The following is an 83,060-nucleotide window of genomic DNA, read 5'->3' on the forward strand; positions in this document are numbered from 1 at the left end:
CGGACGGCGCGATCGGAACTGCGGAGCTGGCGAACGGCGCGGTGCAAACCGCGAAGATCGGGGACGGGCAAGTGACGGGGGCGAAGATCGCCTCCGGTACAATCACGCAAGACAAACTGGCGTTTCCGATCGGCGGCGGAGGCACCGGGACTGGGGACACGACGACGATTTATTTGCAAACATACTTGAATGCAGGGCAGTCAGTAACGCAGGCATTCGCTTCCGCGAACGCCGCCATTCAGGCCGCAATCCGAACAACGCCATCAAACACAAACAGAGTCGGGACGGTTAAGCTGAAGCTGCCCGGCGGTCGGCTGGTCGTGCCGAATCCGAACGTATTTCTGTTGACGCCGCCGTTCCGGACTTGCGGTCTTGTTATCGAAGGAGCAGGTACGTACGCGACCGAGATTGTATTTCAGCCCTCCGTTGCCAATCAGGCGCTTATTACGAACAAGGACAATTGGTTGTTCCTTACGTTCCGCGACATGGCTTTCGTCGGAGACATTTCGTATGCGACGGGGCTGACGTTCATGGATTCTTATTCGACGGGCGGCGCGCAAAATTACGTGTTCGAGCGCGTAAACTGGCTCGGCACATGGAGGTACGGTCTACATCTGACGGGAAACAACACCAACTCCGAGATGAGTTTTTTTCATTGCGGCATCTCAGGGACGTGGGAAACGTTTTTCTGGTCCGAGACGTCCGATCAATTCGTGAATTATAACTTCTACTCCTGTCAATTCGAGGTGAGCGAAGGCAACTATATCCGTTTGACGGAAGGCGGCAACGTTAACGTATGGGGAGGCTCGCTCATCCATTACGGCGCCAACGGTGGGACGTACTTCATCATGGAAGGAGGTGCCCATTCATACGGCACGATGAGGTTCCTCTGCTCCGGAGTAAGGTTCGAGCACCAAACGGATAAGAGCATGATGATCGACTGTGCCTGGGCGAGCGGTTCGGTGAAATTCCTGAACGTCGACAACACGACGGAAACGGGACAACGTTCGGCGGACTGGACGTTCGCTCGTTTCTCGCCGGGCAACGACAACATGCCGATTGTGTCTTTCGACGGCTGCATGTTAAACGGGAAAATCGAATTCGTGTATTCCTCCAACACGTTCGATCATCCGCACAACGTCGAATTTGCCAATTGCGAATTCAGCCAATATGCCAACGCGGCCGACATGGTCGTCTATACGGGAGCGACGAATCCGGGAGGGCGTCCGGTCGTGCGCTTCCGTAATTGCCGCTACCAAAGCTCTAATGCTGTAACGGCGATTTTCGATGCCAACGTTGGCACCGATGCCAGCAATCGGGGAGCAATGGAGACAAGGTCGGTATCGATCCGGACGGCCGGAGGGCAACTGCCAGCTCGCGGCGCATATGAAGATTTTAACCTGCCGATCAACGCGGTCGTAACGCGGATCGTCATTTATTCGCCGGCCGGAGCGGTCACGTCCCGCAACCCGGCGGACTTCAAAATCCAGACGAGAGAGACAACGCCGCAAGTGCTCGCCTCGGTCAAAACAACGACGCCGTACTCATCGGGCTTCTTGTCGGATACGAGTATGTTCATTCCTTGCTCGTCGGATGCGAAGAGACAGCTTCGTTTCATTAGCGGCAGCGGCGTCGATCAGTATAACTCGAAAGGCATGTGCGTAATCTACTATTTGTCTTAGGGATGATATAATCGCCGAACTTTCGTTAAGGTACTTTGCCAGCCGATCACGCGCCAATAACCGCCCGAAGGGCGGTTATTGTACTTTTTGCGACATTCTGCATCTTGACAGGTTACAAAATGTATCGTAAATTGAGGGATATAAAGTTACATTTTGTATCGGATAGGGGTAAACGATGCTTATGACGCTTTTCGATTATTTGAAAGTCATTCGCGCTCGAGCGACGCTTATCGTTGCGATCGTCATCATCGCGTGCGCAGTCGCGGGTATAATGCAGGAGCGCCTGTCCAAGCCCGTCTACGAGGCCGTAAGTAAAATCATCGTCAATCAGACAATCGATGGCGCGGCCGGTCAATCCGCAATCGACCAGAGCAAATTAGCGGTCAACATCATGTTCGTCGCCACTTACAAGGAAATGATCAAGACGCCATTCGTACTGGGCGAGGTTGTAAGCAGGCATCCTGAGTTCAATTTGACAACGAACGAGTTGGTCGCCAAAACCGCGGTCACCTCGGGCCAAGGAAGTCAGATCATGACGATTGCCGTCAAAGACCACTCCTACGAGCGGGCATCGAACATTGTCAATGCGATCACGACGGTGTTCCAAGACAAAATACCGAAAATCATGAAGATCCAAAACATCGAAATGCTAAGCGCATCCGATCCGAACAACCGACCCGTCCCCCAAGAAACGAGTTTGGTTTACGTTCTTCTGATCAGCTTTATCGTATCGAGTATTCTTGCCGTGTCGTTCGCCTTCCTGCTCGAATACTTCGACGGCAGCTTGAAAGAGGCAGACGAAATCGAAAGGATGTTCGGCATTCCGGTGTTGGCGAGCATTGCAGAGATGAAACGAGGCCATCTCCGCGAACTCAAGTCGAAATCATCCTACAAAAAGGCAGGTGAAGAAAATCATGTCCACGTCCACGGTTAAAAGAAGCTTGATTACCCAGTTGGACCCGTTCTCCATCGCGGCCAACGAATATCGTTCGTTGCGCAATAAGCTGGATTTTACGCCGAACGGACAGACACGAAAGGTGATACTCGTTACGTCTGCTGTGCCGTTGGAAGGCAAGTCGACGACGGCAGCCAACTTGGCGATTGCGTACGCGCAAGCCAACCGCAAAGTGCTGCTGATCGATGGCAACGCATACCGACCGGCACTGCATCAAGTATTTTCCGTTTCCGGCGACAGCGGGGCAGCGAGCGGAAGCTTCCCGTATCTCTCCCTCGCCGATATGGCGAGGGAGGTCGGCATTCGCAATTTGTCACTTTTCACTGCGGGCCAGTTTTTTTCCGTCTCGGATAACCCGTTTCACGAGGAAGCGATGGGTTCGCTGCTCGTACAAGCAAGGGAGCAATACGATATTGTCATCATCGATTCCCCCGCGCTGCTTTCGCTGACGGACACGTCCATTTTGGCTGTCAAAAGCGACGGAGTGCTGCTTGTCGTCCACACGAGTTTGTCCCGCAAGGAGCAAGTGTTGAAAGCGAAAAAGCTGCTGGAGCAGCTACAAGTCCCGATCATCGGATGTGTGCTGAACAAAACGAAGTCGGACTCTTCCGCGGCCTACGAACACTATTCGACTGCGAGGACGAAGCGAGAGAAATTATGAGCCGCAGGAGGGAACAAATTGCAAGCCTTCTTGGACTTGAACAAGGATTCGCGCTGGATGGAAGCCATTAAGAGCAAGCTCGACATCGTGGGAGAGTCCGTTCCTCCGGGAGCACATATTGTCTACCTCGATTATCCCGTCCACGGGAACATCGGAGACCTTCTGATCATGAAAGGAACGGAAGCCTATTTCAAGGCAAAAGGTATCCGTGTTCGCAAACGATTTTCATATTTAAACTTTCGCATGGGAACGAGAATTCCTAGTAGCTGGATCATTGTATGCCACGGGGGTGGCAATTTTGGGGACTTGTACCCGTATTATCAGAAGTTCAGGGAGACGCTCGTTCAGAGATACCCTAGGCACCGGATCGTCATTTTGCCGCAGACGATTTATTTTCGCGATCCAGAGGAGCAACGGCGTTCTTTGAAGCTGTTCGGCCGACATGCGGACCTGCATCTGTACGTCCGCGACGAAGGCTCATACCGTGCGGCGAAATCCGAAATCGCCAACGTAACGCTCGCACCCGACATGGCCCATGAGCTGTACCCGCTGAAGGCGGCGCCGCCGGGAAGCGGTAAGAGGCTGGCATTGGTCAGAACGGACGGGGAGGGGAACTCCTGGGACTTGGAGAGGTCTCTCGTCCTCTCTTGCGACACCAGGACGGATTGGCCCGATTTGTTCGGCGCGTGGGATCGGCTTCTCCTGGGTATCGTTGTTCGAGCCCATTCGCTTGATCGGCGGTGCTACAACCTACTGCCGATTCGCCGGCTATGGTACTTTCTGTCCGATCTTTACGTCCGAAGAGCCGTTCGCTTGTTCGACAGTTACGACCATATTTTAACGTCCAGGTTGCACGGGCATATCTTATCGTGTTTGATGGGCAAGCCTAACAGGCTTATGGATAACAGCTACGGCAAAAATTCAAGCTACTATCGGCAATGGATCTACAGATTGGAGGAAGCTTGCGATGTCGGCAATTCGGGGAATCACGCTGGCGATTTGCACTCGCAATCGTCATGACGATCTGGAACGTTGCATCGCCTCGATCGCGAAGCAGCAGGCGACCGTTCCGCTCGAAGTGCTGATTGTCGACGACGGCGACCTGCCGGCTGGATGGCTTGAACAGATAGAGAACAAACACGGCTATCCGAGAGGTTATTTGCGCTATATTCGCAAAAGCGAGAAAGGGCTCTTCCTATCGAGAATAGAAGCGATCCGGAAATCCACGCACGACATCGTGCTGTTCGTCGACGACGACATCGTGCTGGCGGACGACTACTTGAGCCGTTTGGCTGAGTTATATGAAAGGAATCCTTCATGGGCGGGAATCGGAGGCAGAGACCTATTGATCGGCAGGGGCGGGTGGAGTTGGAGGCTGTTCTGCGGCGTATTCCTGTACGGTTCCTCGAAGCCGGGGAAGCTGTCGCTAAGCGGCTACGGGGGGGCGATGATCAAATGGGGGGCGATGAAAGCGCCTTTCCGCACGGAGTATATGCTCGGATGCAATATGTCCTTTCGGAAAAGCGCGCTCGCGGGCGTCGCGCCGGTAGATTGGCTTTCGGACTACAGCCTCGGTGAAGATATTTACCTATCGATTGTCGCAGGAAGAAGCGGGCAACTGTGGATAGATCCGGCGCTGACCGTAACACATCTGCAATCGGTTGATTCCCGCGACAGGATGGAGCTTGTCGCTTATACGGAAATCGTCAACCACTATCATCTCCTTCGGACGAGACGGCGCCATCCGGTCACAACGTTGCTCCTGTTATGGACTTCATGCGGACTACTTCTACGGGCCGCGATTCGGACCGCTCATCGCGCCAAAGCTTTCGGATATTTGAGGGCGATGAGAGACATCGTTCGAGGTCGTCGCGGGAGGTCGTCGCATGAAAATATCGCTCATTATGGCAACCGTTAACCGTACGCTCGAAGTAGAAACATTTCTTCGGCATCTGGATCGCCAAGAGTACCGCGACTTCGAACTGATCGTCGTTGATCAGAACGAAGACGACCGGCTGGCATCGATACTGCTTCCGTACGGGAGTCGTTTTACAATCGTGCATCTGGCTTCGGAAAGAGGCATATCGAAGGCGAGGAACGTCGGCCTGCTCCGAGCCTCCGGAGACTTGATCGCTTTCCCCGACGACGATTGCTGGTACGGCCCCGATCTGCTTCGATCGGTCGTTGCCCGGTTTGCGGCGAGACCGGACGCGGATATCGTGACAGGGCGTTCGATTGACGGGACGGGGGCGGACAGCGCTTCGAAATTCGACAAGACAGAAGGGCCGGTTGATCGGAAAAACGTATGGAGGAGGGCGATCTCCTATACGATTTTCCAGAGGCGCAATGTCGGCGTCCTCGTCGGCGGCTTCGATGAGAATATCGGGGTCGGAGCAAATTCAATCTATTTGTCAGGCGAGGAGACGGATTACGTGCTGAGGGCGCTACCACATTGCCGGGCCTATTATTATCCGGATTTGACTGTGTATCACCCGAGCCCTGTCGCTCGATACTCCCCGCAGGTGATCAAGCGGGCATACAAGTACGGATGCGGGTTCGGAAAAGTCGTCGCCAAACACCGGTATTCGTTGCCGTACAAAGGCACCGCGTTGCTGAAACCTATCGTTGGATCGATCCTTTACGGCCTGTTTCTGCAATTTCCCAAATCCAATTATTATTGGCATTCCTTTCTGGGAAGGCTCCGGGGGATGTTATGAATATCTATGTAAACGCAAGGTTTCTGATGCAGCACGTGACTGGCGTCCAACGTTATGCGATCGAACTGATCAAGCGCTGGGACGCGCTGCTGGGCGAAGAGTCCGAAGATCGCGGCAACGTCAACGTGACGCTGCTCGTTCCTCCCGGCGCCGCGAGAGAGCTTTCTCTTGAGCATATCCGGACGCGGGTCGTCGGCTCATTCGGCGGGCATGCATGGGAGCAAACGGTGCTGCCGTTCTATGCCAAAGACGGCTTGCTTGTGAACTTGTGCAACACTGGGCCGATGTTCGCCAGAAAGCAGATCGTGACGATCCACGACGCTGCTGTCTACGATCAGCCGGAAGCATACTCCTTCTTATTTCGCAGCGCGTACAAGCTCATTCAGCGCGCGATCGGCCGAAGTGCCTTGAGAGTACTGACGGTATCCCAATTTTCTAAATCGAGAATCATGAGCCGAGGAGGTATTCCGGAGAAGAAAATCCGCGTGTTCGGCCATGGCAGGGAGCACATGCTGGAGCTCGTTCCGGAAGAGGGGTTTCTGGAAAAGCACCGGCTGATCAAGGGGGGGTACTTGCTGGCGGTCAGCAGCCTGAATCCTAGCAAAAACTTCGCCAGCATCGCGCGGGCGATCGAACTGTTGGAAGACGTTCATTATCCGATCGTGATCGCCGGCGGTATGAACGGACGCGTCTTCAGTAAAGCGGAAATGCCGCACTCCGACAAGGTGAAGCTCGTTGGATACGTGTCGGACGAGCAGTTAAAGGCTCTTTATGACGGAGCGGGGTGCTTCGTGTTTCCCTCCCTGTACGAAGGCTTCGGTTTGCCTCCGCTGGAGGCGATGGCTTGTGGCACGCCGGTCATCGCATCGGGCTTGGCTTCGCTGCCCGAAGTGTGCGGCGAAGCGACACTTTACTGCGATCCCCTCGATCCTCGTGACATCGCCACGAAGATCAACAGCGTTATGAACGATGCTTCTCTTCGGAAGGCATTAAGCGCAAGAGGGTTGCGTCGCGCCGAACGATTCACGTGGGAGGAATGCGCGCGGGCAACTTGGAAAGCAGTGAAGGAGGTTTATCCGACTTGAAAGTAGCGATCGTGCACGACTGGTTAGCCGTCTATGCGGGTGCGGAGAAAGTGTTGGAGCAGTTGCTGACGCTTTATCCCGACGCGGACCTTTACAGCATCGTGGATTTCTTGCCCAAGGATGAGCGGGGATTCATTCGCAACAAGCGAGTGACGACTTCATTCATTCAGAAGATGCCCTTCGCCAGAAGTAAATTTCGCCACTATCTTGCCTTGATGCCGTTCGCGATCGAACAGTTCGATCTTTCCGAATACGATCTGATTATTTCGAGTTCTTACGCGGTCGCTAAAGGCGTCATCACCGGTCCGGATCAATTGCACATCTCGTATGTGCATACGCCGATCCGGTACGCATGGGATCTTCAGCACCAGTATTTGAAAGAATCGGGGTTGACGAGAGGACTGAAGGGCGGCATTGCCAAATGGATGCTCCACAGGATGAGATTGTGGGACAGCCGTACGGCGAATGGGGCCAACTCGTTGATCGCGAACTCTCGCTACATCTCCAACCGGATTTGGAAAGTGTATCGGCGTCAATCCACCGTTATTTATCCTCCCGTTGACGTCCAACGATTCGATTTTGAGGACCGCAAACAAAACTATTATATGACCGCGTCCCGTATGGTCCCTTACAAGAGGATAGATTTGATCGTGGAATCTTTCTCCATGATGCCGGACAAGAAACTGATCGTGATCGGCGATGGTCCAGACTTCGCGAAGATTAAAGCGAAAGCGAAGCCGAACGTCGTCCTGCTCGGATACCAGCCGGCGGACCGATTGTGCCGGTACATGCAGGAAGCGAGAGCGTTCGTGTTTGCTGCCGAAGAGGATTTCGGCATTACGCCCGTCGAGGCGCAAGCTTGCGGCACTCCCGTCATCGCGTTCGGGAAAGGAGGAGCGCTTGAAACCGTGCGAGGACTGGATGATGCGAAGCCGACCGGGGTGTTCTTTGCGCGACAGTCTGTGGAATCACTGATCGATGCAGTGCGGGAGTTCGAGAGCCGCGAGGCGTCGATCTCTTACCAAGAATGCCGAGAAAACGCGCTGAGATTCTCCGGAGAAATTTTTCGGGAAAGATTCCGCCGACACGTGGAGGAGCAACAAGCGGGTTATCTTAACCGGAGAGAGGTGGATTCCCGATGAGCGCAGCCGTAATAAATCCAAGGTTTTTGCTGGCGTCCGTGTTTGTCTCGAGTACGGGTGTGTGGTTGCTCTACAAACCGATGTTCTCGTTCGTGAAGTATTATTCGCTGCACGCGTTTACCCATTACCTGCTGTTTTACTCGATCATTTTGATTAGTTGCTTTGTCGTGGAGAAAATGGGCGAGTCCGTTGCCGGCGACGCGTGGAAGCGGCGGTTCGACCGCGTTAACTCAAGCGGATCGCTCCGCAAAGAGGCGTTGACGCTCGCTGGGATCGCGTTCGCGGCCCAATGGCTGTGGATTCTCAGAATGGTTGCGGCCAAGGGTACTGGCACGCTGGTTCGGATGGTGTTCATCGACGGCGATATTTTGAAGTTCAAGGAGCAGATCGTCAACGCGACTGGCATACCGGGAGTTACGACGTTGACGCAGCTCAGCTTGATTGCGTCTGGCCTGTACGCTATTCATGTTTTCGGGCTTCGTAACAAAAGCGAGCTTTGGATTTGGGCGCTCGTGTTGTTTCCCGGTATTCTGAGGGGGATGCTCTTTTCGGAGCGGATCGCGATGCTGGAGGTTCTTCTTCCGATCATCGTGTTCGCCATTTATTTCAACAAATTAAAAGTGACCCTCTTCAAGGCGTCGGCAGCAGTCATGGGCGTCATCCTGTTTTTCTCAGCGGCGGAAGGGCTAAGAAGCTACCGCTATTATTCGGAAACAGGAGTCGCAAACGAAGGCGTGTATGGCTACGGCATCGGAAGATTTCTCGATTATATCGGTTCGAGTGTCAACCATTCTATGGCGATGGTCGATCTGTCTGACCGGGCGTTCGGATTCCCGACGTTGCTCCTGAATGGCTGGATCAACTTCGCTTACGCTTTTATTCCGGAATCGACAATCCGTACTTTTTTACATATGAACGAGTCCTTGCAAGCTTATCTGAACGTGAAGAACAGCGTCTATTCGGCGCCGGATTACACGAACATGGGGTTCTTCGGCGAGGTGTTCGCGAGTGCGGGGTACTTGTATGCATTCTACGCCGTTCTATACGGATGCTTCATCGGCTTGGCATACAGAGGAATCAAAAGGTACGAAGTCGGCTGGATGGCCGTGTATCCGATCGTCGTGTTCTCTTTGCTCGAGAGTTATCGGGTTCCATATTTGTTCGATAACCGAGTGTTTTATCCGCTTTTGTACGTCGCTCTACGTTATGCATATTTCAGTTTTCTGGTGCGGAAAGGCCGGGCGGCTGGCGGTTCGGTCAATGTCGATGCAAGTGCCAGTGCCTTGAAGGAAGCGGCAGTGCACATTCAATAGAAGGAGAGAAGCCCGTGCCAAAAAAAGAAAATGCGATTTACGTGAATGACGTCGTCGCTCGGGGGAATACGGTAAGATACGCGGTGAATTACGGATCTGAGGCGGAGAAGTACTTTTCGGGAGAGCCTTTTTTCGTCGAATACGATCGAGATGTGTCCTCCGTGCCGAAAGGCTTGCTGGTCATTCCTTTGCTTGCGAATTTATGCCCGGTGGCCTGGGTGGCGGGTGTCGACGTGTATGTCGACGAACTGGACAAAGGTTTTTACGAGAGTCTGCTTCTGGCGCAACGTTCGTTTGGGTCCATGTACCCGAGATTAAAATTTGCTGGCACTCTTCATGTGCGGCGGATTACGGAGACTTCAGATGCCTTAGACAGTATCGACGGTCCAGATGGCAAGACAGGGAGATCGGCTGCCTTCTTCAGCGGCGGAGTCGATTCGATGGGGACGTTCATCCGGAGAAGAGAGGAGAAGCCCTTTTCCGTTACGGTATGGGGAGCGGACATTTCGTTCGGGCAATCTTCGGTGTGGGAGAAGGTCAAACGAGCCAACGGACAATTCGCGCTCGAGAACGGAGTAGACCAGTTATTCATCAAAGCGAACTTGCACGGTTTTCTGAACGAGAAGCTGATCGCCTTTACGTTTGGGAGATTCACCCACGGCTGGTGGCCGGGCATCCAGCACGGCATCGGTATGGTGGGGTTACTCGCTCCGCTGTCATGGGTGCTCGGCATTCGGAGGTTATACGTTCCTTCGGCGCTACCCCCGAAGCTAGCGAGATCTTTCCCCGACGGCTCCAATACACTGATCGGCAACCACATCCGGTGGTCTGGAACGACCGTTCAGTTGGACGGTGAACAGTTGACCAGACAGGACAAAGTCAGCTTGATCGCCGATTTTATGAGGAGTAGCGAACAGCCGGTACGGCTGCGGGTATGTTGGATGAATGAGGACTACGGCAACTGCGGCCGCTGCGAGAAATGTTTGCGGACGATCTCTGCTCTGCTCGCTGAAGGGGTCGATCCCGCGACGGCCGGTTTCAACGCCGACAAGGCGACGTTGGAGCATCTTCGACGGATGCTGCCTGTCTGGCTGCCGAGCAGCGTGCTGACAGTGGAGTATTGGAACGAAATCCGCGTTCGCAGCATCGAGAACGACGAGAAACTTCCCGCGTGGGCGCGGGAGTTTTTCGATTGGTTCCAGCACCTGGACGTTCCAGCCTTCGTCCGCCGAAGAAGTTTGATCTGGAAACTGGTGGACATTGTTCCTCACCCGTTGTTTCTTTTCTTGAAAAGACTGGGAATGAATCGCCAATTCAAAACTGAACGAGGGTAAAGAATATGTCCTTGAGAGTTCGCGGCATTACGGCCATGAAATGGTCGAGTTTATCCACCGCCGTCTCCATCGTCATTCAGCTCACCCAAATCGTACTCGTATCCAGGCTGCTGAAGCCGGAACATTACGGTCTGATGGGGATGATTATGGTGTTCGTTGTGCTGGCGATCAGCATGAACGATCTGGGCATCTCCAATGCGATTATCCATCGACAGCATGTAACGCGTCGCGAGTTGTCCAGCCTGTACGCGCTGAACTTGGGGGCGGGAGCAGCCGCCAGTATGATCGTATGGCTGCTGGCACCGCTGGCGGCGGCCTTCTACGGTGAACCGAAGCTCGTGGGGCCGATGCATCTGATGGCTTTGCTTTGTTTTATCCCGGCTATCGGCCAACAGTTTCAAATGCTCCTTCAGAAAGAATTGCAGTTCGATTATTTGGCCAAAGTCGACATTGCCGCCTATTCGTTCGGTTTTGCCGTCGCTCTGACCGGTGCAGGCCTCGGTTACGGCGTATACGCACTCGTATGGTCTCATCTGGCGAATGCATTGCTGAAATCAGTCTGCTTGGCGGTCGTCGGCTGGCGGAGATGGAGGCCGGAATTTCATTTTGCGCGGAGCGACCTGAAAGGGTATCTGAGCTTCGGATTTTATCAAATGGGCTCGAACGTGGTTCAGGCCGTTATTTCGAATTTGGACTACATCATTCTCGGCAAAATGTTTGGAGCGGAGAAGCTCGGCTATTACACTTTCGCGTTTCAAATCTGCTCTATGCCCGTCCAGAAGCTTAACCCGATGTTCTCGCAAATTTCATTGCCGATTCTCGCGAAGTTGCAAGACCAAGCAGACAGGCTAAAGAAGGGTTACCTTCGATTAGCGGGAGCGGTCAGCTACTTGAACGCCCCGATTTTCTTCGGCTTGTCGGTAACAGCGCCTTATCTCGTTCCGTTCGCTTTCGGATCGCAGTGGGACGCCAGCGTTCCGCTTATTCAAATATTGGCCGGCATGTTGCTCGTCAGGTCATTGATTCTATACTCTTCGAGCCTACTGCTGGCCAAAGGGAGGGCGGACCTCGCTTTCCGGTACACTTTAGTCAGCTTTGGGGTCATTCTCCCCGCGCTGACGATTGGGGCTTACTTGGGCGATGCGGCGGGTGTTGCTATCGCGTATTTCATCGCGCAGCTTCTTCTGTTCGGCATTCATTACAAAATCTCGATTGTGAGAATATTGGGTGCTTGCCTGAAGGACTACGTTCGCAGCCTTATCCCGGGCCTTCTAAGCAGCGCGATTATGGCCATGACAGTATTCGGTATCGGTATTGCGTTACAGACGCACTATAATGCGACCGCGATCTTGAGTATCCAGGTATTGTCCGGAGTATGCTTGTACGGCATCATTGTCTATATTTTCAATAGAGAGAATGCGAAGGAAATGGTCGGCGGTGTCCTCGTAAAAATCGCCAGAAAGCAAACCTGATATGGACGAAAACGGAGAGGATCGTCGGGTGACTACAGCGTTGAACGGATACAGATATCGGACTACAGGATGGATACGGCGAGCCGGTTACGGAACAGCGTCGGCGATCATCGCGATTGCGGCTTTCCTTGCGCTGAGGGGAGGCGAACCGCCGCCAGAGTTTCCAGTCCCGGAGAGGACTTTGCAAGGCGGAGCCGTGCTCGCGGCTTCCGGCTCTGGCGCCAGTGTTGCGAAAACCTTAACCTATGCCGTAACGAAATTCGGAGCGAAAGGAGACGGAGTTGCGAACGACCGGGCGGCAATCCAGAAAGCAGTCGATCAAGCGGGCGCGAACGGCGGAGGGGTAGTGTATTTTCCCAAAGGGGTCTATCTGGTCGACGACAGCATTGTCGTTAGTAAAGACAACGTGATCTTGAAGGGGGTCGGTCCGGAATCGGAAATCCGGATTACGAAACATCCTAAGCGGGTAGTCGTCATCTCGGGCTCTTCGCATAACGCTGTGAGATATTTGCAGGTGTCGCTCGGCGTCGGAGACGTCCAACGCCACGACAACGACGAGGGGATTTACGTCACGAACAAGGCAAAAGATTTTCTGATTGAGAAAGTGCTCGGAAACGGCAAGGGCATCATGGCCAGAGGAGAAGTAGACGGCGGCGTCATTCGCGACAACATAATCAAGAAGACGCTGGCGGATGGCATCCATCTGACTGGCGGTTCGAAAAACATCGTCGTTGAGAACAATCTCGTTTCCGAGACGGGAGACGATTCGATCGCAGTCGTCAGTTATAAAGCACAGCAAATGCTATGCAGCAACATTACGATACGAGGCAACCGAATTTATCGTTCGCACTCTAGAGGCATTGCGCACGTAGGCGGCGAGAAGGTCCTCATCCTGAACAATCGGGTGATCAATACGACGTCCAGCGGCATACTGATCGACCGGGACGGCAACTACGATACGTACGCCCCCGACGATACGAGGGTGGAGGGCAATACGGTCAAGTTTGCCGGAGCGTACGCACTGCTGACAGGAGAAAGGGGCAACTCGTTCGGCATCGAGGTGTCGGCGGGAGCCTTGTCTGTAGTTCTAGTCGGCAACGCGGTGTCGAGCGGCGCAGGAAGGGGGATCAGCGTGTCCGCTCCCGGCACGCTTATACAGAACAACGTGATCACTGGCAACGGGAGCATCGGACTGCAAGTGGACGGTAGCGATTGTTCTATCATCGGCAATGTCATAGAAAACAATGGCACGTATGGCTTCTTCTCGGAGGGAAGCGACCGGTTGATCGTGGTGGGCAATCAGTGGCTGAACAATAACACGAGCGGGGGCCAATATATCGATAACTTCCTATTGAAGGACAGCCGGCATTCGATCATCACCGACAACGAGTCCATGGAGACAAGGGAGCGCATGCAGGTCGAACGGGCGTATGAACTTGTCGGAAGCTGCCAAGGGACAACATTCGATAGAAACAAAATGAAGGGGACGTTGCTGGGGACGGATATTTCTTGTTCGGCTTAGGCTACCGCAACGGTTCGTCTTGGATAAAGAATGGGTGTGAGAAATGGGGAACATCGAGCTTGAAGAGAAGCCTCTGAACATTATGTTCGTCAGCCACACGTTCATTGGCGGTCCGTTCGTCGTCGGATCGCACCACTTGGCCCGCGAATTATCGAAAAGGGGGCACCGGGTGTTGCACATGAGCACGGCGATCACGCCCATGCATCTGTTCCGGATCGGAAAGGCGTCGATCAAGAGCCGTTTTCGTCAATGGCTCGCCATGAGGAATCCGGTCGTGGACGACGCGATCATCCATTGCGTGCCGTTTACCTGGGTTCCGTGGAACATCGCGGGGAGGGCTTTCCGATGGTGGGGAAGGAATTGGTTCGTTAGTTGGATGGCGTTTCCGCGCTTCCCGGAACTGCTGAAGACGCATCGGTTTCAAAACGTCGACCTGCTGCTGATCGACCAGCCGTATTTTGTCGGCATCGACAAGTACGTCAACGCCAAGTTGATCGTCTATCGGCCTACCGACAATTACAAGGAGATGATAGGGGACGACACGATCGAATGGGCGGAGAGGAACATCGTTGGCAAAGCGCACTGCATCGTGGCGACGTCCGCTCCGGTCTATCGAAACATTAAGAAACTTAGGCCAGAATTGCCAGGCATGATTATGGAAAACGGAGTCGAGTTCGGGCACTTCTCGGCGTACCGGGACGAGCCTGAGGAGTTCAAAGGCATACCGTCACCTCGGGCGATCTATGTCGGAGCGGTGGACGAGAGGTTGGACGTGGACGCCATCAGGAAGTTGGCGGACGAACGTCCGGCGATCAGCGTTATCGTCATCGGTCCGTGCTCTCCGTCTATGGCTGCTTTGTCCTCGATTAATTTGCATTTTCTGGGCGCAAAGCCATATGATCGCTTGCCGTGTTTTCTGCATCATGCCGATCTGGCTTTGCTTCCGATGTCCGGCCATGCCGCCAACGCGGGAAGAAGTCCGATGAAGCTGTATGAGTATGCCGCAGCCGGCTTACCGACAGTCGTGACTGCGACAGCCGAATTGGTCAGAAGACCGGAATCTTTTCTGTACTTCTACAGGGAGACGCACGAGCTGATCGAGCAAGTGGACGAGGTGCTTCGCCTTTTGGCAGCGAACGAGATTTCGACAGCTTCCATCGTCGACGAGGCGCGAAAGCATTCCTGGGAGTCGAAGGTCGATCAATTGTTGAGATTTCGCTCCACTTTCGCGGATAAATCATAGAAAGTCGAAAGGACGGGAGGACGGATGAAACTGGCTGTCGTAGGCACCGGTTACGTGGGACTGATCACGGGCGTGTGCTTCGCGGAATTGGGTCACGAGGTCGTATGCGCCGATAAAGACTCCGGGAAGATCGAAAAGCTTCGGCTAGGTGAAGCGCCTATCTATGAACCGGGACTTCAAGAAATGCTATGGAGCAACGCAGATGCGGGAAGAATCGCGTTCACGACGGATTTGGCCGCGGCGGTGAGAGGTTCGGAGATCGTCATCATCGCGGTCGGAACGCCATCGACAGCTACCGGCGAAGCGGATCTGAGCTTCGTCGAGCGGGCGGCTGAATCGATCGGCGAGGCGCTTGACGGGCCGAAGACGATCATGACCAAAAGTACGGTGCCTGTCGGCACGAACGCGAGAATCGAAGCGATCGTCGCGAGTCGCGCTAAATATCCGTTTCGGGTTGTTTCTGTTCCCGAGTTTCTGAGGGAGGGCTATGCGATCCGGGATACATTTAATCCGGATCGCATCGTAATCGGAACCGATCGGGCGGCGGAAATCGAGGCGATCGTCGAACTCCACAAGCCGCTGACGGATCGTATTTTCGTCACGGACGTCCGCAGCGCCGAGATGATCAAGTACGCGTCCAATGCTTATCTCGCTACGAGAATTTCCTTCATCAACGAGATCGCCAACATCTGCGAGAAAGTCGGAGCGGATATCACCCAAGTGTCGGCAGGAATGGGCCAAGACCGAAGAATCGGTCCACACTTCCTGAACGCGGGTATCGGCTATGGTGGTTCTTGCTTCCCGAAGGACACAAAAGCGTTGATCCAAATCGCGGGCAACGTCGACTACGATTTCAAGCTGTTGAAGTCCGTCGTGGAGGTGAATCGAGAGCAGCGTAACACGATGATCCGCAAGCTGAGAGAATACGCAGGCTCCTTCTCCGGCAAAACATTCGGCATCTGGGGGCTCGCCTTCAAGCCGAATACGGACGACGTAAGGGAGGCGCCCGCCTTGGATATCGTGTCGCGATTGATAGGGGAAGGCGCCCGAGTTCGGGTGTACGATCCCGCCGCGACCGCCAATTTCAGAAGCCTGCTGAACGATCCCTCGATCGAGTGGTGCACGGACCCTTTGTCCGCGGCGAAAGGTTCGGACGGCCTGATGCTGCTTACGGAATGGAACGAATTCGCCGAAGTCGACCTCAGGGCCGTCGAACAGACGATGAACACACCGATCCTGATCGACGGGCGCAATTTGTTCGGCGATAAGATCGGGGCTTATTCGCGATTCTGGTATTATTCGGTCGGACGACCCCACTTGAATCGAAGCTTCACTAAGGGAGATCAGCCTTCTGCATTCCTCGCGTAGGGAAAAATGTTATAATGTCGGAATCGGGCCTAGGGCGTGTCTGCAAACTCAGTCTGCTGCCTCGGAGTTTGCAGACACACCCTAGCATCGGTTCGCGTGAATTTTCCCAAATTAGCCGGGGGTACATATGATTCTGTTCTGCATCCTCATTCTTCTCCTCATTTTTATTTTCCAGGCGGCGACGATCCTGCTGCTCGAATTCCGTCGGCCGGCGCATGCAACGGCGTGGCTGTTTATTCTGTTTCTGTTCCCGCTCGTCGGGTTCACGCTTTATTACTTCTTGGCAACCGAGTATCGCCGCTCGCGGAAAGCCCGGAGACGCGCGCTGCAGGAGCAGCGGAGACGGGCGAAATTGATGGCGATGAGCCGCAACTTGAAAGATGTGCGCGAACTGCCGTGGCCAGATCCGGTTGGTCATGAGAGGCTTTTCCGGGCGCTGCTTAAAGGCGGAGAGTTGCCGATTACCGGCCGCAATCGGAGCGAAGTATACAGCAACGGCATGGATACATACCGAATGATGTTTGAGGAAATTGCCAAGGCGAAGCACCATATTCATTTGTCTTCGTACATCGTCAGGGACGACGACATTGGGCAGAAATTTAAGGATGTTTTGCTCGAGAAAGCCCGCCAAGGCGTCAAAATCAAGCTGCTGTACGATGGTATCGGCAGCATCAAACTAAAAAACAGATACGTCAGGTCATTAAAGGAAGGCGGCGTCGAGTGCGCCTGCTTCTATCCGCTGCGGCCGACATTTATGAAAAAAAGAATGAACTACCGCAATCATCGCAAAATTATGGTCGTGGACGGTAACGTCGGTTTCGTGGGCGGCATTAACGTAGGCGACGAATATGTCGGAAGGCACCCGAGGCTCGGTTACTGGCGGGATACGCATTTGAGACTGGAAGGCGATTCCGTCTATTGGCTGCAAGCAGTGTTTCTGAAGGACTGGGAGACGGCCACACGCGAGAAAGCGAATCTTCCCGATGCGCCGTCTTACTTCCCGGAGCATCAGGATGGCGTCGGGACGGAAGCGGTGCAGATCGTCGCGGCCGGCCCGAACCGCAAAGGGGATGCGATTCACGATTCGGTATTTGCGATGGCCCGCGAGGCGCGCAGAAGAATCTGGATCACGACGCCTTATTTCATCCCGAGTCCGGGTATTGCGATGGTGCTTCAAGACGCGGCGAAGAGCGGCATCGACGTGCGGCTCATTATTCCGTATGTGCCGGATACTTGGCTTGTTCATTACGCAACCCTGTCGTATGCGGAAGAGATGCTGAGATCCGGCGTGCGGGTATGGCAGTATAAAAGAGGCTTCATCCACGCCAAATCGCTTGTCGTTGACGATCTTGTCGCCGTCGTCGGCTCGGCCAACATGGACTTGCGAAGTTTCTTCAGCAACTTCGAGATCAACGCGCATATGTTTGATCCAGGCGCGATTGCCCGTGTCGAAGAGCTGTTCCTTCAAGATCTTAAAGACTCGGAAGAGCTGAATTTGCAGCGTTTCCTGAAGCGCCCGCGCAGGCAGAAATTCCGCGAAGCAATGGCACGTATATTGTCGCCGCTTCTGTAGGTCATAATCATTTTGGCAATTGACCGAGAACGGACGATAGCGATTGCGGCCGAATCTTTCGCAGCAGATCTCCCTTTTCCCTTAGCCGATCAACGATATTGAGCAGATGGAAATCGGTCGGTTTGACGTCCCGGCGCACCTCATCCCAGGTGATCGGCGTCGAGACGGTTGCTCCCGGTCTAGCGCGAGGCGAATAAGCGGCGGGCAGCGTCCTGCCTGCGAAATGCTGCAAGTAATCGAGGTAAATGCGGGTGCCGCGATTTTTCTTCAGTCTCTCCACCGTGAACAATTCCGGACTCTGCGCCGCCAAATATTCGGAGACGAATTTGCCGAACCGCCTGAGCTCTTCAAAGCTAACACCGCGTTCGATCGGCATGACGATCTGCGCACCGGTCGCCCCGGACGTCTTCGGAAGCGCAGCCAGCCCTAGCGACTCCAGCAGTTCCCCGACGCGCGAGACAGCTTCCATGAGGCGCGGTTCCTCTTCGAGCGAGGGGTCGATGTCGAGCATCCACGCGTTCGGCAGGGGCTGGCCGATCTCGTCGGAGGAGACATGGAATTCGAGCGCGTACAAGCTTCCCATCCATAGCAGCGACTGAACGGAGTCGAGCACGACGTAGCGAATATCGCCTTGCATGGCGGTGCGGACGAAATCGGGCGTCGGCTCAGGCGCGTTTTTCTGGTAAAAGGAAGTGCCGTGGATGCCCTCCGGAAAACGGATTGTCGTTAAGCAGCGCCCCTCCGCATATGGCAGCAAATAAGGAGCGAGTTCGGAAAGTATGCGAATGTAATCGAGTTTCTTAATGCCCATCTCCGGCCAGATCGGTTTATCGGGATGGGTTACGTTTAATTCAAAGTCTCCAAGCCGAACGAGAACGGGAGGCGAGGAAGACGTCTTCGCGTGCGCCATGACCGGCACACCTCCTTCTTGCGCAAGAAGCGCTTATAAAATGCGTTCACCAGGCGAAACTTAACGGGACGGAATGCAGGTTACTGAATGCTTGAACGGAATGGAGGCTGGCCTATCGCAATGAATGAACCGATAATTCCCGTCAAACCTTTCGAGCCAATCGCTGCGGAAGCAGCGCCGAGCGGCGATCAGTGGATCGCACAAGTGAAATGGGATGGCGTCCGCATGCTTACTTATGGAAGCGAGAGCGGCGTTCGTCTTTTTAATCGCCGTCTGAACGAGAGAACGTTTCATTATCCAGAGCTGGCGAGGCCGGCGGATTATTGCCGTGCGAAGCAATTTATTCTAGATGGAGAAATAATCGCCTTCGACAAAAGTAAGCCATCGTTCCGTGAGATTATGAAGCGAGACGGTGCAAGGAATCCTTCCTCGATCGAACGTGCCATTCAGGAAACGCCCGTTGCGTATATGGTGTTCGACGTGCTCGCGATCGACGGCGAATGGGTGACGGAACGGCCGCTTCGGGAGCGGAGGAAATGGCTGAGCGATTTACTGATTCCCGGCCCCGTCGTTCAGGCCGTTCCCGATTACCCTGACGGATCGCAGTTGCTCGAAGCGATGAATGCACATCGAATGGAAGGAATCGTCTGCAAAAAACTCGAAAGCACGTATGGTATCGGAGCTAAAGACGGTAGATGGCTAAAAATAAAAGTGTTCCGCGACTTGTATGCAGTCGTGGGCGGCGCGATCGTTGAAGGAGGCGTTGTTCGCTCGTTGCTGCTCGGCTTGTACGACGATTCGGAAACAGCGAAGATCGGCTCCAAGCTCGTCTACATCGGTCGTGCGGGCATGGGTAAGCTCACCGGGCAGCAAAGCGAAGAGCTACGCAAGATTGTTGCTCCTCTCGAGCGCTCCTCGATGCCATTTTCGGAGAAGCCGGACAAGTATCGAGAAGCGATCTGGCTTGATCCCCGACTGGCGGTTAAAGTCCAGTACATGGAGTGGACGCCGACCGGCACGATGCGGCATCCGGTGCTTCAGGCGATAGCGCCGCATGAGAATCCGACCACATGCACATTTAAGCAACTATAATGGAACCACTGGCTATTCGGGGGCAGAATTAAGGAACTGCCCCTTCTTTTTTGCGCGAGCGGGTGCCCCTTGGTTTCGCTTTGCCGGCAGCGCCTTCTTGAGCGTCCTCGTCGGCGGGAGGCGTAGGTTCTGCCGTTGGTTTCGTCGCCTCGAGGCTTGCTTGCAAAGCTGCCATCAGATCGATGACGTTCGTCCGTTCCGCTGCCGGAGCGGTGACGATACCCGGGCTCTCGCCGGAAATTTTGCGCTGAATCGCGTCTTGAAGAGCGACGCGGTAATCGTCCGAGTATTTTTCGGGATCGAACGGAGCGTAGAGTTGATCGATCAGCAACTTCGCCATGCTGAGCTCCCTGTCGTTGACCGTCGTTTGTTCTGGTAAATTGGGCACCTGCTGCAAAGAACGGATCTCATCGGGAAAATGCATCGTTTCCATGCAAATGCAATTCTCGAGAGGGCGGATCGCCGCCAGGCTGCTTTTGCTGCGGATGGCGATTTTGGCAATGCCGATTTTCCCTGATTGGCGCATCGCCTCGAGCAGCAAGTTATACGCACCTGACCCTGCCTGATCAGGAGAAAGGTAATAAGCCTTCTGATAATAGATCGGATCGATTTCCGTCAAGTCGACGAAATCCAGAATCTGGATCGCTCGAGTGTTCTCGGGTTTGATTGCGTCAAGCTCGTCGGGCTCGAACAGAACGAAATGGCCTTTCTTGTATTCGTAACCTTTTGCAATCTGTTCCCATTCGACTTCCTTCTGGCAATGCGGACAAGTCCGAACGTTAGAGACCGGCGTGCCGCACTCCTTATGAATCATCCGCAGATGAACGTCTTTGTCTTCGGTAGCCGCGAACATTTTGACCGGGACGTGGACGAGTCCGAAGCTGATCGCGCCTTTCCAGATCGTGTGCATGACATGCTCTCCTTCACATAGGTGGCTATTGATTAGCAGTCTTTAGCTTCCCCGACCGCATGGAAATCAATCGGGAGGGGCATATTTGGAAAGGATGCAAAGCCATTTCAGAAGGGAGCGAAGGAACGATGGTCGCGGAGAACGAATTTCAAGATGTTCAAGCATCTCAAGAACAAGTCATATCGGATTCAATTCATGAAGGAAAAGACGTGTACGACATGGACATCGATCGGATGATCAATGAAGGGCTTGGAGGCGGACAGGTGACTGTTCACAACGGGCTTATTACCGAATCTTCAACAGACTACATGGAGAGGGACGAGCCATGAACGCACGAAGAGCCCAGGAAATATACGATTCGTCGGATACGATTCCAGTCAGGCTGGATGACGGACAATCGGTATGGATCGAGAAAGTGGATGTCGCGAACGGTGTAGCAACGGTGCAGATCGGCCAAAGTCCGACGAATACGCAAACCGTAGGCGTAGAACGGCTGGAAGAAGCCGGACGTTAGTTTCAGGAACGAAGCTTGAGTGGAAGGTTTGAGCATGCAACTCAAGCATGCGGCTTGGGGATTGAGGTATCGGATAACTGTGTTACAATGGGAATAGTTTCTACTATTTCGATTGGGAGTGAACAGCTATGTATGATATCGCCATTATCGGCGGAGGTCCTGCGGGAGCGAGCGCAGCGATCTTCACGGCGAAAGCCGGGAAGAAAACGCTAGTAATCGACAACGACCATAGCGTCACGAAACGAGCATGGCTGGAAAATCATTACGGAGTCGACGGCATTACCGGCCCGGACCTTGTGGCGATCGGCCAGAAGCAAGCGGCCAAGTTCGGCGCGACATTCGTAACGGCGAAAGCGACGAAGCTGTCGGCGGGTAACGGCTCGATTACAATCGAGACCGATGGAGAAACTTACGAAGCTGGGCACGTCATAATCGCAACGGGGATGTTCACGGACATCGCGGAAGCTAGCGGCATTCGTACGAAACCGGGGACGGAACCGCGGATCAAGACGGTGTTCGATTGCACGCCGGAAGGCCGGACGAGTCTGGATAACGTATGGGCGGCAGGCACTGCTGCAGGTGTCAGCATGCATACGATCATTACGGCAGGCGACGGCGCAAAAGTGGCGATCAACGTGATCAGCGAGCTGAACGGCGAGCGTTACGTCGATCACGATGTATTGAAAGTATAATCAGCATACTATTGGCAATGCACATACGAAAGAGCTTCGCGAAAGCCGCCGGAAGGCGACCATTCGCGAAGCTCTTTTTTCTACGATGGCACAATCGACTAACAAAAGTCCGATATGCAGCGGAATAGCGCTATGGAACAGTTTTATTCGTCCCGAAATGGCTTCGGCGGTGCGAATAAGACGGTGGCATAACGTTATTGGTATTCCACAGAAGTATATTAGGGGTTCTTGTATGGAATAACGTTACGCCGTAACCTTATTTGTTCTTCAACAGGCGCCGGAGCAGTCGATAGGGTGATCCCGTAACACTATTCTCTCCCGCGGGGCTTTCGCTTGTTTGTGAATTGTGCCGTCGTAGTTTTTTTAATGGAATACACGTCGCGTCGAATGCTTGTATGCGATTCATGGAAAAATCCATTAAATACGCCCATAAGTGTAGAGTTGGATAAAAAAAGCTGTAGTTTTCCATTAAGGCTTCCGTTTCGGACTCTAAAGAGGCTGAATAACTGGATTATTCCATGAAGCGATTAACCGCTTCGGCGGAATGAACGCAGTCTGCCAGAAGTTACGAAATAAATTCCTGCACCCAGACGCCGTTGTAGTAAGCGACGCCGATCGTCGTGAAGTTGGGGCTCATGATGTTTGCTCTGTGACCCGGGCTGTTCATCCATGCCGTCATCACTTCTTGAGGCGACCGTTGACCTTTGGCGATGTTCTCGCCCGCATAACTGTAGATAATGCCGTATTGTTTCATCATGTCGAACGGCGAACCGTATGTCGGGGAGTTGTGATCGAAGTACCCTTTGTTGTACATGTCTTTCGCCTTGTCGAGCGCCATCTTTGTTAGCGTAGCGTTCGTCGATTTGAGCGGGCTTAGGCCAGCTTTGGCACGCTCCTGGTTCACAAGCGTCACGACTTGCGTCGCGTAAGCGGAAGTCGCTGCCGAACCGGAGCCGCTGCTTCCCGTGTTACCTGTGTTTCCTGTGTTTCCTGTGTTACCTGTCGAACCTCCCGTACTGCCGCCCGTGCTGCCACTGCCTGTACCTGAGTTTGATGTTCCAGGTTTTGAAGTTCCCGGCTTTGTCGTTTGACCATTGCTGCCTGTCGGAAAATAATAGTTCAAATATTGTTGCAGAAGGGCGTTCAAGTCGAGCCCCCCACCGTAGGAAATGATCGTCTTAACTGTCGTTGCGGTAGCCGGTGTTGCGGCCGACGCGGCTCCGACGCCCGTCGGGACGGAGATGGCCAATGCCAGCGTACCGAGGGCGACGATTCTCGTAACAGTGCTCTTGTTGCGCTTATTCATAGGTTGAAATCCTCCCTTATGTTTGGCCCGGCACGTTGGCCGGGGTCGGAATAACCCAAAGTCTATCAGCATCTGTTTGCGAGATCATGCTATAAAAATTGACAATTGGTCGGGCGGTCGACTATAAACGCCGTCATGACGGGCATTATCCGATTCCATTACAATATTCTCATTCGATCGGCCGGGCCGGAGATTGATTTGATAGACTCGAATAGGTAGAAGGTGTGGCAGCCGCACTTCTTTGCATGATCGGGATTTCGCCCTTATAATGAAGGGAACAAATTCGCTCCGAAAAGAGGTGTCGCCGTGCCGCCATTGGACGAGTTCGCGCGCATCCGCTCCTGGACGGAGCACCGCCAGCCTAAGGCGTTGCTGGAGAAGGCCGGCGTCTCGCTAGGTATCGGGGACGACGCGGCCGTCATTGACGGAGCTCCGGGCATGCAATGGTTGCTTTCGGCGGACGCAATGGTGGAACGGGTTCATTTCCTGGACGAGACGATGGAAGAAGCCGATATCGGTTACAAGGCGCTGGCTGCGAATGTCAGCGATATTGCCGCGATGGGCGGTCTGCCGAAACACGCGCTTATATCCGTCTGCGCGCCTCCGGCATGGAACGCGATGAGAATTGGCCGACTGTACGACGGGTTGTACGCTTGCGCGAACAAATATGGCGTTGCCGTCGTTGGCGGGGACACGACTTCAGCTCCCGAGCATCTGGTCATCAGCGTCACGCTTGTCGGCGTGGTTGAGGCCGGTCGGGCGATCAAGCGAAGCGGGGCGAAGCCCGGGCACATCGTATTTCTGACCGGACCGACAGGATTGTCCGCGGCTGGGCTGCACGGGTTGCTGATGCAGTCGCGCGGTGCGCCGAACGTAGGTACGTTGCCTGCCCGACTCGTGCAAGCGCACAGAAGACCCGCGCCTTCGGTGAAGGCCGGTCGGTTGCTGTTGGAGACAAGTTGGGGAGAATCGCTCAACGACGTAAGCGACGGCTTGGCAAGCGAAGCATGGGAGATTGCCGAGGCGTCTGGCGCCAAGCTTGTGTTGCGTGAGAGCGCGTTGCCTATCTCTGGAGAACTCGCCTCGTTCGCGAGTGCTCAAGGCAAGCGGGCGCTAGATTGGATATTGTACGGCGGAGAAGATTACGTGTTGCTCGGGACAGCGGACGGCAATCGGCAAGTCGCGTTACAAGCTCTTTTCCGCGAGGAAGGATTGCCATTTTTCGTGATCGGGGAAGTCGAAGAAGGAACGCCAGGCGTCATGCTCGAGACGGCGTTCGGCGTCAGAAAACCGCTCGGCAAGGGCGGCTACAATCATTTTCCGGAAGGGTAAGATCAAGACATGGCTAATCGATACGTGTACGAAGCGGCTTCCGTCGAAGAGACGGTCTCATTCGCCGGATCGCTGGCAGCACTGGCAGTGCCAGGTGCGGTACTTGCGCTGGACGGAGATCTTGGCGCGGGCAAAACAAGGTTCGCCCAAGCTTTCGCCGCCGCGCTCGGCGTGACGGACGTCGTGAACAGTCCGACGTATACGATCATTAAGGAATACGAAGGGGACAAGCTTCCCTTTTATCATATGGACGTCTATCGGCTTTCGCTTGAGGAAGCGGAAGAACTTGGGTTGGACGAATATTTTCACGGGAGCGGCGTCACTCTCGTCGAATGGGCGTCGATTATCGCTCCGATTTTGCCGGAAGAAAGGCTGCAAGTGAACATTAAGACGATAGGGCCGGATGCTCGCCGTTTAGTCTGCGAGCCGATCGGTGCCGTGTACGAGATATGGTGCGAGAAGCTGGGGCTGCCGGCTTACGAAGGAGAGGGCGACGACGAATGAATGAACGACATCAAGAGCAAGAGAACGCAACGGGCGTATCCGTTACGCTGCTCGCCTTCGACACTTCGACCGCAGCTTTTACTGCAGCGATCGTGAAGAACGGAGAGCAAGTGGATTCGACGATTTCTTTTGCGGAGCGGAACCACTCCGTACGAATCGTGTCCGAACTGAAAGATTTGCTGGCTCGTAACGGGATAACGCCGGAAGAGTTGGACGGCATAGCGGTCGGCACGGGACCGGGATCATATACTGGCGTCCGAATCGCAGTAACGGCGGCGAAGACGCTAGCTTGGGCATGGAACAAACCCCTCGTCGGCGTATCCAGTCTGGAGTCGCTTGCGCTTGGGGCTTGGGACATCATTCGGGACGGGGCGGCGCAGACCGCTGACAACGCCGAAGGAGAAACGTGGATCGTTCCGCTAATGGACGCAAGACGCGGGCAAGTATATACGTCGCGGCACGTCGCTGAAGCGGGAGGAAGTTGGGAACGCGCGGATGCCGACGGTATCAGACTTATCGCTGATTGGGCGCCGCATCTGGAACGGATCGCTTCCGAAGCGCAAGGACAAGGCGTCGAATCTGTATGGTTTGTTGGCGAATTGTTGCCCGCGCATTTAACGGCAATCGAGCAAGCAAATGAAGCAGGAAAAGTGCCGCTGCGAACGTTGTCGTGTGACGTGAGCGCGGCTGCTGCGGGACGAATCGGCGAACAGCGCATTCGCGCAGGGGAACGGGACGATGTTCATACGTTCATACCGAACTACACGCAATTGGCGGAAGCGGAAGCCAAACTGTTGACGGCTTCTCGGGGAGAGTGATGATGTTGGAATATCGATTGATGAATCTAAACGACATCGCTCCGATTGTCGAGATCGAACGAGAGGCGTTCACCGCCCCGTGGTCCGCTGAGGCTTTTCGCAATGAACTGACGAACAATTTGTTCGCCAAATATATGATTATGGAGCGCGGGGACGAGATCATTGGCTATGGCGGGATGTGGCTCATTATCGATGAAGCCCACGTGACCAATATCGCTGTCAGGGAGAAACACAGGGGCAGGGGATATGGGAAGTCGCTGCTTCGCGAAATGATGCGGACCGCCTATTTTCTTGGTGCGAGACGGATGACGCTTGAGGTACGGGTATCCAATGAAATCGCCCAATCGCTTTATCGACAAATGGGTTTCTACCCATCGGGCGTGCGTCCGGAATATTATTCGGATAATTTGGAGGACGCGCTTATCATGTGGGCCGATCTCGTGCAGGAAGACGATGAGGAAGCGGAGTACGTCGGTTCGGAAAAGAGGGAAGAAGCTTAAATGGTATCATCTACAGTATCCGAGCGGGAGAGCCTGCTTCTCGCCATCGAGACGAGCTGCGACGAGACATCCGTCGCCATCGTTCGGGGCGGGCGCGAAGTGCTGTCGAACGTCATCTCCAGCCAGATTGAGACGCATCGCCAGTTCGGTGGCGTCGTCCCGGAGATCGCTTCGCGTAAGCACGTGGAGAGCATTACTATCATTTTGGAAGAAGCGCTCAAGGAAGCCGGCGTTGGCTTTGCCGACATCGACGGCATTGCGGTGACGCAAGGACCGGGCCTAATCGGAGCGCTGCTCGTCGGCGTCGTTGCGGCCAAAAGCCTCGCGCTTGCGCTTGATGTGCCGCTCATCGGCACGCATCATATCGCGGGACATATTTATGCGAACCGGTTGATCGGAGACATCGTATATCCTGCGATTGCGCTTGTCGTGTCCGGCGGCCACACGGAAATCGTGCTGCTCGAGTCGGAAGGCAAATTCCGTCTTATCGGCAGGACGCGTGATGACGCCGTCGGAGAAGCTTACGACAAAGTTGCCCGAGCTTTGAGATTCCCTTATCCGGGAGGACCGTATGTCGATCGTCTCGCTCAGGAAGCGACAGAAGAGATTGTTTTGCCTCGTTCTTGGCTGGAGCCGGACTCATACGATTTCAGTTTCAGCGGATTAAAGTCCGCTGTGCTGTCCGAGATCAACCGCTCGCGGATGAAAGGCGAAGATCCGGATTTCTCGGCACTGGCCAAAGGATTCCAACAGTCGGTAATCGATGTCGTAACCGGCAAAGCGATTCGTGCGGCGAAAGCGTTCGGCGCGAAGCAAATGTTGCTGTGCGGCGGCGTTGCGGCTAACCGGGGCTTGCGGGGCAGACTCGCCGAGCTGTGTGAGGCGGAAGGGCTACCGCTGCTCATTCCGCCGAACAAGCTGTGCACCGACAACGCGGCAATGATAGCAGCAGCGGCCGACTTGAAGTGGCGCCGGGGGCAGTTTTCCACGCTCGACTTGAAGGCGGAAGCGGTCATGTCGCTTGAGGATTGGTCTGTGTAGGTTGGAGAAAAGCCTTGTTGACAGATGAGTGGCAAGTGCATATAATAAAAACCAATCCTCAAGGGGATCATAACATTGCAAACGCGATGAACAGGAACAGTAGGGCTTCTCCCTGAATCAGAGAGCTGCGGGACGGTGCAACGCAGTAGACGGGAACCTGAAACTCGCCTGGGAGCGGAAGAATGGAACACTGCGGCCTTGTGACGCCCGGTGCGTACATTCCTACGGCTAACCCCCGTGATCGGGTACGAGCGGATATTTCCTAATGGGAATATCAACGAGAGTGGTACCGCGGATGTGCTAATTAGCCTTCCGTCTCTTACAAGAGACGGAAGGCTTTTATATTTTATACGCAAGGAACGGGAGTAGTAAGACAACCTTGGGATCAGAGAGCTGCGGGACGGTGCGACGCAGTCGAAGAGGGAGTCCGAACTCGCCCGGGAGCGGAACGATGGAAAGTTGCGGAGAAACGCCGCGCCTGTGTACATCGTTACGGTTGGCCCCCGATACAGGGCGCTCGCGGCGCAGTCGACCGAACGGCTAGCGCAGGCGGCACAAGTGGAAGGTCCGTTCGTCCGTCGGAAGACGAACGCCTTCAAGTGGAGTGGTACCGCGGCGGCTTCCCGAAGCCCGTCGTCTCTGGCCTTAAGAGACGACGGGCTTTTTCGCGTTGTTGGACAGGGACCGGTGCGCGCGCCGCCCTTCTTGCGAACCTGTCGCTCTCTTGCAATGAATCGGCGTCCTTAGGACGACCATCTAAGGAGAGTGTACCTATGACAACAAACACAAACATCGCAAGCGACATTGCCAATGCCAAACGCCGCATCAAAATATTCGACACAACGCTGAGGGACGGCGAACAAGCGCCCGGTGCGTCGATGAAGCCGGAGCAGAAAATCGTCATTGCGCGTCAATTGGCTCGGATGGGCGTCGACGTCATCGAGCCGGGATTTGCCATTTCCAGCCCAGGGGAATTTCAAGCAATCCAGCAAATTTCCCGCGAGCTTCAGCAGACGGAAATTTGCGGTTTCGCCCGCTGCGTCAAGGCGGACATCGACGCTGCCGTTGCCGCCACGCAGGACGCAGCACGCCGCAGATTGCATCTGTTCATTTCCTCTTCCCAAATCCATCTGGACTTCCAACTGCGCAAAACGCAAGACGAAGTCGTCCGTATGATGAGGGAGATGGTCGCGTACGGCAAGCAATTCGTCGATGAGATCGAATTTTCTCCGATGGATGCTTCCCGTTCGAGCGAGGAGTTTCTGTTCCGCGTCGTCGAAGCGGCTATCGAAGAAGGGGCGACGATCATCAACATTCCCGACACGATGGGATACGCGTTGCCGGAAGAGTTCGGGCCGCTGTTCACTCGGGTGCGTCAAAATGTTAGAGGCGGAGATCGAGTGATCTACAGTACGCACTGTCATAACGATCTGGGGCTGGCCGTGGCGAACAGCTTGGCTGCGATCCGACACGGCGTCACCCAAGTGGAAGTGAGCGTGAACGGCGTCGGCGAGCGGGCGGGCAACTGCTCCCTGGAAGAGTTGGTTATGGCGATCGAGACGCGCGGAGATTCGATGGGCGTTGAGACTGGCATCCGCACCGAGCACATTTACGAGACGTCGCGGCTTGTCAGCCGCACGATGCATTTTCCGATAGCGTTTAACAAACCGATCGTCGGCCGTAATGCGTTCCAGCACGAGTCAGGCATTCATCAAGACGGCTTGCTCAAAAACCGCAACACATATGAAATTATGGACCCGGAGGCAATGGGTATTCCGCGCAGCATGATCATTCTCGGCAAACATTCCGGCCGGCACGCGATCAAACATCGCGTCTCCGAATTCGGCGTTACGCTTGACGAGAATGAGATGGAGACGTTGTACAACCGCTTCAAAGCGAAAGCCGATGAGTTGAAAATCGTCACGGACGACGTGCTGATGGAATTGGTCGGCGAGTCGACGGATACAATCATTCAGCCTTACACCCTCGTTGACTTGCAAGTATTGGCAGGCTCGAACCGTTCTCGGATCGCATCGGTCACCATCCGAAGCTCCGCCGACGGCGAAGAGCGGACGTATACGGGCGCAGGGGAAGGGCCTCTCGAAGCGGTCATCCATTGCATCCGCGAGGCAATGCCAGTCGATGCCGTATTCGAAGACTTGGAGCTTCACTCTCTGTCTACGGGAGAAGATGCTACGGGAGAAGCAGTCGTCACCGTATCGAGCGCGGGCAAACGCAACATCGGCTCCGCCGTACACAAAGACATCATTCTCGCGGCGGCCAAAGCTTATGTTGCGGCAGTAAACGGAGTGATTATAGCCGCTCGCATGAGCGAAGCCCGGCGTGAGGCTGCAGGAGAATAAGCAAGGTGTCGCTTTCTGGGGGTGTGACGGAGGCGGTAATGCAACTTATGGTTGAAGCATCCGAAAGTCTGTAGATCGCAAGAAAAAATGTTCAGTTTGAGAAGGCAATGCTTCTAGCACGAACTTCGTGCGACAAGGCATTGCCGTTTTCATTTGAAGATTTGTGGCCAACTTACGGTCAGGGCCGAGGTAACAGCTACCCACGATAGACCACTAACAACCTCGAACTCCCGTGAACTGTCTAAATAAAGCTCTCTCTAACTCCCTTGGCATTTCTCGGTAAACAGGGTAGTCGATCACCTTATTTCGACTTGGTGTGGCGGGTCTTTTAACCGCAATAAGGTGATGGCATAGCGCAATTGGGCCATGGCTTCCCATTCTGTAAAGACCCTCCGCTCGCCAAGATCAGACCGTATGTGGATAAAGTTATGCACACTGCCTGTGTGTAATGTGTATAAAACGCTCAAACCCTTGGTGCGCCTGCGCTCAAAGCAAAATGAAAACAGGACTAGTTTTTCACATTTTAATTGTGGAAAATGTGGATATTGTGGATTTGGCAGTGGGTGACTTCCCCATCATCTGCAATTCGACAAAAAAAGCTTGCGCACCAATCGATTTGGTCGGGATCATCTCATCCCGATCATTCGGATTGGATTCGCAAGCTGTGGATAAGACTGTGTATAACCGCAACGTCAACAAAAAGCTTCCGAGATTATTCTTCCATCAAACCTTCCCATACCGCGTACACTTCCTCCAAGGCGCTTCTTTTCAGCTCAGCCTCGTCTTGTTTTTCCCTGAGAAGCATATAGTCCGTAGCCATTGCGGGGTCCGCCATCTCGAGCTCCAACGCCGCGATTTCCGCTTCCAGACGTGCGATGTCGGCTTCCGTTTGCTCCAGCTTGCGGGCGCGGGCGCGATCCTCGCGTTTGGCTTTTTTCTCAGCTTCGTAGTTATTCATAGTTCCGCCGAGTCCGTCGATGTCGACACTGCCCGCAGATCTGGAACCTGAACCCGCACTGGAAGCTCCCGCCTCAGGTTTTGATTCCGCCCATTCGCGCATTTGACGTTTCTTGTCGACCATCTCGTCATAATTGCCCAGGAAATGAGTCGCACCGTCAGGGGCGAGCTCAACGATTCTATCGGCGATTTTGTTCAGAAAATAACGGTCATGGGAGACAAAGATGAGCGTACCTTCGTACTCTTCGAGCGCCGCTTCGAGTACTTCTCGGCTCATCAAGTCCAGGTGGTTAGTCGGTTCGTCAAGCAATAATACGTTGGCTTTCAGGAGCATTAGCTTAGACAATGCGACGCGCGCTTTCTCTCCGCCGCTTAGAGAACTGACTTTTTTGCGCACATCTTCGCCGCTGAACAAGAAATTGCCGAGCACGGTGCGGATCTCTGCTTCAGGCAGCATTGGATATTGACTCCATAACTCCTCCAGCACCGTATTAGAAGCGTTTAATTCGCGCTGCTCTTGGTCGTAATATCCAAGCGAGATGCCTGCTCCCCATTCGATTACGCCGTCACGGATCGGCAGTTTCTCGACAAGCGCACGCAGCAATGTCGTCTTCCCGATCCCGTTCGGTCCAAGCAGAGCGATCCGTTCACCGCGCTTCGCTTCGAACGATACGTCACGAAATAGCGGTGGGAGATCTACCTTCGGCGCCGCGGAGACATTTACGACCCGCAATACTTCTTTGCCGCTCCTTCTTTCCGTCGTGAACGAGAAACTCGCATGCTTGAGTGTACCCGGCTTCTCGAGTCGTTCGATCCGTTCGAGCGCATTGCGACGGCTCTGTGCCCGTCGTGTTGTCGTCGCGCGAGCGATATTGCGTTGAATGAAATCTTCCATGCGCGCGATTTCTTTGCGTTGCGCCTCGTACAGCTTCGATTGCTGCTCGAAGGCGGCTGCCTTCAAATCCATGAATCGGCTGTAGTTGCCCGTATATCTTGTAGCGGCATGGCGCTCGATCTCGACGATAGAAGTAACGATGGCGTCCAGAAAGTAGCGGTCGTGGGAGACGATGACCATCGCCCCTGCATAAGATCTCAAGTATTGCTCCAGCCACGTGAGCGTATCGATATCCAGATGGTTCGTAGGCTCGTCGAGAAGAAGCAGCTCGGGTTGCACAAGAAGCAATCTGGCGAGCGCGAGCCGTGTTCGTTGTCCGCCGCTTAACGAGGCGACTTCCGTATCTGGATCGAATCCGCCGAAGCCCATACCGTGCAGAATGCTCCGAATGCGATTTTTCATCTCGAATCCGCCGCTTTCGCGGAATTTCTCGCTAAGATCCGCATATTGGGCGAGAAGTGCTTCATACCGCTCGGATTGTTCGAGCTCTGCAGGATCTGCGATGCGTTGTTCCATTTGTTGCAATGTTTTTTCTTGTTCGAGCAGCGGCCCGAACGCGGAATTCATTTCTTCCATAATTGTGCGATGGCCATGTAGTCCGCCGTTCTGGGCCAGATAACCGACTTTCAGCTCGCGCGGCTTGGAGACGGAGCCTGTGTCGGCGGACAGTTCGCCAGCCACGATGCGGAGGAAGGTCGACTTGCCCGCGCCGTTTACGCCGACGAGTCCGATGCGATCGCGTTCGTTAATGAGAAGAGACACGCCATCAAGGATGGGCGTGATGCCGTAATGTTTCGTAATGTTTGATGCATGCAAAAGCAAGAGGAATCCCTCCGACAATTTCTTTGGTTGATGATCTATCCACTCAAGTGTACCGTATGAGCGCAAGTCATGTCCAAACCGTAATGCTTTGGCGAAAAAGCTTCTATAGTGCTATTATGGAAATAAGTTTGTTTACGGAGTGACGGAGGCGGGAAACAACATGACGGATCACAAGTTTCTCGAATCCGCAAGCAAGTCCGAATGGCGCCGCCGGATGGCGGAAGCGAGAGACGGAATCACGCCGGAAGAGCGGCAACGGCTTTCGAGAGAAATAAGCGAGACAATTGAAAACGATATTTTACGGTCGCTAAGGGAAAAGCTCGGACGGTCGCTGAGGGTGGCGTTATTCGCGGCATTTAAGTCTGAAGCTTCGCCGTTTGCACTGTTCGAGTTTTGCCGGGCAGCCGGAGATCGAACATTTGCGACTCGGATGTTGGACGGAGGAGAAAATCTCGAACTGCGTGAAGTCGAGAAGATAACCGATTGGGTCGGCGGGCGATGGGGCGTGCCCGAGCCTGATCCGGGCATAACACGGCCAATGAACGAATCGGAGGTACTGGATGTCGTTATCGTACCAGGACTCGCGTTCGATCGCCATGGCGGGAGGCTCGGTTACGGCGGAGGATACTACGATCGGCTGTATGCGGAACTTACGGGCCGGATGGCTTATGGAACAAGCGAATATCGGATGCTATGGATCGGCTTCGCTTTTTCCGTCCAACTCGTCAACGGCAGGCTGCCAAAAGAACTTCATGATCTGCAGCTAGACGCTGTAGCGACCGACCAAGGCGTCGTTCGGTTAACTTGCGGCGACAAAGGGGGAAGTGGATGAGCAACGTGGAGACGTACGATTTTACCCATTTTAATGATCAAGGCCGGGCCCGAATGGTCGATGTGTCGGACAAGTCGGTCACCGCAAGGGTGGCTGTGGCGGAAGGCCGGATCACGATGAACCCGGATACGCTGCGCCGCATCCGCGAAAGGTCCGTCGCCAAAGGGGACGTGCTCGCAGTTGCGCAAATTGCGGGTATACAGGCGGCGAAGAAAACGTCGGATTGGATTCCGATGTGCCATCCGCTTCCGCTGACAGGCGTCGATATCCGTTTCGCCTATGATGGGGAAGAGACGTTGACGATTACGGCGGAAGTGAAGACGACAGGCAAAACAGGCGTGGAGATGGAGGCGCTCACGGCTGTTTCAGCCACGGCATTAACCGTCTACGATATGTGTAAGGCGTTGCAGAAAGATATGGTCATCGGTCCCATCATGCTGCTCAGTAAGACGGGCGGCAAAAGCGGCGACTTCATTAGATAAAAATATTCCGACTCATGGGTTCGGGGGGATATGGAATGAGATGGAAAGTTGCGTTATTAACGGCTAGCGACAAAGGTTCTCGGGGGGAACGCGAAGATACGAGTGCTCAAGTCATTCGCGAATTGATCGAAGAGGAGCTGATGGGTGATATCGTCGACTATCGGATCGTTCCCGACGACAAGGACGAAATTCGGGCGGCTCTGATCGAGATGGCGGATTATTTCAAAGCCGATCTGATATTGACGACAGGCGGAACCGGGCTTGCGATTCGCGATGTGACGCCGGAAGCGACGCTGATGGTCGCGGAAAGGCTCGTGCCGGGCATTCCGGAAGCGATGCGGGCGGGAGCAGGCCAGCGATCGCGTTACGCCGCGCTGTTTCGCGGCATTTGCGCCATTCGCGGACGGACGCTTATCCTGAATTTGCCCGGCGATCCGAAAGGCGTTCACGAGCATCTGATGCCTGTGATGGATATTTTGCCGGAAGCGCTCGATCAGGTAAAAGGGTTGCGTTCAGAGCAAGGGCGGCTATGAGCGTTGGAGACAGTAATGAAATGAGGGAAGATAACGTTGCTCGCATCGGTGACTCGATCGTTCGAGAAGTAAAAGTCGAGGATGCTATCGGTATGGTGCTTGCGCACGATCTAACGCAGATTTTGCCCGGAACCTTCAAAGGAAGGCTGTTTCGCAAAGGACACAGGGTGTCCGCTGAAGATATTCCGAAGCTGAAAGATATCGGCAAGGAGCATCTTTACGCGATCGAGATGGCGAATACGGATTTGCACGAAGATGACGCTGCGTTCCGAATGGCGATCTCGCTAGCGGGAGACAACATCGCGCTTAGCGAACCGCACGAGGGCAAAGTATCGCTCAAGTCCGGGATTACGGGGCTAGCCGTTGTCGCACGCGAAGTGGTGGACGGCATTAACCGGCTCGGGGATATCGCGCTCGCGACCGTCGTCAACGACCGAGTCGTGCATGTGGGCGAATCGCTTGCGGCGACCCGAGTTATTCCGCTTCTTGTATCGGAAGCCAAAGTTATCGAAGCGGAGCGAATTGCCCAATCGTACAGGGAAAAAAACGGTCTCTCTCCTGTGTCGGTACGGCCGTTTCGCAGTCTGAGAGCAGGTTTGCTTACGACCGGCACGGAAGTGTTCACGGGGCGAATTTTAGATCAGTTTGGCCCCGTGGTGAAGGCCAAGCTCGAAGCGCTCGGCTCGGAAGTGGCTGAGCAGCGATTCGCCCCTGATGACCGCCATACAATTGTCAATGAAATTTACTATTTCCTCGACCAAGGGTATGATATGATACTTGTGTCGGGCGGTATGTCTGTAGATCCCGACGATCGTACTCCCGGAGCGATAGCGGCAGCCGGAACGGACATCGTCAGTTATGGCACGCCAATGTTGCCAGGCTCGATGCTGCTGTTCGGTTATTTGCGCGGTATTCCGATATTCGGATTGCCGGGGTGCGTCATGCATGACCCATACACTTCATTCGACGTCTTGTTGCCAAGAGTATTGGCGGGGGACAATCTTGCGAAGGACGACATCGTTGCGCTTGGCTACGGCGGACTTCATCGCTGATTCCATGCCGGCGGTCGACCGGAATAGTTGAACGATAAGAACAATATAACGAGAACGGAGGTTATACGATGAGCGGTATTGGTGCACCGGGTATTCTTTTGCTTGTGTTGATCGCCTTGTTGTTATTCGGTCCTAACAAACTCCCCGAACTGGGCAGAGCGTTCGGCCGCACGTTGCGCGAATTCAAGAAAGGCGCCAACGATTTGATGGACGATCCGAAGCCGGCAAGCCGGGTCGACGTTTCTCCGGAACAACCGGATCTGCAGAAAGCGGAACGGCGTCTGCCGGAATAAGCGAATCTGCAACGAAACACCTTATGGGGCCGGCCTCTCGATGCGAAGCAATTTTCGCGTTGGAGGCGGCCCCATTGTCGCGAGGAGGCGAAAGACGATAGATGGCTGAAAACCAAAGCGCGCAACGCAACGATGAATGGATGCCGCTGACGGAGCATCTTGGCGAGTTACGCAAACGGATTATTTATTGCTTAATCGTATTCGTGCTCGGTCTGGTCGGAGGATTGTTCGGCTCCCAACCGGTTTTTGATTATTTGGTGGAAGCGGCGCCGGTGAAAAATTTGGACCTGCACGCGTTCTCGCCTTGGGACGCCATCGGATTGTATATGCAGTTTGCTTTCTTGATCTCTTTCGTCGTGGCGATTCCGTTCGCGATGTTCCAGTTGTGGGCATTCGTGAAGCCGGCATTGGGAGTGAAGGAGCAGAAAGCGACGCTCGTGTTCGTCCCGTGGGCGCTTGTGATGTTCCTGATCGGTTTGGCGTTTTCCTATTTCGTCGTCTTTCCGATGGCGTACTTGTTCACGGAAAATGTCACAGCGAATTTGGGTCTTGAGCAGACGTACGGCGTGACGCAATATTTTTCATTTTTGTTTAATATTTTGCTGCCGATCTCCCTGTTGTTCGAGCTTCCGCTCGTTATCTTGTTTCTTAGCCGCATCGGTATTCTTCCTCCGTCGCTGCTTGTCAGAATGCGGAAAATCGCCTGGTTTATTATGATCGTGATCGGTGTGGTTGTCACGCCGCCGGACGTCGTGTCCGATTTGCTTGTCGCCGTTCCGCTCGTGCTGTTGTACGAAGTCAGCGTACTTCTGTCCAAGTTCGCGTATAACAGAAGGCAGCGCGCGTTGAAGCGCGAAATGGAAGCGATGGATGAGGCGTAATCTTTGCGGTTAATGGGATCGCCAGCTCTTGCAAAATAGAACAGAAACCGCCAAAATCCGGTATTCCAATCGCCGAAATTATGGTACACTTGTCTCAAGAAAGGGCTTTCATTGGGGTTGAAAATCCAGGAGGGACAGGAATGCGGAATATGACGTTAGGTCGGAAAATGGGGTTTGGTTTCGCGGGTTTGGCCTTGCTTTTGGTATTGGCATTTATTTTGTTGCTGACGAACCTGAATTTAAAGGATCATACTGCGGGAATGTTCGGCGTCATCGCCATTTTCGTAGTGATTCTGGCGGCTGCGGGTTTCGGAATGATGTGGATGTCGCGTCAATTGACCGACGCGATCGGCGGAGTGACCGCGACGCTAAGGAATATCGCTTCTTCGGGAGGCGACTTGACCAGACGAATACATATTCGCTCGACGGACGAAATGGGCGATCTCGCCAATGCGGCCAATCATATGTTGGACGGCTTGCAGAAGATGATGCGGGAGCTCCGCGACAGCACGGCAGAACTTGCCGCCTCTTCTATCCTACTAAAGCAGGGTGCTGACGAGAATGCTCGCGTCAGCAGCGAAGTTTCCAAGGCGGTTGAGAAGGTCGCCGCAGGTTCCGAGACGCAAGTTGCACAGTCCCAGGAAATCTCGGCGACGATGCAAGAGACGATGGACGGACTGAGTCAAGTCGCATCGACGACGACCGGCGTATCCGACGCCGCGCAGTCGACCGTCAGCAGCGCGCAAGAAGGTTCGTTGCTGCTGCAGTCGACTTCGGCGGAGATCGCTCAGGTCGAGACGGCATTCCGTTCCTTGCAGGAAGTTGTCAGAGGCTTGAATCATAAGTCCGAACAAGTACGCGAAGTTATCGGCTACATTTCCGAGGTCGCGAATCAGACGAACTTGCTGGCACTTAACGCGGCGATCGAAGCGGCTCGCGCGGGCGAACACGGACGCGGCTTTGCCGTCGTTGCCGGCGAAATTCGCAAGCTCGCGGATCAGACGCAGCAATCCGCTGTTCAGATCGGCGACACGATCGGAACGATGTCCGGCGATATCAATCAGGTTGCAACGATGTTCGAACAAAGCGCCGGCCAAGTGTTCTCTGCCGTATCCGGCATGCGTAACGCCGAAGAGACGTTCAGAACAATCGTCGGCAACGTTGGGCAACTGACATCGGACTTCGTAAATGTAGCGGCTTCTGTTGAGCAGATGTCCGCAGGTAGCGCTTCGGTCGCGAAGTCGATCCAGGACATTACCCGCATAACGGAAGAGACGGCGTCCTTCACCGAGCAAGTGTCGGCGATGACGGAGGAACAGCTTTCCTCGACGGAAGAAATGGCCCGCACAGCGGATAACTTGAGTGTCATGGCAGGTAGGCTGAAAGCGCTCGTTGGTAACTTCAAAACTTGATTAAGAGGTAACTTCATTGCTAACACTGAAGTTACGTCCAAGGTGCGAATCTGCGACTATTGCGGATTCGCATTTTTTTGTGTGACTTTTAACGTAAAAGGACTTGAAAAGCGGATTAAAAATCCGTATCATAGAAAATGGTTATTAGCACTTGAAGTAATTGAGTGCTAACAAAAATTGCGAACATGAACAATTTAAGAAGGAGGCAATTTACATGATTAGACCACTGGGTGACCGCGTTCTCGTTGAAGCGGCAGCGAAAGAAGAAAAAACGGCAAGCGGTATCGTATTGCCGGATACGGCGAAGGAAAAGCCGCAAGAAGGCACGATTGTTGCTGTAGGCAGCGGATCGTTGAACAAGGACGGCGAGCGGGTTGCGTTGGAAGTCAAAGAAGGCGATCGCGTTTTGTTCTCCAAATATGCGGGTACTGAAATCAAATACGAAGGCAAAGAGTATTTGATCATGAAGGAAAGCGACATCCACGCGATCGTGGGTTAATTCATAACGGATAATAGGGAGGGTACTTACTATGGCAAAAGAAATTAAATTCAGCGAAGACGCGCGCCGCGCAATGCTACGCGGCGTTGACGCTCTGGCGAACGTCGTTAAAGTGACGCTTGGACCGAAAGGCCGCAATGTCGTGTTGGAGAAGAAATTCGGTTCTCCTCTGATCACGAACGACGGTGTAACGATTGCGAAAGAAATCGAATTGGAAGACGCGTTCGAGAACATGGGCGCGCAGCTCGTTAAAGAAGTTGCAACGAAAACGAATGACATCGCGGGCGACGGCACGACGACGGCAACCGTTCTTGCTCAAGCGATGATTCGCGAAGGCTTGAAAAACGTAACGGCAGGCGCTAACCCGATGGTCATCCGCAAAGGGATCGACAAAGCGGTCAGAGCGGCAGTCGAGAAACTGAAAGAAATCTCCAAGCCGGTTGAAGGCCGTAGCGATATTTCCCAAGTTGCAGCGATTTCCGCTGCTGACTCTGAAGTCGGCGAGTTGATCGCGGACGCAATGGGCAAAGTCGGCAACGACGGCGTTATTACCGTTGAAGAATCCAAAGGCTTCAACACCGATCTCGAAGTCGTGGAAGGTATGCAATTCGACCGCGGCTACATTACGCCATACATGATCACCGACACGGACAAAATGGAAGCGATTCTCGAAAATCCGTTGATCTTGATCACGGACAAGAAAATCACGAATATCCAAGAAGTGCTGCCTGTGCTTGAGAAAGTCGTTCAATCCGGCAAGCAATTGCTGATCATCGCTGAGGATATCGAAGGCGAAGCGCTGTCCACGCTGATCGTGAACCGTCTGCGCGGCACGTTCACTTGCGTTGGGGTTAAAGCTCCTGGCTTCGGCGATCGCCGCAAAGCGATGTTGCAAGACATCGCGGCGCTTACGGGCGGTCAAGTGATTACGGAAGAGCTTGGACTTGAACTCAAGTCGACTTCGCTTCAACAGCTCGGCACGGCGCGTCAAGTGCGCGTGAACAAAGAAAACACAATCATCGTCGACGGTGCAGGCGAGAAAGCCGACATCGAAGCTCGCGTGAAACAAATCCGCGCGCAAATCGAAGAAACGACTTCCGATTTCGACCGCGAGAAATTGCAAGAGCGTCTTGCTAAGCTTGCTGGCGGCGTTGCGGTTATCAAAGTCGGTGCAGCAACGGAAACCGAACTGAAAGAGCGCAAGCTGCGCATCGAGGATGCGTTGAACGCAACTCGCGCGGCTGTCGAAGAAGGTATCGTATCCGGCGGCGGCACAGCTCTCGTTAACGTATACGGCGCAGTTGCTGCTGTGTCCGCAGAAGGCGACGAGAAAACCGGCGTTAACATCATCCTTCGCGCTCTCGAAGAGCCGATCCGCACGATCGCTGCTAACGCGGGCCAAGAAGGTTCCGTTATCGTCGAGCGCCTGAAGAAGGAAGCCGTAGGCACGGGTTACAACGCTGCTACTGGCGAATGGGTTAACATGTTCGAAGCCGGCATCATCGATCCGGTGAAAGTAACGCGTTCCGCGCTGCAAAATGCGGCTTCCGTTGCGGCTGTTTTCTTGACGACCGAAGCGGTTATCGCCGACAAGCCAGAGCCTAAAGCTCCAGCTGGCGGCGGCATGCCTGACATGGGCGGCATGGGCGGCATGATGTAATACAGGCTGCGAAGCCTGTAGCATCAAGGGTTTTGGCTCTGGCAGGAGCAAAAGAGTAACATTGGTAGGTAACAGAAGACACCTTAGAGCGATGGAGATTGCTCTGAGGTGTCTTTTTATGTTTTAAAAAAGTACGACAGTATCGTCCAGTTGCCGATTCACCGTAAGCATCCTCAGGCGGACTCCCTCGTGTACCGCTTTGTACGAATTTTCGCTCAAACGCCCCCAGACGGACTACCTCATGCACTGCTATGTACGAAATTTCATATAAACTTCCTCTGACGATCTACCTTGTTCAATGCGATATAAATCATCGATTGCGGCAACTGCGGAGAACGGCATTCGTAATGGCGTCATAATGAAGATATACTGCAAACGTTCATTACGCTCGGATCGGAAGACGTAGAGCCTTTTGCCGGCGTATGGGATGCAGTGCTACACACAAGCGCCAAGTGTTTGAACATTTGATCTTGAGCGGTTGGGTGGCGGAAAACAAAGCGTTCTTCGAGAGACTTTTGAGCTTAACACATGAATATGAAGGAAGAACGATGCCGATTGCAGCCTCGGGGCAGAAAGAATACGGCGCCGCCTTCAAGCACTCCATTCATAACGGAAACGCGCGCCGCCCCACTCGGAAACCTCGCATACGAGCGTCGCGCCCATGCGCTCGGAGATTTGGCGGCAGATCGTTAGACCGAGGCCGAGACCACCGTCGTTCCCTTTGTAGAATCGAGAGAAAACCGTCTCCCGCAACTCTTCCGGAACGCCAGGTCCATCGTCGTCTACGGTGATTCTCCATTGGTTCTCTTCCCGCGAAATCATGATCCTCGCCTGTGTGGCGGCATGCCGTGCAGCGTTCGACAGTAAGTTGAGCATGACGAGGAATAGCTGTTCCGCTGGAACCTCCGCCCACATGGAGTCTTCGCTTTCTACGTGGATCGCGACCTCATCCTTCCCCGCAAGCGGCGAGACGATCTCCGCCGCGTTGCCCGCCATTTCTCTCAGGTCGACCATCTGCACAGGCCATTGCTCACTCTCCGATTCCAGCCTGGACAACTCCAACAGTTTACCGACCATCTGAATGAGCCGTTGCGATTCGTTGCAGATGACGTTTAGTGCTTGCTCCTGCGGTACAACCTGATCTTTGATGGCCATCGCGTAGCCTTGAATGGACATGAGCGGCGTCCGCAGCTCGTGCGACACCTGATGCAGGAACGCCGTCTGATGCTCATGATGGCGGCCGATCCGGTCGGTCATTGAGTGGAATGTCTGAATTAGCTTGCCAATCTCGGATCCGGAATCGGCAGTCGGCAGCGCTTCAGACCATCGGTCCGGCCGGTAACCACTGACCGCTTCCCGCAACCGCTTCAGCGGACGTGTGGTGTTCCAGATCATGAAAAAGCCGACCATGAAAATAAATAGCGAGCTCGCTGCAAGCGCGGCGGCGGCAATAGCGATCCATTTGCGGTGGAAGCCGCTTAATGCGCCTAGCGGCGTAAATAGCATGAGGCGCAGTTGCTTGTCGTCGATATCGTTCACCGTATATAACCACTGCTCGCCGTGTCTGCTGAGCGTATCCGTCGTGCCGCTAACGCCGGCCCGGAGGTGTTTGCCGATCAGCGAGGCATCGCTTGAGGCGATGACGCGATTGTGCGGATTAAGCACGGCGTAATCGGCGTCGAACAGATGATTTTTGAATCGGATTGCCAGGTCAGTGTCGTCAAGATCGGAGATCTCGCCGCCGTCCAGCACCTCAAGCGCTTTCTGAAGCTGGATCTCGAGCTGCGTACGTGCCTGATCCTTGAACATCCCGTTCGTATAGACGGAGAAGAGGAAGATCGTTACCGACACGGAAAACACCATGACGAGAACAAGCGACAGGATTAGTCGTCCGCGAATCGTTCGCATCAGGGTTTCACCGTCGCCTTGTAGCCGAAGCCCCACAATGTTTCGATGGAGATGGTCGAACTCGCTTCCGCCAGCTTTTTGCGTAATCGCTTGACAAGATCATCCACGACACGCACGTCGCCCATGAAATCGTACTGCCATATTTGAGCGACGAGCTGTTCGCGGCCGAAGGGCCGGTCCAGCCGCCCAAGCAAGAAAGCGAACAGCTCGAATTCCCGCGAGGTTAGCGACAGCTCCGTGCTCTCCACCAAGACTCTGCGGTAGTCGGGATCGAGCGTGACATTGCCCGCTTCGATGGCGCGGCTCCGGTCCGTGACAGTATCCGTGGCTTGCTTGGCGCCAACGAGTCGCAGCAGCGACCTGACCCGACCGACAAGTTCCCTTGGGTTAAACGGCTTCGCGAGAAAGTCGCTGCAACCTAGTTCCAGCCCGATGATGCGGTCGGCTTCGTCGCCTTTGGCAGACACCATCACGATCGGTATTTCCGTAAACGCTCGGAGTTCGGTCAGCAGGGCGAGTCCGTTGACGCCTGGCATCATGATGTCGAGCACGAGCAGATCCGGTTCGTTACGTCGCGTCCAATCGGCGAGTCCTACGCCGTGGCGGAATGTCGTTACCTGCATGCCTTCCTTGCGCAAATATTGAGCCATCAGCTCTAGAATAGGAAGATCGTCGTCGACGACCGCAATATGGGCCACTGCCATCATCTCCGTACTAGGGCGTGTCGAATACCCTCTGAGCGGGTTTTTAAACACGACCTAAGATTTCACTTCTAATCTAGCAGAAAAAGGGCGAAGCGAGAAGTCCGTTCTCGCTTCGCCTATTCACTTATACGGCCGATTTTATTTGGTGGTTGCCGTTGAGGTTTTTTTTGGCGCGGCTGTTGTTTTTACCGTTTTTTTCACTGTTTTTTTCTTCGCCGTTTTTACCGGATGTTTCTTATGTTTTTTCGTTTTGTGCGAAGTTCTTTTTTTGGCAGGTGCTTTCTTTTTGACCGGAGTTGACTTCTCGGCGGAACTTTTCGTTTGAACCGTCTTTTTGGCCGGTGCGGCGACTGTACTCTTCACGGCCGGTTTGGCGACGGTCGTGGACGCGGTGGCGGCGAACGCGCTGCCTGCGCCTGCGAGCAGAAGGACGGATGTGATGGCGGAGATTAACACTTTGGACAGTTTTTTCATGGGGGAAAGCTCCTCTCATATTGGGGTTCGAGTTCATCATAACGGACGAATTCGAGAGAAATGAGAGGGAATTACGGTAAAAGTGTGTGAACTTGTTACGTAAGATCACGTAGCCTATCTATTTTTGACCTTCTCCAAGTCGGCTTCCAGTCGGAATTGACGGCGATTGAGAATATCGATGCTATGCTCGTGAGTATTCAGGTCAGACGTGGTTTTAATTTCAAAATTTGTTTGAGTGGCTGCAAGCTGCTGAACCGTCTCGTAGGTTTCCAGAACTGCCCGCTGAATCATTGGAATGAGTGCGGTGTCTTGCTCGATCTTGTCGAGTCGGGCATTCGTTTTTTGTTGCTCGGACTTAAGCTCCGCCACATCGGACTTAAGTTCCGCCACATCGGACTTAAGCTCCGCCACATCGGATTTAAGTTCAGCAACATCGGACTTAAGTTCAGCCACATCGGACTTAAGTTCGGCAACATCGGACTTAAGCTCGGACATATCAGACTTTAACTCGGATACATCGGTTTTAACTTCCCGCAATTCGGTAAGGATCTGCTGCAGCAATTGTTCGCTCATTCCGTTTTTCATCTCCTCAACTTTGGTTTTGTTTGCAAGCAAGCTGGCCCGTCCTGTGATAGTCTTTTTTTCATTTTAGAGGTTGGCCTATGGCTTGCGCAAGTCAAAATAACGACTCGAGAGAGTTTTCGTCAGTCTAGCCATTTGTCGCAAGATGGGCTGTGCCGTTGATCTGTATCCAGACATATTCCTCGTCCAGCCTGTCGGCAATGGATATGCCGCAGTTATGCTGGGTGATACTGCGGTATTTCCGGCAAGGCAGATCTAATGTTGCAGTGATGAAGAGCCTGTTGGCGGTATTGTGACCGATAATGAGAATGGATTCTTCGGCGTGTTTCGCGGATTGCTCATTGGCGAAGAGTTGGTAGCGCTGGGCGATTTCAGCTCCGGTATTACCGGTAGTTCCGGCTCGGTACGTATCGGTGTCCCTCGTCCATGCTGCCCATTCCGGACCGTACGTCTCTTCGATTTCCCGGCGAGATAGGCCTTCCCATAAGCCGAAGTCGATTTCGTACAACCGTTCATCGACCGTCGGGACCAGATTCAGCATTTGGCCGATGATCGAGGCAGTCTGTCTGGAGCGCTGCAATGGCGAGCAGTAGACGGCGGTTATGCTGGCTGATCGCAGCGCGTACCCTGTCAAATGAGCCTGCCGTTCTCCTTGCGCATTCAGCGAAATGTCCGTGATGCCGCAATAGCGGTTTCCTTGGTGATTCCATTCCGTCTCTCCGTGCCGCAGCAAATAAATGCGTGTCATACCGCATCCTCCTATCTTAATAACGATTGTGGCATCCGCTTCGGAAAATCATTTCAGATAGCCTTTTTCGCGCAGCAGTTGCTTGAATCGTTCATATTGCTCCTCGTACGCCTGCTGCCAAGGTCCTGGCTCAACGTATTTGTCAATGATGCTCATACGCCGAACGGCCTCGCCGAGCGATTGGAATTCGGTTGCAGAGGCGGCCAGCATGGCAGCACCGACGGCCCCTTCCACATGTTTCATTTTGTAGATTGGCTTTCCGAGGACGCTGCTGCGGATCGCCAGCCAGATGTTGCTGGCGCTGCCGCCGCCGGCCGTGTAGACGTGATGGATGTGCTCGGACGACAGCGCTTCGATCGTGTCGTAAGACAGCTTCTCCATGTAGGCCACGCTTTCCAGCCGTGAAGCGTACGTTTGCACATCCGTCAATCCCTGCGCGTCAAATCCGCGAGCGTCGGGATTCAGGAACGGGAAACGTTCCCCCTTCTGAGTCAAAGCGTAACTGATCCAAGGGGTAGGCAGCCACTGCTCGGCTTGCTCGTCTAGCTCGCGGAGATCGCATCCGCTGAAATCGCGGGAAATCCAGTCGGCTCCCGTATTGCTTGCGCCACCTGGCATCCACCATCCGTCTGGATGTTTGTGGTTATAGATTCGCCCAAGCGGATCGTACACCGGACTGCGCGTCAGTCCTTTGACGACCAACGTCGTGCCGATCGTCGTATTCCAGTGGCCCGGTTCGGAACAACCCGATGCGATCTGCGAAGCGCAGCCGTCCGTCATTCCGGTTACGACCCGGATCGTCTGCGGCAGGCCGGTAAGCTCGCACACATCGCGATCCAGGCGGCCTATTATTGTCCCGGATGCGACTGCCTTCGGGAGTTGGCTGGGATGTATAGGCAAAGCATCGGTTACATAAGCGGGCCACCTGTCCCGTTCAAGATCGTAACCGCTCTTAAGCGCGCTCGTATAGTCTGCGATTCCCCACTCGCCGCTCAGTTTTCCTGTTATATAGTCAACGGCGTGGCACCATAACCGGATTTGCTCCGCTTGTTCGGGATACTGCCGATGGAACCATACCATCTTGGGTAAGCCGAATGAGGCGTTATACGGCTGCCCGGACACCTCTGCGCACAGGGCTGCTTCCTGCACAGCTCGATTGTCGCTGTACATGAGAGCCGGATGAAGAGGCTCATAATTGCGGTCCAATGGAATGACGGTGCCGGAAGTGGAGGTCACAGCAATTGCCTGAATACGGTCCAAATCGTTTTGCGAGAAGGCACTGCTCAATTGGCGCAGCACGCTAACGACCCCGCTCCACCATTGCTCGGGGTTTTGTTCGTTGCGGTTGTCTGTCCAGGCGAAATTGTGTTTAGCGGAGAACAACAGATTGCCATTCTCGCCCATCAGCATAGCTCGGACGCCCTGCGTGCCGATATCGACGCCAATGAATGTGGGGGAGGTCATTCGCTGTTTGGCAGCTGTCGTCATTCTTCTCACGCCCTTCAAAATTATCGAAACGATAATATGTTTATCGAAACAATATTAATCGAGTACCAAAGAGAGTGTCAACAGTCGGACGGACCTTAGGGGACAGTCTAGGCGATAACGACTCGGACCCCTTTCGCGGCAAGCGCTTGTCGGTATTCCGGCTTTAGTCCCTCATCGGTAATAAGCGTATCGATACGCTCGAGGGGGATGATGTCGGCGAAGCAGACCTTGCCCATTTTGTCGGAATCGGCCAGTACGATCACTTGCTCCGACGCCTCCACCATCGCTTTCTTGACTTCGGCGGACAACACGTGATTCTCGGTGGCTCCTGTGTGCAAATCGAGTCCGCTGATGCTGAGGAATACTTTATGGGCGCGGATTTCCTTAATGGACTGCACGGCTTTCGGTCCGACGACTTCCTGAAGCGAAGACTGAAGCATGCCGCCGATCAGGTGCACGAACACATCCCGCCGTTTGTCCGCTTCCATAGCGATATGGAGTGCCGCCGTCACGGCGTTGAACGCAAGGTTGTCCGGCAATTGTTTCGCTAGCGCCATAATGGTTGATCCGGCGTCAAGAAAGACGGTTTCGCCAGGGTTGATCCATTCGGCGGCGGCTTTGCCGATACGCTCTTTCTCGTTATAGCGAACCCCGGAGCGTTCGCTGTACGGGATTTCATCCTGCCTGACCGACGGTATGGCACCGCCGTGCGTCCGTTGAAGCTTGCCTTGCGATTCAAGGAAACGCAGATCGTTGCGAATCGTCGGTTCGGATACTTCAAGCGACGATTTCAATTCGTGAATGGTGACGTTTTTCTTGTTCTGCAAAATTTGCAGCAGTATCTTATGCCTTTCTTCAACGGACAAGGGGAACACCTCTAGAGTGAAATGATAAAGGATGGTTTGTTTTATTTTATCACAAATGTTATCCAACTATTATCGATTCGTTAATATCAGTCAATGAAACGAAAGAAACGGTCAAGCGGGTTATTTCCCGCCGACCGTTTTAGCGAAATCCTCTTTAATGCGTGCGAGCAGGTCGCGGTCCGTCAGCACGTCACATGCCGTGTAGGCTAGCATCGTTGCGCCGAATGCCATTCCTTCGTATGCGCGGGGCTGTTGCGCAGAGTCGCGGAACTCGACCGTGTGCAGTTGGAACGGTTCGCCGACGACTTGTACGAACGGGTGGGCGGCGGGACAGCGCAAGCTGACGTTGCCAAGATCGAGCGATCCGTGGTCGTTCGCGTGCGCGATTTCATTTTCCGGGATGCCGTTTGCGATCAAATTAGCGGTGAATGCTGCGGACAGCGGCTCGTTCGTCCGCAATTCGTCGTAAGAATATTCATAGTTGCTGACCGTTACCTTGCAACCTGTCGCCGCGGCGGCTGCTTCGGCGCATGCCGTTACTTTACGGGCCAATTCGTCGGTATAAGCGCGGGAAGCCGCCCGCACATAAAATTGAGCCGATGCGTAATCCGGAATAATATTAGGCGCTTGCCCGCCATTCGAGACGATACCGTGGATTCGGGCCTCGTCTTTCGTTTGCTGCCGTAAGGCGTTCACGGCATTGAATAGCAGTATGACGGCGTCCAGCGCGTTGATGCCGTCGGCTGGATTGGCTGCGGCGTGCGCGGCTTTGCCGTGGAATTCGAACTGGAGCGCATCGATCGCCAGCGAAGAGCCGGATTTCTCAAACTGGCAATAAGGATGGGCCATGATGGCAATATCGCAATCATCGAACAAGCCGGCGGCGGCCATGTCGATTTTCGCGCCTTTCGTCTCTTCGGCAGGCGTGCCGTATACACGAATGATACCGCCCGTCTCATCAACGATCGCTTTCAATCCTGCTGCGGCTCCGAGCGCCATCGTGCAGATCAAGTGATGACCGCACGCGTGCCCAATATCCGGCAACGCATCGTACTCTGCGAGCAACCCGATGATCGGGCCGCTCCCTGCTGTGCCATATTCGGCGATAAAAGCCGTCTCCAGTCCGAGAACTGCCCGTTCCACGCGGTAGCCGTGCTTCTCCAGTTCTCCGGCCAGCAAAGCGGAAGCTAATTTCTCTTCATGCCCGAGCTCCGGATGGGCTCCGATATAAGATGCAATCTCGGTTAGCCGAGGGGCAAACGTCTCGATGGCGTGTTTGATGCGAGTTTTATATTGATCAGTCACATGTGTTGTCATTGAGGGGACTCCTTCTTTTATTTCGTTATCGCTATCGTATCTCTTCTCGGGGGCGTCAAGCAAGATGAGGGAATCCCCTTGTAATTAATGTCGCATTTTTATAGTTTATATGGCACGTAAACTCATTATATACTGCATTCAAGTTGTGTAATCTGTAATTGTTGTCGTATATTTTAAGTAACTGACTGAGGGGGATACGCCTTGATTCGCATTGGAAAAATCAGCTATTGGCACGTGCATGCGGACGAATATACAGGGTACGCGCTGGAGAATCCGAACACGGAGCTTGCAGCGATATGGGACGAGAATGAGGAAAGAGGCAAAGAGAAGGCAGCCGAGTACGGCGTTCCTTATTTCTCCTCATTGGATGAGCTGTTTGCGCAGGACATCGACGCTGTCATCGTTGACGCACCGACGAACATCCATCACGAAGTGATGCTGAAGGCGGCACGTGCCGGCAAACATATATTCACGGAAAAAGTCGTAGCGCCTACCGATAGCGAAGTGCGGGATATCGTTGCGGCGGTTCGCGAAGCAGGCGTTAAATTGACCGTATCATTGCCGAGACTGAACTTCGGGTCCACACAGGCGATTGCCCAGATCGTACAAGACGGCAAGCTTGGCACGCTGACGATGGCGCGGGTCAGATTGTCCCATAACGGGGCGACCGCGAACTGGTTGCCGGCACATTTCTATAATAAAGAGCAGACGGCCGGAGGCGCGTTGATCGACCTCGGCTGCCACCCGATGTATCTCGTTCGTCATTTTCTCGGCATGCCGGAGAGCGTAAGCGCGAACTACGGGTACGTGACCGGGAGAGAAGTCGAAGATAATGCTGTGTCCGTTCTTCGCTACGAGAACGGTGCGCTTGGCATCGTAGAAGCGGGTTTTGTGAACGCGCATTCGCCGTACTCGGTCGAGCTGCACGGCACCGAAGGCAGCCTGTTGTATGGATTCCCGAATGAGGAAGGCGTCTATCGTTCCAATCTCGGCAGCGACCAATGGGAAAAGATTAAAATTGAGGACTCGCAGCCAATGGCGTTCACCCAATGGGTAGGGCATATTTTGAATGACACGGAAGCGACGTACAACATCGAGCTGGCATCCGATCTGACCCGTCTAATGGAAGCTTCCAACCGTTCCGTGGCGGAAGGTCGTCCGATCCGGATCGATGAACTGGCGTAAGAAAGGGGTAAAGCGATGGGGACGGAGACGGCAAGCGGCGCAGCGAGGAAACAAGCAGGCAAATCGGCAAGCGGCGCCGGTCCGTTCCCGTACGCCCGCATGCTTAATCGCATGGATACGCTCGATCGGCTAGATCTCAAGTTTCGGTGGGGCAACTATGGCATTCGCGTGCTGAAGTGCCATTTGGCCGCTTTTCCGCCGGGACAAATTATCAATTTTCATAAACATTCGGAATACGAGTTTCATTATATTGCCAAAGGCAAAGGCAAAGTCATTCTTGTCGACCAGACGTTTGATCTTCATGAAGGGCTGTTTTATTTAACGGGACCTGATCTTGTTCATTACCAGGAGTCCGACTCCGAAGATCCGATGCACGAGCTATGCCTCCATCTGGACATCGTGCCGTTAAACGAAGATGTAAATTCTTCAGACGGATGGGGAGATTCGCTAGAAGCGGAAGAAGCGCAGAACTGCTTTGAAACGCTCGGCAGGCTGCCGCTTGCACCGCTTGTCGATCGATTTCATGCGATGAGCTCGTTTCTAGACGCTTATCGGTTCGGGGAAGAGCAGCCGTCGGGTTTCTATACGTTGCTGAAGCAAGCGATCGTACAAATCTTGCTGCGGACGGTTCGAGTGCTGGACTCGACGAACGGCAAATCGGAAATTCCCGTAAGGGACATGCAGTTCCACCGTTATCAACTAGCGACCCAATACATTCAAGACAACGAGGGCTTGCCGATTTCCTTGGAACAGGTAGCGGAAACGATTCACATCAGTCCGAGACAGCTGCAGCGTATTTTCCGGAGCGAAGGACAAACGACGTTCGGGGAATATTTGGAGCACGTGCGGCTGAACGGAATATGCGCGGACCTTGTTCATACCGTTCTGCCGATTGAGGAGATCGCCATTAAACATGGTTTCGCGAATCCGAATTATTTGTATCCTGTGTTCAAGAGTAAGTTCAACTTAACGCCGAACGTATACCGACGCCAGCACGCGGGAGACGTGAAGTAACTATTCAATCGCAATTATTCCAGCAGAGAGAAGGCGAATCAGATGAGTAAAAGACTCAAAATCGGCATTATCGGCAGCGGTGGCATCGCAAGGGCGCACGTTGCGGCGTATCGCAAACTTCCGTTCGTGGACATCGTCGCTGTAGCCGACGTTATTCCCGGCAAGGCGGGCCAATTCGTAGAGGCCGAGCAGTTGACGGAGACGGCTGCATACGACAGCCACCTGGATTTGCTCAAACAAGATCTGGACGGCGTCAGCATCTGCACGCCGAACGTGTCCCACCATCGGACGACTGTAGATTCGCTAAGAGCTGGCAAACAAGTGCTGCTCGAGAAGCCGATGTCGGTCACGTTCGAAGAAGCGCTCGAGATGACGCAAGCCGCTCGCGAGACGGGCAATATGCTGACTATCGGTTTCCAGCCCCGCTATGACCCGAATATGAAGCTGCTTCAGGAAATCGTCCAATCAGGACGTCTCGGTAATGTATATTATGCGGAGACGGGCGGCGGACGCCGTCGCGGCATGCCGGGCGGCACGTTCATTAGCAAGAAGCTCGCCGGCGCGGGGGCGATGGCCGATATCGGCTGTTACTCGCTCGACATGGCGCTTAATGCAATGGGTTATCCGCGTCCGTTGACCGTATCGGCGTTTACGTCGAACCATTTCGGTACGAATCCGAAATACCACGGAGAAGCGAGCAAGTTCGAAGTCGAAGATTTCGGCACGGCGATGGTCCGCTTCGAGAACGATCTCGTTCTGAACTTCAAAATTTCCTGGGCGATGCACATGGATACGCTCGGTGCGACGATGTTCCTGGGAACGGATGCAGGTCTCAAAATCACGTCGGCCGGCAGTGGCCCGTGGTCGGGCGTATGGGACGGCTCGATCGGTTCGATGACGTTGTTCCACGACGAATACGGCGGCCATACGCATACGGCGATTCCGCTTATCGAGCATAAGTTGAACCTGTTCGATGAGAAAGTGCGGGATTTCGCCGAAGCGGTGCGCGACGGACGTCCGGCTCCGATTCCGGGCGAGCAAATTTTGATCCAGCAGGCGATTATCGACGGCGTCCTCCGTTCTGCGGATGCAAGACGCGAAGTGGCGATCGAGCTGCCGTAATCGACATGTCTACTATACAGCCTCGTTTCCAATGGTATAATCATACCGATTCCATTGGAGAGGGGCTGTCGTTATTCGTGCTTGGGTGAAAACGGCCGTATTTCTTGCCATTACGGCGTTCTTGACGAGATACATTCCATTTTCGGCGTTTTTCCGCAATGTGGACACGCTCGTGCACGAGCTATCGCATGCGCTAGTTACGCTTGCGCTGTCCGGCGAAGTGAGGTATATCCACTTATACGCTGATCAGAGCGGTGTCACGTTGTCGACTTACACGACCGCATGGAAAGCGGTGCCGATCTCGCTTGCGGGGTATTTCGGCTCGGCGTTGTTCGCCCTCCTTCTATTCTACTTGCACTCGAAGCGGAAGGAGAAGGCAGGGCTGATCGTAATCGCGGTCGTCGCTTTACTAGGCTTGGCGCTGTTCGTCCGGAACGGCTACGGTATGTGGTGGTGCGGCGGCTTTGCTGCGGCTACGATCGTTGTCTATTATTTGTCCAAGCCCGGCTTAATCAAAGGCTATTATTTTCTCATCGCGTTTATTTGCCTGGTCGAGTCGGTCATTAGCTCGATTATCGTGCTATCGGCTGCATTGCAAGGCGGAGGCTCTGCGGGAGATGCATCGAATCTGAGCCAGGCGACACACGTTCCGGCGATTTTCTGGGCGGTGCTGTTTACGGTGTTCGCGCTCTGGTGCGCAAAAGGTTCGATTGCGCTCTTTTACAAGAGAGGATTCGATTGAGAGAGTTGATTACGAAAACGCCGTTCCGGGCAACTGAGCCCCGGAACGGCGTTTTTCGCAGGTTCGGAAAGTTGACAGTGCATTAACCCCCCAGCCCCTGCATCATCGGCATGATGGTCTTGATCATGCCGTAGCCCATTTTCATCATCGGCAACGCCTTACCCATCATGTTCAGGAAGTCTCCGAACCCGGCGCCGCCTGCGGCGCTGGCGCCAGCAGCTGCCGACCCGGCGGGATCGGTCGGGGCCGCGGCGGGGGCAGGGTTTTTGCCCTGCTTGCCGAATAGGGAGCCGCCGGCCAACATGGAAGGAACTCCGGGCATGGAAGCGAGCCCGGACATGAAACCTCCGCCGAACAGCGATCCGCCTCCCAATGCTGAGCCTATCATGCCGGGGAGAAACGCGGATACTCGAGCTTTGCCGTACCGCCCGACTTTAGCTGTTCCCCGTTTACGGCGATTCGGAATTTTTCGGCCGGATACGATAAGTCTGCCGCTTTCTGCGGCCGCTACCCAACCGATATACCGATTTCCGTTCTTCAATTCGATGAGAACGGGTTTTCCAACCCATTTTCGGGCCGACTCCTTCGTCATGCGGGCATTCGCCGATCTTATTGCTGCCATCGATCATCACCTCTTTTCCGGACGCACTACAATGTATTCTGACGAAGACAAATCGTCTGTACGCGCGGGCGGATGGAGGGATTTCAAAGCGATGGGCGGAACGATTGAAGTGAAATCGTCACTTGGGATAGGAACGACGATTCGTCTGATGTGGACGCTGGCCGACCCGGCGGAGCGGCAGGGAGAAAAATAAGAGAGCGCTGGCGGCTATCGACCGTCAACGCTCTCTTTTTTCATCAGGATCAAACATCGCCCTTAGCGATCGGCAAGCCTTTCTCCAGATAGGCTAACGATTCTTCCATCAGCGACAAGGAGTCGGTGTTCGGGCGATCAAGCGCGTAAATTTGGGTCGCCCATATTGTGCCGATGACTGCTCCCGAGAAAGTCATGACCTGCAAGTCATCGGCAGCGACCCCAACGCGCTCGCCCACAAGCTCCGAAATCAAGCGCATCGTATCCAGCATTTGATTCATGGATGCGGCGCGCAGTTCGGGCACGGAAAAGGTCAGCTCCATTCGCTCGCGGAACGCTTTCAAATCTTCCTCGGGTATGGCGGACGTGCCTAATTTGACGGCGTTTCTCATTGCTTGTATTGGACTGAGTTCTTTCGGTTGCTCTCGGAAATATTGTGAGAGAAGCGGATCGTAATCATCCTCGAGCACGACGGCTTCCTTGGTCGAGAAATAGCGGAAAAATGTGCTGGGAGAGATGTCGGCAGCTTCGGCGATCTGCTCGATCGTCGTCGCTTGATAGCCTTGTTCCCGGATAAGTCTCACGGCATGCTGCTGGATCGCTGCTCTCGTCTTGATTTTTTTGCGTTCCCGCAACCCCATTGCCGGTCGTTCTCCTGAAGTCACCGTGATTCCCCCCCTTGTTAACACTCTCCTCCTAGTGTACCGATTTTTTCAAAGCCGGACAACTCGCAGACTCGACGTCGAATGTTGAATTGAGCCAAATGTTACAGAGCAATGTCGCTGTTGGATGACGACGACATTCTGCGAGGCAGGAACGCTAGCGCCAGAATGGCTCCAAGCAACGCGATTCCCCCGCAAATCCACAGCAAGGAAGACATTCCGTTAACGAACGAGTGCCGGACGTTGTTCAGCAAGTCGTTCGCGTTTAATTTGGTCGCTACGGCGATGCCGGAGGTAACGCTTCTTTCAATTTTGCTGGCAATGTCGCCAGGCAATCCATCCAAATTAAGCCCCCGGATGTACGCATCGTTCAGAGCTGCGCCAAGCAGTGCGACGCCGATGACGCCGCCGACTTGACGGAGCGCCATAATAAGCGCGGAGCCGACGCCGCTTCGTTCTGCGGTGAGCACATCCAGCGCCGCGCTCATCGCGGTGGGCAGTGCAAGACCAAGGCCGAGACCGGCTATGATAACCCAGATGACGACAAAGCCGTAGCCGCTTCCCGTGTCGGTCGCGGCGCCGATTGCAAGTCCAGCAGAGAGGAAAGCGAAGCCGATCGCGGCGGTCACCTTTAGTCCGATTTTTTTGTTCAGCGCATCAGCAATTTTCGCGCCGACGATCAGTCCTCCGATCAACGGCAATAACCGTAATCCGGTATCTAACGAATCGGAGCCGGAGATCGCTTGAAAAAATTGCGGAAGCACGAACAGCAAGCCGAACATCGCGCAAGAAACCAACGTCGCCAATATGGCTCCCCAAGTAAAACCGGGCATTCTGAACAGCGACAGATCGATCAGAGGATGTTTCGAGCGCCGTTGCCAGATTGCGAATAGTGCCAACCCGAGCGCGCCGGCGACGATTGTGAAGATTGAAGTCGTATCGCCCCAACCTTCCTCACCGCCGCGGATGATGCCGAATGATAAAGCTGTCAGCCCGACGCTTGAGCATACAATACCGAACAAGTCGATGCGCGGGCGTTCGCTGCTGCGGGATTCCGGCATTAACGCCGATACGGCGAAAAGAGCGATGGCAACAAGCGGCAGATTAATATAGAAGACCGAGCCCCATTCATAATGTTTGAGCAGCCATCCGCCAACAATCGGTCCGAGCGGGATGCCGAGCATGTTGGCCATCGCCCATAGCGTCATCGCTTTCGCCCGTTCCGCACCTTCGAACAGAACCGGGAGGATCGACATCGAGAGGGGGATCAGGAACGCGGAGCCAAGGCCGAGGAATGCGCGCATGACGATAAGCATATCGGAAGAATCCGCGACCGCGCACCCGACCGAAGCTGCGCCGAACAACGCCAAGGCGAAGAGCAGCATTTTTTTGCGCCCGTACCGATCTCCGAGCAGGCCTGCGGGCAGCAGCGCCGCAGCAAGTACGAGGTTGTAAGAATTGGCGAACCATTGCAACTGGCCGGTCGAAGCGACAAGATCGGCTGCCAGCGTCGGGAGTGCCACGTTCAAAATCGTCATGTCCAAGCTGACGGCGAGAATACCGAAGGTGAGCGAGAAAAGGATCCACCATTTCCGCAAGTCGGCGTTTTTCATTGAAGTACCGCCTTTCCAAGTAAGGGATTTGATAATGAGAGTTTATATAAAATGATAGTAACTGTCAATATACACGAACAATCATTTTACACCCAAGATCGCGTGTCCAAAAAATATTGGCTTTTTACGTGTCCAAGCCGAAGCTTGCCCGAATAATCGGCCAAGACCCCTCATAGATTGAAGCATGGAATTATTAATGTGCTGAGGGGTGGATCGCATGCGTCGTCGGATTTCATGGATCGCTGCCGTAGTCGCTATGTTCTCGGTCGTCTGGCTGACCGGGTGCGGAAGCAAAAACGCGGATTCGATCGTGAAGGATTTGGACAAGGTTGTAGGTAAAATGGAAAGTTATGAAGGCAGCGGTACGATGACCTTACATACAGGGCAGCAGCCGCTCGAGTACAAAGTGGAAGTATGGTATCAGAAGCCGAAGTTGTATCGCATCGCCCTGACGAACGCGAAGAGGGACATTACTCAGATCGTTCTGCGTAATGACGAAGGCGTGTTCGTGCTTACGCCGCAATTGAACAAGAGCTATCGGTTCCAAAGCGAATGGCCGGAAAATCAAGGACAAGTGTACTTGTTCCAGACGCTCGCCCAAAGCATCATCCGCGACGAGCAGCGCCAATTCGCAACGGAGAAAGACAACTACGTATTCGATGTCATGGCAGGAAACTACCAGAACGGTTCGTTCGCCCGCCAGAAAATATGGTTGTCCCAGGACAACCTTGCGCCTAAGCAAGTCCAGGTGACGGACTCGAGCGGACAGACGATGGTGGATGTGAAGTTCGATACTTTCGTCTTCGGCAAGAAGTTCGATAAATCCGCTTTCGATATGGACAAAAATATGGGCATTGAGCCGAAAGCGAACGCCAAACCTTCCGATCATTCGGCTGAAGGCAGCCCGAGCCCGGGGGCCACTTCGTCTCCTGCACCTGATGCATCGGCCAGCGCGTCGCCAGGCGAAGACGATGAGACGTCCGTACAGCCGGAGCAGCCTACGGATCAGCCTGCGGCCGTGCCAACATTAGACTTCATCGAGCCCGATCCGGACGCGTTGCCGAAAAACGTAACCTTGAAGGACCAAACGACGGTTCAACTCGGCGAGAACGAAGGGATTATGGCACGTTATTCCGGAGACTATGATTTCACGATCGTCGAATCAATCGCCAAAGATCGTGCAGTCACGCTTAGCGAAGGCATCGTACTTGATCTGGGCTTTACGATGGCGCATCTTACTCGAGGCGAATCCAGTACGCTGACATGGACGTACGGCGGCGTAGATTACAGAATAAGCAGTGCGGATTTGAATCAGGATGACATGGTTCGTATCGCGCAATCGATGGAACAGTCGTCCGGCAAGTAAACGGGCAATCAGTCATCAGGTACATGGGAAAGAGGGAGGCCGATCCAACGCGATCGGCCTTCTTCGTCACGACGAAGAAGGCTGGCGGAAGGAAAAGGTTGGCTGCCCGAATATCGTTGACAGTGCTCCCCTATCCCGGTAACATTACTTTATTATAGGGCGTATCTGAAAACCCGCTCAGGGGTTGTCAGACACGCCCTAGCAATCGCAGCAGAGTAGGTGAGCGTTTCGTGGACTGTTATTACCGGCCGACCGTGGCCGAGATTTCGCTCGACGCCCTCGCGCGTAACATCGGGGCGTTTCGCGGGCGAATCGCTGCCGGCACGAAGCTTCTCGCTTCGGTGAAGGCGAACGGTTACGGGCATGGCGCCGTCGAGATCGCTAATGCGGCGGTCGCGGCGGGAGCGGATTATTTGGGCGTCGCATTTCTGGACGAAGCGCTGCAATTGCGCGAGGCGGGAATCGTCGCTCCCATTCTCGTGCTCGGGTATACGCCTCCGGAAGGTTTGCACGTCGCTAGAGATAACGATATTACCGTAACGGTGTTCAGGGAAGATACGTTAGATGCGGTTGACCAGCTGCCGGTTGAGGGCAGGCGGCTGAGGGCGCATGTCAAAATCGATTCAGGGATGGCCCGGCTCGGCGTCCTGCCTGCAGATGCGGAGAAGTTCCTTCAGCGGGCGGCCGGCACCTCGCAATTGGAAGTGGAAGGTATGTTCACTCACTTCGCGAGGGCGGACGAGAAAGATAAGGCGTATACGCGCATGCAAGCCGACCGCTTCGCAACTGCCGTTCGCGCGGCGAAGAAGGTAGGCCTCAACATTCCGATCGTTCACGCCGGCAACAGCGCGACCGGCATCGATTTGCCGGAAGACGTCGGGCAGATGCTTCGCCTCGGTATCGGCATGTACGGGTTGTATCCGAGCGACGAGGTGGACGCTGAGGTGCTCACGCTTGAACCGGCGCTTGCTTTAAAGACGCAAGTGGTGCACGTGAAAAGTCTTGCCGCAGGAGAAGGCATCGGTTATGGCACGCGATATTTTACGACGGGCAACGAATTGATCGGTACGCTTCCGATCGGTTACGCGGACGGCTATAGCCGGATGCTGAGCGGGAAAGCGCAAGCGCTTGTCCGCGGTCGCCGCGTGCCCATCGTCGGCACGATCGCGATGGATCAATGCATGATTCGCCTGGATGACGCTATTGCGCATGGAGAGCCTCCGATAGCGCCGGGTGAGGAAGTCGTACTCATCGGCCGACAAGGCGACGAGGAGATTTCCGCGGAAGAGATCGCCGCCTGGCTAGGCACAATCAACTACGAAGTGACATGTATGATTGCAGCTCGGGTACCAAGGAAGTTTCGTCAGGATGACGCTACTGTCCAAGTCGTGAATGCACTCATCTAAAGGGAGTTCACGCGCGCATTAGCACATAATGGAAATGGATTTTTCGTCAAGCAAGGCAGGAATGAACGCTCTTCATCACGAAAAGTAAGAGGCGGAGTTTTCGAAGGTTCATCCAGACATTATTATTGTCGTATATTTATTGGTCGGCTCATGCATACTGGAAATTAAGGTGCTCGTTGGTAAATCTTTGGAGGTGTCCGTTCGGTGGCCAATTTACACAATACGAAACGCATCATGATCAGTCTTCCTGATCATTTGCTGCGCGAAGTCGACTTCGTCGTCGCTAAGGAAAATACGAACCGCAGCGAAATCGTCCGACAAGCGATGAAACATTACTTGGTGGAACGAAAGAAGCGGTTGATACGCGACGCGATGCAGCGCGGGTATTTGGAAATGGCTAAAATCAACTTGAACATGGCATCCGAAGCTTTTCACGCCGAAGAAGATGCCGAAAGTATCCTCGGACGGCTCGTTAGCGGGGTGTAGCCTTGATCGTCAAACGCGGAGATGTGTTCTACGCGGATTTGTCGCCGGTCGTCGGATCGGAGCAAGGGGGCGTTCGTCCCGTGCTCGTCATTCAGAACGACATCGGCAACCGCTTCAGTCCGACGGTAATCGTGGCGGCCATTACGGCCCAAATTCAGAAAGCGAAGCTCCCGACCCATGTGGAGATTGATGCGAAAACCCACGGCATGGAGCGGGACTCAGTCATTTTGCTGGAGCAGATCCGGACGATCGACAAGCAACGCTTGACGGACAAAATCACTCATCTGGACGACGACACCATGCGCAAAGTAGACGAGGCCCTTCAGATTAGCGTAGGGTTAATCGATTTTTAAAACGAATTTCCGGACAGGTGCCGCTTGCGGTTGCCTGTCGTTTTTTGCGTCAAGTGAAGTGTCGGCATGCGAATATACATAGGGAAGAGAGCGTGACTTTCGTGGCAGAATGGGAAAAACAATTGGAGAAGTATGCGGAACTTATCGTACGTGTGGGCGTGAATATTCAGAAAGAACAAGAAGTTTTTATGATGTGCTCGATCGAAATGGCTCCACTGGCCAGAATCGTCGCAGCCAAAGCGTATGAAGCGGGCGCGTCCAACGTGCATGTGGACTGGTCTGACGAAGGATTGTCGCGGCTCAAATACGAGAAAGCGGCAGAAGACGTGTTTAACCGTTTTCCGGAATGGGAGACAGCCAAACGGAACGATTTCGTATCGAGGGGTGCGGCGTTTATTTCGATCGTTTCCCCAAATCCGGACTTGCTGAAAGGGATCGATTCGGCTCGCATCGGCAATTATCAGAAGGCGGCTGGCCAAGGGCTCGCGGAATTCCGCCGAGCGATTCAGGCGGATAAAGTCAGCTGGACCGTTGTTGCCGCATCGACGAAAGATTGGGCGGCGAAAGTGTTCCCGGAAAGCGAATCGGACGAAGCAGCCATCGCCCGCTTATGGGATGCGATTTTCCAATCCGTCCGCTTGAACGAAGCCGATCCGGTCGCCGCATGGCAGCGGCACAACGAGACGCTGCACGCGAAGAGCGACTATTTGAACGAGAAGCGATTCCGTAAGCTGCTCTATCGCGCGCCGGGCACGGAGCTGTCGATCGAGCTGCCGGAGAAACACATTTGGGTCGCCGCTAGCAGCACGAACGAGAAGGGCTTCTCCTTCATGGCGAACATGCCGACTGAAGAAGTGTTTACGGTACCGCTGAAAACGGGCGTGGACGGTTACGTCTCGAGCACGAAACCGCTGAGTTACGGCGGCAACATTATCGACGGCTTTAAGCTGACGTTCGAGAACGGCCGTATCGTTCATACGGAAGCGAAACAAGGCGAAGATATTTTGCGCCAGCTTGTCGCAACGGACGACGGCTCGCATTACTTGGGCGAAGTGGCGCTTGTGCCACACGAATCCCCTATCTCGCAATCGAACGTGCTGTTCTTCAACACGCTGTTCGATGAGAACGCTTCGAACCATCTGGCGATCGGAAGCGGCTACGCGTTTAACGTCGAAGGCGGCAAAACGATGTCTCCGGAGGAGCTTGCGGCAGCGGGCGTTAATTCGAGTATCGCGCATGTCGATTTTATGATCGGTTCAGCGGAAATGGACATCGACGGCGTTCAGGACGACGGTACGGTCGTGCCGGTGTTCCGCAAAGGCAATTGGGCGTTCTGATTTTTTTTTCAATAGTCCGCGTTTCCCGCGTGGGGGGCGCGGATTTTTTTGTGGAAAGTATGAAATCACTGCTTGATTTCAGTTTGCGGTTTCGCCCAATTGCTTTCAAATCCGAAGTAACTCCCTCTCCAACGTGGCTCCGATCAGAGAATTGCTTTCGAAACCGAAGTAATTCCCATCCAACAATACCCTCGCAACCTTTAACTTCGTAGGCGATTGCCCTGTGGTTCGCCTGTTCCCCTTGCATTCCCCGGCTTGCAAACACCATAATATAGGAATGTGAACATGCTACGGGGGGCTTGAACGATGAGTGTTGGAGAACAAACGGTCGCGCCGGCGGCTGCCAAAGAGAAAATGTTGAAAAGAATCGCAGGTGAACTCGGTCTCGGACTCGGCCAAGTGCGGACGGTTGCCGCGTTGCTCGATGACGGGAACACGATACCGTTCATTGCGCGTTATCGCAAAGAGATGACCGGCGAACTGGACGAAGTGCAACTGCGCGCCATCGACGACAGGCTGACCTATTTGAAAGGGCTTGAAGATCGCAAAGCGGAAGTGACTCGCCTGATCGACGAGCAAGGCAAGCTGACGCCAGAGCTTCAAGCGGCGATCGAACGCGCCGAGAAGCTGCAGGAAGTCGAGGACTTGTATCGTCCGTACAGGCAGAAGCGCAAAACCCGGGCGAGCGTCGCCAAGGAGCGGGGGCTCGAACCGCTTGCGTTGTGGCTGCTGTCTCAGCCGAGGCAGGGGGATCTGCTCGCGGAAGCGAGCAAGTACGTCGACGAAGACAAAGGCGTTCCGACGCCGGAAGACGCGATCCAAGGAGCGTCGGATATCGTGGCGGAGGGTATTGCCGATGATGCCGACATTCGCCGCTGGGTTCGTAAATTCACATGGGACAACGGCATTCTGGCGAGTAAAGCTAAAGATGCCGAAGCCGAATCGGTGTATGAAATGTATTATAGCTACACCGAACCTGTTAAGCGGTTGCCGCCCCATCGCGTGCTCGCAATGAATCGCGGAGAGCGTGAAGAAGTGCTGAGCGTTTCGATCGACGTGGACGCGGCGCGTATTCACCAGGAACTGGGGCGGCGGACGATCAAGGGACCGTCCGTCGTAAGCAGCGTGTTGTCGGCTGCGGCAGAAGACGCCTATAAGCGGTTGATCGCTCCATCCATCGAGCGGGAGCTCCGGGGTGAGCTCACTGAGAAGGCAGAGGAACACGCGATCGGCATCTTCTCCGAGAATTTGCGGAACTTGCTGCTGCAGCCGCCGGTCAAAGGAAGAGTCGTACTCGGTGTAGACCCGGCTTACCGGACGGGGTGCAAGCTGGCCGTCGTGGACGATACCGGCAAGCTGATGGAAGTGGCGGTGACCTATCCGACGCCCCCGAACAACAAGAAGGCGGAGGCGGAAGTCATTTTCCGTCGTTTCATTACCGGATACGGTGTCCAATTAATCGTCATCGGCAACGGCACGGGATCGCGGGAGACGGAACAATTCGTCGCAGATCTGATCAAAGCGATGCCTGAACGCAAGCTGCAATATTTGATCGTGAACGAAGCGGGAGCAAGCGTCTACTCCGCATCCAAGCTTGCCGCGGAAGAATTCCCGGACCTCGACGTGTCCGAGCGGAGCGCCGTATCGATCGCTCGCCGTCTGCAAGATCCGCTGGCGGAGCTTGTGAAGATCGAGCCGAAAGCGATCGGCGTCGGGCAATACCAGCATGACGTAGCGCAGAAGCGGCTTGACGAGAGTCTGACCGGTGTCGTCGAATCGGCAGTTAACCACGTCGGGGTAGACGTCAATACCGCATCGCCTTCGCTGCTCGCTTACGTGTCGGGCATTAATGCGACATTAGCCAAAAACATCGTGAAGCAGCGCGAGGAGATCGGCAAATTCACCGAACGCAAACAATTGCAGAAAGTGCCTCGTCTCGGAGCGAAGGCGTACGAGCAATGCGCCGGATTTCTGCGCATCGTCGATGGGAATAACCCGCTCGACAAAACACCGATTCACCCGGAATCGTACGAAGTCGTCGGGCGATTATTTAAGGAACTGGGGCTTCAGCTTCAGCATATCGGCTCGGATTCGTTGAAGGATCGGCTGAGTGCGATTCAGCTCGAAGAAGTGTCCGCGAAGCTCGAAGTCGGCGTTCCTACTTTGCGAGACATTTTGGATAGCCTCCAGCGCCCGGGACGCGATCCGCGCGACGAGCTTCCGCCGCCGATTTTCCATACGGACGTCTTGAACATTGACGATTTACAAGCAGGAATGGAACTTAAAGGAACGGTCCGCAACGTCGTCGACTTTGGAGCATTCGTCGATATCGGCATCAAGAACGACGGGCTTGTCCATATTTCGCAAATCAGCAACAAGTTTGTCAAACATCCGACGGAAGTTGTCGCGGTAGGCGATACGGTAACTGTCTGGGTGCTTGGCGTCGACCAGAAAAAAGGCAGAGTCAGCTTGACGATGCGCAAACCGTAAATCGCGTTAAACGATCAAGGCCAAACCGGGGAAGCTTTACGCTTTCTCGGTTTTTTAATGCATTTTCCATAGAAAGTGTTTTCATGTTAAGCTTGCCGAAACGCGCCGTTTTCGATACAATTCAAGCAATTGGAGGCGATAAAATGAAGCCCGAGAAATGCGGTTCTCATCATCCCAAATGGTTCGGATTAGCCCTTCAGGCGCTCGTCATTTTGTCCAAGGATCGAATTCAGACGTGCCCGAGCGCGGAGCTTGCCGTCTACCTTCAATCGGAGGCGACGTTGCTTCGACGCATTTTAGCGGCTCTTGCCAAAGGCGGCATTCTGGAAACTCGCGAAGGGCGAGACGGAGGATATCGACTGCGCAAAGACCCTTATAATTTGACGTTGGCCGAAGTGTACCGGGTTCTTCAAGTCGGAGATCCGTTGTGTTTGGGCATTCAGGAGACGACCGGCGACCACCGGTTCGGAGTAGAGATGAACGCGATCTTCAGCGATATTACGGCGGAGATGGACCGCTCTATATTAGGTGTGCTGAACAATTACACGGTCGGACAGATCGCTGAACGTGCTCACGATTGTAAAGAGGAACACGCTGTTACATCCAGCCTGGCAAAATCAGAGTAATCCGGGTGTTGACAGCGGGTTTTATTCGGCATATACTGTGCAATATAAGTTGCAGTTAAGCCTTTTTTATTGCTTGATACTGTGTTATATTTTACACAGATAAGTTGAGATGGGCGTTAAGAGAATTAAGCACGATTGGATTCACATGTTGCAGGGCCTTTTTTTAACACAAACTGTGTTAATAATTTCTCAGTTTAACCATCGAAAGGGAGGATTCCTATGTCCACAGCAGTAACGACTCAAAGCACGTCTTTTACCGAAGTAGCCCGCGCACGTCGCTCGGTTAGAACGTATGATCCGACTTATAAGATTTCCAAAGAAGAAATGACCGAACTGCTCAACGAGGCTGTAACCGCGCCTTCTTCCGCTAACCATCAGCCTTGGCGTTTCCTTGTTATCGATTCCCAGCCGCTGAAAGAGAAGCTGCTTCCGATCGCGTTTAACCAGCAGCAAGTCGTTGAAGCGTCTGCGGTCATCGCTGTACTTGGCGATCTGGAAAGCCATCGCATGCTTGAGACGATTTTCGGCCGTGCTGTCGAAGCGGGTTATATGCCGCAAGAGACGGCTGACTCGTTCGTAGCCAACTATACGAAAATGTACACGTCCGTTCCTCCAGAAGTGATGAAGAAAATTGTGTACGTCGATGGAGGCCTCGTCTCGATGCAAATTATGCTCGCGGCGAAAGCGCGCGGACTCGACACCAATCCGATGGGCGGATACGACGCGGCCAAATTCGTCGAAGCATTCGGCATTAGCGAGCGTTACGTGCCGGTTATGCTGATTGCGATCGGTAAAGCGACGAAAGAAGGACATCCGTCGATTCGCCTGAACGCCGACGAAGTGACGAGTTGGAACGAGTTCAAGTTCTAATGGGTCGTAAGAGCGATTCGACCGTATAACAAAAAGGATCTTTCCCTCGTCTTAGACGGGAAGAAAGATCCTTTTGTCGTATTTCGCGTAGACTCGAATTTCAAGGGTTCGTTCCCGCGGATTCCTTCAATTTTTCAGGCTTCGCTCGATAATAATACCAGCATTCGTTTAACAAACGGATTTGCCGGCGATCTTTTTTCAGGAATGCGGACATCAATTGGTTGCAGAGCCATTGGGGCATTCCAACGTCCTCCTCCCATCGCATGCTGTATAATAGCATATGGGAATGGGCAGATGACCGTGCAGGTCCGAACGCAGAATGAAGGCGAAATGTTACGGCAATTCGTTTAAAGCAAATCTTCTTCCTCGTACCATTGTTCCAGTTGGGCTTGCAGTGCGCGAATTTCCGTTAACAGCGACACGAGAGGGTATGCGGCTTCCCGTATGGATGCGAATGAGCGCTCTAACTCGTTAATGTAGTCGAGCCCGCCTGTCGGCGATTGCTTCTCGTCGAGCAAATCGAGCGCGCGGCACTCCGCGATCGCTTTCGGCAGCTTCGGTACGTTGTCGGCAGTCAGCTTGGACAGTTCTTTATGAAGGCGAAGATTCAGGGCGCTTAGTTGGTACGCATGAGAGGCGGGCATCTCAACGAACTGAACGTCGCCTTGCTCATTTTGAAGGATAATATAGGACATTTCCGGCATGAATGCATGCTCCCCTCAACCATTTCTCACTTGACAGTGTAGCCCAACCAAAGCCTACAATTCAAGTAGTCTGTAAGGAACAGGAGGGCGCGTATGAACGATTTGGAGCTGCAGCGTTGGGTCGAAAATATATCGTTGAGGGATTTCGGTCGGCCGTTTCTGCACCGTGCAACGTTTAATGCGCGATTGCGCGCTACCGGAGGCCGATATTTTACGAAAAGCCATCATATCGAGATCAGTCCGCATCAGCTTGCGATTCATGGCGAAGCAGATACCGAGGCGATCATTAAGCACGAGCTTTGTCATTATCATTTGCACTTGCAGCGTAAAGGATTCCAGCATCGCGACGCCGACTTCAAGCGATTGCTCGTCGAAGTCGGTGCGACGCGGCATTGCAAGCCGTTACCGGGGGCTGCTTCACGGCGTCATCCCGTTAAATATTTGCTCGTTTGCCAGGCATGCGGTATGCAATATCCTCGGAAGAGAAAGGCTGACCCGCGTAAATACGCATGCGGGAAATGTCGCGGGCGGCTAAAGCTGCTGCTCATTGATCCGTCGGCGGAAATGCCCCGTATCGCGCAGACCGCCGATCAAAGTTGAACGTCGGCCGTTTACGATCGGCTCGGAGCGGTCGCTACAGGCTCGGCTGAAGGGCTGTGCACAGAAGAGCGAATTGCGGCTTTGCGGACGAGCATTGTGACAGCCAGGAAAGCGATAGCCGTCATCGCAGCGGAAGAGGCGATGCTTGGCACGATGTGGTTCGCGAAATCCGCAGGCCCCTTGATCGCATCGCCGGATTGGAAGATCAAGCCGCCGATCGCGATGCCAAACACGCCGCCAAGCTCACGCGTGGCGTTGCCGATACCGCTCGCCTCGCCCGCTGCATTGTCCGGCACGGACGAGATCAGGCCATGGGAGAGCGGCGTAAAGCTGAGTCCCATACCCGTTCCCGCGAGCATCATCGGACCAAGCATCAGGACGAACGGGAAGTCGAATCCTTTGGCATCGATCAGTAGAGCGAACCAAGCGAGCGCGGTTGTCTGGAAGAGAAGGCCGGAGAGAAGGACGATACGGTTGCCAAACTTGCTGATCGCGAAGCCGGCAAGAGGAGCGGCGATCATTGTCATCGTCGTCCAGGCCATCTCGCGAACGCCGGCACCAAGGGGCGTGTTGCCTTGCGCCTGCTGCAAGAACAAGGTCAGCAGGAAAATCGCTCCGAATACGCCTGCGTTCATCCAGAAACCCGCCAGCACGTAGGCCGTATAGTTGCGTTTGCGGAAAAATTCAAATTGAATGAACGGAGCCTTGCGGATCTTCTCCCAGAAATAGAACGCCACTAACAATAACACGCCGCCAACGATCGGTCCGTATACGCCGAACGTTCCCCAGCCCTCTACATTACCTCTTTCCAAGCCGTAGACGATACCGAATAACCCGCTCGTCAGCGTCAACACGCCGATCGGATCAAATGGTTTGCGTACGCCGCGCGTTTCCGTAAGCCATCTCAGTCCGAGAACAAAAGCGATTATGCCGACCGGCACGTTCACGAAGAAGATCATTTGCCAAGGGGCGCCTTCCATGATAAGTCCGCCAACGAGCGGTCCGACGCTAAGGCCGAGACCGGAAATGCCGGACCAGATGCCTAGAGCGGCGGCTCGCTTCTCCGGCGGGAACGCGGAGCTGACGAGCGTCAAGCTTAGCGGGACGACTGCCGCCCCGCCGACGCCTTGCAGTGCTCTGGCGAGAATGAGCGAGACCGACGAGTCGCTGAGACCGGCCATGAGCGAACCTAACGTGAACACCACGACGCCGGCGAGGAATACTTTTTTCCGACCGATCGAATCACCCAGTACGCTAAAAGGGATAAGCAGGACTGCGAAAGCGAGTGTATAAGCGTTCATGAACCATTCCAAGTCGCCGATCGAAGCGTGCAAGTCTTCCTGAATGGAAGGCAAAGCGACACCGAGTACAAGATTGTCTAGCATCGCCATGAAGAGGGCAATGCAAGTGACGAAAAGCAGTCTGACACGATAGGGGGTAAACATGGGGAAATCTCTCCTCTATTTTATTTATTTATTAATAAATAAATTGTAGCTATAGTAAAACCTTGGGGCGTGTCTAAATACTCCGATGGGAGCAGATTTTTAGACACGCCCTACTCAAGGTCAGACCAAAAGGATAATTTAGGCATCTCCAACACTTCCGACAGCGAGATAATCAAACCGCAAGAAATGAAGGAGCTGGCTTCGCGGCCCGCTTGCGGAACCCCGGCTTTCTCGAAGCGTTCTTTCACCCGGTCGTAAATGTCCGAGAAGCACGTTCGCGCGAATTCGCGAACAGCGGGTTCGGGAGTCGAATACGCCTGCATCATCAGAAGAATTTCGTTCCGATGGGTCGCGAGCAGTGCATTAAACGCCTCCCCCATCCGATGGGCAAGTTGATCCGCCGGAGCTTCGACAGTGGAAAATGCTTCACGGGTGCGATGGAAAGCACGATCCAGAACAGCCAAGTATAATTGTTCCTTTGTTTTGAAGAAGTGAAATACGTAAGGCTGGGTGACGCCGACAGCCTCCGCGACATGCGCGGTCGTCGTTTTATAGTAGCCTTGCGAAGCGAAGAGGGAGGCTGCGCTGTTCAAAATCTGCTCTTTGCGGTTGGCGACGGCTGCTTCGTCTTTGGGGCTCATGGCGGAAATCTCCTTCGAACACTTATTTATTGATCAATAAATTATCATGGCGAAGTGCAGAAGTCAACGACTTCAATCTATATTTTTTCCAAATGTTGTCCACTTTTATCGCCCATTATAGGAAGATAAAAAAGTTGCACGCGCATGCTTGACTTCATCGGAGAACCATGATAAATTATTACTTGTCGCTTTTGAAAAAACATTCCCTGATAGCTCAGTTGGTAGAGCACTCGACTGTTAATCGAGTTGTCACAGGTTCGAGTCCTGTTCGGGGAGCCATGGAGAGATACCCAAGTGGCTCAAGGGGACCCTCTGCTAAGGGGTTAGACTGCGCAAGTGGTGCGAGGGTTCGAATCCCTCTCTCTCCGCCATCCATGCATTCAAACAGCCGACTTAAAGGAGCTTGCGGCAAGCTGCCGTGCAGCTCCTTTTGATTTCTTGATTCGATGTACCTTCGGGTGATCGCCAAGAAAAGGAAACGAACTCGGTAACAAAATGCCGAAAAAAGTACTTGCATCAGATGTCCGAATGAGATATAATCATAAAGTCGTCTGAAACGGACACCTCGCTGAAACGGGCTTGCTACATAAGGAATGGCCCCTTGGTCAAGCGGTTAAGACACCTCCCTTTCACGGAGGTAACAGGGGTTCGAGTCCCCTAGGGGTCACCATGCGAGCCATTAGCTCAGTTGGTAGAGCACCTGACTTTTAATCAGGGTGTCGAAGGTTCGAGTCCTTCATGGCTCACCAGTTTTAATCCGAATCGCAAGGCATTGCCGAATCGGACGATATTCAAATATGCGGTCGTGGCGGAATGGCAGACGCACCAGCTTGAGGGGCTGGCGGTAGCAATACCGTGGAGGTTCGAGTCCTCTCGACCGCACCATAATCTAAAGTTGAAATCCCTTGATACGTAAGGGGTTTTTTTATTTGCCATTAATGAGTGAACGAGTGGACGGTGACGTTAAACGCAATTTCTGGCTCCGTGGTAGCACCGTGGTAGCAAGCATAAGGCATCTCATGGAGCTCGATATCCGCTTCTTGAGATGCCTTTTGTTCATACTGGAACAACATTTTACCTAGTCCTGCCGCTGCATCTTCCTGCATATTGGGGAAGAGGTGTGAGTACAGGTCAAGAGTGATCTGTATGGAGGAATGGCCAAGGCGTTCGGAGACGACTTTAGGATGCACGTTATTTTTGAGAAGCAGGGAAGCATGTGTATGTCTCAGATCGTGAAAGGTGATGTGGCGCATTTCTGAGAGTTCCTTGATGCGACAATAAAGCTTGTCCAAACTTCTAGGGTTACAAGGCCTCCCAGTGTTCGTAGGAGCGACCAGATCGTAATCCAGGTATAAGGGAGTTCCTTTGCTTTTCTCGGCCTGTATCGACTCCCGATGGCGTTGTAGCGCCTCGACCGTGGCATCATCAATAGTAATGGAGCGGATGCTGTGCTCTGTCTTCGGAGTTCCGAAGCTTAAACCGTCATGACTTAAGCTCTGCTTGACGGAGATGATTTTGCGTCTAAAATCAATGTCCTGCCATCGTAGTCCTAGAATTTCGCCTTGTCTCATCCCGGTAGTAAGCGCAAGATGAAAGGCAATATAATATCGTGTGCCAAATGCTAACGTGAAATCTAGGAACTTGCGTACCTCATGGGTATCCCACACCTCGACAAGCTTACGTTTAACCTTTGGTTTATTGTCGGCCAACGCTGCTACATTTTTCGTGATGAGACCTTTCTTCGTAGCGCTTATTAAAGAGGAGCTAACCAAAGAGAAGTTCTTCTTGATTGTTTCTTCAGCCAAACCCTTTTGCCGAAGTTGCCCAATCATCCGTTCAATATGAATCACGTTTAATTCAAGCAATTGGATATTTCCGATGAGCGGTAAAATGTGTTTTTGAATGTTTCGTTCTGAGTTCTTTGCGTGCAGACGTCCGAGTGTTCCTCGTCGATTCTCGAACCATTCGAGCAGATACTCCCCGAACGTGCTCTTATTCGGCTGAATGAACTCCCCCTTATCGGCAGTAACTTGGGCGTCGCGTAGCGCTTTCTTAGCGTCCTTTTCTGATATGAAACCGCGCTTCTTGACTTGAATTCGCTTGCCGCTCATATCCTTACCGAGTGTTAGGCAGTAAAACCAATATTCCTTATTTTCTGACTTAACCTTGTACTTACCGGTGTATCCAGCGACATTCGTCATATACGATTCTCCTTGTTTTATAATGTAATTATTTTCACAAGTTATATTAAATAGGGTCGCTACGAATGCGGACGCGCCACATTCGCATCACCTCCTTTCCTGAGCATGTTTTTATCCGTGCATCCAGTTGAAAAACACTTCCCGCAAGATACGAATGGATTTGCCGACTCGGATGACATGAAATTGGCCGGAGTTCACTAACTCGTATGCTTGACGGCGGCCAATGCCTAGAATTTGTTGGACGTGTGTAACTTGAAGGACTTCCGGAAAATCGTTCTGCATGTGAGATATCCCCTCTCTGTTTTTTGGTAGAAATAGAAAATGGCGAGCCGTATGGCCCGCCAATAACGAGAATAATTTGAGCTAATTTCTCTTTGTAATTATTCGTGAAGTGGTATATCATCGACTTGAACAATGAATAAGAAGAGTAGTTCACCTCCTCAAATTAGTCCGATGAAACCGAGAGTGTTACGAAAAGTATCTCTGTCTATGAGGAAAAAGACTTGACATCGACTGGAATTTGCATAAAATAATTATTGGGATGCTAGCGCACCCCTTATAGTTCAAAGGACTACTACCGTTTTGGAAATTATGGTTCAGGGTACAAATCGTCACATGTATGAATCGTATGAAGCCTAGCGGCTTCAAGTTGAATAATACTATCGTCGTGCCCCGGCTACGGGGCATGTTTTGATTTATACGGTTATTTCATGGACGATATTGTAGTATCACAGTCAGTCAGTTATATGTTGTAATAGAAAGCCGTAGTAGCCTAGTGGCTATCATGTTAGTTAAAGCTCTAATGCCCCGGCTACGGGGCATATTCTGTCTGTTTATACTGTATTTTCATGTAACAGTTGTACTATGTAGCCTAGCGGCTACAGTCAGAGTCGTATTGGAATTCATTGCGCCCCGGCTACGGGGCGTATTTCTGTTTATACTGTATTCCCGTGTAACAGTTGTACTATGTAGCCTAGCGGCTACAGTCAGAGATGTGTTGGAACTTATAGCGCCCCCGACTACGGGACGTACTCTTGCAAACTCGCCCATCCGGAGGGCTTCACATAAAACTTGAATCAACTGACAAAATCGAAGAGGAGTAGCACACCGACCAAGCGGTTGGAGTGCTACTCCTTTTCTGCTTTTACAATTCTCTAGGAGGCCAAAATCATGCTTATCTGCACAAAATGTCTAACAATGACCTTGGACGATCAACCCATTCAACTCCATGAAGAATCGATTTACGAAACGTGCTCCTCCGGCAGATGCCAGGGTGCTAAACATTGTATTCGAGTGAGCGATCCGTTCCTCGCCTCAGCCATTATACAAATACTACTTAAAGGACACGTACCAACGGCATGGAGCTCGGGAGTAAACGGTAGCTACGTGTACATTGGTTTCGATTTTGACGCCTTTGCAGTATGGTCAAAAATTCACATCGACAAGTTGGAACTTCCGCAGCAATTAAAGTGTGGCGTCTCAAATGTTGCCGAGTCTTTCGAAACGGAGGAGGCAATGAAAGCACTTAGCGAGCATGGTGATATCATCGTCTATGCTTCGATACCTGAGACACTATTAGATGATTGGCGCGTAGCGCGTCAAATTCATCTTTGCCGTGTGTTCCAAGGATGGATCGATACATTGTCTCCAGCCGCCCATTGCCTAATAGCTATCCCGTAATAAGTAACCCGGAATCCTCTGGCCCCTTTCAGTTCTAGGGATCAGAGGATTCCTAATTGGAGGATAATATGAGCTACTACTTTCACCGTGTTAAAGTCCAGACAGTGCTTCAAAATTGTACGAAGCTTGCTGGGATTCTCGGCCAACAGCCTTCACTGCATCATATCAGATGTCCGTATGACGGAATATGGATGAGTGCTACTGCTGCACCTTCAAGCGATTTCCTCTCACGCATACTGCCGTCTTGTTATCCCGCAAGGTTGAAGAGAGATGAAGTAGAAGTCTATCGCTATGTTTTTAATTGTTCTTACTTTACGGTGCGTTGGGAACCGCAGTATAACACTTATCCATATACCACGATCTACGTGAATCCTAACGTGCAACGACTATCCCCCGCACAGGTCCTTTCATTATTGGATTACATCGTTGGAGACCACCATTCCGTATACGTTTCATCACATGATGATAAGGTTGATATTGAAGGCTTCAGCTTGGAACAAGTGATAAATTGCTACTATGCTCCTTATGTAAAGGTACCACCTCGGCGGAACAAGAACACGTACTACATTAACGCCCGTAAGTCGCAGTTTCATCGCATATATGATAAAGCTCTGCATTTAGGGGAGAACAGACAGCTTATCCGCATTGAACGAAAAATCAGATATACGCTGCCAAATCGGCCGCGAGCCGCAGAGTTCCTTAGCAATCCTCGAAGAGATGCTTTTGGATCAATAACACTAGTCAACATTGCCCGATTCCATCAAGCCAGTAAAATTGTGAGACGGATACAGAAGTATGGTTCGTTTATGGAAGCGTATCTGAGTCTGGATGAAGCTGATCGCCGATGGCTCAGAATACAGGAAGCCTTTCAAAAGCCGATCGTTTCCATACATGATCTGTTCCAATCCGACCTTCAAGCGTGGCTCGCCTCGTCTGTAGTCGGAACTGTTACAAGATGCTGAATCAATAAGTATATCTTTAAGAGTTTACTCCCTGACATGTCACAAGCTAAGGTGGACAGTTCAAAATAAGTCATTTCCGCATTTACAAGGCCTATCTATTACTTGGGCTACATTCTGAACGCCAGGGAGTAAACTCTATTTCATAGGCAACCATAACCATAAACTAATCTGGGGAAAGATAGGGCAAGCCGAAACAACGCAACACGAATCTCTTTGACGCAGTTGCTGAAACTTGCCCCAAAGCCTATTGATTACATGAAGCCGCCTTCCTTAAGACTCAGGAAGCTCCCATGCCCGACGATGATATGATCGAGCAGGTCAATGCCCACGATCTTCCCAGCTTCACTCAAGCGCGCGGTAAGGTGAATATCCTCCGGACTCGGCGTCGTGTCCCCGCTAGGGTGGTTATGGCATGCGATAATCGAGGCGGCAGAGCGTTTGACGGCTGCGCGGAACACGTCCCGAGGGTGGACGATAGCCGAGTTCAGCGTACCGACGGAAATTGTCTCAGGCAGCCCAATTAAACGGTTCTTTGTATTGAGGAACAGGACAACGAAATGTTCTTGCTGAAGGAACCGCAGTTCGGGAATAAGCAGATCAGCAGCGTCTTGGGGCGAATGAATCGCGACTGCCTTTGGCTGAACCGGTACATTCAACCGCCGGGCAAGATGGAGAGCAGCCAGTATTTGACGAGCCTTTGTCTTGCCTATGCCTTTGATGACTGTCAATTCATCCTCTGTTACGTTCATGAGTTCGATCAACGAGGGGAAGCGGGAAAAGATTTCATCGATCAAGTATGAACCCGGCTTCTCGGCAAGGGCTTCTGCAAACAGAAGCTTTATGGATGACATGCTATAGCTACTCATAGGAAAATGCCTCCTAAAATGCAAACAGGAGAGCGCAAAATTGCGCTCTCCTGTTGCTCAGTGATTATTGTTCGTTTACAATGGACTCAGGTAGTTTTACTTAATCGCTCCTATTAGTGGGCGATTTTTTCTTTTTGAATAGCTTCAATCTGCATTTCGATCATGACCAGCTTCACTAACGTATTGGCGTAGACTCGACCTTCCTCTGTGTCAAAGCTAGCCTCAGCATCCATCGTCCGCAACAATTCCTTATAGAAGAGTCTAACCATCATTAATTCAGCGATGTTCTTCATGCGCTCACCTCCCCTCCGTGCGGTATAACATGCTTAATTCGTTCTTGCTGTCTTTTCCTGATGCCGACTGAGTTGTCGTGGGAACTCCCGGCGAAAGTAAACCACGATCCATTCCGCCGCCGTCACTTCATCTAGCTCGTACTTCTTCATCAAATAGGTATGCAGAACTGTACCAGCCATTCGAATGTGACCATTCATGACTAACTGTTTAAGCAACGTTGACATTTCCTCAGGCAAACCACGCTTTACAACCATGCTTCTCACCTCCTGTTTGCACCAGCACTCTCACAACCGGTAATTGTCACTGTCAGGCACGTTAACTACTTAATGTTGGGATAAACCTCATCGTTGTTTCAGTTCCCCTGAACACCAAATAGACCCCCTGGGGCTCCGAACGGTTGAAGAGGTCTCCCTACCATTCACCTAGAGCCCGGGGAAATTTATATCGTTTTTTTATGCCTATTAGGCCCCGATCCGACGAACGAGATAAAGCGCTCGTAATTCATGCAGTGTTGTCGAACGTGCGTCTCTCATCTGACGTGCTACTTGTTTCTTTTCCATTTAGACGTCAATAAGCTGTAGATGCAGGACATGCTTCAGTTCCGCGAGGAAGTGCAGGCAATGCCTAATCGGCGCCAACCACTGCGCAGGCTGTGCGTCAAATACTTGATCCAGTAAAGTTGTCTCTAGTTGCAGGTAGGTGTTCAACTGCGCATACAGCGCATCCTCTTGAAGCACCAACTGCTCATACATTTCGGTAAGTTCCTTGAGCATACAATCACCTCCTCTCCAGGCATTCGTTCGTAAACGCAAAAAGAACCTGTATCCTCCGAACGGAGAAAACAGGTTCTTCCTGAGATCAATCTATATCTTTGTGTATTTCCAATCGAGCATCTGCTGAATCAGCTTCAATGCATACTGCTGATCTTCCAAGCTTTTCGTTTGAAGCAAGGTGACGAGTTGAGGCAGCGTATAGGCAGCATCTTCATCGGAAGCGGGCTGAATGTGTTGGAACAACGTTTCTAATGAAATGCCTAACGCACGAGTGAGCTTGTCCAGACTCTCCAGCGTAACGTTCTTTTCGGCTCGCTCGATCTGTCCAATATATGTCGGATGCAAGGAGGCTAGATGTGCCAACTCCTCCTGGCTTAAGCCTTTTTCCTTACGGAAGTTTCGTATACGCTCCCCAACGAGGGCTAATATCTCACTCATTACTGTACCACCTCTTAGTGGTAAAGATATCGATTAAGCGAGAATTCACCAACAGACTGTAGATATAATATATTTGTATATGTATACTAAAGGCACAATATTCCTAATCTCCCACCAAGATGCGCTCTAGGTCCTAGTTGGTAGCCTTTGGTGCTGAACAAGGTCGAAAGATTCGAGTAGCCCCACATTCTGTCGATAGGAGGTCTTTAATGGGCGAGTACTACTGCGACCGCTGCGGCGTAGAGCATACGATATTCAGCCCTGTGGGCATCCAACATCTCTCGCACAACCTGACACGCGAGGACTTGATTCGCTTGATGGAGCTTTCTACTGTGATCCCAACCTATGAAGTCATTACGAATGGTATCCCAGGCGTAATCGAAGGGACACACGACTTGATTCGGGAGGTAGAAATCGCCGAGACACTACAGCAAAAGTTCCCGAACATGGAGGCTTATCACTCCTCCGCAGGTTTTAAGGACTGGCTTTCAGAGCGAATGGGCGCTGGTCATCAAGCCGCTGCAAACGCTGTGAGTCGAATTCAGGGCGACGCGGCCGGGGAAGTGGATTTTGTTCGCAGCGTGCAGGAGGGTATTCACAACCCATTCCATCAATTTGATTTCGTTCGCAATGCCGATGGTCGGATCACCAGTAACTTCCCGGGCATAGATGCTGTTGAGGTCAGCCGACTGACAGGTGACATCGTGAATGCGTACCAAGTCAAAACCTTGCGAACGATGGCCAGCATCGACCCGACGATAGATCAATTTATCAATGGTGACCAATACAATGAGCAGATAACATTGGTCGGGCCTAAGGAACTCATTGACCGGGCGAAGGAACTTGGTCTTCCGAATCCGACGAAGGTCATGGGGACGATCCAAGGCAATAACGATTCTGCTCAACATCTGAGTGAGCAATTTTTAAGCGGACATATGGAAACAGGGATGTCGGTTGGATCGATAGCGGACAAGGTTGTCGGAGGAAGCGTCATCGGAGCGGCGATTTCTGTCACGGTTTCCGGTCTTCTTTATTACATGCAGTATCGATCTGGGCGTATGACCTTCCAAGAGTTTAAGGTGAGAACGGCGCAAAGCTGTGCCAAAGGAGCAATAACAGGCGGCGCTCTAGCAGGGCTCTCTCTGTTTATTCCTGGTGGCTTAGTAGGCTGGGGGATTGCGTTTACGGTTGGTACTGGATTACGAAGGCTGCTCGACGAGGGATTCGGCAATGGGACGTTTGGCGAAGTGCTGCGCACGACGCATGCGGTACATGCTAACGCCAAGCTGCTTCATCAAGGCACACTCTATGTAGCCGAGCTCTCTAAGTTCAATGATGAAATGCTGAGGCGGTTTGCCTTAACCGAAGCAGAAATGCAATCAGACCGCGCACAAGCGGACGAGGTATACGAGCAATTAGAGCAGGCAAGAGACATCGGACATCGAATTGACTATAGCCGTTCAGCCGATGATATTTTGGATGAATGCGATGCGTTGCAGACGAGACTGGGAGGAGCGGGGCTTAGATGAATCAAGTGGCGCAAATTCCAACGCACAATGAAGTCATGAAGGAAGCCAAGCAGAGCCCGGAAATTACCGATCAGCGTAATATCAAGACTCTTGTCCAGAGTTCGCTGAATCAATTGAACTCCATCTAGCAGCGTTTGGATGATTTGGAGAATCAGGGCTTCCTGAAAAGGGCTTGGAACGGATTCACTGGCCATACGCAGCGTAATTTGGTGTCTTTAATGCGTGATTTAGCCCAGTCTCAGCAGACTACAATAAAGCTAGTTTTAACGTTGGCGGTCTACCATGCCGAGAATACATCGGCAATTGACAGTGTCCTAAGCGAGCTAGAGAAGGCAAAAGGGACGCATATACGAACCGCTAGCCATATTCAATTCTTGTATGAGCAGGTTCAGCTTGTCCGAGATTCGTACAAGCCTGCTTTGAAACGTCCGAGGAAGCTTCCGATGTATGCGGGGATTGTTTCGCTGGTTGCCGCTGTTTCGCTTGTATTTGCGTTTATGCGCTAAATTTATGACAGGGATTGTCCGTGACTAGGAAACGGTAAGCAACTTTGATCGTTACCACGGAAGCGGGAGAACATCTTATGTTTTGACAAGCTAGGGAGTAAAGCGGTTAACATTCGTTATTTAAGGAGTGGCAACATTGAAAGTGCTTATTATCATTGCTCGCGTCCTCTCCATTTTCATTTGTCTTGATTCCATACTGGTATTACTAGAGTTCAGCAGGTACTGGCGCATCTTCGAGCAGAACCATTTACCGTATAGCCCTAGTTTACCATTGTGGGTGGTTAAACTTGTTTACTTATACTTTCCATTAGTTATCTTATTGATTACGGTATTATCGATGTTCATCATGAGGAAGTTTATGAAAACGACGTTATTACTATTTGGTGCCGCATTTGTAGTAGCTTATTATTGCTGGGGGATGACCTCCTCCCCGCGCCGATTCTTTGTATTCGCTGATCTAAACGAGAAAGTAAACGCTAACATGACGTTTTCAATGATTCTTACTGTACTGGTCATGGTTCTTGTCTTCGCTGCACTAAGGGTAAGGAAGAGGACGTTGAAAGGAGTGGCCCAACGATGAGGAAGAAGCTCTTGCTCTTTGTTGTACTGGTTGCCGGCCTAATATTTACAACTGGTGCAACGACCCCAAAGAAACCTTACGACGTTGTTACTGGCAATGATTTGATGTATCCAATGAAAATCCTGAGTATGCCAGCATCCGATTACGTTTGGGATCAAGGGCAACTTGTGACTGTGGCAGCAGGTAAAACAAAAGTGTTGGTGCGTCTCGACTCACTGGCAGATGAGTTTTGGGAGATAGGAATACCAGAAGAGGACTTGCCTACATTCCGAGTAAGCGATATGGTCAGCTACGGCCAGGACTTGCTAATCTCCGGTGTGCTGCATCAGGGCTGGGCAGATAACGGAAGCGGTGCAAACTTCTATGTGATTCTCCGCTATCATGCCGGTACGTTGTCACTTGTGACCATCGGGCGTGGCCTTGATACGATCCCAGCTACGATCAACGACTGGGAGCTAGATCAGCAGAGCGGGATTATCTATGCGAATGGCGTCTATCTTTACGACTATCTCGGCGCGACGTGGACCCAACCACAGATGGCCGTCGTCGGAACCAATCTCTATTTCGTCCACAGCCGCTACGACGGCCGCAACGGACTGAATGGCGAGGCGCTGGCGAAAATTGACTTGTCGAAGTCGGATTACCCAGTGACGGAGCTAATCAGCGGCTATGGCTTTGACTACATGAGCAAAGCCTACACACGCGGAGACTACTGGCAGGGCAATGGTAGAAGCTATACCGTCATCCCGGCAGCCGATGAAAAGACGATTACGATCGTTGATGGTAACATGAACGAGTACGTCGTCGACGTAGCGCGAAAGAGCATCAAACGCGTTGGATACTGGTATTCGGACAATCCGTACAAGATTGGTGATCCCACATTTTATCCGCTGTCACGCGGCAAAGTGTATAACGATAAGATTTATACGATGAATGCTGCGGGCATCTATGTTCAGTCTAAACCGACGGAGCGGCCAAAGCTCACGTTTAACCCACGGGAAATGCGGTGGGCAACCGGTCTACCTACGGCTATCGCCGACTGGGACTTCGTCGATGACAAGACCATCGCGATTCTCGACTACGACAATCATCGTGTTGTCCGGGTAAAGGTTACCTGGGGATAGTTAACGAAAGTTACATATTCACATGGGTTATTGAACAACGAAAGCAACTCATTGTTGGACGCATGAAAGCAGTCAAGGGCCAAAGGGGCGAAGCCTTTACCCTTGACTGCGGTTCTGAAAGCCTAAGCTATTGGCTGTCCCCCATCAACTTGTTGATGGGGGTACCAGCGTAGCGGCGGCGGGGTTCTAAGGGGCGGTAGCCTCTTAGGCTCCTTCCATAGGGAAGGCGGGGGAAGGGGCTCTGTGACCTCCGTAAGCGCTTAGAATAAGACAGGTTGTGCTTCGATACACTCTTTCGTATCGTTTCTCACATTGCCAACGACGGAGGATACAGGGTAAGCTCGCATCTCTTCAGCGTAGGGTTTAAGCATAGACAGTAGCTGATCCACATAAAATTCACTTCTTGAGTTGCCTTTTGTTCATATTGGAACAGCATTTTAACTGTAAATCGTCCTGTATATTGGTGAAGGCAGAAGGGGCGATGTTTTTACAGACTGCGGTTCTTATAACCCAAACTGGCTACCCACTATCAACTTTTTGATGGAGGCATTAGAGGAGCAGCGACGCGGTTCAAAGGCAAGCCTCCTCATAGTATGAGTACCCTTGCCAGTAGCATTTTTAACAACGGTGTAATAAACCGGAGTCAAATTGTCTCCTGTTGCGATAGTGCAAGGGAGATTGAATGCCAATGGTCTAACTGCGGCACTTCTGAGCACCAGCAGGTACTACATGAAATCTGTAGCAATACTGTGGTTCGAGTTCTCACAAATGCTCCAAGCTATGACGATGCACTTTTTCTATAACCGGTGAATTTAGTGACCCTCTCAATATCAAAACAATCAGAGTGACTCCTGACTGCCTAAGGAAGTCTTAGATTGCTTCTAAACGAGTTCTCATTTCAAAGTTGAGACAGCCGTATCAAAATGAGCTGACGAAGGGTTAAATGGACTTTTTCAACAATCTAACCATCCTCAATTTGAGGACGGTTGTTCCAACTTCTATTGTAAGTAGGTTTATTGGACACACTCGCCTAGTTAAACCGGAACAATATTAGTATATACCCGATTTAGGTGAATGTGTGATGATGGTATGTCGGTTAAGTAGGTGTAGGAAAATATACCCATGTATAGTAAGATGGACAAAGAACAGCATGGAGAGAGGATTTTTATGAAAGCGATCATAATATTTATGCTTGCCGTTATAGGTCTTGGCGTTATCGCGGGTCTATTGCAGCCAACAAAGAGAAAAAGTAAGGCTAAACGAACTATCAACACTAATAAAAAGCAGACGGTACCATCACGTCAAAAAAACCATCGAAGCTCGAAGACGTGTAGGTCAGACGAAGTCATCCTAAACAGCCGTTTGGAAGAACTAAACGGCGTAGAATTCGAACGACTACTTGCCCTTTACTTCAGAGATCAGGGTTATGTTGTTCACGAGGTGGGGGTTGGTGGAAATGACGGGGGAGTCGACCTAGTCATAGTGGACAAGCGCGGAGAAAGAACAGCAGTACAGGCAAAGTGCTACGCAGATCACAACTTGGTTCCTGTGCAGACTGTTAGAGAATTAGTCGCCGCTAAGCGGAATCATAACTGCATGTTGACGTTGCTGGTTACGACCTCAGATTTGACGGGGCCAGCGAAGAAGGAAGCGGAGCAGTTTCGGGTTGAGTATTGGCATGGCGGGGTAGTCAACGAGAAGTTGAAGAGATGGAAAAGACGGCAAGCTTAGATTTCTATGGAAGGTGAATATTGTTGAGAAGGCTCTGGCTCGTACTCTTGTTACTTGTTATTGCAGGGTGTAATAGGAATATAAATATGACGAAGGCAGATGCGGAACAACACTTAACAACTGATTCTCCAAATGTTGAAGCTAGTTCCGGCATTTCAACGTCGGGCACGCTTCAGCCTAGTGAGGAGGAAATCAAACCAAAAGAAGATAACAGTCCTGTTGGGTTTGTTTTATCGAGCCCAGGACAAGCTTCCTTCATTAGGTGGTCAGAAAGCGAAGGTAAAATATCAGGCCAACTCCAGATTGCAACTATCAGTGAGAAAAGGATTCAAAGTGCTTCGCATGTCTTCACAGGTGAACAAACGAAGGATGAAATCAATGTCACCTTTGCTTGGACAGATGGCTTTGCGGGAAAGTCGTGGACAGGTAAAATTGGCGACAACAAATTGACTCTGTTCATCCCAAGCAGTGATGGGAAGATTGCATCAATTGAATTTTCGAAGGGAAGTATAGAAGATTACAACAATGCAGTCACGGTTATACAAAGGAATTTAAGTAAGGGGTTACAACAGGAAGAGGCAGAGAAGCAACAGGCACAACTTAAACATGATCAAGAGGTTGCTGTAAGGAACATAGTTTCTGCTCTTGACTCATTGCGAGCAACTACTAAGGATTTGTCTCAATTTAACTTTAATGATGTCCTCGGGGACTTTGAGAAAGACTGGTCTACAATGAAGAGCAACTACCAGACCTTAAGAGCGGATTCCGTTGTACAGCCGTTTGATGGTGTACAGTTAGGGACTGTTCAAAGCGATCTTGGAACGTTGGAGAGCGACCGAGGGAGTATTAGCTCTGACGAGGGCTCTTTGGAGAGTTCGATTACTTCACTGGGTTATTTGATGGACGAAATACAGCGAAATATAAACAAGTTGAAGAATGCATGGGAAGAAGTTCAAGGGCTAAGAGCCGTAACATCACTGGAATTAGAGGATATCAATGCGGCTATTACTGATGCACAAAAACAAATCAAAGCATCGCAAGGTATTCAAGCTAACGCGGTAGGCCAAGTTGCTGTTTATGTCGCTAAGGCTGATAAGCTACTCAAAGAAGCAAGCAACTATGTTGCTACACTTAAACCAAATGATTCGGAATAAGTTGGCGAAAGGCACCCCAATCGGGTGCCTTTCAATTTTGCGCTATAGTTGAATCGATGGAACCTATGTGGGACCTAATTAGCTCCCTATAGACTTTTGTGAGGGCTAATTAATTTCCTCAACTAGTTTCAGATATTGACTTTGAACTGATGGAACTGTGATTTCTACACCAGTCCAGGCCTTATAAGTTTGGGTTCCCAGGACAGTTCCCCATAATTCAATTTCGTCTCCATCCAAGAGAGTACCGGCTGAGTCTTTACGGAAAAGGAATATGGTTATCGGTTCCTTGAAAGAACCTTTCTCCAAGTCTTCTGCTAGATTTACGCGAAGTTGGTCTCCATTTTTTCCAATGACTTGGACGATAGTACCCTTTAAGTGTACTTTCTTTCCTTTGAATGTAGAGTCGGCTGCTCTGGCAAGATCCCTTGGGTTCGGTGTGACTGCTTCCTCTGTAAACTCATCCAAAGATGGAACACTCTTAGATTCTACAATTGTAGGTTGTGTGCTTCCTGTTTGATCGAATTGTGACAGTCCGTAAATCATCAATCCTGCATATAAGGCTGGGAAAATAAGGAGTTGTTTTTTCAACACACGTGCTTGTTTAACGAATAATGCAATTATCCAGCAGATGATGATTGATGTTAAACCGATCACACCCAGAATTATTATGACACTATAGGTTGCGCTGTTGCTTGTTTTGTCTGATCCTATGAGGGTCAGTAGTGCCATGAGGGCAAATAGGATTATGATGGATATTTGGACAATTAGTAGCCATTTTGGGTTGGTGGATTTTTCACGCCCTAATGGTTTCGAAGGGAAGTTTGTGCTCAATAACCAGTTACCACAACTCTTACAGTAGTTTCTATGTTCTTCATTTACCTCTTTACAAACCGGACAAATGAACGAAGACAATAATAATCACCCCGAGTATCTGTTTACAATATTATTTATTCGACACATGGAATTTAATACCTTCCCATAACCAACTTCAGGGATCGGCTTTGCGCAGAATACCTGAACTTCTGTATGTGAGCAAGATGGGCTGGTGGTAGCAATACCTTAGAGGTTCGAGTCACCTTGGCCGTAACATGCTTATAATGGTAAAATCTCTTGTTTGACAGGTGATTTTTAACGTACCCAATCCAATGTTTCGGTCAAGACCGTCATCAAATTGAGGACGGTTGTCAGTTAAGTGACCTTGCATCGAAAGAGTAGACACAAAGAATGACCCTCGAAAATCCATTATCCTAACGTCATTCAGGAGATTTAACCTTAAATGGCGGGACATATTG

Annotated in this window: 81 protein-coding genes, 5 tRNA genes and 1 other annotated feature (1 of these 87 cut by a window edge); of the genes, 59 read left to right on the plus strand and 27 right to left on the minus strand. The window is 52.7% G+C overall.

Going from position 1 to position 83,060, the window contains the following annotated elements:
• The 15 genes from ACFPOF_RS19970 to cls all read left to right on the plus strand — a co-directional run.
• Nucleotides 1-1,682 carry the 3' portion of a hypothetical protein gene (locus tag ACFPOF_RS19970; RefSeq protein WP_378135845.1) on the plus strand. The gene continues 235 nt to the left of window position 1, outside the view, so only the last 1,682 of its 1,917 coding nucleotides appear in the window; its start codon lies off the left edge, out of view; its stop codon occupies nt 1,680-1,682.
• 175 nt (nt 1,683-1,857) lie between these two features.
• Entirely contained in the window at nt 1,858-2,616 is a 759-nt protein-coding gene (locus tag ACFPOF_RS19975) for a YveK family protein (RefSeq protein WP_378135847.1), read from the plus strand.
• Nucleotides 2,597-3,298, plus strand: coding sequence for a CpsD/CapB family tyrosine-protein kinase (locus ACFPOF_RS19980; RefSeq protein ID WP_378135849.1), 702 nt, complete (start codon nt 2,597-2,599; stop codon nt 3,296-3,298). The genes ACFPOF_RS19975 and ACFPOF_RS19980 overlap by 20 nt, the downstream gene beginning before the upstream one ends.
• An 18-nt stretch (nt 3,299-3,316) precedes the next feature.
• Nucleotides 3,317-4,318 (plus strand): polysaccharide pyruvyl transferase family protein, encoded by a 1,002-nt coding sequence (locus ACFPOF_RS19985; protein ID WP_378135851.1) that lies wholly within the window; start codon nt 3,317-3,319, stop codon nt 4,316-4,318.
• Nucleotides 4,266-5,216 (plus strand): glycosyltransferase family 2 protein, encoded by a 951-nt coding sequence (locus ACFPOF_RS19990; protein WP_378135853.1) that lies wholly within the window; start codon nt 4,266-4,268, stop codon nt 5,214-5,216. Before ACFPOF_RS19985 ends, ACFPOF_RS19990 begins: the two co-directional genes overlap by 53 nt.
• Nucleotides 5,185-6,015, plus strand: a complete 831-nt coding sequence (locus tag ACFPOF_RS19995; protein ID WP_378135855.1) for a glycosyltransferase family 2 protein — start codon at nt 5,185-5,187, stop codon at nt 6,013-6,015. The genes ACFPOF_RS19990 and ACFPOF_RS19995 overlap by 32 nt, the downstream gene beginning before the upstream one ends.
• Nucleotides 6,012-7,100 (plus strand): glycosyltransferase family 4 protein, encoded by a 1,089-nt coding sequence (locus ACFPOF_RS20000; RefSeq protein WP_378135857.1) that lies wholly within the window; start codon nt 6,012-6,014, stop codon nt 7,098-7,100. Before ACFPOF_RS19995 ends, ACFPOF_RS20000 begins: the two co-directional genes overlap by 4 nt.
• Nucleotides 7,097-8,242 carry a glycosyltransferase family 4 protein gene (locus tag ACFPOF_RS20005; protein WP_378135859.1) on the plus strand — a complete coding sequence of 382 codons (1,146 nt, stop codon included), beginning with the start codon at nt 7,097-7,099 and terminating at the stop codon, nt 8,240-8,242. Before ACFPOF_RS20000 ends, ACFPOF_RS20005 begins: the two co-directional genes overlap by 4 nt.
• A complete protein-coding gene (locus tag ACFPOF_RS20010) occupies nt 8,239-9,555 on the plus strand; it encodes a hypothetical protein (RefSeq protein ID WP_378135861.1) in 1,317 nt (438 codons plus the stop codon). Before ACFPOF_RS20005 ends, ACFPOF_RS20010 begins: the two co-directional genes overlap by 4 nt.
• 14 nt (nt 9,556-9,569) lie before the next feature.
• Nucleotides 9,570-10,889, plus strand: a complete 1,320-nt coding sequence (locus ACFPOF_RS20015) for a hypothetical protein (protein WP_378135863.1) — start codon at nt 9,570-9,572, stop codon at nt 10,887-10,889.
• Nucleotides 10,890-10,894: 5 nt separating this feature from the next.
• Nucleotides 10,895-12,361, plus strand: a complete 1,467-nt coding sequence (locus ACFPOF_RS20020) for an MOP flippase family protein (RefSeq protein WP_378135865.1) — start codon at nt 10,895-10,897, stop codon at nt 12,359-12,361.
• 28 nt (nt 12,362-12,389) lie between these two features.
• The gene (locus ACFPOF_RS20025; RefSeq protein ID WP_378135867.1) at nt 12,390-13,883 is read left to right on the plus strand and encodes a right-handed parallel beta-helix repeat-containing protein; all 1,494 of its coding nucleotides are present in this window, start codon (nt 12,390-12,392) and stop codon (nt 13,881-13,883) included.
• A 43-nt stretch (nt 13,884-13,926) separates the two neighbouring features.
• Nucleotides 13,927-15,126, plus strand: coding sequence for a glycosyltransferase (locus ACFPOF_RS20030; RefSeq protein WP_378135868.1), 1,200 nt, complete (start codon nt 13,927-13,929; stop codon nt 15,124-15,126).
• Between the two features lie 24 nt (nt 15,127-15,150).
• Nucleotides 15,151-16,494 carry a UDP-glucose dehydrogenase family protein gene (locus ACFPOF_RS20035; protein ID WP_378135870.1) on the plus strand — a complete coding sequence of 448 codons (1,344 nt, stop codon included), beginning with the start codon at nt 15,151-15,153 and terminating at the stop codon, nt 16,492-16,494.
• A gap of 127 nt (nt 16,495-16,621) precedes the next feature.
• Nucleotides 16,622-18,067 carry a cardiolipin synthase gene (gene cls, locus ACFPOF_RS20040; protein WP_378135872.1) on the plus strand — a complete coding sequence of 482 codons (1,446 nt, stop codon included), beginning with the start codon at nt 16,622-16,624 and terminating at the stop codon, nt 18,065-18,067.
• Between the two features lie 7 nt (nt 18,068-18,074).
• Here cls and ligD read toward each other — a convergent pair whose 3' ends face one another.
• Nucleotides 18,075-18,977 carry a non-homologous end-joining DNA ligase gene (gene ligD, locus ACFPOF_RS20045; protein WP_378135874.1) on the minus strand — a complete coding sequence of 301 codons (903 nt, stop codon included), beginning with the start codon at nt 18,975-18,977 and terminating at the stop codon, nt 18,075-18,077.
• A 120-nt stretch (nt 18,978-19,097) separates the two neighbouring features.
• Between ligD and ACFPOF_RS20050 the strand changes: the two genes are divergently transcribed.
• Nucleotides 19,098-20,069, plus strand: a complete 972-nt coding sequence (locus ACFPOF_RS20050; protein ID WP_378135876.1) for an ATP-dependent DNA ligase — start codon at nt 19,098-19,100, stop codon at nt 20,067-20,069.
• A 28-nt stretch (nt 20,070-20,097) separates the two neighbouring features.
• Here the strand turns inward: ACFPOF_RS20050 and ku are convergent, their stop codons facing one another.
• Nucleotides 20,098-20,979, minus strand: coding sequence for a non-homologous end joining protein Ku (gene ku / locus ACFPOF_RS20055; protein ID WP_378135878.1), 882 nt, complete (start codon nt 20,977-20,979; stop codon nt 20,098-20,100).
• A 128-nt stretch (nt 20,980-21,107) separates the two neighbouring features.
• Here ku and ACFPOF_RS20060 point away from each other — a divergent pair, with 128 nt between their 5' ends.
• From ACFPOF_RS20060 to ACFPOF_RS20070, 3 genes are all read left to right on the plus strand, one after another.
• Nucleotides 21,108-21,308: a hypothetical protein gene (locus tag ACFPOF_RS20060; RefSeq protein WP_378135880.1), complete on the plus strand. Its 201-nt coding sequence runs from the start codon at nt 21,108-21,110 to the stop codon at nt 21,306-21,308.
• On the plus strand, nt 21,305-21,493 hold the full coding sequence (locus tag ACFPOF_RS20065; RefSeq protein WP_378135882.1) for an H-type small acid-soluble spore protein: 189 nt from the start codon (nt 21,305-21,307) through the stop codon (nt 21,491-21,493). The genes ACFPOF_RS20060 and ACFPOF_RS20065 overlap by 4 nt, the downstream gene beginning before the upstream one ends.
• Before the next feature lie 128 nt (nt 21,494-21,621).
• A complete protein-coding gene (locus ACFPOF_RS20070; RefSeq protein WP_378135884.1) occupies nt 21,622-22,185 on the plus strand; it encodes an FAD-dependent oxidoreductase in 564 nt (187 codons plus the stop codon).
• Between the two features lie 565 nt (nt 22,186-22,750).
• On the opposite strand, the gene ACFPOF_RS20075 is transcribed toward ACFPOF_RS20070, so the two are convergent.
• Nucleotides 22,751-23,491, minus strand: a complete 741-nt coding sequence (locus tag ACFPOF_RS20075) for a CAP domain-containing protein (protein WP_378135886.1) — start codon at nt 23,489-23,491, stop codon at nt 22,751-22,753.
• Nucleotides 23,492-23,797: 306 nt separating this feature from the next.
• Here ACFPOF_RS20075 and thiL point away from each other — a divergent pair, with 306 nt between their 5' ends.
• The 6 genes from thiL to ACFPOF_RS20105 all read left to right on the plus strand — a co-directional run bounded on the left by thiL (nt 23,798) and on the right by ACFPOF_RS20105 (nt 30,049).
• Nucleotides 23,798-24,823, plus strand: coding sequence for a thiamine-phosphate kinase (gene thiL, locus ACFPOF_RS20080; protein ID WP_378135888.1), 1,026 nt, complete (start codon nt 23,798-23,800; stop codon nt 24,821-24,823).
• A 9-nt stretch (nt 24,824-24,832) separates the two neighbouring features.
• The gene (gene tsaE, locus ACFPOF_RS20085) at nt 24,833-25,327 is read left to right on the plus strand and encodes a tRNA (adenosine(37)-N6)-threonylcarbamoyltransferase complex ATPase subunit type 1 TsaE (RefSeq protein WP_378135890.1); all 495 of its coding nucleotides are present in this window, start codon (nt 24,833-24,835) and stop codon (nt 25,325-25,327) included.
• A complete protein-coding gene (tsaB, locus tag ACFPOF_RS20090) occupies nt 25,324-26,145 on the plus strand; it encodes a tRNA (adenosine(37)-N6)-threonylcarbamoyltransferase complex dimerization subunit type 1 TsaB (RefSeq protein ID WP_378135892.1) in 822 nt (273 codons plus the stop codon). The genes tsaE and tsaB overlap by 4 nt, the downstream gene beginning before the upstream one ends.
• 2 nt (nt 26,146-26,147) lie before the next feature.
• On the plus strand, nt 26,148-26,645 hold the full coding sequence (gene rimI / locus ACFPOF_RS20095; RefSeq protein ID WP_378135894.1) for a ribosomal protein S18-alanine N-acetyltransferase: 498 nt from the start codon (nt 26,148-26,150) through the stop codon (nt 26,643-26,645).
• On the plus strand, nt 26,646-27,686 hold the full coding sequence (tsaD, locus tag ACFPOF_RS20100; RefSeq protein ID WP_378135896.1) for a tRNA (adenosine(37)-N6)-threonylcarbamoyltransferase complex transferase subunit TsaD: 1,041 nt from the start codon (nt 26,646-26,648) through the stop codon (nt 27,684-27,686).
• A gap of 77 nt (nt 27,687-27,763) precedes the next feature.
• Nucleotides 27,764-28,009, plus strand: a binding site (T-box leader).
• 450 nt (nt 28,010-28,459) lie between these two features.
• Entirely contained in the window at nt 28,460-30,049 is a 1,590-nt protein-coding gene (locus ACFPOF_RS20105; protein WP_378135898.1) for a 2-isopropylmalate synthase, read from the plus strand.
• A gap of 712 nt (nt 30,050-30,761) precedes the next feature.
• Here the strand turns inward: ACFPOF_RS20105 and ACFPOF_RS20110 are convergent.
• Nucleotides 30,762-32,723 (minus strand): ABC-F family ATP-binding cassette domain-containing protein, encoded by a 1,962-nt coding sequence (locus ACFPOF_RS20110; protein WP_378135900.1) that lies wholly within the window; start codon nt 32,721-32,723, stop codon nt 30,762-30,764.
• Nucleotides 32,724-32,883: 160 nt separating this feature from the next.
• Between ACFPOF_RS20110 and ACFPOF_RS20115 the strand changes: the two genes are divergently transcribed.
• The 9 genes from ACFPOF_RS20115 to groL all read left to right on the plus strand — a co-directional run bounded on the left by ACFPOF_RS20115 (nt 32,884) and on the right by groL (nt 40,367).
• Complete coding sequence (locus ACFPOF_RS20115; RefSeq protein ID WP_378135902.1) at nt 32,884-33,555, plus strand: 5-formyltetrahydrofolate cyclo-ligase; 672 nt, start codon at nt 32,884-32,886, stop codon at nt 33,553-33,555.
• Nucleotides 33,552-34,037 (plus strand): cyclic pyranopterin monophosphate synthase MoaC, encoded by a 486-nt coding sequence (gene moaC, locus ACFPOF_RS20120; protein ID WP_378135904.1) that lies wholly within the window; start codon nt 33,552-33,554, stop codon nt 34,035-34,037. Before ACFPOF_RS20115 ends, moaC begins: the two co-directional genes overlap by 4 nt.
• Nucleotides 34,038-34,072: 35 nt before the next feature.
• The gene (locus ACFPOF_RS20125) at nt 34,073-34,570 is read left to right on the plus strand and encodes a MogA/MoaB family molybdenum cofactor biosynthesis protein (RefSeq protein ID WP_378135906.1); all 498 of its coding nucleotides are present in this window, start codon (nt 34,073-34,075) and stop codon (nt 34,568-34,570) included.
• 20 nt (nt 34,571-34,590) lie between these two features.
• Entirely contained in the window at nt 34,591-35,622 is a 1,032-nt protein-coding gene (locus ACFPOF_RS20130; protein ID WP_378135908.1) for a molybdopterin-binding protein, read from the plus strand.
• Nucleotides 35,623-35,690: 68 nt separating this feature from the next.
• Nucleotides 35,691-35,915 (plus strand): twin-arginine translocase TatA/TatE family subunit, encoded by a 225-nt coding sequence (gene tatA, locus ACFPOF_RS20135; RefSeq protein WP_378135910.1) that lies wholly within the window; start codon nt 35,691-35,693, stop codon nt 35,913-35,915.
• Between the two features lie 101 nt (nt 35,916-36,016).
• Nucleotides 36,017-36,796, plus strand: a complete 780-nt coding sequence (tatC, locus tag ACFPOF_RS20140; protein ID WP_378135912.1) for a twin-arginine translocase subunit TatC — start codon at nt 36,017-36,019, stop codon at nt 36,794-36,796.
• 140 nt (nt 36,797-36,936) lie between these two features.
• Nucleotides 36,937-38,208, plus strand: coding sequence for a methyl-accepting chemotaxis protein (locus tag ACFPOF_RS20145; protein WP_378135914.1), 1,272 nt, complete (start codon nt 36,937-36,939; stop codon nt 38,206-38,208).
• A gap of 214 nt (nt 38,209-38,422) precedes the next feature.
• On the plus strand, nt 38,423-38,707 hold the full coding sequence (gene groES, locus ACFPOF_RS20150; protein WP_378135916.1) for a co-chaperone GroES: 285 nt from the start codon (nt 38,423-38,425) through the stop codon (nt 38,705-38,707).
• A 31-nt stretch (nt 38,708-38,738) separates the two neighbouring features.
• The gene (groL, locus tag ACFPOF_RS20155) at nt 38,739-40,367 is read left to right on the plus strand and encodes a chaperonin GroEL (RefSeq protein WP_378135918.1); all 1,629 of its coding nucleotides are present in this window, start codon (nt 38,739-38,741) and stop codon (nt 40,365-40,367) included.
• 591 nt (nt 40,368-40,958) lie between these two features.
• On the opposite strand, the gene ACFPOF_RS20160 is transcribed toward groL, so the two are convergent.
• The 8 genes from ACFPOF_RS20160 to ACFPOF_RS20195 form a co-directional block, all read right to left on the minus strand.
• The gene (locus tag ACFPOF_RS20160) at nt 40,959-42,275 is read right to left on the minus strand and encodes a HAMP domain-containing sensor histidine kinase (RefSeq protein WP_378135920.1); all 1,317 of its coding nucleotides are present in this window, start codon (nt 42,273-42,275) and stop codon (nt 40,959-40,961) included.
• Nucleotides 42,275-42,973, minus strand: a complete 699-nt coding sequence (locus tag ACFPOF_RS20165; protein WP_378135922.1) for a response regulator transcription factor — start codon at nt 42,971-42,973, stop codon at nt 42,275-42,277. Before ACFPOF_RS20165 ends, ACFPOF_RS20160 begins: the two co-directional genes overlap by 1 nt.
• A 144-nt stretch (nt 42,974-43,117) precedes the next feature.
• Nucleotides 43,118-43,453, minus strand: a complete 336-nt coding sequence (locus ACFPOF_RS20170; protein ID WP_378135924.1) for a hypothetical protein — start codon at nt 43,451-43,453, stop codon at nt 43,118-43,120.
• 114 nt (nt 43,454-43,567) lie between these two features.
• A complete protein-coding gene (locus ACFPOF_RS20175; protein ID WP_378135926.1) occupies nt 43,568-44,068 on the minus strand; it encodes an LPP leucine zipper domain-containing protein in 501 nt (166 codons plus the stop codon).
• Nucleotides 44,069-44,162: 94 nt separating this feature from the next.
• Nucleotides 44,163-44,783: a histidine phosphatase family protein gene (locus tag ACFPOF_RS20180; protein ID WP_378135928.1), complete on the minus strand. Its 621-nt coding sequence runs from the start codon at nt 44,781-44,783 to the stop codon at nt 44,163-44,165.
• 48 nt (nt 44,784-44,831) lie between these two features.
• A complete protein-coding gene (locus ACFPOF_RS20185; RefSeq protein ID WP_378135930.1) occupies nt 44,832-46,271 on the minus strand; it encodes an FGGY-family carbohydrate kinase in 1,440 nt (479 codons plus the stop codon).
• A 107-nt stretch (nt 46,272-46,378) separates the two neighbouring features.
• Nucleotides 46,379-47,137 (minus strand): DeoR/GlpR family DNA-binding transcription regulator, encoded by a 759-nt coding sequence (locus ACFPOF_RS20190; RefSeq protein ID WP_378135932.1) that lies wholly within the window; start codon nt 47,135-47,137, stop codon nt 46,379-46,381.
• 120 nt (nt 47,138-47,257) lie between these two features.
• Nucleotides 47,258-48,454, minus strand: coding sequence for a M20 family metallopeptidase (locus ACFPOF_RS20195; protein ID WP_378135933.1), 1,197 nt, complete (start codon nt 48,452-48,454; stop codon nt 47,258-47,260).
• Nucleotides 48,455-48,655: 201 nt separating this feature from the next.
• On the opposite strand from ACFPOF_RS20195, the gene ACFPOF_RS20200 reads away from it, so the two are divergent.
• The 4 genes from ACFPOF_RS20200 (at nt 48,656) to ACFPOF_RS20215 (ending at nt 52,517) form a co-directional block, all read left to right on the plus strand.
• Nucleotides 48,656-49,639, plus strand: coding sequence for a Gfo/Idh/MocA family protein (locus tag ACFPOF_RS20200; RefSeq protein WP_378135935.1), 984 nt, complete (start codon nt 48,656-48,658; stop codon nt 49,637-49,639).
• Between the two features lie 15 nt (nt 49,640-49,654).
• Complete coding sequence (locus ACFPOF_RS20205; protein ID WP_378135937.1) at nt 49,655-50,653, plus strand: helix-turn-helix domain-containing protein; 999 nt, start codon at nt 49,655-49,657, stop codon at nt 50,651-50,653.
• A 42-nt stretch (nt 50,654-50,695) separates the two neighbouring features.
• Nucleotides 50,696-51,775, plus strand: coding sequence for a Gfo/Idh/MocA family protein (locus ACFPOF_RS20210; RefSeq protein ID WP_378135939.1), 1,080 nt, complete (start codon nt 50,696-50,698; stop codon nt 51,773-51,775).
• Between the two features lie 85 nt (nt 51,776-51,860).
• Nucleotides 51,861-52,517: a M50 family metallopeptidase gene (locus ACFPOF_RS20215; RefSeq protein WP_378135941.1), complete on the plus strand. Its 657-nt coding sequence runs from the start codon at nt 51,861-51,863 to the stop codon at nt 52,515-52,517.
• Nucleotides 52,518-52,599: 82 nt separating this feature from the next.
• Here the strand turns inward: ACFPOF_RS20215 and ACFPOF_RS20220 are convergent, their stop codons facing one another.
• Complete coding sequence (locus ACFPOF_RS20220) at nt 52,600-53,139, minus strand: hypothetical protein (protein WP_378135943.1); 540 nt, start codon at nt 53,137-53,139, stop codon at nt 52,600-52,602.
• A gap of 31 nt (nt 53,140-53,170) precedes the next feature.
• Here ACFPOF_RS20220 and ACFPOF_RS20225 point away from each other — a divergent pair, with 31 nt between their 5' ends.
• On the plus strand, nt 53,171-53,332 hold the full coding sequence (locus ACFPOF_RS20225) for a hypothetical protein (RefSeq protein ID WP_378135944.1): 162 nt from the start codon (nt 53,171-53,173) through the stop codon (nt 53,330-53,332).
• Between the two features lie 49 nt (nt 53,333-53,381).
• On the opposite strand, the gene ACFPOF_RS20230 is transcribed toward ACFPOF_RS20225, so the two are convergent.
• Nucleotides 53,382-53,996: an acyl-CoA-like ligand-binding transcription factor gene (locus tag ACFPOF_RS20230; protein ID WP_378135946.1), complete on the minus strand. Its 615-nt coding sequence runs from the start codon at nt 53,994-53,996 to the stop codon at nt 53,382-53,384.
• Between the two features lie 101 nt (nt 53,997-54,097).
• Nucleotides 54,098-55,606: a DHA2 family efflux MFS transporter permease subunit gene (locus tag ACFPOF_RS20235; protein ID WP_378135948.1), complete on the minus strand. Its 1,509-nt coding sequence runs from the start codon at nt 55,604-55,606 to the stop codon at nt 54,098-54,100.
• 217 nt (nt 55,607-55,823) lie between these two features.
• On the opposite strand from ACFPOF_RS20235, the gene ACFPOF_RS20240 reads away from it, so the two are divergent.
• From ACFPOF_RS20240 to ACFPOF_RS20275, 8 genes are all read left to right on the plus strand, one after another.
• The gene (locus ACFPOF_RS20240; protein WP_378135950.1) at nt 55,824-56,972 is read left to right on the plus strand and encodes a DUF4367 domain-containing protein; all 1,149 of its coding nucleotides are present in this window, start codon (nt 55,824-55,826) and stop codon (nt 56,970-56,972) included.
• 230 nt (nt 56,973-57,202) lie between these two features.
• Nucleotides 57,203-58,378: an alanine racemase gene (alr, locus tag ACFPOF_RS20245; RefSeq protein ID WP_378135952.1), complete on the plus strand. Its 1,176-nt coding sequence runs from the start codon at nt 57,203-57,205 to the stop codon at nt 58,376-58,378.
• A 204-nt stretch (nt 58,379-58,582) separates the two neighbouring features.
• Nucleotides 58,583-58,864, plus strand: coding sequence for a CopG family ribbon-helix-helix protein (locus ACFPOF_RS20250; protein ID WP_378135954.1), 282 nt, complete (start codon nt 58,583-58,585; stop codon nt 58,862-58,864).
• Nucleotides 58,865-58,866: 2 nt separating this feature from the next.
• Nucleotides 58,867-59,217 (plus strand): type II toxin-antitoxin system PemK/MazF family toxin, encoded by a 351-nt coding sequence (locus ACFPOF_RS20255; RefSeq protein WP_378135956.1) that lies wholly within the window; start codon nt 58,867-58,869, stop codon nt 59,215-59,217.
• Between the two features lie 101 nt (nt 59,218-59,318).
• Nucleotides 59,319-60,554, plus strand: a complete 1,236-nt coding sequence (locus ACFPOF_RS20260) for an aminopeptidase (RefSeq protein ID WP_378135958.1) — start codon at nt 59,319-59,321, stop codon at nt 60,552-60,554.
• Between the two features lie 306 nt (nt 60,555-60,860).
• Complete coding sequence (locus ACFPOF_RS20265) at nt 60,861-63,044, plus strand: Tex family protein (RefSeq protein WP_378135960.1); 2,184 nt, start codon at nt 60,861-60,863, stop codon at nt 63,042-63,044.
• A gap of 143 nt (nt 63,045-63,187) precedes the next feature.
• Nucleotides 63,188-63,670, plus strand: coding sequence for an RrF2 family transcriptional regulator (locus ACFPOF_RS20270; protein ID WP_378135962.1), 483 nt, complete (start codon nt 63,188-63,190; stop codon nt 63,668-63,670).
• A 219-nt stretch (nt 63,671-63,889) separates the two neighbouring features.
• Nucleotides 63,890-64,540 (plus strand): nitroreductase family protein, encoded by a 651-nt coding sequence (locus ACFPOF_RS20275; protein ID WP_378135964.1) that lies wholly within the window; start codon nt 63,890-63,892, stop codon nt 64,538-64,540.
• A gap of 100 nt (nt 64,541-64,640) precedes the next feature.
• Here the strand turns inward: ACFPOF_RS20275 and cmpA are convergent, their stop codons facing one another.
• Entirely contained in the window at nt 64,641-64,781 is a 141-nt protein-coding gene (gene cmpA / locus ACFPOF_RS20280) for a cortex morphogenetic protein CmpA (RefSeq protein WP_378135965.1), read from the minus strand.
• A gap of 106 nt (nt 64,782-64,887) precedes the next feature.
• Nucleotides 64,888-65,244: a hydrolase/acyltransferase gene (locus ACFPOF_RS20285; protein WP_378135967.1), complete on the minus strand. Its 357-nt coding sequence runs from the start codon at nt 65,242-65,244 to the stop codon at nt 64,888-64,890.
• 93 nt (nt 65,245-65,337) lie between these two features.
• Between ACFPOF_RS20285 and ACFPOF_RS20290 the strand changes: the two genes are divergently transcribed.
• Nucleotides 65,338-65,844 carry a SprT family protein gene (locus ACFPOF_RS20290; protein WP_378135969.1) on the plus strand — a complete coding sequence of 169 codons (507 nt, stop codon included), beginning with the start codon at nt 65,338-65,340 and terminating at the stop codon, nt 65,842-65,844.
• Between the two features lie 11 nt (nt 65,845-65,855).
• On the opposite strand, the gene ACFPOF_RS20295 is transcribed toward ACFPOF_RS20290, so the two are convergent.
• Nucleotides 65,856-67,289, minus strand: a complete 1,434-nt coding sequence (locus tag ACFPOF_RS20295; RefSeq protein ID WP_378135971.1) for an MFS transporter — start codon at nt 67,287-67,289, stop codon at nt 65,856-65,858.
• A 110-nt stretch (nt 67,290-67,399) separates the two neighbouring features.
• On the minus strand, nt 67,400-67,930 hold the full coding sequence (locus tag ACFPOF_RS20300; RefSeq protein WP_378135973.1) for a TetR/AcrR family transcriptional regulator: 531 nt from the start codon (nt 67,928-67,930) through the stop codon (nt 67,400-67,402).
• Nucleotides 67,931-68,133: 203 nt separating this feature from the next.
• Between ACFPOF_RS20300 and ACFPOF_RS20305 the strand changes: the two genes are divergently transcribed.
• From ACFPOF_RS20305 to ACFPOF_RS20325, 5 genes are all read left to right on the plus strand, one after another.
• Nucleotides 68,134-68,209: transfer RNA gene (locus ACFPOF_RS20305), tRNA-Asn, on the plus strand.
• 1 nt (nt 68,210) lies between these two features.
• Nucleotides 68,211-68,301, plus strand: a tRNA-Ser gene (locus ACFPOF_RS20310).
• Between the two features lie 224 nt (nt 68,302-68,525).
• Nucleotides 68,526-68,600, plus strand: a tRNA-Glu gene (locus tag ACFPOF_RS20315).
• A 3-nt stretch (nt 68,601-68,603) separates the two neighbouring features.
• A tRNA-Lys gene (locus ACFPOF_RS20320) sits at nt 68,604-68,679 on the plus strand.
• 50 nt (nt 68,680-68,729) lie between these two features.
• Nucleotides 68,730-68,815: transfer RNA gene (locus ACFPOF_RS20325), tRNA-Leu, on the plus strand.
• A gap of 50 nt (nt 68,816-68,865) precedes the next feature.
• Here ACFPOF_RS20325 and ACFPOF_RS20330 read toward each other — a convergent pair.
• Together ACFPOF_RS20330 and ACFPOF_RS20335 are read right to left on the minus strand one after the other, a co-directional pair.
• Nucleotides 68,866-70,131, minus strand: a complete 1,266-nt coding sequence (locus tag ACFPOF_RS20330; RefSeq protein WP_378135975.1) for a site-specific integrase — start codon at nt 70,129-70,131, stop codon at nt 68,866-68,868.
• Nucleotides 70,132-70,242: 111 nt separating this feature from the next.
• Complete coding sequence (locus ACFPOF_RS20335) at nt 70,243-70,413, minus strand: helix-turn-helix domain-containing protein (protein ID WP_378135976.1); 171 nt, start codon at nt 70,411-70,413, stop codon at nt 70,243-70,245.
• A gap of 888 nt (nt 70,414-71,301) precedes the next feature.
• Between ACFPOF_RS20335 and ACFPOF_RS20340 the strand changes: the two genes are divergently transcribed.
• On the plus strand, nt 71,302-71,811 hold the full coding sequence (locus tag ACFPOF_RS20340) for a hypothetical protein (RefSeq protein ID WP_378135978.1): 510 nt from the start codon (nt 71,302-71,304) through the stop codon (nt 71,809-71,811).
• A 1,213-nt stretch (nt 71,812-73,024) separates the two neighbouring features.
• Here the strand turns inward: ACFPOF_RS20340 and radC are convergent.
• The 5 genes from radC to ACFPOF_RS20365 form a co-directional block, all read right to left on the minus strand.
• Nucleotides 73,025-73,639, minus strand: coding sequence for a RadC family protein (gene radC, locus ACFPOF_RS20345; protein WP_378135980.1), 615 nt, complete (start codon nt 73,637-73,639; stop codon nt 73,025-73,027).
• 113 nt (nt 73,640-73,752) lie between these two features.
• Nucleotides 73,753-73,932, minus strand: a complete 180-nt coding sequence (locus tag ACFPOF_RS20350) for a hypothetical protein (protein WP_378135982.1) — start codon at nt 73,930-73,932, stop codon at nt 73,753-73,755.
• A gap of 33 nt (nt 73,933-73,965) precedes the next feature.
• Nucleotides 73,966-74,187 (minus strand): hypothetical protein, encoded by a 222-nt coding sequence (locus tag ACFPOF_RS20355; protein WP_378135984.1) that lies wholly within the window; start codon nt 74,185-74,187, stop codon nt 73,966-73,968.
• A 306-nt stretch (nt 74,188-74,493) separates the two neighbouring features.
• A complete protein-coding gene (locus ACFPOF_RS20360; protein WP_378135986.1) occupies nt 74,494-74,706 on the minus strand; it encodes a hypothetical protein in 213 nt (70 codons plus the stop codon).
• 90 nt (nt 74,707-74,796) lie between these two features.
• A complete protein-coding gene (locus tag ACFPOF_RS20365) occupies nt 74,797-75,144 on the minus strand; it encodes a helix-turn-helix domain-containing protein (protein ID WP_378135987.1) in 348 nt (115 codons plus the stop codon).
• A gap of 209 nt (nt 75,145-75,353) precedes the next feature.
• On the opposite strand from ACFPOF_RS20365, the gene ACFPOF_RS20370 reads away from it, so the two are divergent.
• The 5 genes from ACFPOF_RS20370 (at nt 75,354) to ACFPOF_RS20390 (ending at nt 81,768) form a co-directional block, all read left to right on the plus strand.
• Nucleotides 75,354-76,673: a hypothetical protein gene (locus tag ACFPOF_RS20370; protein ID WP_378135989.1), complete on the plus strand. Its 1,320-nt coding sequence runs from the start codon at nt 75,354-75,356 to the stop codon at nt 76,671-76,673.
• On the plus strand, nt 76,670-76,801 hold the full coding sequence (locus ACFPOF_RS20375) for a hypothetical protein (RefSeq protein WP_378135991.1): 132 nt from the start codon (nt 76,670-76,672) through the stop codon (nt 76,799-76,801). The genes ACFPOF_RS20370 and ACFPOF_RS20375 overlap by 4 nt, the downstream gene beginning before the upstream one ends.
• Before the next feature lie 1,215 nt (nt 76,802-78,016).
• Entirely contained in the window at nt 78,017-78,883 is an 867-nt protein-coding gene (locus ACFPOF_RS20380; protein WP_378135993.1) for a hypothetical protein, read from the plus strand.
• A 1,122-nt stretch (nt 78,884-80,005) separates the two neighbouring features.
• Nucleotides 80,006-80,614, plus strand: a complete 609-nt coding sequence (locus tag ACFPOF_RS20385) for a restriction endonuclease (protein WP_378135995.1) — start codon at nt 80,006-80,008, stop codon at nt 80,612-80,614.
• Nucleotides 80,615-80,700: 86 nt separating this feature from the next.
• A complete protein-coding gene (locus tag ACFPOF_RS20390) occupies nt 80,701-81,768 on the plus strand; it encodes a hypothetical protein (RefSeq protein WP_378135997.1) in 1,068 nt (355 codons plus the stop codon).
• Between the two features lie 105 nt (nt 81,769-81,873).
• Here the strand turns inward: ACFPOF_RS20390 and ACFPOF_RS20395 are convergent, their stop codons facing one another.
• Nucleotides 81,874-82,680 carry a hypothetical protein gene (locus tag ACFPOF_RS20395; protein ID WP_378135999.1) on the minus strand — a complete coding sequence of 269 codons (807 nt, stop codon included), beginning with the start codon at nt 82,678-82,680 and terminating at the stop codon, nt 81,874-81,876.
• Nucleotides 82,681-83,060: the final 380 nt, after the last annotated feature.

Origin of the sequence: Cohnella soli (assembly GCF_042655525.1) — a bacterium.
GTDB classification, from domain to species: domain Bacteria; phylum Bacillota; class Bacilli; order Paenibacillales; family Paenibacillaceae; genus Cohnella; species Cohnella soli.

What these genes read in the sequence shown, in the direction of transcription:
- ACFPOF_RS20070 (WP_378135884.1), top strand. Translation starts at nt 21,622, where the DNA reads ATGTATGATATCGCCATTATCGGCGGAGGTCCTGCGGGAGCGAGCGCA.
- ACFPOF_RS20115 (WP_378135902.1), top strand. Translation starts at nt 32,884, where the DNA reads ATGACGGATCACAAGTTTCTCGAATCCGCAAGCAAGTCCGAATGGCGC.
- ACFPOF_RS20355 (WP_378135984.1), bottom strand. Translation starts at nt 74,187, where the DNA reads ATGGTTGTAAAGCGTGGTTTGCCTGAGGAAATGTCAACGTTGCTTAAA.
- ACFPOF_RS20060 (WP_378135880.1), top strand. Translation starts at nt 21,108, where the DNA reads ATGGTCGCGGAGAACGAATTTCAAGATGTTCAAGCATCTCAAGAACAA.
- tsaE (WP_378135890.1), top strand. Translation starts at nt 24,833, where the DNA reads ATGGCTAATCGATACGTGTACGAAGCGGCTTCCGTCGAAGAGACGGTC.
- ACFPOF_RS20105 (WP_378135898.1), top strand. Translation starts at nt 28,460, where the DNA reads ATGACAACAAACACAAACATCGCAAGCGACATTGCCAATGCCAAACGC.
- ACFPOF_RS20265 (WP_378135960.1), top strand. Translation starts at nt 60,861, where the DNA reads ATGAGTGTTGGAGAACAAACGGTCGCGCCGGCGGCTGCCAAAGAGAAA.
- ACFPOF_RS20195 (WP_378135933.1), bottom strand. Translation starts at nt 48,454, where the DNA reads ATGACAACACATGTGACTGATCAATATAAAACTCGCATCAAACACGCC.
- ACFPOF_RS19975 (WP_378135847.1), top strand. Translation starts at nt 1,858, where the DNA reads ATGCTTATGACGCTTTTCGATTATTTGAAAGTCATTCGCGCTCGAGCG.
- ACFPOF_RS20030 (WP_378135868.1), top strand. Translation starts at nt 13,927, where the DNA reads ATGGGGAACATCGAGCTTGAAGAGAAGCCTCTGAACATTATGTTCGTC.
- moaC (WP_378135904.1), top strand. Translation starts at nt 33,552, where the DNA reads ATGAGCAACGTGGAGACGTACGATTTTACCCATTTTAATGATCAAGGC.
- ACFPOF_RS20010 (WP_378135861.1), top strand. Translation starts at nt 8,239, where the DNA reads ATGAGCGCAGCCGTAATAAATCCAAGGTTTTTGCTGGCGTCCGTGTTT.
- ACFPOF_RS20240 (WP_378135950.1), top strand. Translation starts at nt 55,824, where the DNA reads ATGCGTCGTCGGATTTCATGGATCGCTGCCGTAGTCGCTATGTTCTCG.
- ACFPOF_RS20225 (WP_378135944.1), top strand. Translation starts at nt 53,171, where the DNA reads ATGTATTCTGACGAAGACAAATCGTCTGTACGCGCGGGCGGATGGAGG.
- rimI (WP_378135894.1), top strand. Translation starts at nt 26,148, where the DNA reads ATGTTGGAATATCGATTGATGAATCTAAACGACATCGCTCCGATTGTC.
- ACFPOF_RS20295 (WP_378135971.1), bottom strand. Translation starts at nt 67,289, where the DNA reads ATGTTTACCCCCTATCGTGTCAGACTGCTTTTCGTCACTTGCATTGCC.
- tatC (WP_378135912.1), top strand. Translation starts at nt 36,017, where the DNA reads ATGGCTGAAAACCAAAGCGCGCAACGCAACGATGAATGGATGCCGCTG.
- ACFPOF_RS20205 (WP_378135937.1), top strand. Translation starts at nt 49,655, where the DNA reads ATGGGGACGGAGACGGCAAGCGGCGCAGCGAGGAAACAAGCAGGCAAA.
- ACFPOF_RS20065 (WP_378135882.1), top strand. Translation starts at nt 21,305, where the DNA reads ATGAACGCACGAAGAGCCCAGGAAATATACGATTCGTCGGATACGATT.
- ACFPOF_RS20285 (WP_378135967.1), bottom strand. Translation starts at nt 65,244, where the DNA reads ATGCCGGAAATGTCCTATATTATCCTTCAAAATGAGCAAGGCGACGTT.
- ACFPOF_RS20220 (WP_378135943.1), bottom strand. Translation starts at nt 53,139, where the DNA reads ATGGCAGCAATAAGATCGGCGAATGCCCGCATGACGAAGGAGTCGGCC.
- ACFPOF_RS20300 (WP_378135973.1), bottom strand. Translation starts at nt 67,930, where the DNA reads ATGAGCCCCAAAGACGAAGCAGCCGTCGCCAACCGCAAAGAGCAGATT.
- ACFPOF_RS20335 (WP_378135976.1), bottom strand. Translation starts at nt 70,413, where the DNA reads ATGCAGAACGATTTTCCGGAAGTCCTTCAAGTTACACACGTCCAACAA.
- ACFPOF_RS20160 (WP_378135920.1), bottom strand. Translation starts at nt 42,275, where the DNA reads ATGCGAACGATTCGCGGACGACTAATCCTGTCGCTTGTTCTCGTCATG.
- ACFPOF_RS20125 (WP_378135906.1), top strand. Translation starts at nt 34,073, where the DNA reads ATGAGATGGAAAGTTGCGTTATTAACGGCTAGCGACAAAGGTTCTCGG.
- ACFPOF_RS20130 (WP_378135908.1), top strand. Translation starts at nt 34,591, where the DNA reads ATGAGGGAAGATAACGTTGCTCGCATCGGTGACTCGATCGTTCGAGAA.
- ACFPOF_RS20185 (WP_378135930.1), bottom strand. Translation starts at nt 46,271, where the DNA reads ATGACGACAGCTGCCAAACAGCGAATGACCTCCCCCACATTCATTGGC.
- ACFPOF_RS20180 (WP_378135928.1), bottom strand. Translation starts at nt 44,783, where the DNA reads ATGACACGCATTTATTTGCTGCGGCACGGAGAGACGGAATGGAATCAC.
- ligD (WP_378135874.1), bottom strand. Translation starts at nt 18,977, where the DNA reads ATGGCGCACGCGAAGACGTCTTCCTCGCCTCCCGTTCTCGTTCGGCTT.
- tsaD (WP_378135896.1), top strand. Translation starts at nt 26,646, where the DNA reads ATGGTATCATCTACAGTATCCGAGCGGGAGAGCCTGCTTCTCGCCATC.
- groES (WP_378135916.1), top strand. Translation starts at nt 38,423, where the DNA reads ATGATTAGACCACTGGGTGACCGCGTTCTCGTTGAAGCGGCAGCGAAA.
- tatA (WP_378135910.1), top strand. Translation starts at nt 35,691, where the DNA reads ATGAGCGGTATTGGTGCACCGGGTATTCTTTTGCTTGTGTTGATCGCC.
- tsaB (WP_378135892.1), top strand. Translation starts at nt 25,324, where the DNA reads ATGAATGAACGACATCAAGAGCAAGAGAACGCAACGGGCGTATCCGTT.
- ACFPOF_RS20035 (WP_378135870.1), top strand. Translation starts at nt 15,151, where the DNA reads ATGAAACTGGCTGTCGTAGGCACCGGTTACGTGGGACTGATCACGGGC.
- ACFPOF_RS20000 (WP_378135857.1), top strand. Translation starts at nt 6,012, where the DNA reads ATGAATATCTATGTAAACGCAAGGTTTCTGATGCAGCACGTGACTGGC.
- ku (WP_378135878.1), bottom strand. Translation starts at nt 20,979, where the DNA reads ATGCACACGATCTGGAAAGGCGCGATCAGCTTCGGACTCGTCCACGTC.
- ACFPOF_RS19990 (WP_378135853.1), top strand. Translation starts at nt 4,266, where the DNA reads ATGTCGGCAATTCGGGGAATCACGCTGGCGATTTGCACTCGCAATCGT.
- ACFPOF_RS20390 (WP_378135997.1), top strand. Translation starts at nt 80,701, where the DNA reads ATGACGAAGGCAGATGCGGAACAACACTTAACAACTGATTCTCCAAAT.
- radC (WP_378135980.1), bottom strand. Translation starts at nt 73,639, where the DNA reads ATGAGTAGCTATAGCATGTCATCCATAAAGCTTCTGTTTGCAGAAGCC.
- ACFPOF_RS20385 (WP_378135995.1), top strand. Translation starts at nt 80,006, where the DNA reads ATGTATAGTAAGATGGACAAAGAACAGCATGGAGAGAGGATTTTTATG.
- ACFPOF_RS20235 (WP_378135948.1), bottom strand. Translation starts at nt 55,606, where the DNA reads ATGAAAAACGCCGACTTGCGGAAATGGTGGATCCTTTTCTCGCTCACC.
- ACFPOF_RS20170 (WP_378135924.1), bottom strand. Translation starts at nt 43,453, where the DNA reads ATGAAAAAACTGTCCAAAGTGTTAATCTCCGCCATCACATCCGTCCTT.
- ACFPOF_RS20340 (WP_378135978.1), top strand. Translation starts at nt 71,302, where the DNA reads ATGCTTATCTGCACAAAATGTCTAACAATGACCTTGGACGATCAACCC.
- ACFPOF_RS20375 (WP_378135991.1), top strand. Translation starts at nt 76,670, where the DNA reads ATGAATCAAGTGGCGCAAATTCCAACGCACAATGAAGTCATGAAGGAA.
- ACFPOF_RS20275 (WP_378135964.1), top strand. Translation starts at nt 63,890, where the DNA reads ATGTCCACAGCAGTAACGACTCAAAGCACGTCTTTTACCGAAGTAGCC.
- ACFPOF_RS20350 (WP_378135982.1), bottom strand. Translation starts at nt 73,932, where the DNA reads ATGAAGAACATCGCTGAATTAATGATGGTTAGACTCTTCTATAAGGAA.
- ACFPOF_RS19995 (WP_378135855.1), top strand. Translation starts at nt 5,185, where the DNA reads ATGAAAATATCGCTCATTATGGCAACCGTTAACCGTACGCTCGAAGTA.
- ACFPOF_RS20145 (WP_378135914.1), top strand. Translation starts at nt 36,937, where the DNA reads ATGCGGAATATGACGTTAGGTCGGAAAATGGGGTTTGGTTTCGCGGGT.
- ACFPOF_RS20360 (WP_378135986.1), bottom strand. Translation starts at nt 74,706, where the DNA reads ATGCTCAAGGAACTTACCGAAATGTATGAGCAGTTGGTGCTTCAAGAG.
- ACFPOF_RS20075 (WP_378135886.1), bottom strand. Translation starts at nt 23,491, where the DNA reads ATGAATAAGCGCAACAAGAGCACTGTTACGAGAATCGTCGCCCTCGGT.
- ACFPOF_RS20050 (WP_378135876.1), top strand. Translation starts at nt 19,098, where the DNA reads ATGAATGAACCGATAATTCCCGTCAAACCTTTCGAGCCAATCGCTGCG.
- ACFPOF_RS20365 (WP_378135987.1), bottom strand. Translation starts at nt 75,144, where the DNA reads ATGAGTGAGATATTAGCCCTCGTTGGGGAGCGTATACGAAACTTCCGT.
- groL (WP_378135918.1), top strand. Translation starts at nt 38,739, where the DNA reads ATGGCAAAAGAAATTAAATTCAGCGAAGACGCGCGCCGCGCAATGCTA.
- ACFPOF_RS20330 (WP_378135975.1), bottom strand. Translation starts at nt 70,131, where the DNA reads ATGACGAATGTCGCTGGATACACCGGTAAGTACAAGGTTAAGTCAGAA.
- ACFPOF_RS19980 (WP_378135849.1), top strand. Translation starts at nt 2,597, where the DNA reads ATGTCCACGTCCACGGTTAAAAGAAGCTTGATTACCCAGTTGGACCCG.
- ACFPOF_RS20020 (WP_378135865.1), top strand. Translation starts at nt 10,895, where the DNA reads ATGTCCTTGAGAGTTCGCGGCATTACGGCCATGAAATGGTCGAGTTTA.
- ACFPOF_RS20210 (WP_378135939.1), top strand. Translation starts at nt 50,696, where the DNA reads ATGAGTAAAAGACTCAAAATCGGCATTATCGGCAGCGGTGGCATCGCA.
- ACFPOF_RS20290 (WP_378135969.1), top strand. Translation starts at nt 65,338, where the DNA reads ATGAACGATTTGGAGCTGCAGCGTTGGGTCGAAAATATATCGTTGAGG.
- cls (WP_378135872.1), top strand. Translation starts at nt 16,622, where the DNA reads ATGATTCTGTTCTGCATCCTCATTCTTCTCCTCATTTTTATTTTCCAG.
- ACFPOF_RS20270 (WP_378135962.1), top strand. Translation starts at nt 63,188, where the DNA reads ATGAAGCCCGAGAAATGCGGTTCTCATCATCCCAAATGGTTCGGATTA.
- ACFPOF_RS20370 (WP_378135989.1), top strand. Translation starts at nt 75,354, where the DNA reads ATGGGCGAGTACTACTGCGACCGCTGCGGCGTAGAGCATACGATATTC.
- cmpA (WP_378135965.1), bottom strand. Translation starts at nt 64,781, where the DNA reads ATGCCCCAATGGCTCTGCAACCAATTGATGTCCGCATTCCTGAAAAAA.